This window comes from Flavobacterium sp. FlaQc-48 (genome assembly GCF_044007335.1).
Lineage (GTDB): Bacteria > Bacteroidota > Bacteroidia > Flavobacteriales > Flavobacteriaceae > Flavobacterium.
Map to the genome: position 1 here is coordinate 1 of NZ_JBIPCR010000015.1, position 115,343 is coordinate 115,343.

At 31.2% G+C, this 115,343-nt stretch carries 110 protein-coding genes and 2 tRNA genes (1 of these 112 running past the window's edge); 15 read left to right on the top strand and 97 right to left on the bottom strand.

Going from position 1 to position 115,343, the window contains the following annotated elements; all coding sequences use genetic code 11:
- The coding region (locus tag ACHRWY_RS20185; RefSeq protein ID WP_395357078.1) for a hypothetical protein at positions 1–318 on the top strand (318 nt) is incomplete at its 5' end.
- A gap of 159 nt (positions 319–477) precedes the next feature.
- On the opposite strand, the gene ACHRWY_RS20190 is transcribed toward ACHRWY_RS20185, so the two are convergent.
- The 7 genes from ACHRWY_RS20190 to idi all read right to left on the bottom strand — a co-directional run bounded on the left by ACHRWY_RS20190 (position 478) and on the right by idi (position 3,587).
- Positions 478–551, bottom strand: a tRNA-Thr gene (locus ACHRWY_RS20190).
- Between the two features lie 105 nt (positions 552–656).
- A tRNA-Thr gene (locus tag ACHRWY_RS20195) sits at positions 657–730 on the bottom strand.
- Positions 731–808: 78 nt separating this feature from the next.
- On the bottom strand, positions 809–1,075 hold the full coding sequence (locus tag ACHRWY_RS20200) for a hypothetical protein (RefSeq protein ID WP_026982865.1): 267 nt from the start codon (positions 1,073–1,075) through the stop codon (positions 809–811).
- Between the two features lie 57 nt (positions 1,076–1,132).
- Complete coding sequence (locus tag ACHRWY_RS20205; protein ID WP_395357080.1) at positions 1,133–2,101, bottom strand: type I phosphomannose isomerase catalytic subunit; 969 nt, start codon at positions 2,099–2,101, stop codon at positions 1,133–1,135.
- A gap of 63 nt (positions 2,102–2,164) precedes the next feature.
- Positions 2,165–2,623 (bottom strand): peroxiredoxin, encoded by a 459-nt coding sequence (locus ACHRWY_RS20210; protein WP_395357081.1) that lies wholly within the window; start codon positions 2,621–2,623, stop codon positions 2,165–2,167.
- A gap of 4 nt (positions 2,624–2,627) precedes the next feature.
- Complete coding sequence (locus tag ACHRWY_RS20215; RefSeq protein ID WP_395357083.1) at positions 2,628–3,038, bottom strand: 6-carboxytetrahydropterin synthase; 411 nt, start codon at positions 3,036–3,038, stop codon at positions 2,628–2,630.
- Between the two features lie 21 nt (positions 3,039–3,059).
- Entirely contained in the window at positions 3,060–3,587 is a 528-nt protein-coding gene (idi, locus tag ACHRWY_RS20220; protein WP_395357085.1) for an isopentenyl-diphosphate Delta-isomerase, read from the bottom strand.
- A 293-nt stretch (positions 3,588–3,880) separates the two neighbouring features.
- Between idi and msrB the strand changes: the two genes are divergently transcribed.
- The 4 genes from msrB (at position 3,881) to ACHRWY_RS20240 (ending at position 7,822) form a co-directional block, all read left to right on the top strand.
- Positions 3,881–4,435 carry a peptide-methionine (R)-S-oxide reductase MsrB gene (msrB, locus tag ACHRWY_RS20225; RefSeq protein WP_395357086.1) on the top strand — a complete coding sequence of 185 codons (555 nt, stop codon included), beginning with the start codon at positions 3,881–3,883 and terminating at the stop codon, positions 4,433–4,435.
- A gap of 8 nt (positions 4,436–4,443) precedes the next feature.
- Entirely contained in the window at positions 4,444–5,061 is a 618-nt protein-coding gene (gene msrA, locus ACHRWY_RS20230; RefSeq protein WP_395357088.1) for a peptide-methionine (S)-S-oxide reductase MsrA, read from the top strand.
- A 169-nt stretch (positions 5,062–5,230) separates the two neighbouring features.
- A complete protein-coding gene (locus ACHRWY_RS20235) occupies positions 5,231–6,637 on the top strand; it encodes an aminopeptidase P N-terminal domain-containing protein (protein ID WP_395357089.1) in 1,407 nt (468 codons plus the stop codon).
- A gap of 225 nt (positions 6,638–6,862) precedes the next feature.
- Complete coding sequence (locus tag ACHRWY_RS20240) at positions 6,863–7,822, top strand: quinone oxidoreductase family protein (protein WP_395357090.1); 960 nt, start codon at positions 6,863–6,865, stop codon at positions 7,820–7,822.
- 164 nt (positions 7,823–7,986) lie between these two features.
- On the opposite strand, the gene ACHRWY_RS20245 is transcribed toward ACHRWY_RS20240, so the two are convergent.
- From ACHRWY_RS20245 to ACHRWY_RS20255, 3 genes are all read right to left on the bottom strand, one after another.
- Positions 7,987–9,078 carry a hypothetical protein gene (locus ACHRWY_RS20245; protein ID WP_395357091.1) on the bottom strand — a complete coding sequence of 364 codons (1,092 nt, stop codon included), beginning with the start codon at positions 9,076–9,078 and terminating at the stop codon, positions 7,987–7,989.
- Between the two features lie 37 nt (positions 9,079–9,115).
- The gene (locus ACHRWY_RS20250; RefSeq protein ID WP_395357092.1) at positions 9,116–9,811 is read right to left on the bottom strand and encodes an SMI1/KNR4 family protein; all 696 of its coding nucleotides are present in this window, start codon (positions 9,809–9,811) and stop codon (positions 9,116–9,118) included.
- 106 nt (positions 9,812–9,917) lie between these two features.
- Positions 9,918–11,477, bottom strand: a complete 1,560-nt coding sequence (locus tag ACHRWY_RS20255; RefSeq protein ID WP_395357094.1) for an NAD(P)/FAD-dependent oxidoreductase — start codon at positions 11,475–11,477, stop codon at positions 9,918–9,920.
- Positions 11,478–11,916: 439 nt separating this feature from the next.
- Between ACHRWY_RS20255 and ACHRWY_RS20260 the strand changes: the two genes are divergently transcribed.
- Positions 11,917–12,156 (top strand): hypothetical protein, encoded by a 240-nt coding sequence (locus ACHRWY_RS20260; protein ID WP_395357096.1) that lies wholly within the window; start codon positions 11,917–11,919, stop codon positions 12,154–12,156.
- 84 nt (positions 12,157–12,240) lie between these two features.
- Here the strand turns inward: ACHRWY_RS20260 and ACHRWY_RS20265 are convergent, their stop codons facing one another.
- From ACHRWY_RS20265 to recQ, 3 genes are read right to left on the bottom strand one after another with little or no spacing between them, the layout of a single operon-like run.
- Positions 12,241–12,663 (bottom strand): hypothetical protein, encoded by a 423-nt coding sequence (locus tag ACHRWY_RS20265; RefSeq protein WP_395357097.1) that lies wholly within the window; start codon positions 12,661–12,663, stop codon positions 12,241–12,243.
- Positions 12,664–12,668: 5 nt separating this feature from the next.
- On the bottom strand, positions 12,669–13,424 hold the full coding sequence (locus tag ACHRWY_RS20270; RefSeq protein ID WP_395357099.1) for a hypothetical protein: 756 nt from the start codon (positions 13,422–13,424) through the stop codon (positions 12,669–12,671).
- Positions 13,425–13,433: 9 nt separating this feature from the next.
- On the bottom strand, positions 13,434–15,629 hold the full coding sequence (gene recQ / locus ACHRWY_RS20275; protein WP_395357101.1) for a DNA helicase RecQ: 2,196 nt from the start codon (positions 15,627–15,629) through the stop codon (positions 13,434–13,436).
- A gap of 86 nt (positions 15,630–15,715) precedes the next feature.
- On the opposite strand from recQ, the gene ACHRWY_RS20280 reads away from it, so the two are divergent.
- The 5 genes from ACHRWY_RS20280 (at position 15,716) to ACHRWY_RS20300 (ending at position 19,062) form a co-directional block, all read left to right on the top strand.
- Positions 15,716–16,681 (top strand): SIS domain-containing protein, encoded by a 966-nt coding sequence (locus ACHRWY_RS20280; RefSeq protein WP_395357103.1) that lies wholly within the window; start codon positions 15,716–15,718, stop codon positions 16,679–16,681.
- Positions 16,681–17,496, top strand: coding sequence for a twin-arginine translocase subunit TatC (gene tatC, locus ACHRWY_RS20285; protein WP_395357105.1), 816 nt, complete (start codon positions 16,681–16,683; stop codon positions 17,494–17,496). Before ACHRWY_RS20280 ends, tatC begins: the two co-directional genes overlap by 1 nt.
- Positions 17,489–17,839 (top strand): carboxymuconolactone decarboxylase family protein, encoded by a 351-nt coding sequence (locus tag ACHRWY_RS20290; RefSeq protein ID WP_395357107.1) that lies wholly within the window; start codon positions 17,489–17,491, stop codon positions 17,837–17,839. Before tatC ends, ACHRWY_RS20290 begins: the two co-directional genes overlap by 8 nt.
- A gap of 169 nt (positions 17,840–18,008) precedes the next feature.
- Positions 18,009–18,749 (top strand): LPS export ABC transporter ATP-binding protein, encoded by a 741-nt coding sequence (gene lptB / locus ACHRWY_RS20295; RefSeq protein WP_395357109.1) that lies wholly within the window; start codon positions 18,009–18,011, stop codon positions 18,747–18,749.
- 94 nt (positions 18,750–18,843) lie between these two features.
- The gene (locus ACHRWY_RS20300; protein WP_395357110.1) at positions 18,844–19,062 is read left to right on the top strand and encodes a DUF5808 domain-containing protein; all 219 of its coding nucleotides are present in this window, start codon (positions 18,844–18,846) and stop codon (positions 19,060–19,062) included.
- Positions 19,063–19,108: 46 nt separating this feature from the next.
- Here ACHRWY_RS20300 and ACHRWY_RS20305 read toward each other — a convergent pair whose 3' ends face one another.
- Positions 19,109–19,966 carry a glycoside hydrolase family 25 protein gene (locus ACHRWY_RS20305; protein ID WP_395357111.1) on the bottom strand — a complete coding sequence of 286 codons (858 nt, stop codon included), beginning with the start codon at positions 19,964–19,966 and terminating at the stop codon, positions 19,109–19,111.
- 11 nt (positions 19,967–19,977) lie between these two features.
- On the bottom strand, positions 19,978–20,688 hold the full coding sequence (locus tag ACHRWY_RS20310; RefSeq protein ID WP_395357112.1) for a CDP-alcohol phosphatidyltransferase family protein: 711 nt from the start codon (positions 20,686–20,688) through the stop codon (positions 19,978–19,980).
- A 276-nt stretch (positions 20,689–20,964) separates the two neighbouring features.
- Here ACHRWY_RS20310 and ACHRWY_RS20315 point away from each other — a divergent pair, with 276 nt between their 5' ends.
- Together ACHRWY_RS20315 and ACHRWY_RS20320 are read left to right on the top strand one after the other, a co-directional pair.
- Positions 20,965–21,948, top strand: a complete 984-nt coding sequence (locus tag ACHRWY_RS20315) for a PorV/PorQ family protein (RefSeq protein WP_395357278.1) — start codon at positions 20,965–20,967, stop codon at positions 21,946–21,948.
- A 36-nt stretch (positions 21,949–21,984) separates the two neighbouring features.
- Positions 21,985–23,121 (top strand): DUF4105 domain-containing protein, encoded by a 1,137-nt coding sequence (locus ACHRWY_RS20320; protein ID WP_395357114.1) that lies wholly within the window; start codon positions 21,985–21,987, stop codon positions 23,119–23,121.
- A 3-nt stretch (positions 23,122–23,124) separates the two neighbouring features.
- Here the strand turns inward: ACHRWY_RS20320 and ACHRWY_RS20325 are convergent, their stop codons facing one another.
- The 72 genes from ACHRWY_RS20325 to ACHRWY_RS20680 form a co-directional block, all read right to left on the bottom strand.
- Complete coding sequence (locus ACHRWY_RS20325) at positions 23,125–24,519, bottom strand: sugar transferase (RefSeq protein ID WP_395357116.1); 1,395 nt, start codon at positions 24,517–24,519, stop codon at positions 23,125–23,127.
- Between the two features lie 56 nt (positions 24,520–24,575).
- Entirely contained in the window at positions 24,576–25,928 is a 1,353-nt protein-coding gene (locus ACHRWY_RS20330) for an O-antigen ligase family protein (RefSeq protein WP_395357118.1), read from the bottom strand.
- A 15-nt stretch (positions 25,929–25,943) separates the two neighbouring features.
- Positions 25,944–27,029, bottom strand: a complete 1,086-nt coding sequence (locus tag ACHRWY_RS20335) for a glycosyltransferase (RefSeq protein WP_395357120.1) — start codon at positions 27,027–27,029, stop codon at positions 25,944–25,946.
- A complete protein-coding gene (locus tag ACHRWY_RS20340; protein WP_395357121.1) occupies positions 27,026–28,144 on the bottom strand; it encodes a glycosyltransferase in 1,119 nt (372 codons plus the stop codon). Before ACHRWY_RS20340 ends, ACHRWY_RS20335 begins: the two co-directional genes overlap by 4 nt.
- Complete coding sequence (locus tag ACHRWY_RS20345) at positions 28,144–29,142, bottom strand: glycosyltransferase family 2 protein (protein ID WP_395357122.1); 999 nt, start codon at positions 29,140–29,142, stop codon at positions 28,144–28,146. The genes ACHRWY_RS20340 and ACHRWY_RS20345 overlap by 1 nt, the downstream gene beginning before the upstream one ends.
- 3 nt (positions 29,143–29,145) lie before the next feature.
- Positions 29,146–29,889: a class I SAM-dependent methyltransferase gene (locus ACHRWY_RS20350; RefSeq protein ID WP_395357124.1), complete on the bottom strand. Its 744-nt coding sequence runs from the start codon at positions 29,887–29,889 to the stop codon at positions 29,146–29,148.
- On the bottom strand, positions 29,873–30,952 hold the full coding sequence (locus tag ACHRWY_RS20355; RefSeq protein ID WP_395357125.1) for a lipid II:glycine glycyltransferase FemX: 1,080 nt from the start codon (positions 30,950–30,952) through the stop codon (positions 29,873–29,875). Before ACHRWY_RS20355 ends, ACHRWY_RS20350 begins: the two co-directional genes overlap by 17 nt.
- Entirely contained in the window at positions 30,952–32,571 is a 1,620-nt protein-coding gene (locus ACHRWY_RS20360) for a hypothetical protein (protein ID WP_395357127.1), read from the bottom strand. The genes ACHRWY_RS20355 and ACHRWY_RS20360 overlap by 1 nt, the downstream gene beginning before the upstream one ends.
- 3 nt (positions 32,572–32,574) lie before the next feature.
- Positions 32,575–34,119: a glycosyltransferase family 2 protein gene (locus ACHRWY_RS20365; protein ID WP_395357128.1), complete on the bottom strand. Its 1,545-nt coding sequence runs from the start codon at positions 34,117–34,119 to the stop codon at positions 32,575–32,577.
- Positions 34,119–35,291 (bottom strand): glycosyltransferase family 4 protein, encoded by a 1,173-nt coding sequence (locus tag ACHRWY_RS20370; protein WP_395357129.1) that lies wholly within the window; start codon positions 35,289–35,291, stop codon positions 34,119–34,121. The genes ACHRWY_RS20365 and ACHRWY_RS20370 overlap by 1 nt, the downstream gene beginning before the upstream one ends.
- A gap of 2 nt (positions 35,292–35,293) precedes the next feature.
- Positions 35,294–36,622, bottom strand: a complete 1,329-nt coding sequence (locus tag ACHRWY_RS20375) for an alpha-1,2-fucosyltransferase (protein ID WP_395357131.1) — start codon at positions 36,620–36,622, stop codon at positions 35,294–35,296.
- Positions 36,623–36,654: 32 nt separating this feature from the next.
- A complete protein-coding gene (locus ACHRWY_RS20380) occupies positions 36,655–37,536 on the bottom strand; it encodes a hypothetical protein (protein ID WP_395357132.1) in 882 nt (293 codons plus the stop codon).
- Positions 37,536–38,969: an MBOAT family O-acyltransferase gene (locus ACHRWY_RS20385; RefSeq protein WP_395357133.1), complete on the bottom strand. Its 1,434-nt coding sequence runs from the start codon at positions 38,967–38,969 to the stop codon at positions 37,536–37,538. Before ACHRWY_RS20385 ends, ACHRWY_RS20380 begins: the two co-directional genes overlap by 1 nt.
- Before the next feature lie 3 nt (positions 38,970–38,972).
- Entirely contained in the window at positions 38,973–39,935 is a 963-nt protein-coding gene (locus tag ACHRWY_RS20390) for a hypothetical protein (RefSeq protein WP_395357135.1), read from the bottom strand.
- A gap of 11 nt (positions 39,936–39,946) precedes the next feature.
- Positions 39,947–41,374 carry an MBOAT family O-acyltransferase gene (locus ACHRWY_RS20395; protein ID WP_395357136.1) on the bottom strand — a complete coding sequence of 476 codons (1,428 nt, stop codon included), beginning with the start codon at positions 41,372–41,374 and terminating at the stop codon, positions 39,947–39,949.
- A gap of 4 nt (positions 41,375–41,378) precedes the next feature.
- Positions 41,379–42,779 carry a UDP-glycosyltransferase gene (locus tag ACHRWY_RS20400; protein WP_395357137.1) on the bottom strand — a complete coding sequence of 467 codons (1,401 nt, stop codon included), beginning with the start codon at positions 42,777–42,779 and terminating at the stop codon, positions 41,379–41,381.
- Between the two features lie 57 nt (positions 42,780–42,836).
- On the bottom strand, positions 42,837–43,715 hold the full coding sequence (locus tag ACHRWY_RS20405; RefSeq protein ID WP_395357138.1) for an N-acetylneuraminate synthase family protein: 879 nt from the start codon (positions 43,713–43,715) through the stop codon (positions 42,837–42,839).
- Positions 43,702–44,868, bottom strand: coding sequence for a cytidylyltransferase domain-containing protein (locus ACHRWY_RS20410; protein WP_395357139.1), 1,167 nt, complete (start codon positions 44,866–44,868; stop codon positions 43,702–43,704). Before ACHRWY_RS20410 ends, ACHRWY_RS20405 begins: the two co-directional genes overlap by 14 nt.
- Positions 44,869–44,947: 79 nt before the next feature.
- Entirely contained in the window at positions 44,948–46,102 is a 1,155-nt protein-coding gene (locus tag ACHRWY_RS20415; protein WP_395357140.1) for a glycosyltransferase, read from the bottom strand.
- 2 nt (positions 46,103–46,104) lie between these two features.
- A complete protein-coding gene (locus ACHRWY_RS20420; RefSeq protein ID WP_395357141.1) occupies positions 46,105–47,175 on the bottom strand; it encodes a glycosyltransferase family 2 protein in 1,071 nt (356 codons plus the stop codon).
- 50 nt (positions 47,176–47,225) lie between these two features.
- Entirely contained in the window at positions 47,226–48,425 is a 1,200-nt protein-coding gene (locus tag ACHRWY_RS20425; RefSeq protein WP_395357142.1) for a glycosyltransferase family 4 protein, read from the bottom strand.
- Positions 48,426–48,470: 45 nt separating this feature from the next.
- Positions 48,471–49,400 carry a glycosyltransferase gene (locus ACHRWY_RS20430; protein WP_395357143.1) on the bottom strand — a complete coding sequence of 310 codons (930 nt, stop codon included), beginning with the start codon at positions 49,398–49,400 and terminating at the stop codon, positions 48,471–48,473.
- A 46-nt stretch (positions 49,401–49,446) separates the two neighbouring features.
- Complete coding sequence (locus ACHRWY_RS20435) at positions 49,447–50,379, bottom strand: glycosyltransferase family 2 protein (protein WP_395357145.1); 933 nt, start codon at positions 50,377–50,379, stop codon at positions 49,447–49,449.
- Positions 50,372–51,304 (bottom strand): glycosyltransferase family 2 protein, encoded by a 933-nt coding sequence (locus tag ACHRWY_RS20440; RefSeq protein WP_395357146.1) that lies wholly within the window; start codon positions 51,302–51,304, stop codon positions 50,372–50,374. Before ACHRWY_RS20440 ends, ACHRWY_RS20435 begins: the two co-directional genes overlap by 8 nt.
- Positions 51,301–52,287 (bottom strand): glycosyltransferase, encoded by a 987-nt coding sequence (locus ACHRWY_RS20445; protein WP_395357147.1) that lies wholly within the window; start codon positions 52,285–52,287, stop codon positions 51,301–51,303. Before ACHRWY_RS20445 ends, ACHRWY_RS20440 begins: the two co-directional genes overlap by 4 nt.
- A 1-nt stretch (position 52,288) precedes the next feature.
- Positions 52,289–52,936, bottom strand: a complete 648-nt coding sequence (locus ACHRWY_RS20450; protein WP_395357149.1) for an acetyltransferase — start codon at positions 52,934–52,936, stop codon at positions 52,289–52,291.
- Positions 52,930–54,006 carry a DegT/DnrJ/EryC1/StrS family aminotransferase gene (locus tag ACHRWY_RS20455; RefSeq protein ID WP_395357150.1) on the bottom strand — a complete coding sequence of 359 codons (1,077 nt, stop codon included), beginning with the start codon at positions 54,004–54,006 and terminating at the stop codon, positions 52,930–52,932. Before ACHRWY_RS20455 ends, ACHRWY_RS20450 begins: the two co-directional genes overlap by 7 nt.
- A gap of 1 nt (position 54,007) precedes the next feature.
- Entirely contained in the window at positions 54,008–55,222 is a 1,215-nt protein-coding gene (locus tag ACHRWY_RS20460; RefSeq protein ID WP_395357151.1) for a glycosyltransferase family 4 protein, read from the bottom strand.
- 1 nt (position 55,223) lies between these two features.
- Complete coding sequence (locus ACHRWY_RS20465; RefSeq protein ID WP_395357152.1) at positions 55,224–55,970, bottom strand: class I SAM-dependent methyltransferase; 747 nt, start codon at positions 55,968–55,970, stop codon at positions 55,224–55,226.
- Positions 55,971–56,010: 40 nt separating this feature from the next.
- Positions 56,011–57,279 (bottom strand): polysaccharide ABC transporter ATP-binding protein, encoded by a 1,269-nt coding sequence (locus tag ACHRWY_RS20470; protein WP_395357154.1) that lies wholly within the window; start codon positions 57,277–57,279, stop codon positions 56,011–56,013.
- 56 nt (positions 57,280–57,335) lie between these two features.
- Positions 57,336–58,202 (bottom strand): ABC transporter permease, encoded by an 867-nt coding sequence (locus ACHRWY_RS20475; RefSeq protein ID WP_395357155.1) that lies wholly within the window; start codon positions 58,200–58,202, stop codon positions 57,336–57,338.
- 188 nt (positions 58,203–58,390) lie between these two features.
- Positions 58,391–60,361, bottom strand: coding sequence for a polysaccharide biosynthesis protein (locus ACHRWY_RS20480; protein WP_395357157.1), 1,971 nt, complete (start codon positions 60,359–60,361; stop codon positions 58,391–58,393).
- Positions 60,362–60,445: 84 nt separating this feature from the next.
- Positions 60,446–61,330: a glucose-1-phosphate thymidylyltransferase RfbA gene (gene rfbA, locus ACHRWY_RS20485; protein ID WP_395357159.1), complete on the bottom strand. Its 885-nt coding sequence runs from the start codon at positions 61,328–61,330 to the stop codon at positions 60,446–60,448.
- 42 nt (positions 61,331–61,372) lie between these two features.
- Complete coding sequence (gene rfbD, locus ACHRWY_RS20490; RefSeq protein WP_395357161.1) at positions 61,373–62,218, bottom strand: dTDP-4-dehydrorhamnose reductase; 846 nt, start codon at positions 62,216–62,218, stop codon at positions 61,373–61,375.
- Positions 62,218–62,766 (bottom strand): dTDP-4-dehydrorhamnose 3,5-epimerase, encoded by a 549-nt coding sequence (gene rfbC, locus ACHRWY_RS20495; RefSeq protein WP_395357163.1) that lies wholly within the window; start codon positions 62,764–62,766, stop codon positions 62,218–62,220. Before rfbC ends, rfbD begins: the two co-directional genes overlap by 1 nt.
- A gap of 30 nt (positions 62,767–62,796) precedes the next feature.
- On the bottom strand, positions 62,797–63,930 hold the full coding sequence (locus ACHRWY_RS20500) for a DegT/DnrJ/EryC1/StrS family aminotransferase (RefSeq protein ID WP_395357279.1): 1,134 nt from the start codon (positions 63,928–63,930) through the stop codon (positions 62,797–62,799).
- The gene (locus tag ACHRWY_RS20505; protein ID WP_395357164.1) at positions 63,923–64,348 is read right to left on the bottom strand and encodes a hypothetical protein; all 426 of its coding nucleotides are present in this window, start codon (positions 64,346–64,348) and stop codon (positions 63,923–63,925) included. The genes ACHRWY_RS20500 and ACHRWY_RS20505 overlap by 8 nt, the downstream gene beginning before the upstream one ends.
- Positions 64,345–65,310 carry a glycosyltransferase family 4 protein gene (locus tag ACHRWY_RS20510; protein WP_395357166.1) on the bottom strand — a complete coding sequence of 322 codons (966 nt, stop codon included), beginning with the start codon at positions 65,308–65,310 and terminating at the stop codon, positions 64,345–64,347. The genes ACHRWY_RS20505 and ACHRWY_RS20510 overlap by 4 nt, the downstream gene beginning before the upstream one ends.
- Before the next feature lie 99 nt (positions 65,311–65,409).
- Positions 65,410–66,390, bottom strand: coding sequence for an EpsG family protein (locus tag ACHRWY_RS20515; RefSeq protein ID WP_395357168.1), 981 nt, complete (start codon positions 66,388–66,390; stop codon positions 65,410–65,412).
- Between the two features lie 384 nt (positions 66,391–66,774).
- On the bottom strand, positions 66,775–67,674 hold the full coding sequence (locus ACHRWY_RS20520; protein WP_395357169.1) for an NAD-dependent epimerase/dehydratase family protein: 900 nt from the start codon (positions 67,672–67,674) through the stop codon (positions 66,775–66,777).
- 17 nt (positions 67,675–67,691) lie between these two features.
- Positions 67,692–68,843, bottom strand: coding sequence for a glycosyltransferase (locus tag ACHRWY_RS20525; RefSeq protein ID WP_395357170.1), 1,152 nt, complete (start codon positions 68,841–68,843; stop codon positions 67,692–67,694).
- A gap of 13 nt (positions 68,844–68,856) precedes the next feature.
- Positions 68,857–69,813: an NAD-dependent epimerase/dehydratase family protein gene (locus ACHRWY_RS20530; protein WP_395357171.1), complete on the bottom strand. Its 957-nt coding sequence runs from the start codon at positions 69,811–69,813 to the stop codon at positions 68,857–68,859.
- Positions 69,814–69,974: 161 nt separating this feature from the next.
- Positions 69,975–70,991: a glycosyltransferase gene (locus ACHRWY_RS20535; RefSeq protein ID WP_395357173.1), complete on the bottom strand. Its 1,017-nt coding sequence runs from the start codon at positions 70,989–70,991 to the stop codon at positions 69,975–69,977.
- Positions 70,992–71,108: 117 nt separating this feature from the next.
- On the bottom strand, positions 71,109–72,299 hold the full coding sequence (locus ACHRWY_RS20540; protein ID WP_395357174.1) for a hypothetical protein: 1,191 nt from the start codon (positions 72,297–72,299) through the stop codon (positions 71,109–71,111).
- A 116-nt stretch (positions 72,300–72,415) separates the two neighbouring features.
- The gene (locus ACHRWY_RS20545; RefSeq protein ID WP_395357176.1) at positions 72,416–73,546 is read right to left on the bottom strand and encodes a hypothetical protein; all 1,131 of its coding nucleotides are present in this window, start codon (positions 73,544–73,546) and stop codon (positions 72,416–72,418) included.
- A 3-nt stretch (positions 73,547–73,549) separates the two neighbouring features.
- Positions 73,550–74,998, bottom strand: a complete 1,449-nt coding sequence (locus ACHRWY_RS20550) for an MBOAT family O-acyltransferase (protein ID WP_395357177.1) — start codon at positions 74,996–74,998, stop codon at positions 73,550–73,552.
- Positions 74,999–75,043: 45 nt separating this feature from the next.
- Positions 75,044–76,126, bottom strand: a complete 1,083-nt coding sequence (locus ACHRWY_RS20555) for an EpsG family protein (RefSeq protein ID WP_395357179.1) — start codon at positions 76,124–76,126, stop codon at positions 75,044–75,046.
- A gap of 112 nt (positions 76,127–76,238) precedes the next feature.
- A complete protein-coding gene (locus tag ACHRWY_RS20560; RefSeq protein ID WP_395357181.1) occupies positions 76,239–77,750 on the bottom strand; it encodes a lipopolysaccharide biosynthesis protein in 1,512 nt (503 codons plus the stop codon).
- The gene (locus ACHRWY_RS20565) at positions 77,734–78,717 is read right to left on the bottom strand and encodes a hypothetical protein (protein ID WP_395357183.1); all 984 of its coding nucleotides are present in this window, start codon (positions 78,715–78,717) and stop codon (positions 77,734–77,736) included. Before ACHRWY_RS20565 ends, ACHRWY_RS20560 begins: the two co-directional genes overlap by 17 nt.
- The gene (locus ACHRWY_RS20570; protein ID WP_395357185.1) at positions 78,702–80,219 is read right to left on the bottom strand and encodes a hypothetical protein; all 1,518 of its coding nucleotides are present in this window, start codon (positions 80,217–80,219) and stop codon (positions 78,702–78,704) included. Before ACHRWY_RS20570 ends, ACHRWY_RS20565 begins: the two co-directional genes overlap by 16 nt.
- A 4-nt stretch (positions 80,220–80,223) precedes the next feature.
- Positions 80,224–80,961 carry an oxidoreductase gene (locus tag ACHRWY_RS20575; RefSeq protein ID WP_395357186.1) on the bottom strand — a complete coding sequence of 246 codons (738 nt, stop codon included), beginning with the start codon at positions 80,959–80,961 and terminating at the stop codon, positions 80,224–80,226.
- A gap of 22 nt (positions 80,962–80,983) precedes the next feature.
- On the bottom strand, positions 80,984–81,766 hold the full coding sequence (locus tag ACHRWY_RS20580; protein ID WP_395357188.1) for a nitrilase-related carbon-nitrogen hydrolase: 783 nt from the start codon (positions 81,764–81,766) through the stop codon (positions 80,984–80,986).
- Positions 81,766–83,064, bottom strand: coding sequence for a glutamate-1-semialdehyde 2,1-aminomutase (locus ACHRWY_RS20585; RefSeq protein ID WP_395357189.1), 1,299 nt, complete (start codon positions 83,062–83,064; stop codon positions 81,766–81,768). The genes ACHRWY_RS20580 and ACHRWY_RS20585 overlap by 1 nt, the downstream gene beginning before the upstream one ends.
- A gap of 1 nt (position 83,065) precedes the next feature.
- Positions 83,066–83,785: a cytidylyltransferase domain-containing protein gene (locus ACHRWY_RS20590; protein WP_395357190.1), complete on the bottom strand. Its 720-nt coding sequence runs from the start codon at positions 83,783–83,785 to the stop codon at positions 83,066–83,068.
- An 11-nt stretch (positions 83,786–83,796) separates the two neighbouring features.
- On the bottom strand, positions 83,797–84,843 hold the full coding sequence (locus tag ACHRWY_RS20595; RefSeq protein WP_395357191.1) for a nucleotidyltransferase family protein: 1,047 nt from the start codon (positions 84,841–84,843) through the stop codon (positions 83,797–83,799).
- On the bottom strand, positions 84,840–85,943 hold the full coding sequence (neuC, locus tag ACHRWY_RS20600) for a UDP-N-acetylglucosamine 2-epimerase (RefSeq protein ID WP_395357192.1): 1,104 nt from the start codon (positions 85,941–85,943) through the stop codon (positions 84,840–84,842). Before neuC ends, ACHRWY_RS20595 begins: the two co-directional genes overlap by 4 nt.
- A complete protein-coding gene (gene neuB / locus ACHRWY_RS20605) occupies positions 85,940–86,962 on the bottom strand; it encodes an N-acetylneuraminate synthase (RefSeq protein ID WP_395357194.1) in 1,023 nt (340 codons plus the stop codon). Before neuB ends, neuC begins: the two co-directional genes overlap by 4 nt.
- A 2-nt stretch (positions 86,963–86,964) precedes the next feature.
- Positions 86,965–87,600 carry an acetyltransferase gene (locus ACHRWY_RS20610; protein ID WP_395357196.1) on the bottom strand — a complete coding sequence of 212 codons (636 nt, stop codon included), beginning with the start codon at positions 87,598–87,600 and terminating at the stop codon, positions 86,965–86,967.
- On the bottom strand, positions 87,578–88,720 hold the full coding sequence (locus ACHRWY_RS20615) for a LegC family aminotransferase (RefSeq protein WP_395357198.1): 1,143 nt from the start codon (positions 88,718–88,720) through the stop codon (positions 87,578–87,580). Before ACHRWY_RS20615 ends, ACHRWY_RS20610 begins: the two co-directional genes overlap by 23 nt.
- Before the next feature lie 2 nt (positions 88,721–88,722).
- Positions 88,723–89,910 carry a UDP-N-acetylglucosamine 4,6-dehydratase gene (locus ACHRWY_RS20620; RefSeq protein ID WP_395357200.1) on the bottom strand — a complete coding sequence of 396 codons (1,188 nt, stop codon included), beginning with the start codon at positions 89,908–89,910 and terminating at the stop codon, positions 88,723–88,725.
- A gap of 36 nt (positions 89,911–89,946) precedes the next feature.
- On the bottom strand, positions 89,947–91,014 hold the full coding sequence (locus ACHRWY_RS20625; protein ID WP_395357202.1) for a Wzz/FepE/Etk N-terminal domain-containing protein: 1,068 nt from the start codon (positions 91,012–91,014) through the stop codon (positions 89,947–89,949).
- Positions 91,015–91,023: 9 nt separating this feature from the next.
- Positions 91,024–93,513, bottom strand: coding sequence for an SLBB domain-containing protein (locus ACHRWY_RS20630; RefSeq protein ID WP_395357204.1), 2,490 nt, complete (start codon positions 93,511–93,513; stop codon positions 91,024–91,026).
- A gap of 50 nt (positions 93,514–93,563) precedes the next feature.
- Complete coding sequence (gene rfbB / locus ACHRWY_RS20635) at positions 93,564–94,610, bottom strand: dTDP-glucose 4,6-dehydratase (RefSeq protein ID WP_395357205.1); 1,047 nt, start codon at positions 94,608–94,610, stop codon at positions 93,564–93,566.
- A 5-nt stretch (positions 94,611–94,615) separates the two neighbouring features.
- Positions 94,616–95,623, bottom strand: a complete 1,008-nt coding sequence (locus ACHRWY_RS20640; protein ID WP_395357207.1) for a mannose-1-phosphate guanylyltransferase — start codon at positions 95,621–95,623, stop codon at positions 94,616–94,618.
- Positions 95,624–95,655: 32 nt separating this feature from the next.
- Positions 95,656–96,969, bottom strand: coding sequence for a nucleotide sugar dehydrogenase (locus ACHRWY_RS20645; protein WP_395357208.1), 1,314 nt, complete (start codon positions 96,967–96,969; stop codon positions 95,656–95,658).
- 269 nt (positions 96,970–97,238) lie between these two features.
- Positions 97,239–97,703, bottom strand: a complete 465-nt coding sequence (locus ACHRWY_RS20650; protein WP_395357209.1) for a UpxY family transcription antiterminator — start codon at positions 97,701–97,703, stop codon at positions 97,239–97,241.
- Between the two features lie 86 nt (positions 97,704–97,789).
- The gene (locus ACHRWY_RS20655; protein ID WP_395357211.1) at positions 97,790–99,181 is read right to left on the bottom strand and encodes a UDP-glucose 6-dehydrogenase; all 1,392 of its coding nucleotides are present in this window, start codon (positions 99,179–99,181) and stop codon (positions 97,790–97,792) included.
- Between the two features lie 28 nt (positions 99,182–99,209).
- Positions 99,210–100,193: an SDR family oxidoreductase gene (locus ACHRWY_RS20660; RefSeq protein ID WP_395357213.1), complete on the bottom strand. Its 984-nt coding sequence runs from the start codon at positions 100,191–100,193 to the stop codon at positions 99,210–99,212.
- 10 nt (positions 100,194–100,203) lie between these two features.
- Complete coding sequence (locus ACHRWY_RS20665; protein ID WP_395357214.1) at positions 100,204–102,651, bottom strand: polysaccharide biosynthesis tyrosine autokinase; 2,448 nt, start codon at positions 102,649–102,651, stop codon at positions 100,204–100,206.
- An 8-nt stretch (positions 102,652–102,659) separates the two neighbouring features.
- The gene (locus tag ACHRWY_RS20670; RefSeq protein WP_395357216.1) at positions 102,660–103,451 is read right to left on the bottom strand and encodes a polysaccharide biosynthesis/export family protein; all 792 of its coding nucleotides are present in this window, start codon (positions 103,449–103,451) and stop codon (positions 102,660–102,662) included.
- Between the two features lie 70 nt (positions 103,452–103,521).
- Positions 103,522–104,142 (bottom strand): recombination mediator RecR, encoded by a 621-nt coding sequence (recR, locus tag ACHRWY_RS20675; protein WP_395357218.1) that lies wholly within the window; start codon positions 104,140–104,142, stop codon positions 103,522–103,524.
- A 205-nt stretch (positions 104,143–104,347) separates the two neighbouring features.
- Complete coding sequence (locus ACHRWY_RS20680) at positions 104,348–104,713, bottom strand: CoA-binding protein (protein WP_068843798.1); 366 nt, start codon at positions 104,711–104,713, stop codon at positions 104,348–104,350.
- Positions 104,714–104,866: 153 nt separating this feature from the next.
- Here ACHRWY_RS20680 and ACHRWY_RS20685 point away from each other — a divergent pair, with 153 nt between their 5' ends.
- Together ACHRWY_RS20685 and ACHRWY_RS20690 are read left to right on the top strand one after the other, a co-directional pair.
- Complete coding sequence (locus ACHRWY_RS20685; protein WP_395357219.1) at positions 104,867–105,496, top strand: MarC family NAAT transporter; 630 nt, start codon at positions 104,867–104,869, stop codon at positions 105,494–105,496.
- A gap of 281 nt (positions 105,497–105,777) precedes the next feature.
- Entirely contained in the window at positions 105,778–106,182 is a 405-nt protein-coding gene (locus ACHRWY_RS20690; protein WP_395357221.1) for a helix-turn-helix domain-containing protein, read from the top strand.
- Positions 106,183–106,263: 81 nt separating this feature from the next.
- Here ACHRWY_RS20690 and ctlX read toward each other — a convergent pair whose 3' ends face one another.
- The 10 genes from ctlX to rpsM form a co-directional block, all read right to left on the bottom strand.
- Positions 106,264–107,199 (bottom strand): citrulline utilization hydrolase CtlX, encoded by a 936-nt coding sequence (gene ctlX, locus ACHRWY_RS20695; protein WP_395357223.1) that lies wholly within the window; start codon positions 107,197–107,199, stop codon positions 106,264–106,266.
- Positions 107,200–107,274: 75 nt separating this feature from the next.
- Positions 107,275–108,189: a dimethylarginine dimethylaminohydrolase family protein gene (locus tag ACHRWY_RS20700; RefSeq protein WP_395357224.1), complete on the bottom strand. Its 915-nt coding sequence runs from the start codon at positions 108,187–108,189 to the stop codon at positions 107,275–107,277.
- A gap of 65 nt (positions 108,190–108,254) precedes the next feature.
- Positions 108,255–109,532, bottom strand: coding sequence for a citrate synthase (locus tag ACHRWY_RS20705; protein WP_395357226.1), 1,278 nt, complete (start codon positions 109,530–109,532; stop codon positions 108,255–108,257).
- A gap of 155 nt (positions 109,533–109,687) precedes the next feature.
- Positions 109,688–110,980, bottom strand: a complete 1,293-nt coding sequence (gene eno / locus ACHRWY_RS20710; protein WP_264535105.1) for a phosphopyruvate hydratase — start codon at positions 110,978–110,980, stop codon at positions 109,688–109,690.
- 101 nt (positions 110,981–111,081) lie between these two features.
- A complete protein-coding gene (carA, locus tag ACHRWY_RS20715) occupies positions 111,082–112,200 on the bottom strand; it encodes a glutamine-hydrolyzing carbamoyl-phosphate synthase small subunit (RefSeq protein WP_395357227.1) in 1,119 nt (372 codons plus the stop codon).
- A gap of 249 nt (positions 112,201–112,449) precedes the next feature.
- Complete coding sequence (gene rplQ / locus ACHRWY_RS20720) at positions 112,450–112,941, bottom strand: 50S ribosomal protein L17 (RefSeq protein ID WP_029272056.1); 492 nt, start codon at positions 112,939–112,941, stop codon at positions 112,450–112,452.
- Positions 112,942–112,977: 36 nt separating this feature from the next.
- Positions 112,978–113,970, bottom strand: a complete 993-nt coding sequence (locus ACHRWY_RS20725) for a DNA-directed RNA polymerase subunit alpha (protein ID WP_026109818.1) — start codon at positions 113,968–113,970, stop codon at positions 112,978–112,980.
- 21 nt (positions 113,971–113,991) lie between these two features.
- Positions 113,992–114,597 carry a 30S ribosomal protein S4 gene (gene rpsD / locus ACHRWY_RS20730; protein ID WP_026982953.1) on the bottom strand — a complete coding sequence of 202 codons (606 nt, stop codon included), beginning with the start codon at positions 114,595–114,597 and terminating at the stop codon, positions 113,992–113,994.
- Between the two features lie 95 nt (positions 114,598–114,692).
- On the bottom strand, positions 114,693–115,076 hold the full coding sequence (gene rpsK, locus ACHRWY_RS20735) for a 30S ribosomal protein S11 (protein WP_007803677.1): 384 nt from the start codon (positions 115,074–115,076) through the stop codon (positions 114,693–114,695).
- Between the two features lie 8 nt (positions 115,077–115,084).
- Positions 115,085–115,343: the 3' portion of a 30S ribosomal protein S13 gene (gene rpsM, locus ACHRWY_RS20740; RefSeq protein WP_031456033.1), read on the bottom strand. 116 nt of this gene lie beyond the right edge of the window; 259 of the gene's 375 nt are visible here — the last part of the coding sequence; its start codon lies beyond the right edge, outside the window — the gene reads right to left on this strand; the stop codon is at positions 115,085–115,087.

Below are 115,343 nucleotides of genomic sequence, written 5' to 3' on the forward strand. Positions count from 1 at the left end.
GCCGGGGTTCGGCACAAAAGATTGAAACGAATAGCGGGATTAGCTCCTGAATCAAACCCCAAAAAAACCAACCCTGCCCTGCCACACCAAAAGGAACATATATATAGGTATACGCATAAAACAAAAAATGCCAGGTTACAAACCCAGCAGATCACACATACAACATTACCCAACCACAATCCTCAATTCAACCCATCAACCATCCTTCACTACCCAAAAACCCTCACACAATATCAAAACCAATTGTTCTTTATCAAGCACTCATCATCACAACATTTAAAACCAAACCAAGAAACAAAATTTCTACTTTCACAATGACTAGTGCATACATTTAAACCTCATCATTTCATAGATTTTCGTATCAACCTCAAAAAGTACTTCTTTATCTTATTCCCAACTTTTACAACCCCTGAACCTTTACCTTCATGAATTTTGCGCAAAAAAAAACCATCACTAAAAAGTGATGGTTTTACGTTGAGCCGGCGGAGGGACTCGAACCCACGACCTGCTGATTACAAATCAGCTGCTCTAGCCAACTGAGCTACGCTGGCGACTCATTACGGGTGCAAATATAAAATGGATTTTTGTATTTTCCAAAATAAATTTACTGCTTATTTTAATAAAAAACCACCACTAAAAGTGATGGTTTTATGTTGAGCCGGCGGAGGGACTCGAACCCACGACCTGCTGATTACAAATCAGCTGCTCTAGCCAACTGAGCTACGCTGGCGACTCATTACGGGTGCAAATATAAAGCGGTTTTTCGTTTTACCAAAATAAATTTGCACTTTTTTATACTTTTTTTCGCTTACAATTCGTTGATTTTAGCAATCAATTGATTAGCAGTTTCTTCCAATTCAACATTGATTTGTTTGAAGTGTGCTTTTTTGTTTTCAACGTTCTTAGCATTCACTTTTGTAATCAAAGTATCAAATGCAGCAATAGCCTGATCGATCAAAGCATTCGTTTCCGGAGTAGGATTTCCTGTTGTAGACATTTCAAACAAGTAAATTGCCTCAATAATATCTCCTAATACGAAGTTGATGTCTTTCTTTAAATTTTTAACGTTTGCCATTTTTATTTTTATTTTAATTTGCGACTGCAAAAGTACACATAATCTTTTTATTAACTGCTATGAAATGTAAATTTCTAAAATAGAAGCTTTTCCATTCAAAATAAATGCATTTATGCCAGCAGGAACCAAAATTGTATCTCCTTTTATATAGGTTTGTCTGAATCCTTCAAATGCAATTTCAAAACTTCCATCAATACACATATAAACAGTAAAAGTCTCTCCCGTTTTAGAAACTTCAAGTTCATTTTCTAAGGGAATAAAATTGGTTGTAAAATAAGGGCAGTCTACAACTGTGTTTGATGTATTGGTTTTCTTCTCGTATTTCTTTTGTGTCTCTACCTTATTGTAATTGATTGCATCAAGCGCTAAATCTACATGAAGTTCTCTTGTATTTCCTTGCGCATCTTTACGATCAAAATCATATAAACGATACGTGATATCGGATGTTTGCTGAATTTCGGCAACTACTAATCCTGCACCAATGGCATGAACTGTTCCGGTTTCTAAAAAGAAAACGTCACCGGCTTTTGCTTTTACATCATCTAAAATAGAAACCAGGGTTTTATCATTTAAGTGCTTCAAATATTCTTCTTTACTTGAATTTTCTTTAAAACCCACAATAATTCTGGCATCTGCATCGGCCTGCATTACATACCACATTTCAGTTTTTCCAAAAGAGTTATGACGCTCCTTTGCCAGTTTATCATTTGGATGTACCTGAATCGAAAGATCTTCACGTGCATCTAAATATTTAAAAAGTAACGGAAATTGTTTTCCAAAACGCTTGTAAACTGCTGTTCCTAAAATTTCGTTTGGAGTTTCATCAATAAGCTCCATTAATGATTTTCCTTTCAAAACTCCATTCGACACAACACTAACATCACCTTCAACGGTAGATAATTCCCAGCTTTCACCGGTAATTTCAGAAGTGATTGGTTTATTCAGAATCGTCTTTAGCTTTTCTCCACCCCAGATTCTGTCTTTTAAAATAGGTTCGAATTGTAAAGGATATACTTTTGGGTTCATAAATGTTTTTTTTAGGCTAATATTTTTATTGATTTAATAGCTCTTTGATACTATTTTCTATTTCTATAATACTAATTCTTTGATCGTTTTTAATGCTTTGGGAATGTGTTTTGCAGCATTCATACTATCAAAAATCAAAATAACGACACCATTTCTATCAATAACATACGTTACTCTTCCCGGCAAAAGACCAAACAAATTATCACGGACACCAAAAAGGTGTCGCAGTTTCTTATCCTGATCAGATAACAAGATAAAAGGCAATTGATGCTTATTGGCAAATTTATGATGCGATTTTACACTATCGCTGCTTATACCAATAACCTCAGCACCTAAATCTTTAAAGTCTTCATACTGATCTCTAAAACTACAAGCTTCTGTAGTACAACCAGGCGTATTATCTTTTGGGTAAAAATAAATCACAAGTGGCTTTCTTCCCAAAAAACTTTGGCTTTCAAAAACTTCACCATGACTATCTTTTGCAGAAAAATTCGGAACTATATCTCCTATTTTTAATGACATGTTTTTATTCTCCTTTATAGGTTACAAAATTGCGATCCGTTTCATTCAACACAATTTCTAAGTCAAAATCGGGTTGAATTCTTTTTTTAATTTTATTCCATATCACAACCGCAATATTTTCAGCAGTTGGATTCAAATCCTGAAATTCCGGAACATCCAGATTCAGGTTTTTGTGATCAAACGGTATTTCTACTTCTTCCCGTATAATATCCGCTAATACTTTCACATCTAAAACAAAACCAGTTTCCGGGTCAATTTTTCCTGTAACACTTACTGTTAAACCATAATTATGACCATGAAAATTGGGATTATTACATTTTCCAAAAACAGCATCGTTTTTTTCAAATGTCCAGTCTTTTCTGTGCAATCGATGTGCAGCATTAAAATGTGCTTTTCTTGATATGGTTACTTTCATTACGGGTTGGTTCGTTTTGGGTTAAAGCTTATGATCTTCTAAATAATGATCAAATTCGTCAAAAATTATTTTAAACCATACAGTATATATTTCCGGATGTTTCTGAATATCTGTTTTCACATCTTCAATCTTCATCCATTTCCAGTCTTCAACTTCTTCAGTATTTATTGCCGGATCATCGTTATAATATCCAATCATAACATGATCGAGTTCATGCTCTGTTAAACCGTTATCAAAAGGTGCATTATAGATAAAATGAAAGAGTTCTTTCAATTCAGCTCTAAAACCCATTTCTTCAAACAATCTTCTGCTTCCGGCTTCAACATTTGTTTCTCCTTCACGTTGATGACTACAACATGTATTAGTCCAGAGTAAAGGCGAATGGTATTTTTGATGAGCACGTTGCTGCAGCATAATTTCATTTTTATCATTTAAAATAAAAACCGAAAAAGCGCGGTGCAAAACCGCTTTTTCATGTGCTTCTAATTTTGGCATCAGGCCAATTTGCTCATCATTTTGGTTTACTAATATTACGTTTTCTTCTATCATAAGGCTTATTGATCAAACAAAAATACGAAAAAAGAAATGGCTTGAAAATCTCAGACGAGATTGTGAAAAGTTTAACGAGCCTGTCATTTTACAAAAAACTGACTTACAGCAAAATACAAACTATTTAAATCAAAAAAACCTTTAAAAACAAGCCTTAAAAACTAAAACCATTTGTTTTACGTAAATAACATAAGTTAAAACATACTTAAAAAAATCTGAATTGTGGAGTATACGACATTTCAAGGCGAAATCTAGTCGTATCTTTGAAACACAGAAATAAAGCACTCCTAAAAATGAAAACAAAAACCCAAATTTTCAGCCTTTGCTTTTTAATTCCGCTTTTTATTTTACAAGCCTGCGGACAAAATGCAAAAAAACAAAATACCAAAACTGTCGTTATGGAAAACAAAATAAGCAAACCCGGAAATCCTTATTATTCGAATACCGATACCACCAAACTCAATGTAAGTAATGCCGAATGGAAAAAAGTATTACCTGAAGATGTCTATGATGTAATGCGAAACGCTGATACTGAAAGACCTTTTACCGGAAAATACTGGAATACTGATGAAAAGGGAACTTATTACTGTGCTTCATGCGGAAATAAACTTTTCCGCTCTGGCGCTAAATTTGCCAGCAGTTGTGGATGGCCAAGCTTTTTTGAACAGGATAATAAAAAAAGTGTGATTTACAAAAATGATAACTCTCTTGGAATGGAAAGAACTGAAGCGCTATGCGGTCGTTGCGGAGGGCATTTGGGCCATTTATTTGACGATGGTCCGGAACCAACCGGAAAACGCTATTGTATGAATTCGATTGCACTTGATTTTGTTCCTGACTCTAAATAAATACTGACATGAAAAATATATTTCTGGTTGCCCTTTTTGCATTATCCTTAAACGGATTCGCGCAAAATACAAAAACAAAAAGTACTTCAAATTTAGAAACTATTACACTTGGTGGCGGTTGCTACTGGTGCGTTGAAGCTGTTTACGAAAATCTGGAAGGAGTAAAATCTGTACTTTCGGGTTTCTCCGGAGGAAAAGTGGCTAATCCAACTTATGAAGAAGTTTGTACCGGAACAACAGGCCATGCCGAAGTGGTTCAGATTACTTATGACAAAAACGTGACGGATCTTAATGAAATCTTCAAAGTTTTCTTTACCGTTCATGATCCTACAACATTAAATCGTCAGGGTGCTGATGTTGGAACACAATACCGTTCTGTAATTTTTTACAAAAATGCCGAGCAAAAAAATGCTGCCGAAAGCATTATTACAGAATTAAACAAAGCAAAAGTGTACAACAGTCCGATTGTGACAAAAGTAGAACCTTTTAAAGCTTTTTATAAAGCTGAAGATTATCATCAAAATTATTATGCAAACAATAAAAACCAGCCTTATTGCAAAATGGTAATCCAGCCGAAAATTGAAAAATTTGAAAAAGTTTTTAAAGACAAACTAAAAAAGAAATAAAAGCCCTTTATATGGGTTAATCATTGCCGTCCATGAAAATGGACGGCTTTTTTGTGTTTTTTTTGGCCACGAATTGTACAAATTTGTACAATTCGTGGCAAATCATTTTATAAAAATAAATTCATATTTTTTTGTAATTTGCACCAATAAACGAATCAAAACCCACAAAATGAAGCAATTATTTTCATTCTTTGCCTTATTCATTACTATTTTACAAGTTCATTCGCAGGAGAATTTACCTCAGGACTATCTCTCCAAAGAATTTCATAAAAGCCGCAGAGAAGCTTTTAGAAATCTTATGCCCGCAAACTCTGTGGCTGTCATTTTTTCTTATCCTGAAAGAGTTTTCTCAAAAGACATCAATTACAATTATCATCAAAATCCAGATTTGTATTATTTATCAGGTTATAAGGAACCTGATGCCATTTTATTCATTTTTAAAGAATCACAAGAAACTGAAAAATATAATGAAGTTCTTTTTGTGAGAGAAAGAAATGCCAGTAAAGAAACCTGGACCGGGAGACGTTTAGGAATTGAAGGCGCAAAAGCTAAATTAGGTTTTACAACTATTTATAACGGAAAAGACTTTAGGGACTTTGTTATCGATTTTAAAAAATTCGACAAAATAATTTATGACAAAATCCCTACTGACATTGGCAACGATAAAACCGGATTTGATCTCTATGGATTACTGGAAACCTTTAAGACTAAATCTGGAATTACAAAAGAATATGAAACCTCATCAACAGAACTGTTTACCAACATTACAGACGCATTACGGGAAATAAAAACTCCTGAGGAAATGGAATTAATGCGCAAAACAGTCAAACTTTCCTGCATTGCCCACAACGAAGTCATGAAAGCCATTGGACCAGACATGAGCGAAAACGAAGCTGACGGAATTCATGCTTATGTTCACAGACATTATGGTGCCGAAGGCGAAGGTTATCCGCCTATTGTAGGTGCAGGAGCAAACGGATGTATTTTGCACTATGGAGCTAACAACAGTACAAAAATTGACAATCAATTATTATTAATGGATGTAGGTTCTGAGTATCATGGTTATTCTGCCGATGTCACGAGAACAATTCCGGCAAACGGAAAATTTACCGAAGAGCAAAAGGCAATTTACCAATTGGTTTATGAAGCCCAGGAAGAAGTTTTTAAAATTTGCAAACCGGGAACTTCAATTCAGGATTTAACTCAAAAATCAAAAGAAGTCATTGCTGCCGGATTAATTAAACTCGGCATTATTACAGATCCAAAAGATGTTAGAATTTACTATCCGCATGGCTGCTCTCATTTTCTTGGTTTAGACGTTCATGATAAAGGAAATTATATGGGCACCCTGAAAGAAAATATGGTTCTGACTGTAGAGCCTGGAATTTACATTCCGGCAAACAGTAAATGTGACAAAAAATGGTGGAATATTGGCGTTCGTATTGAAGATGATATTGCCATCACAAAAGATTCATATGAAAATCTATCCGCAGAATCTCCCAGAAAATGGCAGGATATCGAAAAACTGGCGACTCAGAAAAGTACTTTCAACGAAATGAAATTTCCTAAGATCTAATAGCGGATTTTTTTTAAAACACATAGAAACATAGATTTTTTTACAAACTAAAAAGAATATAAAAAAGAAACTCATTTCTCTCACATAGTCAACGATGCGTATCCAACCAAATGAAATGCCTTTTTTATGCATCTGCAAAGCTATGTTCCTATGTGTTAAAACTACGCAACACTTACATTAAAAACTGATTTTTCACGTACTTTGCATTCCTAATTTAATTTTAAAATGAAAGCACTTACCTTCTCTTCTTTCGGGAACTCTGATGTTTTAGAATATATTGAAGTTCCGAATCCTAAATTAAAAACAGATGAGATTTTAGTCGAGATGAAAGCTATAGGACTAAATTACGCCGATGTCTACAGACGAAAAGGAAACTATCACTTAAAAGGAACCCCTCCTTTTATAGCAGGTTATGAAGGCGCAGGAATTGTAGTTAACACAAACAATCATCCCGAATATAAAATTGGGGACCGTGTGGCTTTTGCCGATGTTCCTTTTGCAAACGCAGAACTAGTTGCCGTGAACATAAACCATGTTTTGCCGCTGCCCGAAGCTATTTCTTTTGAAACCGCTGCTTCTATTTTACTACAGGGTTTAACAGCACATTATCTGGCAACCGACAGTCATAAAACTGCCAAAGGCGAAACGGTTTTAATTCATGCTGTTGCCGGAGGAGTGGGTCAGTTTCTGACTCAGATCAGCAAATCATTAGGTGCAAATGTCATCGGTTTGACCTCATCTCCTGACAAGGCCAAAGTGGCCATCGAACAAGGCGCTGATCATGTTTTTCTATACAATGAAGATTGGAAATCGGATATTTTCAAAGTGATTCCAAATGGTGTTGATGTCGTTTATGATAGTATTGGAAGCACTTTGACGGATAGCTTCGAAGTTACCAAAGAATGCGGTCAGGTTGTTTTCTTTGGGATGGCGGGCGGCGATCCTGAACCTGTAGATCCGAGGATGCTAATGGATACTTCTAAAACTTTAACCGGCGGGGATTTATGGAGTTATTTAAACTCTAAAAAAGAACGAATCAAAAGGGCCAATCAATTATTTACCTGGATAATCGAAGGAAAAATTACACTTTCAGAACCAACTTCTTTCAAATTATCAGAAGGTAAATTAGCACATGATTATCTGGAAAGCCGAAAAAGTACCGGGAAAATAATTTTAATTCCGTAAATAATCATGTGAGTGCACCTTTCTTCTAAACTTTTCTACCCATTCTGTCATCCTGACCACAGGAAAGATCACATTAGAAACTCCGCAATCAAAATCACCAATCTTGTTGAATGCCGTGTATGATTTCTCGTCCCTCAAAATGACAGGATTGCAATTAATCCAGCCTACAACTTATTAACCTCAATCTTTGTCAATTCAGACAATTCTATAATTCTGCCTACCTCTCTTTTATTCGCCACAAAAAACAAATAATTATCGCCGTGCGTATCATAAGTCATTAACTCCAAATCATGTTTTTCTAACGCTGATTGAATATAAGGAAACAAATCATGACTATAAGTTTCTTCCGGATAATCGAAATTAAGGCCTTCGCCTATCATTTCTGAAATGAAATATTCTGCATCTTCAGGGTCGAATTTCCAGTCGCTGTTCCAGGCATCAATACTTTCGAAGAAATCCCATTGTCCCTGAACAATTTCGTGATATTCTTTATGTCCTTTTTTAAAATTCTTCAAAAGTTTCTTTGATTGCTTCTGAACTAATTTTTCATCTACATCTCCTCTTGAAACCAATTTTATAAACTCTTCAAAAGTTTCCTGTGTAACCTCAACCTCTTCAGGCAATAAATTTTCCTGTGAAGGAAGCTCAACACTTTCCGGTAATTCGATATTCAGATATTGACAAATTCCCTGTAAAATCCTTTCAAACTCTTTGAAACCTAATTTCTGAGCGTCATTTTTTGGCTCGTTTATATCAATAGATTCTGCATCTAATATTCCTTTTGTATAATCAAGGAAATAACTATTATTATAAAGCATTTTAAAATCGTTTGTTTCCAAACTATTCGTACAACAAAAGAAGACGACAAAATTATGCAGGATATGCTTCAGATACTTTTTGGCTTCCGGGGTTGGCTCTGTATAAAATTGAATATGAATATAATCGAATTCCAGCCCCTCTTCTATCTGTTCTTCAGAAATAGGTCCTATATTAATCTTTTTATAGATTTCGTTTAAAACTTCGTAGGCATTTTTAAAACCTGCCTTCTTAATTTCATTTTGTGCTTCTTCATAATCAAATGAACCCGGAAATGAATATAAATTCACTGAAACCGTATCGTGAATTCCCTTCATTTTAAATTCAATTTTATTTTCCTCATTATACAGATGCGTATAAATAGCATCCATAACATCAAAAGATACGATTGATTTTGGGTCGTTGTTTCTGCCAAATAAATCAGAAAAGATGTTTGTCATTTTAGATAGTATAATTTTTTACATCTAAAATAAGCATTTATTCCTCTGAATACTCAAAACTAGTATCCATTTTGTCGAAAGGAATAATTTCATTAATCAATTTATTTTTTTCAATATCAGTCAATAATCCTCTTGCATCCTCACTATAATTAGAAGATGAAATTTCATAATCAATAATTTCACGACTGAGTATGTCTTTCAGAATCTCTTGCTGTTGATCTGTTAAGTATTTTTTATGAGTTTTAAACATGTTATGAAGATTAACTATAAGTTCTTCATCGTCAGCACCTTCATTATCAAAACATGCCATATTTGTCAAAAACATTTTAAAAATAAAATCTTGTAAGTTTTTTGCTAAATATTCTGACTCGCTGCTATCATGTGAAAGAAAAACTATTGGTATTTCTCCATTATTTATTTCATTTAAGAAGAAACAATAATGATCACCTCCATAACTTTTTGCAAAAGGAATAAAATTAAATTCTTCCTTAATCTGACGATAATTTTCAGGATCTCTAAGTCTTTCGATTTCTTTGTCTACAGATTTCAAATTCAACGGTTCGAAATCGTAAGAATGCAAAAGTAAAGGCGGGTTCTCTTTTAATGTTGGATAAACTTCGGCATACCATTTTGGCCCATATTCTCCAACGTTAAGCATCCCGTCAGCGTCTAATTGCTTGTATAAAAGCGGAAATTGAAACTTGTATTTTATTTCGATATCTTGTAGTGTCATCTTTTAAAATTTTGAAATAGTACCATAACTTAAACCAAAAATATAGTATTACTTTTACTAAAAAAAAATAAATATAGTATTATTTTTACCGAAAAAAAACGGTTCACTATCTCAGCGTTTCTGCAATCATCAAAGCGCATTTTTCGCCATCAATTGCAGCCGATATAATGCCACCTGCATAACCCGCTCCTTCTCCGCACGGGTATAAACCTTTTATCTGCAGATGCTCGTAAGTTATTGGATCCCTTGGAATACGAACCGGAGACGATGTTCTGCTTTCCGGTGCGTGTAAAATGGCTTCGTTAGTTAAATAACCACGCATTGATTTTCCAAACTCTTTAAACCCCTCACGCAAAATCTGCGATAGGAAACCAGGGAAAACCTGTCCCATTTCTACTGAGGTTGTTCCCGGAACATACGATGTTTTAGGAATATCCGATGAAACTTTATTTTGTGTAAAATCAACCATTCGCTGTGCCGGAACTTTTTGGGTTTCTCCAGCTAAATGCCATGCTTTTTGTTCGATACTTTTTTGAAATTCCATTCCGGCCAAAGCACCAAATTTTGCAAAAGGCCTGAAATCTTCCAATTTTAATTCGATTACAATTCCGGAATTTGCCGTAACCTGATCGCGTTTAGATGGCGACCAGCCGTTTGTAACTACTTCGCCCGGACTTGTCGCGCAAGGCGCAATTACACCTCCCGGACACATACAGAACGAGTACATTCCGCGTCCGTTAACTTGTTTGACTATAGAATATGGCGCCGGCGGTAAATGTTCCCCACGATAATCGCAACTATATTGAATACTGTCAATTAATTGCTGAGAATGCTCTGCCCTTACTCCTAAAGCAAAAGGTTTGGCTTCTATAAAAATTTTCTTCTTATCTAATAGTTCAAAAATATCCCTCGCCGAATGTCCAGTTGCCAGGATTAGTTTATTAGCCAGAATAGTGTCTCCGTTTTGAGTAACAATCCCTTCAACTTCATTATTCTTTACCAGAATATCCGTAACCCGGGTATCAAATAAAACCTGACCACCAAACTCAATGATTTTTTTTCGGATGTCTTCAATAATTTTTGGTAATTTATTAGTTCCAATATGCGGATGTGCTTCTACCAAAATATCTTCAGAAGCTCCAAAAGCCACCAGAAGTTCTAATATTCTCGTAACATCGCCACGTTTTTTGGAACGTGTGTATAGTTTTCCGTCAGAATAGGTTCCTGCACCGCCTTCTCCAAAACAATAATTAGAATCTTCGTTAACGATATGTTCCACATTGATTGCTTTTAAATCACGGCGACGTCCGCGAACATCTTTTCCACGTTCGATTACAATTGGCTTTAAGCCTAATTCAATTAATTGCAAAGCTGCAAAAAGACCTGCCGGACCCGCCCCAACCACAATCACTTCCTGAGCCGAAGAAACATCCTTATAGACAGGCAGCTCTATTTTAGTTTCCTGAAAGGATTCTCCCTGTAAGTATATGAGAACTTTCAAATTGATTTTTATCGCTTTTTGACGTGCATCAATAGATCTTTTTAAAATCGAAACATGCTGAATTTCCTTAGGAGAAACCTTTATCTGTTTTGACAAATAGTCTTTAAGCAGCAATTCATTTGCAGCTATTTCTGGTGTTACCTGAAGTAAAAGTTCTCTTGGCATTATATTTTATTTATTCAATTAGCTTTTCTATTTATGAAAAGAACATGCAAAAATAGCATTTTGAAATGATTTTATGCCTTTACTATAAAATTTGCATGCAGATATAAACAGATTTTATATTTCACAAAAAAAACTTTAAGAACTCCTGTTTTGCCAGGTTAATTTTAAAGTTGACTTTATTCAACCGCAAAGCGCAACGTTTTTGTCTCTTATAGTGGATACATAAAGTAAAGTTCACAAAGCTTTATTTTTTAATTTCGCCAAGTCGCAGGGTCGTAAAGAAATAAAAACCTTTGTGTCTTCGCGAATTTGCGTGCGTATTAAACACAAGCTTAAAAAAACTTTGCGCCCTTTGCAGTTAATTCTACAGTAACTTTATTAATCTTCATAAAAAAGACTTTGTACCTTTGCAATTCTCAAACCTTTGCACCTTAAAATAATGTCTAGAAAAATAAAACTGATTTGGGATTTTCGTGGTCCGGCTTCTGCAAAAACAGCAGAACATCATGAGATCCATTTAAAAGAATATATAACAATAGAAAAACTTCCGCTAAATATTACAGGCTTTAAAGTTATCAATGATATGCACGCTATCGCTTTTATGGTTGTCACCGATGAAAATATGATTTCTGTAAGAGATGCTTTGAAACCACATCGTGGGGAAGTATTTGAAGGATAAAATTTCAATAAAAAAAAATCCAAGTTCCAGGCTATACATGCAATTGGAATTTGGATTTTTTTTTATTCAGCTTTTCAAGTCTGTTTATTTCAAGTCAAGTCTGTAATCACTAAATATATACGTATCATTATTTTTTCCGGACAACTTTATACTTTTAAATTCCACAGATTCTTCTCCTTTTACTTCATAATTATAAATATCTACGTCTTTAGTAGTTGCTGCAGCTTCGTAAAATTTCCCCGCTTCAGTCCACCATCTTCCTTTTTCTGTAAAAGTTTCAACTTCACAATTTTCTTTTGTGGTAAACATGATCACATAACTTCCGTCTTCAAATCGTTGTTGTATCCAGTGTTTTTCAATGCCCTCTATTTGTCCATCTTTTTCAAAACCTTTCCAAATACCAACTAATTTAGGATCTTGTTGCTTTTTATCAATTGAAAAACTAACAATTAAAACAGAAAACAATACTAAAATTGACGCTTTAAATAATGATGACACTTTTTTCATAGGGACTAATTGGTTGGAATTTCTATTGTTTTTATATAATCAGACAAAAAAACAAACATAAAAGAATCTAACTGTTTATCGGCTTTAAATTCGGCTTCTTTTTTCTTTAGAGCTTTATTTTCTCTTCCGGTTCCAGGATTATCAACTAAAATTTGACTATTGGAAATAGACTTTTCCAACATCATTTCTTTTAATTCTTTAGCTTTATTCCTGTACTCTTCTGTTCCTTTATAATATTTGAAATAATCTTTTTTGAATTTCTGAAACTCTTCTGCTGTAAATTTTTTCGACTTACTATTAATTCCGTCTTTTATTTCTATAAGATTATAGTTTTCATAAAGAGAACTATACCCCATATGAACATATTCAATTATTTTTCCCGATGCGCAAACTAATAAACCTGAATAAAAATCACAGTTAAAATTAGTTTTCATTCCAAAAATATCTTTATAAATAGAGATTAGATGAAAATCAGTTTTACCGTTGCTATTCTCTTTATAATCTTCCTTATAAATATTCTCAACAACCAGTTTCTCATCAATAAATTTAAAATAAGCAATATAACCTCTCCAATTTGCACTGGAAATAGTAGTTATTAAATTTTCAGGAATTGGATGTATCTTAAAATACTCTTCTAAGGGATTTGATTGTATTGCTAAAGTATCTTTTCCTATAATTAAATAATCCGGAACCTGCGCAGTTGCAAATAATTTAGCTGATACAAAAAAAAGAAAAAGAAAAATTACTTTCAAAAATCTCATAAAATCATTTTAGTTCGCTACTTCACTAATAAACTTAATTCGCATTAAGCGTAATTCGTCTATATCGTAATCACCGTCGAATTCTTTTAGCGCATCCTCGATTTTATCCGATTCTGATTCCATAAAGTAGTCATGAATTTCTTCCTGCTGATCATCGTCAAGCATATCGTCAACCCAGTATTTGATATTTAGTTTGGTTCCGGCGTAAACAATCTGTTCCATTTCTTTAATCAAAGCATCCATTGTTAAACCTTTTGCAGAAGCAATATCGTTTAATGACAATTTTCGATCTATATTCTGAATGATATATAATTTATTAGCAGAGTTTACCCCTGTTGATTTTACGACCAAATCGTCAGGGCGAATAATATCGTTATCTTCAACATAGCGACTGATTAAAGCTACAAATTCACCTCCGTATTTCTTTGCTTTTCCTTCACCAACGCCATGAATATTGTATAATTCCGTTAACGTAATTGGATATTTCAAAGCCATATCTTCAAGAGAAGGATCCTGAAAAACAACAAATGGCGGAACTCCCAGCTTTTTGGCTACTTTTTTACGCAATTCCCGTAACATTCCCATTAAAACTTCATCAGCAGTTCCGGATGATTTTGACGCTGTTACAATTGCCTCATCTTCAGACTCATTGTATTCGTGATCTTCAGACATGGTGAATGAAACTGGTTTTTTAATGAAATCCAAACCTTCTTTAGTGATTTTTACCACACCATACGTTTCGATATCTTTAGATAAATATCCGGCAACAAGAACTTGTCTCAATAATGCCATCCAGTATTTTTCGTCATGATCTGAACCTGAACCAAAAAAGGATTGTGTATCTGTTTTATGTGCTTTAATTACTGCATTTACACGACCTATTAAAGTAAACACAATTTCTTTTGATTTATAAATATGTTTGGTATCGCGAACAATTTCAAGCAATTTAACAACCTGATCTTTGGCTTCGACTTTATTTTTAGGATTACGAACGTTATCATCCATATCTGCCCCTTCGCCGGTTTCGCTATCAAATTCTTCACCAAAATAATGCAGCAAAAATTTTCGGCGTGACATTGAGGTTTCGGCATAAGCCACCACTTCCTGCAATAATGCAAAACCAATTTCCTGTTCAGCTACTGGTTTTCCAGACATGAATTTCTCCAGCTTTTCTACATCTTTATAAGAGTAATATGCCAGACAATGTCCTTCTCCGCCATCACGACCCGCACGACCGGTTTCCTGATAATAGCTTTCGAGTGATTTTGGAATATCATGATGAATTACAAAACGAACATCTGGTTTATCGATTCCCATCCCGAACGCAATTGTTGCCACAACCACATCTACGTCTTCCATCAAAAACATGTCCTGATGTTTGGCTCGTGTTTTGGCATCTAAACCTGCGTGATAAGGAACAGCGCTAATTCCGTTAACTTGTAAAACTTCGGCAATCGATTCTACTTTTTTACGGCTTAGGCAATAAATAATTCCGGATTTGCCTTTATGTTGTTTGATAAACCGAATAATATCCGATTCTATGTTTTTAGTTTTTGTCCGAACTTCGTAGTATAAGTTCGGTCTGTTGAATGATGCTTTAAAAGTATTGGCATCAGACATATCCAGGTTTTTAAGAATATCTTCCTGAACTTTTGGGGTTGCTGTTGCGGTAAGTCCAATAATAGGTACCTGGCCTAATTGTTTTATTATATTTTTCAGGTTTCGGTATTCAGGCCTAAAATCATGGCCCCATTCTGAAATACAATGTGCTTCATCTATAGCCACAAATGAAATTGGTACACTTTGCAAAAAAGCTACATATTCTTCTTTAGTCAAAGACTCCGGCGCTACATACAAAAGTTTGGTTAAGCCAGAAGTAATGTCTTTTTTAACTTGTGCAATTTCTGTTTTTGTGAGAGAGGAATTTAAAACATGCGCAATTCCGTTTTCTGAAGAAAGGCTTCTGATGGCATCAACCTGATTTTTCATCAAAGCAATTAAAGGAGAAACAACGATAGCTGTTCCGTCCTGAATTAAAGCGGGTAATTGATAACAAAGAGACTTTCCTCCGCCAGTAGGCATAATTACAAAAGTATTCTTTTTACTTAAAATACTCGTAATGACTTGCTCCTGCAAGCCCTTAAATTGGCTAAAGCCGAAATACTTCTTTAATTCCTTGTGTATTTCAATTTCGTTTGAATTCATTCTTTATATTAATGGTATTTTGTATAAATTTGCAACACATAAAGATACAACTTTCTTTTATACATACAAATTTTAAATATCCTGTTTTGATCACAAAAGAAAATATATTGGCAATTGCCAAGAAAACCATACTCTCTGAAAGTGAAGCAATTACAAAGCTAATTGATTTTTTAGACGAAAATTTTTACGAAGCTACGCAACGTATTTACGAAACTAAAGGTCGATTGATCGTTACAGGCATCGGAAAAAGCGCGATAATTGCTCAAAAAATGGTCGCTACTTTTAACTCAACTGGTACTCCATCGATGTTCTTACATGCTTCTGAAGCCATTCATGGCGATTTAGGCATGATACAAAATGAAGACATTGTAATTTGTATTTCAAAAAGCGGAAACAGCCCTGAAATAAAAGTTTTAGTTCCATTGTTAAAACGCTTTGGAAACATTTTAATTGCCATTACGGGCAATATAACTTCATCTTTGGCAAAAGGTTCTGACTATGTTTTGAATACAACGGTTGACATGGAAGCCTGCCCTATAAATTTAGCCCCAACAAACAGTACAACAGCACAACTGGTCATGGGAGATGCTTTAGCCGTTTGTTTGATGGAAATGCGTGATTTTAAACCTGAAGATTTTGCAGTGTACCATCCGGGAGGAGCATTAGGTAAAAAATTATTGCTTCGCGTAAAAGATATGATTGAGCATTCATTAAAACCAATGGTTACTCCTGAAACCTCTATAAAAAAAGCGATTTTTGAAATTTCAGAGAAAAGATTAGGTGTTACAGCTGTAATCGAAAACAACAAAATCGTAGGTATTATTACTGATGGAGACATTAGAAGAATGCTAAATGACAGAGATTCTATTGCAGATTTAACCGCGAAGGATATTATGTCAAAAAATCCTAAATTAGTATCTTCAGAAACAATGGCAGTTGATGCCCTAAATATTTTAGAAGATTTTTCAATAACGCAACTTATTGTTGCTGATAACGGCGAGTACAAAGGAGTATTACATTTACATGACATTTTAAAAGAAGGAATCGTATAATGGCAAAAAAAAACCTTGGCGAGATGTCATTTTTAGATCATCTTGAAGAATTAAGATGGTTGTTGGTTAGAAGTACAATTGCAATATGCATTATGGCATTTGTTACTTATTTTATTAGTGATTATTTATTTGATCAGATTATTTTAGGCCCAATAAGGCCTACATTTTTTACTTATGTCTGGTTTTGTGACTTATCTCATCAATTGGGTTTTGCAGACAGTATTTGCATCACTGAACTGAATTTCATTATTCAGAATACGGAAATGGAAGGACAGGTAAACATTTTTGTATGGATGTGTCTTCTTGCAGGTTTTATTTTAAGTTTTCCTTATATTTTATGGGAAATATGGAAATTTATAAGCCCTGCTTTATATGAGAAAGAACGTAAAAATGCAAAAGTATTCATCTTCGTTTCTTCGTTGCTTTTCTTTTTGGGGGTATTGTTTGGATATTATGTTGTAATTCCGATGTCTGTAAATTTCGTCGCAACTTTCTCTGTAAGTGATATTGTAAAAAACCAGTTTACACTGGAGTCTTATATGGGAATGGTCAAAACAAGTATTCTTGGCAGCGCCATATTTTTTGAATTACCCATCGCCATTTATTTCTTAACCAAACTAGGACTGGTAACACCTGCTTTTTTGAGAAAATACTGGAAATATGCTGTCGTAATTATTCTAATTATTGCTGCAATCGTAACTCCTCCTGATGTAGTAAGCCAGACTATTGTAGCGATACCAATGCTGATTATTTACGAAGTGAGTATCCTGATCTCGAGGATTGTTTATAAAAATAAATTAAAAGAAAATGTCTGATATCATAAACGAATTTAATGACTATCGTTCTAAAATGAACGAAAAATTACTTGCTGACAACAACAAAATTGTAAAGCGAATTTTTAATCTTGACACTAATGCTTATGCCCCCGGAGCTCTTGACGTAAAAACGAAGGAACTTTTAGGATTAGTGGCATCGGCAGTTTTACGTTGCGATGACTGTGTAAAATACCATTTAGAAACCAGCCACAAAGAAGGCGTTACTAAAGAAGAGATGATGGAGGCAATGGGAATTGCAACTCTTGTTGGAGGAACAATTGTTATCCCTCATTTAAGAAGAGCTTACGAATTCTGGGAAGCCTTAGAAGAAAGTGAAAAGTAGAAAATGTGACAATTTGATAATTCATTGAAAACGCAATAATTTGTTAATTCATTTATCTGATTGATTTTTTTACTTTTAATTTGTCCCTTCTAAATAAATTTTAAAATTGAATTTGAGTTATTTTTTTTTAACTACCTCATTTTCTAATTATCTAATTATCCAATTAAAAATGAAGCTAAGAGCCGATAATTTAATCAAAACCTACAAAGGACGAAGTGTCGTAAAAGGAATTTCTGTTGAAGTAAACCAGGGAGAAATTGTTGGACTTTTGGGACCAAATGGTGCAGGGAAAACAACTTCTTTTTACATGATTGTGGGATTGGTAAAACCAAATTCCGGCAACATTTACCTTGACGATTTGAATATTACCGACTATCCGATGTACAAACGTGCACAACAAGGAATTGGTTATTTAGCTCAGGAGGCATCCGTATTCAGAAAATTAAGTATTGAAGACAATATTCTGAGTGTTTTGCAATTGACTAAACTCTCGAAAGAAGAGCAGGTTAAAAAAATGGAAAGTTTAATTGAAGAATTCAGCTTAGAGCATATTCGCACCAACAGAGGTGATTTGCTTTCGGGAGGTGAACGCCGCCGAACTGAAATTGCACGTGCCCTGGCAACAGACCCGAAGTTTATTTTACTCGATGAACCTTTTGCAGGAGTTGACCCTGTTGCAGTTGAAGATATCCAAAGAATTGTAGCCCAATTAAAGAACAAAAACATCGGAATTTTGATTACCGATCACAACGTTCAGGAAACTTTAGCCATTACAGACAAAACTTATTTAATGTTTGAAGGTGGAATTCTGAAAGCCGGAATTCCGGAAGAATTAGTTGAAGACGAAATGGTTCGCCGTGTTTATCTTGGACAAAACTTTGAACTTCGTAAAAAGAAACTTGAATTTTAAGGAAGTTATATGTGAATGGTAAAAAGTGAATTGTAAATTACTTTTTACCATTTTTTCTTTTACACCAAAAATTATATTTTACCTAAATTACAGAATGAAGCCAGAAAAACCAACTCAGGAAGATTACGATAATTGGCATAAAAACCCAAACAATTGGTATCTGGGCTTCTTTTATTATAATCCAAAAGACAAAAGATTATTGCCTCCAAAAAGAATACAATGGATGGGTTACACCGTTAATTTTGCTAATCCTTATTCTGTATCACTTTTATTACCTGTATTCATCATCCTGGCTCTGATTTTGTCAAAATAAATCAGATTGTAATATATTGCAAACTGCCCGCTATTGCGACTAAAACTTATTCAACAGTTATAAATTGTAATTGCTCTAGATCACCGTTATAGATATTCACATCAACTCTGTGTTTGATTCCCGGCAAAGATGCTTTTTCTGTGAATTGCCAGAATAACCAATCATCTTCAATTTTTTCTCTGTAGAAATTGTAGTTGGCAATCCAAAATAAATATTCCCCAAATTCTTCTTTCAGGAAATCATCGTAATATCGTTCTCCGGTATAAATTATAGGGCGAACCTGATAATGTGCCTCGACTTTATTGAGCCAACGTTTCAACCCCTTTTTCAAACTGTCCAAAGGCTGGTTCTTTGGTAATCTTTCGATATCTAAAACCGGCGGTAAATCACCTTTTTTTAATTTTACTGTTTTAATAAAAAGATTCGCCTGCTCGATTGAATTTTCGTTTGGACGATAATAATGATAGGCACCACGCATGATTTTATTTTCTTTAGCACCTTCCCAATTTCGTTTAAATTGTCTGTCAACCCTGTCATTTCCTGCAGTTGCCCGAATAAAAACAAATTTTACCGGATATTTTTCATCTAAAATTTCAACCTCATCCCAATCCACATTTCCTTGAAATTCAGAAACGTCAATTCCAACTACTTTTCCCTTATGATTTTCTAAAACTTTGATATTTCGAACATCCGAAAGATGTTTATCTACCTCATCTTCATCTAAAACCTTATTTGATTTAAATCCGAGGTAATAAGCCAATCCATCACGATAATGATAAATTGTCCCTAAGAAAAGCAATACCAAAAAAGAGTATACAATAAAGCGAATTACTTTACTAAAAAAAGAGCGGCCTGGTTGAACTTTACGGGAATAAGAAGTTCGTCTTGTCGTTTTTCTTGCCATTCGAATAAAAACTACTTTTTCAAAAACATATTATTTACTATCGAAAGTAAAACGTAAAAAATAATGATTAAAGGCACTGCTCCAAATTGAAACAATAAAAGCAAAACAAAAGAAAGAGCCAGAAATACAATTTGCAAAGCATTATCTTTTAAATTAAACTTTTTAATTTTTAAAGAAAACAAAGGGATTTCGGCATTCAAAATATAAGCGCTACACAATGTAATTGCTAACAAAATCCATTGATTGGTTAAAATTTCAAGTATTATTAAAGAATCTGAGAATTTCAGAACCAAAGGCAAACTCAAAATAAACAGCGCATTTGCCGGTGTTGGTAAGCCAATAAACGAATCTGTTTGACGGGTATCGATATTAAAATTAGCCAAACGGTAGCAAGATCCCAAAGTCACGATAAATCCTAAAAAAGGAATAGCAGGACTGGTTCCCAATTCGTGTGCACTATTGACAAACATAGAATACATGACATAGCCGGGAGCAACTCCACTGGTCACCATATCAGCCAGGGAATCTAATTGCAATCCAAGTGGACTTGAAACTTTAAACAACCTGGCAAAAAAACCATCAAAAAAATCAAAAAAGATTCCTAAACAAACCATGTAAAAAGCCATTAAATAATTGCCCTCTGAAACAAAAACAATAGCGATACAACCACAAAATAAATTGATTAGTGTAATTAAGTTAGGAATGTGTTTTTTAATATTCATCTTTTATAAAATTTGATAATGGTAGGGGACAAATTTAGCATAAATAACGGTTTCTAAAAGGCGTTTTCAAAAGAGTTTTTAATTTGAAATTCTGACTTTGGCAATATTTATCAAAAGGAATAAATTTCCTGCGTAAAATATTATATTTTTGGTAAAAATTAAAACAGACTCCGGTTTGCTAAAAAATATCCGTTGAAGAAAATCTTAGTGCTTTTATTGTGTTGGAGTTGTACGCTACAGTATGCGCAAACTGTTCGAAAATATTCGAATGAATTTATGAATATTGGTGTGGATGCTGCTGCTTTAGGGATGTCGAGTGCGGTTACTGCTTCTACCAATGATGTAAACGCTGTTTATTGGAATCCGGCAGGTTTAACAAATCTGGAAGATCATCAGATTTCATTAATGCATGCGAATTACTTTGCCAATATTGCGCAATACGATTATATTGGATATGCAAGCCCTATTGATGACAGAAGTGCGTGGGGAATTTCGATGATTCGTTTTGGGGTTGACGATATTATGGATACTACTCAATTAATCGACAATCAGGGAAATATTGATTACAACAGAATTAGCTTATTCTCTACTGCTGATTATGGCTTTACTTTTTCTTATGCCCGAAAATTGCCTGTTGATGGTTTTCAATATGGTGTAAATGCAAAAGTAATCCGACGAATTATTGGAAAATTTGCCAATTCATGGGGTTTTGGTTTTGATGTTGGGTTACAATTTGAACGAAATGACTGGAAATTTGGATTAATGCTTCGTGACATTACTACTACTTATAATGTATGGAATATTGATGAGAAAGAGTATGCAAAAATTGCCAACGCTATTCCCGGAGAAAACAATACATTACCTGAAAGTACCGAAATAACGTTACCAAAAGCGCAATTGGGGATTTCTAAAAAATTTGACTTTCATTATGATTACAGCCTTTTAGTTGCGACCAACTTAAATATGCGATTTGAACAGACTAATGATATTATTTCTTCAAAAGTAGTAAGTATTGATCCTGCGCTAGGTTTTGAATTTGGCTATACTGATCTCGTTTTTTTACGAGCCGGAGCCGGAAATTTTCAGAATGTAACGCAATTAGACAATACCGAAAAACTAAATTTTCAGCCTAATATTGGCTTAGGATTTAAGTATAAAGGAATCCAAATCGATTATGCTTTAACTGATTTAGGAAATCAAAGTGCAGCTTTATATTCAAATATTTTTTCTTTAAAAGTAGATTTAGGTATCTTTAGATAATTTTTACAACTATTAAACTTCTTAAAATTTTAAATTATGAAAAATGTCATTTTCAAAAAAGCACTTTTTAGTTTATTATTATTACTAAGTTTTATTGGTTTTGGCCAAAATGTACCGTTGTCAAAAGAAGCCAATATAAGTGTTATCACTTGCGGACTAGGCAATGAAAGTTACACTTATTTTGGTCATACTGCTATTCGCGTTGCTGATCCGGTTAACAATCTTGATGTTGTTTACAATTATGGAAATTTTGATTTCTCTACGCCCAATTTTGTTGCTAAATTCGCAAAAGGCGATTTGCAATATTTTGTTAGTGTACGATCATTTTCTGATTTTATAAACGATTACACTAGTGAAAAAAGGAGTGTTTTTGAGCAAAAACTTCTTATTCCGCAGGATTCAAAACAAAAATTATTTGACAATTTAAACAGCACTGTTTTCTCTGAAGATCGTTACTATACTTATAAATTTATTGACAAAAACTGTACTTCGATGGTTGTTGATGTTATCAATAAATCCCTGAATGAAAATATTATAACTAAAAAAGGTGACACTGATAAAACATACCGATCGATTCTATTTCCTTATTTCGACGGACATTTTTATGATCAACTGGGAACAAGTATCATTTTTGGGACAAAAGTCGATCAATTGGGAACCAAAATATTTTTGCCTTTTGAGTTAAAGAATAGCTTAGAAAAAACGTCCTTTCAAAATCATCCTTTAGTAGCCAAAAGTACAACATTCCTAAATTTTGAAAAAGAAACACCCGGTTCGTGGTGGAATAATGTATACACGTATCTTTTTATTCTGCTTTTTGTTGTTTTGGCGCACAATAAGATAGTGGATAAAATCTATCTTTTAATTTTATCGTTAGTAGGAATCTTTTTTGTTGCTGTTGGATTTTATTCACTTCACCAGGAATTGGCGATGAATTATAATGTGTTATTATTTAGTCCGCTTTTATTGATTTTGATTCTTTTCTCTATTCTTAAAAATAAAAGATGGACGTATCGATTTGCCGTCTTGCATCTGCTTTTTTTAATCGTTTACACTATCTTCCTGATCAATAAAGCGCACTTTTGGATCGTTTTACCAATGATTATCACAAGTGGATTTGTTTTAGTACGAGTAGCTATTCGAAACAAAAAACGTATTCCAATTATTATTTAAAAATCATTGCCCACGGTAGAATAAAACAGTAGTAATAGTTTTAAACGTAATGCTTAAATCAAGAAATATACTGCGATGTTTGATGTAATACAGATCGTATTGCAATTTGATTAAGCTTTCCTCAATAGATTCTCCATAAGAATAATTGACTTGTGCCCAACCTGTAAGTCCGGGTTTAATAACGTGCCTTGTTTCGTAAAAAGGCATTACACGGGCTATTTCCTCAACAAAAAAGGGCCGCTCAGGTCTTGGCCCAATAACCGCCATATCTCCTTTTAGAACATTAAAAAACTGAGGTAATTCATCTATTCTTGATTTACGCATCATTTTTCCAAATGGGGTAATCCTTACATCATTTGAAGTTGCAAAAACAACCCCGTTAGATTCCGAGTTTTTAACCATGGTTCTAAATTTATAAATTTCAAATATGACACCATTCTTACCTACTCTCTCTTGTGTGTAGAACAAAGGACCTTTATTTGCCAATAGATTCCCAATAAAAATGAAAGGGATAAAAAGCACACAAATTATTAAACCACAGAAAGAAAATATAAACTCCAGTAAACGCACAAAAAACAAATATAATTTATTGTTATTACTTCTGCTAAAAGGGAAAAACCGATAAAAATCCCTTGCTATATAATGCACCGGAATACGTTGTGTTTTACTTTCATAGACCTGGGTATACTCACGAATAACATTTCCGGACTCTAATAAATGAAGTAGTTGCTGGTATAAATCCGGAGTGATTCCGTCTGTTTTCTGAGAGGCAATTACAATTTCTGAAACCTGGTTTTTAATTACGAAAGTTTCTAAATCATTCTTTTTAATTTCTTTTACATAATGAAAATTAGAATCTTCTTTTGAAATTGAGTCTGAATTTACAAAACCAATAATTCTATAATGAGGATCGACATTTTCAAGTCCCAGAACCAGTTCTTCAACCTGATTCTGATCACATATTAAAACGACATTTTGAGAAAATCGGTGAGATGCCAGAAAATAAACATAAAATAAGCGCCATAATAATAAGGTAATTAGTATTGTGGAATAAAATATGAGTATAATTAATCTTTGTTTGGGTAATTCCGGAGATAAAACCGGTGTAAATAAATAGGCTAAAGCCGAAGAAGTTGCAGTAAAAACGACACTTTGAAGAATTTGTAACTGATTACTGGCAACCTGCAAATTATACATTTCAAATATTACTCCGAAAGCATAAACGTAAACGAGTAACAAGACCATACTTAAAGAATTGTTCCGGTCAAAAACAAAATAATGATAATCAAATACTAAACTCAGTATATATAGGGCCAGTAAAATAAAAATAGCATCAAAAATAAGAAGCAGTATTCTTCTTTCCGAAATTTCGAAATGCATTTTAAAATTTGAAAACATTTATTCAGTTTGTTAGGGGCTTAAACTTGAGGCAAATGTATTATAAAAAATAGAACTTAATCGACGGAAATTTCTGTTTTTTCGGGAATTTTTACCTGGACAAAAAGGAGCGATAATGCGTATACAAAAGCCGGCGCTGCGGTACGCATTGCGGCGTGGTTAATGGTGAGTAACCAAAACATAAAAAAAGACAAAAAATACAAATGCTGTCTGTTGTTTACATAAACAACAAAAGGAGTCAAGAAAAGTATTAAAAGACCAAAAATACCAAACAAACCATGTTCACTTAACATACGGGTAATCTCATTGTGAGAAGCTGCATCTTCCCCGCCAAGCGTTTCTTTTCGAATTTCTTTACCCATACCGGCTCCAACGCCAAAAATGGGATTTTCTATAAAAAGTTTTAATTCCTGATTCATAATTTGTTCTCTTCCTCCCAAACGATCCTTCTTTTGTCTGCCTCTGGCGTCTTGGTTAGCGTAACGCTTTTCGATAAGTCCATTAGTTTGAAAAGAAGAATACGTCCAAATTGCAGCTGCCATAGTACCTGTAAGGATAAAAACCCATATAAACTTACTTTTTCCTCTAGAATTTGAATAAACATATAATAACAGCAATAAGCAAACAATCATAGCTACTGCCGTTATCACTCCTCCTCTCGAAAAAGTAACAATCCCTCTATAAGTTACAAAAATCAATAAAACTGCATTTAAAAGAATTATCCTTTTTGATTTTGAGAATAGTATTAATTGTGTAAAAAACACAAACATTCCTAAACCCAATGCCGTAGAAACCTGATTGGGGCCAAATCCTCCGGAAGTTTCGTAATTAGATTGTGTCCCGGTTACTACATCTCTAACGCTCGGATTAAATAAAAACAAATATACGGTTGTGCTTAATATTGGTAATCCCATAGCAACCAGCACATTCTGCAAATCCGAAAATAAAATTTTTCTTTTAAACATGTATATTGAACATATCGCGAGACATAAAGGACCAGATAAATTAAAAACTAATGACTTTTTAATATCTATAGAGGTATTAAAAGCTGTAGATGTAATTAAAATACCGGGAATCAATAGTATCAGGAAAAACCAATATATAAATGCATTGGTTGAGAAATTGCTATATACCATGCCTAATAGCATGAAAAAAATCACATTAACCTTTACAAATTCATTATTAAAATTCCCACCGGTCATTCGTAAAAAAACCTCAACACCAACTAAGTATGCAGCGACTATAAGAACCTCATTGTTTGCATTCTTAGTTCGATAAACAACAAAAAAGCCCACAATTGGAATTAAAAGAGCATATATTTTTGATAAAAAAGGAACTGCAAAAACAACTAAAGCTATTACCGCATGAATTATGAGTAAAAAGCTATAAGACAATTTTGTGTTTTTCATTTTCGTTTATTATTTTCAAACAGTAAAAGTAAGCAAAGATCTCAACCATAAAATATACTCTTTGACAATAATTGTTTCACTAAAATTGAAATGAACTTTCCGATTTAATGATAAAGCCATATCGTCTCTAAAACTTTTAGATAATATAAATTTTTCAATTGCACCAACAAATTCATCTAAGTTACCTGATTCCACCACTAATCCTTCTTTTTCAGAAGTAATTACTTTTGAAATTTCACCTACGTTTGTAGCAACTACAGGCAATTTATATAATCCGTATTCTAAAACAGCTAATGGAAGCCCTTCTGAAAGAGAAGGTAAAACTGCTATCTGACATTGTTCTAATGCAGAACTAACATTATTAGTTGTTCCGTAAAAGAAAACAGTTTCAAGAAGGTCTAGTTCCTTAACTTTTTTCTTTAATCTATCAGAATACGAATCCTCAAAATCTTTTCCAAAGAAATGAAAAGTCCAATCTGGAAATTTATCTTTTATCAAATTCGCAGCATCTATCAATAAGTCATGATTTTTTTGTGGACGCAAATTCGCTACACAAATAATTCTCTTATCAATCGATCCTTTTAATATCTGCTTTTCATTCGCAACAACATGAACTATAAAATTGGGCAAGTATACAATATTGGAACACCATAAATAAAACTTTGCCCAATCTTTTAAAGCTGAATTTACGGCTAGTATACCCGTAAAAAAAAGAGATCCTATTTTTAAACTTAAATTTTTTCTGGATGCTAAATCTTGTGAAATACCGTAATGGTCGTGCCAAATAATTTTGATTTTTGGCCAAGTGAGTTTTACTAAAACTGCAATAAAAAAAGAAGAACTGTGAGCATGAATTACATCTACCTGATTCTTTTTTAAATACTTCCGTAATCTAAAAACAGCCTGAAAATCTATTTTTTTCGTTTTCTTTAAAAATAAATAAGAAACGTTATCTTCAATTTGTTTTAATAACAATCCCTCTTTACGAGATACAACCAAACCTGAAAACTGTATTTTTTCTGATAACGCATTTGCATAATTAACTGCCATGCGTTCCGCTCCACCTGCATCTAATGAATCTATTATTTGTACAATTCTCATTTGTAAATGAGCTTTTTAATTTCGGTTTCAAAAACGTCTGTTGTATAATCTTGCGACCATTTAAGAGATAAACTGCTTTTTCTAAAAAAAGCTTTTTCATCTTTAAGTATTTCCTTTATTTGATCTGCATCTTCATCTAAATTCATTTCTAATAAAAGACCTCTATTGCCGTAATCTAACATAAACGGAACACAGGAAACTTTACTTGCAATAGGCAGGCAACTCCAAAACATCCCCTCGGCAATTGCTTTTGGCCAACCTTCGCTTTTTGAAGGTAAGATTACGAAATGACTTTTTTGATAAGCTTTTTTTAGTGTTTCTTTATCTTTATTTCCGTGCAAAATGATATTTTTTTCTAATTTATTTGTTTTAATATAATTTTCTAAATAAATCCCTTCATTACCTTCTCCAAATAAACTCAACGATGTATTAAAACCTTTATCCAATAATTTCTGAATTAACTGTATAGCATACAATGGGTTTTTACCGGGAGTGAGGCTTCCTACAAACATAAATTCGATTGTATCGCTAAAGTCTCTTTTTGTAATAATTCTTTTTTCAGACTCTGAGTAAGTAGCTGTAAAAAAAGGTTTAATATTTTTTGATTGATTATCCCAATTTCCATAAACTAAAACGTGCATATTTCTAGTCAGGAAAGTATTTTTTAAAATCCATTTTTGAATTTTATAAGTATAAGGTTGCCTGCTTTTAGGATCCCAATTTCCGGCATATTTAGCTGTTTTTGATTTATTTGGAAACAAAATCTGGACAAAACATCCTATTAAGCCCATATTACCGGGGCAACGCAAATGAATATGATCTGCATTTTTCATAGCAATAAATACGTTCCAAAAAATCACCGGCAATTTAAAAACGGAACGTAATGTATTATTGAAACTGGTAAAACTAAAGTCCGGTACTTTTCTAAAATCAATTTTCTCTTGTTGGTAAGCGATATCTATTGCTGTTGGCTCCCCAATTTTTAATGGAGCAACAATAATTACCTCATTAACATATTTGAACCAAATATTCATTTCGCGAATATAAGGGGCGTATCCAAAATATTCATCAGCATGCTGAATATGATTAACATGTGTAATTATGGCAAATCTCATTATTTAATATTTGGTTTATTAACTAATAGACACAGAAAACCAGTAACTCTTCCTAATGTTTCGCTAAGAGCCGCCTTTTTATTTTTTTCTGTCAATATGTTTGTAAACCTTATTAGGGTTAATAAAATTGTAATGAGGCTCCACTTCATTCGATCTTTAAAAACCGGATTCGGATTTTTCACCCGCCAGACATACCATCCATTTCTAACTACCATTTTACCATACTTATATTGATTTGGACGTCCTGACTCTGCATGAAAATGCGATAAATGGGCATTGGTATTGATAACATTTTTACCAAATTGTAAAGCTCTCAAACTAAAATCAGCATCTTCATACAAACCATATCCTTCAAAAAAATTAGAAAATTTAATATGATCAAAAACAATTTTTCTAAAAGACATTGACATCCCTATCAATAAATCGACATCATACACTTTTCCTGTAATTGGAAATCCGGAAGTTCTTCCATGCGAGTAACCCGGCATTTTACCTGAACCTAAATCTGATGCAAGTTTTAAATAATTCCTGACTACATTTCTTAAACCTTCCTTATAAAAATATCCTTCAAACAGATAATATTTTTTAGGATTATAGAAAACATTGGCTTCCTGCTGTTTCCATTTATATTCATTAATTGCCAAACCTCCAACACCAACAATATTAGGGTCTGTTTTGAATGTAGCTATGATTTGTTTAAAGTAATCTCTTTCTAAAACAGTATCATCGTCTAAAAAACAAACAACCTCAGAATCTGTATTTATTTTAGAGATTCCGTAGTTTCGTTGTTTTGTTAGGCCTCGATTTTCTTTAGAGACCAGAAAATAATCTAAATTATGAAACTTACTTTCGTCTAAAATAGTTCTTGTTTCATCATTAATGGAACCATCAATTATAATAATTTGATTTGGATGTAATACTTGTTTTTGAACCGATTGCAATAAAGCAAGTAATGATTCCGGACGCATATAAGTGCAAATGATCAATGAAAACTTCATCTTTTAATATTTTGTTGCAAAAAAAAGTAAATTGTTAGACCCTCTTAAACGATCATAGGCAAATCCTTTTTTTTCAGAGAACTCAGCTAATGAAATGATTTCAATATTTTTAAAATTATTATCATTTAAATGTCTGTACAAATCTTTTTTAGTAAAATAGTAACCTCCAAATCTCAATCCTTTAAAACCGGTTAATCGATAACCTACTTCGTTTTTTAAAAATGGTTTTAAAAATCTTCTCATTAAAAAATACCCTGTTTTCTGAGGGGTTCCTATTTGATTATGAACTACACCAATTATACAGCCTTTATCATTTAAAATTTCATATGAATTTTTAAAAATTTTATTTCTTTGTTTTTTATCTGTGACATATGTTAACATATTATTCATAATAGTCACCACATCAAATGCGTAATCCTTACTTTCAAATTTTGCAGCATCAACCACTTGTGTAATTACTACATCTGTAAGTTCCCAATTAATTAAATTCTCATTGCATTTCTTAATCATGTTTTCAGCAATATCTGAAGCAAAAACATGCCCTACACCAATATGTTTTATGATCTCAGGGATTTCTCTACCTGTACCACAGCCAAATACTTTGGCGCTTAGCTTTTTCTTGCCCTTTAAGTAAGAAACTACTTTTTCATACAGGAAAACTTCATAATTTGCAGAAGAAGAAACAGATTGATCTTGTGTCGCGATTATATCCTGATTTTCCCAAAAAACTTTATTTTCTACTTTCACTTTTGATTTTTTTAATTGATGCCAAAATTTTTGCCATTCTACTTTTATACGGTTTCAGATATTTTTCAAAAAATACATAAATAGAAAATAATATTCTATTGTTTACTAAATAATATATTGAATTCCCGGCTAACATTTGCTTTGTGTTAAAACCATTTTTAAACTCCTGTACTCCTTTTGGTCCGCCTAGCGATAAATTATAACCTTCGCACTTCTCCAAAAATGATAGCTTTATCGCCTCCCATTGTAACAAATGTCCAATAAGCAGATCCGGTTTTTCTTTTTTGGTACCTCCAAAAATATAACTATAATATCCTCCTGCTTTTATTATTAAAATAGCCCCCTTTAGCTCATTATCTTTACTTCCTGTAATAAACTTAGCATTATCTTTTTCAATTAAGGCAATTATTGTATCCTTTATATCATTCCAGTCCCTAAGTGCATAATTTGCTTTTCTGGCATTTTCTAAACACATTTCATATGCTTGCTTTATTTCATTATGCCCTGAAGCATAATTAATTGTGATTTGTTTCCTTTCTGCACTTCTAATATCACGTCGAACAGATGACTTAAAATCAACAAGAAGATCATCAATTGTATTATACTTTTTTAAATCCAGCCAATTTAAGCCTGTAAAAGAAAAAACATATTTGAAACGATTTCCTTTTTTAAAAATATTATTTTCTAAAAACTTGTTATAGTTTACTTGTGCCCCAGTTCCTGCTAAAGGAAATGCTAATTGCAAATAACATGTTTTTATTTTTTTTGCCCTAAGCGATATCGCTCCTATAAGTTTCTGTAAAATGAAGTTATTATCATTTAAAGCTAAAGGCTGATAAGGAACAATATAAAATTTAAAGAATAGAATTTTCGGAATTACGGCGCCAAAACCTCCAATTATTTCCTCGTTCTCTACCAATATCCCAATCTCAAAATCAAAACCATAAGATTGATAAGACTTTAACCAATCTGAAAAAATTAAGTGGCTTCCGTTATTATTTGTACTAACAAATTTATCCCATTTATCCAGCCAATATTTATCCTTTGTGAAAAAAATACTCATCAGACGAATTTTCTAAAAATTAAACCTGAATCATTTTTAACAAATACAAATCCATTAGAATCTATATCCAGAACTACTCTTTCAAATCCTTTCCAATACTCAACTAACTCTGTGAGTGTTGGATTCCAAATTTCCCTGCTTTTTATTTTTTCAGAAAGGCTGTTGAATCTTTCTTCTACTTTCAGATCTATTTCTGTTGGAGAAGAAAATAATTTACCCATATGATATTTCATAGGAACAGAAAAATAGGTATGAGCTATAAAAACACCTTTTTCACTTATTAGTGATTGCAAATTTTGTTCTGATAATGATTTTTTAAAATCCAGCATTTCTACAGTCTGAAAAATATAAAATTCATTTTCTGCAATGCTGTGTTTAAATAAAATTGGAGAATATTTTGCTAACTTATAAGGTTTGGTTTTATTAGTATTCCAAAATAAAAAAACTAAAAAAATGGACATACTAAGCTTAAACACATCTTTTGCTAAGGGAAAAATTGATTTTAACTTCTTCTGAAAAAACACTTTTTTAAAGTTAGATGCTGTGTTTTTATATCTCAAAATCAGATCTTCTTCATTGTAATAATGAAAAATAATATTCTTAATCATGAGCTGCGTTTTTTTTAGCCCACCCAGGTTTTTATTTCCTTTTAAAAAACTGGATAATGTAAAATGCATCGTATTGAACTGATTCAACACACCATTAGTTGCCGTTCCGGAATCTATATAGTTCCAGAGAGTATTAATTTTTTTTTCCTGTAAAATCTGTAGATAATTATTTTCGTCAAGATTGTTGCTTTTAAACAAAGAAAAATTATATGGCTGATACCCGTGATCTATCCAAACTTTAATATTATTTAATGGAGGGATAAACAGACCAAAATCTTTAAAACTTTCAGTATCTGATTTTATAGATTGTGAAAGCGAATGATAGCATAATTCATGTCCATCCTCATTCCATTTTAAAAGCTCTTCTTTTTGATTTTGAAATGATGCATTATCTTCTCGTTTTGAAAAATGATTCAGGAAAAATCCTTTTGTTATTTTTACCTCCTGTTTCTTGAAAAACTTTCTTTGAATTTCTAAGTTCTCCGGGGTATCAAAATCACAATGATCAGTAAAACAAGCAATAGCTGTAAAAGGTTCTTTTGACCTACTAAATTCAAGGGCTTCATTTTCAGGAAATAATAATGTAGGATTTGTGTTAATATCCAGCTTTTGTTTTGCTGAAGAAATTGTCTTTCTATTTTTATTCCCCAAATAATTTGTAATTGGAGAAGCAAATTCAGGATTAAATCGCCACAGTAGAACTTTTGGTGTTTTATGGTTTATTTCCCAGATACCGATTGTAAGGTTAGCCTGAATTATCTGGCCATTTTGAAGTTTTACAATTTTTGGACTAAATTGGTTTGCAATATAGGTTTTATTACATTTCTTCCATATATAATCATGATCCCTGAATTCTGACACGGGTTCTGAAAAAGTAAATTTTATATCAAATGAATTATAATCTGAAAGGTCAAATAAAGACAGGTCTACAGCAAGTTTAGCTGACTGATGTATATCAAGCTCAACTTCGTGATTCCCTAACGGGGTTATGATCGTTATGAATTGTACCAAAACTTATACTTTATTTTTCAATTGATTTGCCCAATACATACTTTGATTCCATTGTTTATTAAAATATAATAAATAACGGATAGGATTTTTTATAGACTGAGATTTATAAAACTTAATAAGCAAGGTAGTTTTATATCCTTTCATTTGCTCTTTGCTTAAATTCAAAATTTTGTACAGCATTACTGTTGGCGAGGGTTTTGGCTGAATTACATCATCTTGCCATTGCAAGACCGGTTTAGTTCTAAAGCCTCCTACCGGGGCTTTGAGATGTAAAATTTCAGGCTTTGGAATGTAAATAATATCTAAACCTGCGTTGCGTAACTGCATTCCAAAATCTGTATCTTCACCATAGCCAAATTCAAATCCTTTTCTATAAGTAAGATTCTCTAAGAACTTATGTTTTACGATACTGCAACCTGATCCAAAAATTTCCCATTGTATTTCTTTTAGATACTTTTTATTACGATCATAATCTCCTTCATAACAGGCAAAGGTAATTTCCTGAAGTCCAAATTTACGTATTTTGATAAATGCCTCTTTCAAAAACGAATTATTAATTCTAATGTCATCATCAGCCATAAAAACCCACTCATTCTTTGTTTCAGCTAAACCTAGATTCCTTGCATTACAAGCACCTGCCTGATGGGTAAAAATGTGTTTTATTTCAAAAGGCCAACTTTCGTTTCGAAGATAATTAAGTTCAGAAACACTTTCTAAATTAGGATTTTGCTCTATAATAATTATTTTTTTAGGCAAATGTGTCTGTAAAGAAAAATCTTTCAAAATATCATACAAAAAATCTTTCCTCCCAATAGTTGGAATAATAACGTCTATATCTTCTGTTTCAATTGTTTTTTTAGAAGACTTAACTTCTATGGTACTTAAAACTTCTTTTTTTAGATTTCTTTTCGAATAAAATAAGCTAAAAACTAAAGGCAAAAAAGCAAGCTTTCTTTCGTATAAAAATAAATTCAGAAACAATAAAAATACCCAATGTGCTTTATAATGTTGCTTTACAAATTGAAATAAAACGTATTTGTTATTTTTTCTAATTTGAGTTTCATCAAAAAACCCCCTCAACAAAAGTGGTTCTGAATAACAAAAAAGACCATTATCCATGGCTAATTTTGCTATAGAATGCAAAAAATATTCAAAATTATCTGATGTTGGAATCGAATTTTTCAATTCTAACAACACTGATGCATGAAGACCTCCTGCGCAACTGCTCATTTGCCATGTTGGGTACGTAACTTTTTTATTGACTTTTATAAATGGTGATTCTTCAACATAACCAATAGCATCAGAAAGTAAGAAATTAGCAAATGGATTATAGGAAGCCATAATTTTTTTATGATGAAAAACATCGTGAATCTCAGACAAGTTCAGATTTGATTTTAAATCATAATGACACCAAACTAATAATTCGTTGGGATTGCACACAGCAATTTCAACAAGAACATTTAAAACATTGTTAGTTGAAAAATTAAGGTTTTCTTTTTCGCTAACTGCCTCTACCACTTTATTATTGTGATGATAAATAACAATCATTATCTGTTTTGGTGTTGATTGATTATTTTCTGATAAAATTCAATATTTTCAGTTACAATCTTATTAATATCGAATTTATCTTCTACTCTGGTTCTGGCCTGTTCTCCTATTTTTAAACAAAGCGAATCGTCTGTAAGTAACTCCGTAATTCTCTTAGCAAATAAATCATGCTCTGCAGGATGCACTAAAAAACCACTTTCTCCATCCACAATAAGCTCCTGAGCCCAACCAATACTACTATTCACTACTGCTTTTTGCATCGCCATAGATTCTATGGTTACCATGCCTAAAGTTTCTGCAAAAGTTGGAAACACACAAACATTTGCGTTTTTAATATAATTCTCAACTTCGTTGTATGGAATTTTCCCCAGATACTCCACATAACTCAAATCATCATCTTTAAATTGATTTTGCATCAATTGCCATGTTGAATTTGAATTTGTTTTTATATCATAAGCATCACTCCCAATTAAAACCAGTTTTGCCTGAGGAAATTCTTTATGTACTCTATTAAAAATTTCAGGTAACTCTAATACCCCTTTTTTACGAATTAGAGTTCCTACGTACAAAATCAATCCTTTTTCATAAACTTTAGGAAAAGCGTTTGTGAAATTCTGCAATTCTATTCCGTAATGAATCGTTTTTATTTCTTTATTTTTTAATTTAAAAATTTTCCGGGAGAGTTCACCTGCAAAAGTCGTTGGTGCAATAAATGCTTTTGCCTGATTTAAGGCAAGTTTTTCAGACCAGTAATTTTTAAGCTTTTGTTTTCTGTTTTCTAAATTACAGAAATAGGCATCGCTGCCATGAAAACGGATTACTAATGGAATTTTGAATTTCATTAAAGCTGTTATTCCTGTCCAATCAGGTGCTTCAATAATATTTATGCCTTTTTTAGCAATTGTTTGATTTATGATTTTTTCTATTTTTTTTCTATTAAAATAAAATTTAAAAAAAGGAAATTGACTATTCGTTAAGCTATAAATCGTTACATTATCTTCTTCAAGAATAAATTCTTTTTTTTGACCATATATAAAAACTGAAACCTTAATATCCAACACATTCAGTTTCTCGACTAAGTTGTAAACACTTGTACCTAAACCACCATCATGACCAAAAGCCTTATGTGGATAATGAGATACTATATAGGCGACATGTAATTTTACTGCCATATTTATTTTTTTAACAAGAACTTTTTAATTCTTTTTTTTAATTGGATTTTTTTTCTCTTTATATATTTTTTAAAACTATAACTATAGCCACCAAACTCTAAAAGTTTTCCACCTGAGAAATTTATCCAAATTTCATCAGAACTAAAATCGTTTGAGAACTCTTCTCTTAAATCATTTCCTTTTTTCAAAAAAATAGCTGAAGTATTTTTCCTTCTCTCCACTTTTTTCTTAGGAAAAGAAAAAATAGCAGAGAATAATCCAAAGTCTTTTTGAACAAACAACTCATCATAATTCAACTTCCTGGAAACTTTAAAAGTTTTGTCTATAGTATTAGTAACCAACTTAACTCCTGGTTTATTTATTTGTAACCAACTATAATAGATTAAAAATGGAGGTAGAAAATAATCTCCTTTTAAGATATAGCTATCTTTTGATGAGTCGAATTCATTTTCCTCAAAAGTAACTGCTACATCAAAATAATGTAAAACATAGTTTTTAATTATTTCCTTATTTTTTTTTGATCTTATATAAAAACCTAAGTTATCTAATTTAAGTTTTACATCTAAATGATTATACTTTATCCATCTGTCAGGATAATAATCTTTATCATTAAGTTCTAAACTTTTCAATCCGTCAAAATTTTTAAAAGGCCTTATAACTTTTGAGCCTTCTTTTTCTCCCAACCATGCTGACCACCAGGAAAAAGTAGAATTACTAATTATAAAATCATCACATAATGACCCCAAACATAACTGTTCTACTTCATGTAATCCCTCTCCAAAAAATACATTTTCCAAGAATGAAAAATGAAACTTACAATATTTAATATCATCACTTAAAACAATTAAATTACAGGACTCCCAATCCGGTAAAAATTGCACTAAACTGTTTAAGTAAAAGTTTATTGGTAATTGAAGATAATCAGGATGATTCACAAAATCTCCTCTTCTTATAGAAATTAAAATCGTTCGTTTAACAAATGCCTTTTGATAGGAATTTTTAAGCGTCCCAATTAAAGAAGCCGAAAACTCAAAATAATACTTTGCCAAAGATTTATCAAAATATTTTTCAGTTTGAAGCCAACCGGAAAGATCATAGTTCTCTGTCCCTAAATCTCTATGATAGTAATTATATTCTGTTTCTTCAATAGTTATAAAATGAGATAAATCATTCTCTAACAGAGGTAGCTTATTTTTAAAATAGTGTTGATACTTCCAGTCTGGAAAAACATAATCCTGTTTGTTTTCGATAGCCACGCCAATAGTCGAAGCAATTTGAAAAAGCTGATTTCCCAGATTCCCTTTTTTTCCTAATTTACTATATGTTATCATTTTGTACAAGTACTCATTATAAATACCCTATCTTACTTATTAAAAAAGTCTTTTAATATTCTGGCTGTAAAAATTTTAGCTCCTGCATCATTCATATGTCCGCAAGAAGAGAAATACTTATCTTCAATTACTACATTTTCATAATTATGAATTTCCGGATAGGCTTTCTTTACCTTATTAAAGTAATCCATCCCTACAACATTTTCGCACATTGGGGTCATTACAGCTATAAAATTTATGTTATTATCTTTGCAAATCTTTTTTATCTCTTCATAATACTTATTATGCGGCAACGGATTCAGATTTACAATATTATTTTTCATATTCCCATTTTTATGCTTCTCTAAAGGATAATAGCCTAAATTATCCAAAGCATTTGTCTTTTTATGAAATCCTGTAAAAAACATTTCTCTAAAACCAATTTTGCTGTCATATTTAATATATCTGTAAAATGGCAGATAATTCATTTCTTTAAAATCTTCCTGATCTTCAAATTGATTTCTAATTGTTACAGAATTATGAATATAAGGCAAAAACTTAGCTGATATTGCTTCTGATTTGTGTTCTATTGACAGATTAAGATCTGCTTCAACAATTACATTTTTAATTACCCATTTTCTTTCAATCATTAATTTCAACATTAATGAAGCTTCAAATAAATGAGCTGCACTCATACCATAATTAAATGTTTTCAGGCCTTTATCCTGAAACATTTGAGCTACAAAATGATTATTAGCCCTAGATGAGCCTAAAATTATCACATCATATTTGGCTGCTTTAGAAGTAACAACTGTCTCTATTTTTCCTCTATCTTTAGATTGCATATAAACCGTAGTATACAATCCGTCAAGTATAAAAGCTATGACAGCCGTCATCAAAATAATTTTGACTAAATAAACTAAAAACTTTTTCATTAAAACTGAAAATATATAAATTCTTTATAATCTGAAAAGGTTCCAAAAGCCATTATCGCCAATATGGCCAATGCAACTTTTATCATGCTTCTTTTTCCCGAAAGGGGTTCTATTTTAGTTCGATTATTCCATTCAACTAAAACAAATATTCCAATCATAAGCAATAGTTCGTAGTTATAACGATCATTTTCGAGAAATTGAAATCTAAAATTTTTATTAGTCACTATTCGTTTTAAATACAAAATAGCATCTGTAATCGTTCTGGCCCTAAAAAATACCCAAGCCAAACAAGTAATTAAAAAGGTATAGAAAATACTCAGAATTACTTTGACAGAGTTAAAATCCCAGGAAACTTTTACTGTATCAATATTGTTTCGATTACTATTTCGTAATAATAACGGCAAAAAATAAACTGCATTTATGAATCCCCAGGCGACATACGTCCAACTTGCTCCATGCCAAAATCCGCTAACAACAAAAATGATAAAAGTATTTCTTATTTTCATCCATAGTCCACCTTTACTTCCGCCTAAAGGAATATATAAATAATCCCGAAACCAGGAAGAAAGCGAAATATGCCAACGGCGCCAAAACTCAGCAATATCTCTCGAAAAATAAGGATAATTGAAGTTTCGTAATAAATCTAAACCAAACAATTTTGAAACTCCTAATGCAATATCTGAATATCCTGAGAAGTCACCATAAATTTGAAAAGCAAAATACACAGCTCCCAAAATAAGCGAAAGAGAGTTCATCGATGTATAATTATCAAAAATAGCATTCGCATAAGTAGCACAGGTATCTGCAATGACCACTTTTTTAACTAATCCCCAAATAATTTGGCAGACACCGTCTTTAGCTGTTTGAAAATTAAATTCCCGTTTTATTTTTACCTGAGGCAATAAATGCGTGGCTCTTTCAATTGGCCCCGCAACTAATAACGGAAAGTAACTTACAAACAAGGAATAATCAACAAAATTATATTCGGCTTTTATACGTTTGTAATAAATATCGATAACATAGGATAATCCGTGAAACGTGTAAAATGAAATTCCAACCGGAAGAATAACATTTAATAGAATTGGGCTCGCCTTTACTCCAACGGAATTTAATAGGTCTGAAAAAGAAGAAGCAAAGAAGTTATAATATTTGAAAATTGCCAGAAATCCTAAATTAACAGAAATACTCAGCCAAAACCAAAATTTCCGATTTCTTTCAGACTTTCCTTTTTCAATTTGAATTCCGGTATAATAATCTAAGAAAGTAGAAAATACCAATAGAAAAAGAAATCTCCAATCCCAACAAGAATAGAAATAATAGCTGGCGACAATTAATAAAGCATTTTGACTGCTTTTATTTTTATTAAAAACAAACCAGTATAAGAAAAAAACGATTGGCAAAAAAACAGCAAAAGCTATCGAGTTAAAAAACATAAATTAATTTAAAATTGTATTAATCTTTATTGAAATTTTTTTAGAAAAAATAGTAGAACCAACTTCGTTCAAATGAAATGTATCATAATAATATTCGCTATGATTAGACATTTCATCATAAGCCATATCAATAAAGATGAAATTTTTATATTTTTTTTGAATCAAATTTAATTCTTCAACTATTGATGCTCTTTTAAGGTCGAAACTTTTAGTTAGCCTAAGTTTGTACTCCGGCATCCAGATAAATACCATTTTTGCATTTTTGTCTAATCTTGAATTATAAAAATTAAACATTTCATGTAAACGTTCTATTTCAAGTTCATTTTTAGCTTTTACATCTATGTTGGAGAATTTTTTCAGATTATGGTAATCTACTTTAAATAATCTGTCTTGCGGGCAATAACCTAGAATTGTTTTACTGTTTTTTTTAACCGAATTTGAAAAGTTGGCAACTATTCCTTCTTCAAGTAACTTAAAATTTTGATTGTACTTTAACAAGGGAAAAACCTTTAAATAAGTGATATTTTCATCAAATTTCATTAGTAAAGAATCGATACTTTTATTATAAATAATGGGATAAAACTGCCATTCATCCGGAAGTTCTGTATTTTTTTGAAAATGGGCAAGATCAATATTTTGAATTATCAATTTTGGTGGTTTATTACTTTTAAGATAAATATCGAATTTAGCTTGCTGCAAATTGTATCCTCCGGCATTAAAACTCAGGTTAAAACAGGTCAAATGAAGTTTATTTCCAATTATAACGGGATTATATCCAACAAATCCGCGCGAAGATCCATTAATAATAATATCACTATTTATTTTACCCTCGACAATATTTTGCCAATCATTATATTGAGAGTTTTTAAGATTTCGAAAACCTCTATCTGAAAGATATTGTATAAAAAAAGCAATTATAAGCGTGATAACAACAATTTCGATCATATATTTTAAAAAATTTTTCATTAAAACTGATCTTAAAATTGAAAATAAATAAACTTACTCTGAATATTAAATTCCCCAAATAATAAAATAAATATAATCGTTGTTACTATTTTAATCCTGGACAGTTGACCAAATAATGGACATTCTTTATTTCTATTATTCCATTCTAATAAAATCAAATAGGGTAAAATAATTATAATGATGAAGCTTAATTGTTCTTTTAAACTACTCCTATTAAAGCTAAAATCTGTAATTCTTCTAATATAATCGAAAGCCATAGACAGGCTCTCAGATCGAAAGAAAATCCACGCAAAACAGGTTATTCCAAAAGTAATTAAGATGTTTACAATAGTCTTTAACGAAGAAATATGCCATGAAACGGTTATTTCCTGAAGATATTTTTGATTTCTTTTTAATAGTAATGATGGTAAAAAGTAGACTGCATTTATTAATCCCCAAAAAATATAGGTCCAACTGGCTCCATGCCAAAATCCGCTTACAACAAAAATGACAAAAGTGTTTCTAATTTTCATCGATAGCCCACCTTTACTTCCTCCTAAGGGAATATACAAATAATCGCGGAACCAGGAAGAAAGTGAAATATGCCATCGACGCCAAAATTCAGCTATGTCCCTTGAAAAATAAGGATAATTAAAATTTTTCAATAAATCTATCCCGAACAACTTTGAAACCCCCAAAGCTATATCTGAATATCCGGAAAAGTCCCCATAAATTTGAAATGCAAAATAAACTGTTCCCAGTACCAATGAAAATGAATCCATTGAAGTGTAATTTTCAAATATATTATTGGCATACATTGCACAATTATCTGCAATAACAACTTTTTTAAATAAGCCCCAAATAATTTGACTAATTCCCTCTTTAGCTTTTTCTAAATTAAATTCCCTCTTTACTTTTACCTGAGGCAATAAATGTGTGGCTCTTTCAATTGGCCCCGCCACTAAAAGTGGAAAGTAACTTACAAATAAGGAGTAATCTATAAAGTTATATTCGGCTTTAATGCGTTTATAATAAATATCAATAACGTATGATAATCCGTGGAAAGTATAAAAAGAAATCCCAACCGGAAGAATTACATTCAGCAATATTGGACTTGCTTTAAATCCTAGCACATCCAATAAATCGGCAAAAGAAGAAGCAAAAAAATTGTAATATTTGAAAATACCTAAAAACCCCAAATTGACAGAAATGCTAAGCCAAAACCAAAATTTTCGACTTTTTTCTGATTTCCCTTTCTCTATCTGAATTCCGGTATAATAATCTAAGAAAGTAGAAAACACCAATAAAAAAAGAAATCTCCAATCCCAACAAGAATAGAAATAATAACTGGCAACAATTAGTAAGGTATTTTGGGTGCTTTTGCTTTTATTAAAAACAAACCAGTACAAGAAAAAAACAATAGGTAAAAAAACAGCAAAAGCTATTGAGTTAAAAAACATAAAATTATATTGTTTTTAATATAGAATCAATACGATCCCAAATATTCTCAGATGCAAGAGTTGGATTTTTCCCTACGACAATTTCATACCATTTTTTACCATCCGGTACATTGGATAATTTTTTATCTAAAATTTGTTTTACCTGATTTTCTAAATTTGTTTTACTTGTACAAAATATTGCCGCTTTCTCACTAGGCATACTTCTAAAATGAACATATTGGTAATTCTGGCCTATGTCTCTGATCCCTTTTTTTAATTGTGGCTGTTCGTAATTAAAATAAATACAGGGCTTATTATGTGCAACAAAATCAAATACGGTTGAAGAGCATACATTTGTTACAAACTCTGAATGAGCACAAACATTATGCAATAAGGCAAGATCCTGTTTTGTTGGCAAAATTTCGTTCCAATTTTTCCCAACCTGTTTCCATAACGGATCCAAAACCATTATTACATCTTTATAAGAATCAAGAATGGCATCATAACGATCCGTTGTATCTACAGGGCATTTACGATAAATAACCCCAATGTTCTCGCCTTTTTTATTTAAATTCCTGACAGCATTTGCTAAATCTTCCAGATAATATTGATCTAGAGGTGATGTTGTTTCATCATCTCCTGAAAAACAAATGTATCTTTTAGAAGCATCTATGTTGTTTTCTTTAAAAAACACTTCTCTATTTTTAAACAACTTGTTGTCATAGTGAGGTTCAAATTGCGGTGTTCCCGTTACAAAAACCTGGGATGCTGTTACAAACGGATAATATTTTAGAATTTCTTCTTTCATTAAATCACTCCAAACAAAATAGTAATCGGCTTCTACTACTTGCATAGCTTTGGGCACATTATCCCAAGAATATACAAAAGCAACTATGGGAATATTAAGATCTTTGGCTGCCAATAGTGCACTAATGGATTGAGTCGCACGTTGAGTAGTACAGAAAATCAAATCTGGTTTATGCTCCTCTAATTGCTTTTTGCAGTATTGGTACTTTATAGTCGAACGTTCAAGAGTATTAATGCGTTTTCTAATTCTTATAATTCCTTTTTCTGATGAATTAAAACCAATCAATACCTTCGTATACAGTGTTTTTAAAGTGTTCTTTAAACCATCATAACTAAAAGGAAATTTATAGGTTTCATATACTTTGTCCTTAAATTTTTTTTGAGAAACATTAAGTTCAATATGCTTTCTAACTCTGGAATAAATAGGCGTTAAAGGATGTGTTTTATGATTTTCAATTTTGACCTCATCATATCCCAACTGATCTTTTAAAGAAAAAACTGTATTATTCCAATAAACAATTTGATAGTCCTTTTCTTCTCCTATTTCTTTAAAATCTGTAAAAGCGAAATTACGCAGTCCAACCCCATCCGGCAGAAAAATAAATATCTTTTTTTTCATTATAATAAATCGAATAATTGAAACTTAATAAAAGTTATGTCCTTAGATCCACTATTATTAATTAACCTTTTTATTTTTAAGCTTTTCCCTTTGTACCTGCTCAATTGGAAGAATGTCTGATTTTTTAAAAGTTAAAGCATGATAAACAGCATTTAAATCACGGGACAGTTTACGCAAACCCATAGGCTCCAAAGACGCGGCATGATCTGTACCTTTCCAGGTTCTGTCTATGGTGTAATGTCTTTCGATAACGTGAGCTCCTAAGGTATAAGCTGCGATGTCTACTGCAATACCTAAATGGTGTCCTGAGAAACCAATATGCTTTACTTTGTCTTCATATTTTTGTTTCAGTAAATTAATATCCAACAGGCAAACATCCTCAAAAGGAACAGGATATCCAGAAGTACAATTATACAAAACAAGATCTTTATTTCTTCCTTTTTTGATAAAATAATCTACTAAAATATCGGTTTCGTCTTTTGTGGTCATTCCGGTTGAAATGTGAATTTCTCCGGAATAATTATCACATAGCCATTCCAACATGTCAAAATTATTGTTACATGCCGAAGGAATTTTAATAAATTCAGGATTTAATGAAGTAATTTCTTTTGCTGAAGTTGTATCCCAGACAGAAGTTGAATATGTAATTCCTATTTCCTGGCAGTATTCTTTTAATTCACGATGCTGATCAACATTGAACTCTAAATACTCTCGATGTTCTCCGTAAGTATTTCCGTATGAATTTAAGGCATTAGGATGCGGAGCATGGTATTGTTCCTCTGTTAAAAGTTCTCTGTTATTACGTTTCTGAAACTTAACAGCATCTGCATTTCCAAAGATTTTAGCAATTTTAATTAATTCTTTGGCTATTTCCATTTCCCCTTTGTGATTGCATCCTATTTCGGCAATAACATAAGGTTTTTTATACTCTTTCATAACGTTTATTATACTTTAATAAAATTTCACACGTTTCTCTAATGGCTCCATTTCCTGAAGCGTTTGTTAAAATGTAATCTGCATTTGCCTTAACCACATCCGTTGCATCTGCAGGAGTAAATGACCAGCCAACAGTACAAATGTTTGCAAGATCATTAACATCATCACCTACGTACGCAACGGCGCCAAAACTACTATTTCTCTCTAAAAGAAATTGTGTTAAAAAGGAAAACTTATCTTTAACACCCAAAAAAGTGTGTTTTATCTGCAATTTCTTCATGCGCTGCGCTACTAAATCAGAATTTTCTGAAGTCATTACAAGTACTTCAACCTGATTTTGTCTGATTATTTCTAATCCCATTCCGTCGCGCATGTCAAATTTTTTCGCCATTTCGCCTTCTGCATCATAGTAAACACAGCCATCTGTAAAAACACCATCAACATCTAACACTAAATATTCGATTCGCTGATGTACTTTCTTTTTTTTCTGACGATCAGCCAGCAGATTTTCTATAATTTCCCAATCAGACAAACTGTCGATTTCAACGAGAGATTCTTCATTCATTTTTACCAGTCCGATTGTGCCGCTTACTCGGTTTTTTGAACTTAAAAAAGCCTCTTTTGTAGTCGCATAAACTGCTCCGTTCTCCATCAGTAAGCCTTCGAAGTCCTGACGTCTGGGTCTATTAAAAACATCATAATTTTGTGGAGTTCCGTCAGTATTCCAAATAAAACGATGTGTGTTTACAACTGTTAATGCTGAAGTTTTATTATTGATCAGAATTTCATTTAATGAAGCATTAATATCTTCTGAAGTTGTCATGGGTGAAGTTGCCTGTAACAGGCATAATAAATCAAAATCATTTTTTACAGTCTCGGCAAATTCTAATAAAGCGCTTTCTGTAGAAGCAGTATCTGATGCATTTTGATCATTACGTAAAAGTGCTTTAACTTTTGATGCCCAATGATATTCTCTATTTATAAAATCAATTATATCCTGATCATCCGTAAATACATATACTTCATCTAATTCTGAAAAAATAGCAGCAGTCAAAACCCACGAAAAAAGCGGACGTCCTAACATTTTTTTCTTATTTTTCCCTGGAATTCCTTTAGAGCCTTTACGAAGCGGAATAATTCCTGTTTTTTTCATTGCAAATTATATTATCAATTTATAAAGAAATGTTTTTATTTCTAATATTCTTAAATTATTTGGTACACTATAATTTAATCTAATTTTTATTTTTCCCAATAGATTTATACAATTCTACGATCTTAAACCTGTTACTTTCTCTATCATATTTTTCTTTTACAGAACTGATATTAAGGGAAAAAGCTTTTTCGAGCCTAACAGGATTTAGGATTGCTTTTTTTATCAACTCCTCAATTTGTTTATGATTTAATGCATCCTGGATTAGTAATCCGTTTTGTTCATCATCTATTAATTCTGCTGTTGCATTTCCCGGATTAGACTGAATAGGAAAAGCTCCCATACCCATTGCTTCAATTAAAGAATTGGGTAATCCGTCTGATAAGCTATTGCCTATATAAATATAACTTTGTCCCATTATTTTCATCAGTTTATTATTTTCGATAAACTCTGATCTGAGGTACACTTTAATAGTACTATTCACAAACCGACTGTTATTTTTTATGTAATCTTTAATTTCCTGATCAGCTCCAAAAACAACAATTTCATAGTCTTTGATCAGCAATAAAATCTCACTTGTCAAGGCTTTTATAATAGTAATGCCTTTGCCAATTTTATTATTATATCCTTTTATTAAAATTGTTTTTCGGGAAGAAAGAGGAAGTATTAATTCACTTTTAAATTCAAAACCTCCGTTACCTGGAAAAACCCCAAGAAATTTACCATTGAAACCTTTTTCTTTAGCAATTTCAAAATCCCTGAAACAATCTGTTATTAAATAATCCATTCTTTTTAGTGTCTTACACATCAGGAAATGAGAAATTCCTATTTGTTCCGGATAAAACATATCACTTCCCCAGGACGAATACATCCATGGCAAGGAAGATTTTTTTTCCATTATTTCCAAAATTGGCAAACAAGAAAGCTGCATTTCAAAACTATGGACAACATCAGGTTGAATTTCTAACAATTTTTGTTCAAAAACCCTTGCCGTACTGCGATCATTAAATTGTTTTATAAAATTATGAATTTTTGGAAATTTGCTTTTAAAAAAAAAACGCCCAGGATAATCCCATCGTAATTTCCATCCTACAATTTGATTTATCCAACTAATCCTTTCTACTTTTTGTTTGCTATCTAAAACATCAAACCAATAAATTTCATGCCCTGCATTTTCAAGCTGTTCAACCCACTTAAAAAAGTGCTGGGATGCCATTGAAACCATTAGAATTTTCATAACTATAATTTGATTTTTAAATTAATAGTTTGCTCCAATTTCGAATACTCATATTCATACGGCTGGTTTCGTAAGGAAGAAATTATGGTTAATAAAATGGCATCATTGATTGTATTAAAGGAAAGAAACTGATAGTGTTTCTTTCCCATTACTCTTTTTACCTCATTTTTTAAACTTTTATACAATAAATGATTTACTATTTTAACATGTACAACAACATCTTTTAAATTTAGTATTGTTCCTGACAAAAATGCCTGAATATCATTTTTTTCATTTGTAATTAAGAAATCATAATCCGGTTTATTCAAATTAAAGTAATCTAAATTTAGAGGCAGCATCCCCCAATTGAAAGGAGTGTTTGCATCAATTATATTCGTTTTTTGTATTTGTCGGATATATTGGTAATTTATTCTTTCGAGCTGACTATGAAAAGGCTCAAGGCTACTTTTAGTCCTATAAGCTTTAGGATGCCATTGATGTAACATATATATATCGTCCTTGTAAAAATTCACTTTCACTTTTTTATTTTGTAAGCGAATGTGAACATCTGTATCTTCAGCACCCCAACCATGATAAAACTCGTTGTATCCGTTTATGCTTTTCAATACTGTTGTAGCATATAATGTCATTCCAGTTGCTTCTTTACCCGAAAAATGATTTATTTTATATTCGTTAAAAGCTTTGTTTTTTTTAGATTCTTCCTGATCCAGAAAACCGACCTGAAAATAAGTCACTTCATCTTTATTTTTAAACTGTTCTAATTTTTCAATGAAATCTTTATGAAAAATCATGTCAATATCTCCAACAAAAAAATAATCTGAAGCACATTGCTTCAAAGCGATATTTATAGCTCGTGATTTATTCCAAAGTTGTTTTCGAACCGGGCAAGAAATAAGTTCTACAAAAGGATAATCCACCATTAATTTATTTAAAGAGAATGCATACGATTCTTCACTTCCATAGTCTATTAAAACTACTTTAAAAGCTAAATTTGATTGGTTCTTTAAAGAATCCAGGCAATTTTCAACGATTCGCTGATCTCTATTTCTATATGTTATTGCAATTGTTATCATTTTAAAGCAGCTCTATTCTTTAAACAATTTTGTTTCTTAAAAAAGATTAATCAATTTTGTTTAAATAACAACTTTTGATAGCTATCATTAAATTTTTTGATTTGAAAATTTGAATGTGCGTACAAAGATGCATTTTCGGATATTTTTTGAATTTGCGTTTTATTATTTATCAACTCTACTATAGAATCGGTAATTTTTTTTACTATTTCCTGTTCCTCTACATCATAAACTACAATACCATTTTTGCCATTTACGATATGTTCCGTTATTCCTCCCACATTTGTTGTTATTGGTATCACGCCGTGGGCCATAGACTCCATGATTACCATAGGAAATCCTTCTCTGCTAGACGTAATTAAAAGAAAAGTCATATCCTTGTAAATTTCTTTCAGCGTATTTTTATCTGTTATTTCTCCCAAAAAAGAAACTCCTGCTGAGTCAATACTCCTTTTATTACTCTTCATTCCGGTTCCCATCATTTCAAACTGAACATTAGGAAAAACTGAAATCACATTTTTGGCTATTTGCAAAAACAATTCAGGCCTTTTTTCATGAGCCCAACGTCCTACAAAGCCAATTTTAATTTTATCAGTATCTTTTGTACAAAATTCACCTTCATCTATTTCAATTCCGTTTTCAATTTTTACAATTCTTTTATTATATACCGGATCAATATTGTGAGACTCGTATTGAGTAAGTAAATCTACTTTTGTTTTTTCATTTATGACTACCCTGTAGTCTAAATATTTTACATAAAAAATACTATCTTCCTCAATACCTGCATCAGGATATGAAAACGCATGAATTAAATCTATTTTAGTAATCGTATCGTTTAAGAAAGGTAATAATTCATAAAAAAAAGTAGCATTTGAAGCAAAAACAGTTTCAAGACTTTGATTTTTATTCAATGATTTAATGATGATGCTTTTTAAAACTTCAATAAGAAACTTATTTTTTTTAGTGATAATTTTATTTATTGAAATTATTTCTGAATGCTTCTCAAAGCTCGCTAAAAAATTAGTTGTATTAGAATTTTGTGTAAACAGCACACAACTTTTCTTTCCTTCAACCGCTTTAACGATATTTAAATGAACCCTTTCTGCACCACCTGTATGATAAACAGGAAATAAGAAAACAATATTTGATTTTCTTATTTTTCTACTTTCAAAAAAAAAGAATAAAAGTAAATAATATAGTGCACTAAAAAAGTTTAATGTTTTTCTTGCTCTTTCTTTCAATACTTTTTTCACATTTATTTTTTTACATGCTTAATTATAAAAACAGCATTATTTTTTTTAATTCAAAAAGGATTTCTTTAAAGAATACAAATACAACCTGGTCAAAGATAATTTTCCTTTCTCTTTTTTTAATAGTTCAATGAATAATTTAAAAGATTCTTTAAATTTTTTATCCCGATTGAAAGTCATCAATAAATCACATTCTTTTTCAAAAATACATTTTGAAACAATTTGCTTATATTTTTTGAAATGTATATCGTTCAGAATATTTTTTCTAATTTTCAAATCTTCTGTATACCAATCTTTAAGTTTATATGATACTCCAATATCTTTTCTGTAAACCGCAGTAATATCTTCTATATAATGAATTTTGCCTCCATCTTTTATAGTCCATAAATAAGTTGGCCAATCTCCGTAAGGATATTGATCTACCCAATGAGGGAGTTGTTCATGAAATTGTACATTTCTAAAAAGCGCTGTAACAGAAAAGATAAAATTAGAATAAATCAAATTATTAAATTCATTGTAATTTAGATTATCAGAATCCAAAAAAACAGTAAAATCTCCATTTGGAGCCAGGAATTTCAAAGCTGTATGGACAATTGAGTATTCTGAATTATTTTCTAAAAAATCAACTTGTTTTTGAAGTTTTAAAGGATCAATCCAATAATCATCTCCATCACATATTGCAATATATTTTCCATCACATTCTTTTATCGTGCGTATATAATTAGCAATGAGTCCAATATTTTTTTCAGGACTTGTGAGTAGCTTTATTTTATCACCATAATTACGGGCAAACTCTTCACAAACAACTCTTGTTCTGTCAGTACTACAATCCTCTCCTATTACCAATTGAAAAGAGAAATTTGTCTTTTGATTCAAAATGCTTTCAATAGTCTGAGCAATATATTGTTCCTGATTATAGGTAAGTATAAAAATACTAACTATAATCTCGTTCCTATTAAGCTTTTTTATCTCCTTCATTAAATCAGGTAATTTTCATATATTTTTTTATCCAGTTAGAATGAGGTTACATTCTGTCTGAAATAAATTTAAACTTGATAAATCTTTCAAATTGCTTTTTAGCAATTGATAAAACTCCCATTTTTAGTGCTGTTTTCTTAAAGAAAAGACCCAGTTTGTATGTATTTGAATCTTTGCATAACGCTAGTTTATATTTATAATCCAAACTAGATTGATAAAACCTTGAAATGATAACCACTGACAATTTATGATATTTTTGAGGAGTAAGTATTGTAGCAAAATACTCCATTGCTTTTATAAAATCAGGAAATAAGTTTTCACTTTTAGTCATACTCTTGGGATTTCTTCTATAAAAAGCCAAAAATTCATCATTAAAAACTACTTTATTTATCTCTTGAGACAAAGTTACCCACATTACCCAATCTTCTTTTGCTCTTAAATTTTCAGGAAATCTAAAATTATTAAAAAGAGAAGATTCAAAAAAACCACAATGAATTGGTATTGTAAACGAATTATCCCATTCGTACAAGAGCGATTCAAAATTAAAAAGTGCTGAACTTAATTTACAGTAAGGGTCTGAAGGAGTATTGATATCTTCTTCAAACATTTTAAAATTAGATATAACAATTTTTAGATCTTTATTTTCTAATAGATTAAAAGACTTTATAGCATTTTCTAATTTTAGGTTGCCTAAATAATCATCTGAATCTAAAAACTGTATAAAATTGCCTTTTGCACGATCTAATCCAAAATTTCTGGCACTACTTAATCCTCCATTTTCTTTTTGATAATACTTGAATCTATGATCAAGATCGCACCATTTTTTAGCTACTTCATCAGTATGATCAGGACTTCCATCATTGATTATAATACACTCCCAATTACTGTATGATTGATTTAAAACAGATTGCAAAGCTTCATCCAGATAATGAGCCTGATTATAACAAGGAACTATGATCGAAACTAAAGGTTTACTCATGGCCTTTTTGTAAATAATTATATTTTAAAGCACTGAGATATTTTTTGAAAGGCATTTTAAAACCACAATATTTAAAATTAGTCACAAATGTCTTTAATGACTCGAAATACATGTCTTCTTTTAATATTAATCTGAATTTTTTAATAAAAAAATCGTTTAAAAGATGATCGTTTTTCGGATATAGAGTCTTGTTTCCTAAATAATTATAAATAGAGATAATCTGAAAAATATGGGTGTTATAATAATCTAATTTCGTTAAATTAGACATTACACCTCCTTCATGAATTCTATACACTGAAAATAATTCTGTTGATCTGTAAGTTTTTGATTGGGTATTATGCATCAAAATAAGGTAGAAAAACCAATCGCCAAATTTTACCTCTTTAAAACTTTCAGGAAATTCACATATCACATTCCGAAACATTACAGTACAAGTTATAATGTTATTATGAGATAAGAAATCTCTTAATGTAAAAACTTTATCAATCTCACCTTTTAAAATTGGTTTACCGGTATTGTTTAAATCTTTTGACAATTCAACAGCATTTGCGCTATGAATAACAAAATCTGGATTCGCATCTAAAAATTCAACTTGTTTTTGCAGTTTTAAAGGATCTGTCCAATAATCATCACCTTCGCATATTGCGACATAATTTCCTGAACATTCACCTAAGGCAAAAATAAAATTAGGCATCATTCTTAAATTTTTTTCATGCCTGAAATATTTAATCCATGATTTTTTAGGATGATTTTGTAAAATTTCCTGAATAATTAGATCTGTATTATCCGGAGAACAATCATTGGCAATTATTAATTCTACTTCGAAATTACATTCTTGCATTAAAACTCCCTCGATAGCTTCACGAATATAATTTTCGTGACCATAGGTAATCATACAAACACTAATAACAGGATTTTTCTTCATCTTAATTTCTGCCTTAAAAACCCTATACCAACTAATGATAAGATAAGTTTTATCCAGATATCAGCTTTCATTTTTTTCCTAAAAACACTCCAACTGCAGTATTTAAAGACTTCTAAAATTAATATATTTTTTAATAACTTTAAAGTATCTGAATATTTCTTAGATACAAAAGCAGTATTTATTAATCCTCTATTCGTATTACAAATAGAATCTGATAACCAAATTTTATTCAGATTATTTCGTTCAACAAAGCTTTTTCTGCAAAAATAGGTGTCTTTTAATGCGAAGATATATTTATCAATCTGTTTAGGATGACTTGCACTACCCTCAAGAATTCTATATACCGCAGTTACTTCGTTCAAATAATAGAGTTTTGATCTATACACTGTTTCAAGAATTATTCTGGTATCGCCTATTACTTTTCCTTCCAGTTCTTTGCTTAGCGTTTTAATTACCTGGTCCAGAATTGTTTTTCTGAAAACAGTAGAGGCAAATTCAACAAATTTACTTTTTAGCATTTCCGGAATTACTTCTTCCTGGTTTTGTACAAATCTAGCCTGAACGTCAATAAATTGTCCCGTTTTTTGAATGTATTGTTTTGTATTAGAATATACCAGTCCAACTTCTTTGTTTTCTTCTAAAATATCAACTTGCTTCTGGAGTTTATCTTTAGTAATCCAATAATCATCTCCTTCACACATTGCAATATATTTTCCTGAACACTTTTCCAGAGCAAAAAACAGATTAGGCATTATACCCAAGTTTTCATCTTGATTATAATATTTAACCCATGATTTTCGAGGATGATTTTCTAAAATATCCTGAATGATCAAATCTGTTTTATCCGGAGAACAGTCATTAGAAATAATCAATTCTACATCAAAATCACATTCTTGCATTAGAATACCTTCTATAGCTTCGCGAATATAATTCTCGTGACCATAAGTAATCATACAAACGCTGACTTTTAGATTTCGATTCATTTTAAAATCGTAATTCCTCTAGTTCTTTAATAATTTTACCTGGTATACCAACAACTAAAGAATTATCAGGAACATCTTTAGTTACGACAGCTCCGGCACCAACAATTACATTTCTACCTATACTAACTTTTGGTAATACGGTCGCATTAGTTCCTAAAACGCTGTAATCACCAAGTATACAATTTCCGGATATATTGACTCCGGGTGATAATTCTACAAATTCCCCTATAATACAATCATGACCAATTGTACAGTTTAAATTGATTAGAGAACCTTTTTTTACAATAACATCTGATGTGATAACTGTTCCGGTCATGATATTCGACCCTATGCCAATATCATTGCCAAAATTACCGATAACAGCAAATGGGCTGATTGTTGAAGTAAATACACCTCCTAATGCTGTAAATTTATCATAAAGTTTTTTTCTCAAAACAGGATTTCCAATTCCAATTGTAAACCTATTATCTATCGTACTAAAATATGTTGATGCTTCCGAAAGCGTTTTTAAAACAGGGAATCTATTGTATAATACCCCATTTATATCATCATTTACATCATCATAAAAAGCCAAATTATCACTTTGGTTTAATTGATACACAACTTCTAAAACTTCTTTCGCAAACCCTTTAGCTCCTATAATTAACATAAACTTCTATTAATAAGTAAAACAATTTTTTCTAACTGCTCTGATTCCAGTCCTACATACAATGGCAAACACATGACTCGAGATGCCACACTTTCAGAAACTGGCATATTTTCACCATTAGTATACTCAATAGTATTCAAAGAAGGGTAAAAATAACGTCGGGGTGAAATTTCATTTTCATTTAATATTTTTTGAGTTTGAAGTAATTGTGCTTCATTCTCAAAAATTAATGGATAATAACTGTAATTCCAATTTGTATTTTCTCTTATTTTAATCGAATGTAGTTTTGAAAAATCCAGATTATCCTTATAAAAATCAACTACTTTTTTTCTTTCATCAATTATTTCATCCATATATGGAAAAACAGCTAATCCCATAGCTGCCTGCAACTCAGACATTTTACCATTAATCCCTAAGCCATGAAAAGCTAAAGGGCCGTTATGTCCAAAATTATGAGAATAAAATAATTGATCTCGCAAATCTAAATCATTAGTAAACATGGCACCACCTTCTCCGGTATGAAACAACTTTGTGGCGTGAAAACTACACGTACTTATATCTCCAAAATCAAAAATAGATTGCCCATTAAACTGTACACCAAAACAATGTGCAGCATCGTAAATGACCTTTAAATTATATTTTTTTGCAATAGACTCGATCGCAATAACATTACAGGGGTTACCAAAAACGTGAGTAGCCAGTATTGCTGTTGTTCTTGGTGTAATAGCTGCTTCTAATTTAGTTTCATCAATGGTTAAATATTCTGGATGTATATCTACAAAAACAGGTGTACAATTTTCCCAAACTATTGCTGCTGTCGTAGCCACATAACTAAATGGCGTGGTTATAATTTCTCCATTATTGCCTAACAATTTTACTGCAATCTGCAATGGTATTGTACCATTATTAGTAACAATTATATTTGAAATCTTTAAGTGCTTTTTTAGTTTTTCTTCTAATTCTAATACTAGTTCACCTCTGTTGGTGAGCCATTCATTATCCCAGGCACGCTGTATTTGTTTATTATATTCTAATAAAGGAGGAAGAAAAGTTTTGGTTACATTTATCATCTTATGTTTTGGCGATTTCGTTTTGAAGTATTGCAATTCTCGGTAGCATTTGAATTTCATTTGAATAAACCTTTTGAAATTTTTTTCGGCCATTTTCAGAAATTGAATACAATTTTTCTGGATTTTGTATCAAATTTTCTATTTGATTTATAAGTGATTGTTTTTGACTTTCTATTAAAATTAAATCTACATTCGCAATAAAACTATTGTTTTGCTTTAATTCATCTGTAATTAATACAACAACCCCATTTAAAACGGCTTCTACGACAGTGCCTAAAGGGAAACCGTCAAAAGCTCCTTTTCCCAAAATAAAGGCTTTATTGGGAGAAATTAGCACGTCCATATTTTTATAGATTCTTCCTAATGATTCAAAATTCTGATATCCATAAAATTTAATTTTATCTTCTAGCATGCGTACATCTATATCAGCATCCGTAAAACCACCAATAATATGAAATCTAACAAAATCATATTTCCTCGATATTTCTATAGCAAAATCTATAAAAACATCATATCCTTTATCTTCTCCTTTAGGGGTGTATTTAGCTGCACAAAAACAAATATCAAATGTAGTTTTTCCCTTTAGATAAGTCTTTTTATCACCCAAATCTTTATTTAAGGATATTTGAGGAACAACTCCTCCAAAAATAAATTCTATGTTTCCGTGACTACAAAGTTTTTTTTCTAATAAGTAATCCTGAGTTATTTTTTGAGTTACAATAACCTTTCGAAACATTTGTGATTCTAAAACCCTTTTTAACTTACTATCACTTATAGATTCGTTTAATTGAAATCCTCCTCCCGGATATAAAGTAAAAATAAAAGGAATCTTATATCTCTCTATCCATTCTAAATTCATATAAATGTTATTGAGGAAAACACAATAAAATAATTTCGTATTTATATTAATAAATCTTTTTTTTAATTTTAATTTCTTCTTTAACGAATTATTCTGTGCTTCAAATTGTTCGATATGTTTTATATGATCTTCTATTGGAGTATTGACAATGGGATAGGCCAAAGGTTCTACTATAATTTTAGATTTACTGAAATTATTAAGCAAAACTGTAAATTCCTCAGATCGAAAACCGGAAACCGGATGAGGAAATATATCGTCGTAAATTAATAAATCTTTTTTTCTAAATCCTTTAAAAAAATATTTTCTATCCAATAACGCTATTGGCATTGCTAATAAGGATCTAATTTTTTTTATCATTTTATTGTAGAGCTTTCACTTTTTTAAAATTAGCCCTAACAAAATCTATTTCTTCGTTTGAAAGACCCTTTCCAAAAACTGCAAAATCGTTTGTTTCATCAACATATTTATCAACAAATTCCATTTCTTTACTTAATAAAGAAAATGCTGGCTGAACAGAATCCCAAGAAACATCATCTAAAACAATAAAACTTTTTTCTTGTAGTAGTGGTAAATAATTATTAACATCTTCCATTACAAATTTTGTGTCATGATTTCCATCTATATGCACTAATCCAAATGATATATTATTATTACTAAAATAAACTGCTGCATCTGAGGATTTTTTCCTAATTAATTGACAATTGTTTTGATATTTTTTATCATTTAAAATTTTAGTAACCCCATTAAATAAGCCTTGAAAATCTACTGATGCAATAAATTCATCTAATTGTTTTTGTAAAGAAGGATTATCATATTGTAAAGCATCTTCATTACTATAAGGATCTATTCCGTAAACAATACCTTTAGAATAAAATTTATGGGCAATAGCTTGTGGAAACAAAGAACGTCCTCTGTAAACACCAATATCAGCCGTATTTTTAAGCTCGAAATCACTAATTATCAAACTCATTAACAATCCTTTTTCATGGCTGCAACCCCCTCCAAAATCCTGAGGTATTAGAGCGTGAATTTTTTTTATCTCATTACTTAAAACATCTATTTTAGTTTGTTTACTTTTAAAAAAACTGGCAATGTATTTTATCATTTTATTTTTAGTTTATTATTCTTTTTAATTTTTTATTACTCTACAAATTAATACGTTCATTTTTCCATTTCAGATCAGGTCTTATTATCCCACCCCAATAACCAAAATAGCCCTTTCTTTGATCGCCATTTTCATCTACCTCTATAGCTACAATGTTTTCTAACTGAGTGATTATTTCAAAATTATTACCAACTAATAAAACTGTAAAAAAATACTTTCCGGTATTGAGAAAATTCTTGGGTATAACGCATGTACTTTTATATTTTCCTTTTTCTAATGGGATTCTTTCTAGATTTGGAGAAGCTAAAACATGAACTTCTTTATCATTAAGAATTGAAATATTGGCATTAATTAAATTTCCTTCTAGAAAATTAAAATATTCTATTTCTATTTTAATATCATTTTCTATTAAAAAATAATTCTCATCACTCAAAATTTTTATTGAAGTAATTTTAGCTTCTGAGTTACCAGGTGCATCTTCAATATTCCATTTTATATTAGAAACAAAATTTACAGAATTAGAACTATAAATATCTAAAGCCTGGTCAATATTACCATCAAAACTCACAAATCCATTTTCCATTACAATTCCTCTTGTGCATAGACTCTTAACCGCTGCCATATTGTGACTAACAAATAAAACGGTTCTACCTCCTTCACGAGATATATTCTGCATTTTTCCAATAGCTTTTTTCTGGAATTCAGCATCTCCAACAGCCAAAACCTCATCGATAACTAAAATTTCAGGTTCTAAAAAAGCTGCCACGGCAAAAGCTAAACGAACCGTCATTCCGGAACTATATCTTTTGACTGGTGTATCTATATAACGTATGCATCCTGAAAACTCAATAATTTCATCCAGTTTTGAAGAGATTTCTTTTTTAGTCATACCTAAAATAGCACCGTTCAGATAAATATTTTCTCTTCCGGTCATTTCACCATTAAAACCTGTACCTACTTCGAGAAGTGAAGCAATACGACCACGAGATTTAATACTCCCTGTAGTTGGAGCTGTCACTTTTGAGAGTATTTTTAAAAGTGTAGATTTTCCTGCTCCATTTTTACCAATAATTCCCAGAACTTCTCCCCTTTCTACTTCGAAATTAATATCTTTTAAAGCCCAGACATAATCCAAATTACCCTTTGTAGAGCGATCATTGATATCACCAATTTTTAGATATGGGCTTTCTTTACCTCTAATCTTATGCCACCAACGATTAATGTCATGACTTAACGTACCAGTACCTACCTGTCCTAAACGATATTGCTTAGAAATATTCTCGGCTTTTAAAATTATATCTTTCTTCAATTATTAATGGTAATTATAAATTAATTATCTAATATTTAGAGCTGTATCGATTTGAATTAAACAGTATCGATGAAGCTCTTTTCAGTTTTATTAAACATTAAAAGTCCCGTAAAAAGCACAAGGAGAGTTACAAAAAAAGTATACCCTAATCCTAATAAAGAAATCTCTCCTACATTTAAAAGCATATAACGAGCGGTTTCTATGATATAAGCTAATGGATTATATTGAACAAGCCATCCATAGCTTGGTAACTTATCTTTAATTAATTCCATTGGATACATTACTGCCGAAAGGTACATTAGCAACTGTATTCCAAAACCAATTAAATGACTAAAATCGCGATATTTTGTTACCATTGCGGAAATAAGCATTCCTAATCCCAATCCCAGAAGTCCCATTACTACAATTAAAACAGGAAATAATAAAACCAGACTATTTAAGCTTAAATCTGTTCCCTGAAAATAATAAAAAATATAGAATCCAATAAAAATTAAAAACTGTATTCCGAACTTTACCAGGTTAGAAATCACAACGGATAATGGTGTAATAATTCTGGGGAAATAAACTTTACCAAAAATAGCAGCATTAGCTTTAAAAGTATCTGAAGTTCCTGTTAAACAGGCTGTGAAGTAATTCCAAACCGTTATTCCTGCCAGGTTAAATAAAAATGGCGGAACTGTTCCGGTATCAATTCCTGCAACATTATTGAATATTATTGTAAATGTGACAGATGTAAATAAAGGCTGAATTAAATACCAAAGCGGGCCCAAAACGGTTTGTTTGTAAACTGTAATAACGTCACGCTTTACAAAAAGGAGTAATAAATCTCTATATTGCCAAACTTCTTTTAAGTTTAACGAGAAGAACTTATTTTTAGGTGTTATTTCAAACAACCAATCATTGGGGCTATTGTTGTCGTTCATTTTATATAATTACAAATAATTTGTAATCTCTTTTTTTCTTTAAAACTGTTAATCTAGTGTGTGTTTAATCCCGTTTAATTAACCAGATTTTTATTCTTTTAATAAATTATTTAAAAGCAAAAAGGCGTTTTAAAAAAAAACACCTTTTATTATTATTTAGAATCAAAATTCAAATTCGCAGTAAGAAACTACTTATCTAAAACTTCGAAAGCAGAATTCATACTTTTAAATTCGGGAACAATTTTTTTCATTTTGGTTACAATATCATCGTTATCATAAAAGTCAGCAATACCAATAAGCTCATCAATTTCAATGTGCAAATTTTCATATTCGTCTTGTATTTCCTGAGCAATCATGATTTTGTTATGATAGGTTGGTAATGTCTTAGAAGTATCATTTAATAGTTCTTCATATAGTTTTTCACCAGGACGCAAACCTACAATTTTAATTTTGATTTCTTTATCAGGAATAAACCCTGCCAGTTTAATCATTTTTTTTGCAAGGTCTATAATCTTTACGGGTTTACCCATGTCAAAAATATAAATCTCACCTCCATTACCCATTGCTCCTGCTTCTAATACCAACTGGCAAGCCTCCGGAATAGTCATAAAATAACGAATAATATCCTGGTGCGTTATAGTAACCGGTCCACCTTCGGCAATTTGCTTGGTAAACAAAGGAACCACAGATCCGTTTGAGCCTAAAACATTTCCAAAACGAGTCGTAATAAATTTAGTAACTCCTCCGTCAACATTTTCTTTTTGATTTTTCAAAAATAGTGATTGCACGTATTTTTCTGCTATACGTTTACTCGCTCCCATTACATTACTAGGATTAACTGCTTTATCAGTGGAGACCATTACAAATTTTTTGACATGGTATTTACAGGATAAATCAGCCAGATTTTTAGTTCCCTTAATATTGGTCTGAATAGCTTGTGATGGATTTTCTTCCATCAATGGAACATGTTTATAAGCAGCGGCATGAAAAACAACATGCGGACTGTAATTTTTAAAAACTTTTTCAAGAGCTTTTTTACTTCTTACATCTGCGATAACTGCTATAATTTTTGCTTGTGAACCTAAGGTCAGGGTTTCTAGGCACAAGTTATGAAGAGGTGTTTCTGCATGATCAAGAATAATAACCATTTTAGGATTAAATCCAAGAACCTGTCTTACTATTTCACTTCCAATTGATCCGGCAGCACCAGTAATCAGAACTGTTTTATCTTTTAATTGCTTAGAAATAGATTTACTATCCAGAACGATCGGTTTTCTTTCTAATAAATCTTCAATCTGAATATTTTTTACTTTTTGAGAAATCTCTTTTTGGTTTTCCCAATCTGAAATTAAAGGAACGGTATATACCCTGTAATTAAATTCTAAACATTGATCAACAATAATTAATTGTTCTTCTTTAGATAAACTTTTATCCGCAATAATAACGCCTTCTGCAGCTACAGAACGCATTAAAGCTGGTAATTTTTTTCTTAAAATCAGAATGGGCAAATCTAACATTCTCTTAGATGCATTCTGATTATTTTTATCTACAAAACCCACTATTTTAAATCTTGAAGGAGTTTCAAATTTTAATGCATTGGCAACAGAAATAGCATTGGCATCTGTTCCATAAATTACCGTTCTGATTAATTTAGAGTTTGTTTTCTCTGAAAAATAGAGCTCAAAAGTTTGTTTTACAATAACACGATATAAAAACAAACCACAAAAGGATAACACTAAATTGATAAAAAGTGCTGTATTTAGAAAAGCCTTATGTCCTGTATATAATTCAAAAACTAAATTAAAAAACAGAAAAAACACCAAAACTGACATTTGAGAAAACAACAGTTTTATAGCATCTATATAAGATGAATGTCTAATGATCCCGGAATAAGTCCTAAAAAGCCAAAAGAAAAATATATTGATGACAATTAAACTTGCAACAAAATAGAACTGATGGGAAGTTATTATGTAACCTAAAGCTGTCCCTTCAAACAACATATAAGTAAAGGTGAATGAAAAAATAAGAACCATTACATCAATAGCAATAATGATCCATCTAGGCAGATAACTAAGGTTATTGATACTTGCTCTTAAATTCCTTGGTGAGAAGGAATTGTGCAGCATTGAGGCTATTTTGGTTTGTTTATCTGTATCCAATTTTGGTTTCGTTTAGTTTTGTAAACTTTGTATGACTTACAAAAATACAAATTAAAGGTTTAAAAAATTATTTCTATACCTAAATTAAATCTTAATACCTTTTTTCTTTTGTTTCAAAAACTCCAGCAAATAAGCTCCATATCCGGATTTTACTAAAGGTAAAGCTAATTCTTCGAGCTGAGCATCATTTATAAATCCTTGTCTCCAGGCAATTTCCTCGATACATCCTACTTTCAGACCTTGTCTTTCTTCAAGAACCTGCACAAACTGACCTGCCTGCATTAAACTGTTAAATGTTCCTGTATCCAGCCATGCTGTACCTCTGCTCAAAATGCCTACTTTTAAAATTTCTTTTTCTAAATATACTTTATTTACATCTGTAATTTCATACTCTCCACGAGCACTTGGTTTAATATTTTTAGCAATCTCTACAACTGAATTATCATAGAAATATAATCCTGGGACTGCATAATTAGATTTTGGTATTTCAGGCTTTTCTTCGATAGAAATAGCTTTGAAGTTTTCATCAAACTCTACCACTCCATATCGTTCGGGATCTGAGACATGGTAAGCAAAAACAACTCCTCCATTTGGTTTTGTATTTGATTTTAAAAGTTCCTGCATATTAGACCCGAAGAAAATATTATCTCCCAAAATTAAAGCAACATCATCTTGTCCTATAAACTCTTCTCCAATTACAAAAGCCTGGGCCAATCCATTTGGAATGGCTTGTTCAGCGTAGCTAAACTTACATCCTAAACTAGAACCATCTCCTAATAATTTTTTAAAATTGGGTAAATCATGTGGAGTAGAAATAATTAAAACCTCGTTTATTCCGGACATCATTAGTGTTGATAGTGGGTAATAAATCATTGGTTTATCATAAACCGGCATCATTTGTTTGCTCATTGCCAATGTCAACGGATGTAAACGGGTGCCAGAACCTCCAGCTAAAATAATTCCTTTCATAAATCTTAATTTTAGATTTTAGATGTCATATAATTCAAATATTTATACAAACATTTTTTTTAAACTCTCTTTATAATTTGGAATATTTAAATTATAAACGGTTTTAATTTTTTTCTTATTCAATAGTGAAAATTCCGGACGCTTTGCCGGAGTTGGGTAAGATGCGGATGGTATACCTTCAACATTACAATTATATCCTCCAAGTTCTTTTATCGACAACGCAAATTCATACCAACTTATTTCACCTTCATTCGAATAATTGTAAATGCCAGGGATCCATTTCGGAGATTCAACAATATCAATCATAGCCTGAGCAAGATCAGCTGCGTATGTTGGTGAACCAATTTGGTCGTTAACCACGTTAATACCATCTCTTTCCTGCATTAATCGTTGCATCGTTTTTACAAAATTATTTCCAAATTTACTGTAAACCCAAGAAGTCCTTATAATAATTGAGTTTGGATTTTCTTTCAAACAAGCAATTTCACCCGCTCTTTTACTTGCTCCATAAACATTGACAGGATTCGTTTCTTCGTCTTCATTTAAGGCAATTGAAGAGGTCCCATCAAAAACATAGTCCGTAGAGATATGAATTAATTTGGCATTATTTTCAAAAGTATATTTTGCGATTAATTCTACAGCAAGATGGTTTATTTTAAAAGCCAATTCTTTTTCTGTTTCAGCTTTATCAACCGCTGTATAAGCACCACAATTTAAGATTATATTGGGGTGAATTTCTTCTAATTGAATTTTAAGAGTCTCTAAATCATCCAAAGTAATTTTACTTCTATCAGCAAAAACCCACTCATATTGAGGATATTTTGAAGCTAAAACTGCTAATTCAGATCCTAATTGTCCGTTTGAACCTGTTACAAGAATTCTTTCCATTAAAATAAACTATTACAATTGTCAATAAAAGGAAGTACTTGATCTTTCTCTGAGACGATTGCTTCTTCTAAGTTCATTCCCCAATCAATGTTCAAAGAGGGATCATCAAATTTAATTCCCCCCTCGGAATCTTTATTATAAAACTGGTCACATTTATAAATTACAGTTGCCGTTTCGCTAATAACTGAAAAACCATGAGCAAAGCCTTGTGGCACCAAAAGTTGTTTTTTATTTTCTGCTGATAATAAAACACTAAATGATTTTCCATATGTTGGAGAGTCCTTTCTTAAGTCAACAGCAACATCAATAATTTCCCCTTCTAAAACACGTATTAATTTGGTTTGTGCAAAGGGAGGATTTTGGTAATGTAAACCTCGTAAAGTTCCTTTTTTTGAGAATGACTGGTTGTCCTGCACGAAATCTATATTAATTCCTAAACTTTTAAATTTAATTTTACTGTATGATTCGAAAAAATACCCTCTTTCATCCCCAAAAATTATTGGCTCTATTATTTGTAAATCTTTTAAAAACGTTTCTTTAATTGTCATCTAAAAATCTTATTCTATTAGCGTCTGCTCCTATTTAAAAAAATCTTTTATTACAGTTTTAATTCTATTTTTATCTATATAATTTAAATTTGAACCGGATGGCAAACATAAACCTTTTTCAAATAACATATCGGAGATTTTATCTCCATAGTAAGGGTATTTTTCAAAAATTGGCTGCAGATGCATCGGTTTCCAAAGTGGACGTGTTTCTATATTTTGATTTTCAAAGGCAATCCTTAAACTTTCTCTGTCTTTTTCTTTATTTGGTTCTATTAAAATAGTATTTAACCAATAATTCGAATAATAATCTTCATTTAAAACCTCGAAAAGCTTTACCCTTTCTATTTCATTAAAAACATCTTTGTAAAAAAAATGATTTTCTCTGCGGGCAATCACATTTTTATCTAAAATTTGAACCTGCCCAAGACCTATTCCTGCACAGATATTACTCATTCTATAATTATAACCAATTTCGCTATGTTGATAATGCACTGCTTCATCTTTTGCTTGAGTGGCATAAAAAATTGCTTTTTCTTTTAAATTAATTGAATTCGAAATTAGGGCACCTCCACTAGAAGTTGTAATTATTTTATTTCCATTAAATGAAAGAATTCCAAAATCTCCAAAACTACCGCATTTTTTTCCTTTATAAGAACTTCCCAAAGCTTCGGCACTATCTTCAATAATTGGAATATCATACTTCCCAGCAATAGCATGAATTTCATCCACTTTATATGGATTGCCATAAAGATGTACTGCTATAATTACTTTGGGCTTTTTGCCTTTTTTAATTCTATCTTTAATTGCAATTTCTAAATTTTCAGGACAAATATTCCAGGTGTCTAATTCGCTGTCTACAAAAACAGGAATTGCTCCCTGATACAAAATTGGATTGGCCGAAGCTGAAAATGTCATGCTTTGGCAAATCACCTCATCTCCTTTCTTTACTCCTAATAGAATCAATGCTAAATGAATAGCTGATGTACCAGCATTAAGTGCTGCTACAAATGACCCATCGTAAAGATAATTTTCTAAAGCACTTTCAAATTCATCAACATTTGGCCCTCCGGAAGTGATCCAATTTGTTTGCAAAGCCTTTTGAATATACTCTTGTTCAAAACCGCTTTGTTCAGATAAGGATAAATAAATTCGTTTATTATCCATTAATTTTCCAATAATTCGAAGGATAACGAATATCATCATCCTCAACATTTGCAAGTGGTAATGTTGAAAAAGAAATTAGTTTTGAATCTTTTTCTAAAGACTCTATAGCATTCGCATAACCTGCAGGAATATGCACTATCTTACTATCATTAGCAGAAACAAAAATAGTTTCTACTGTTAATTCTTTCGAAGGATTTTCCCAGTTATCAATTTTTACAAAATGAATATTGAAAGAGCCAGTTAAACAATAGAAATTTTTAGTGTCTAATTTGTGCCCTTGCCAGGCACGAATAGGATTTTGTTGAGAATTCCTAATAATATAAAACCTTTCTATATCCGTAAATTTAAAATCATTTACGTACGAAATAGTTCCGCGATGATCAGAGAAATTTCCTCCCTCAATTATTTTCGGAATCATATACTGACTTTTACTCTATTTTTATTCAACAAATAAAATTTCAACGTATATACAGCTAATAATGGCAATAATATTATTAGAAACAAGACCAAATCATGAACTTTTTGATATAACAAAATTACCAAAGCAGAAACTACAATTTGAACCACCGCATAATATGCGGCAACAAGTCTGTGCTGAATCTTATATTCATTACTCAAAACCTGATACAAATGTAAACGATGAGCCTGGAAAATATTTTGTTTTAAATACAAACGATGGATTATGGTACAAATAGCATCAACACCATAAATTGCTAAAAATAAAAGCCACACAAGAGAATTTGTGACCAAGATCAGCTTCAAGATCAAATAAATTACCCAAAAAGCAATCGCGATACTACCAATGTCCCCAGCAAAACATTTTGCCTTTTTCCTATAATTAAAAAACAGGAAAACTAAACTAGCGATCATTGCATACTTTATAAAAACAGCATCAAAAAAGAATTGGATGTTCTTATTAACATATAATAATGCCCCCATAACAACTAAAGTATACAATCCTGTAATACCATTGATCCCATCCATAAAGTTATAAGCATTAATTAATCCTATGGCTAAAATATAAGCCATAACGATTCCATATAATGGCATCAAATTAAAAACGTTTAGATCATAAAAAATTAATGTAATAGCCAGAAAGTGAACAGAGATTCTTATTTTATTGGATAAACTTTGAATGTCATCCCAAAAACTAACCAAACTAACTAAAGTGATTCCAGTAAAGAAAAAATAATTACTCTGAATATTCTGAACGAAATAGAGCAAAGCAGAAAACCAAAAAATAATTCCTCCTCCTCTTAAAGTAATTTCAGTGTGAGAACTTCTCTCGTTGGGTTTATCAATGATATTAAAATGATTAGCTACTTTAAAATACAGTAACATTATAATCATTAAAAGAATTCCTAATATTGTATATTGCATTATATGATTTGTAAAACTTTTAATTATTTATTGTTCTAAATTAATGATTTTATAATAACCAAATAGACTTGTTGTACTAATTATCCCTACTGAAGCTTATTATATAGTATTATTAAATAGTAGTGTTTTATAAGGGATTAACTTTAACTCTTCTTTTATCGTACTCTCACTATCCATTTTTATAGCCCTAAAATAAGGGAATAAATAAAAGCAACACAAAAAACCTAAAAGCCAAAATCGTTTGTTCACTAAAGCATGACGAAGAATATCTGCAACAAGAATGATTTCAAAAATTCTGAAATAAATATAAATTCTTGTTAACTCTGTAGATTCCGAAAATAAATTTAAAAAGAGAATTGAACAAACATAAAGCAACAACAGAGATCTTTGATAATCTTGATGAAAACCTTTTTTATCAAAATAACTTATGACTAAAAACCCCATCACATTAATGACTAATAACTTTAACAGAGGAACTGCAACAACAGATTTACTAGAAACATAAAACAAATAATGAGAATCCTTAAAAAACAAACTCAACCAATAGATAACGCCTATTCGTGAGACAATAAATGAAACTACTATTAGTATATATAAATAGTAATTTTTTATTGAATCCTCCCATCTATAAACTAGGGGAAAAATAACAAAAGGTATCAAACAACTGTAATGAAATGATATCGCTACTGCCATCCATAAAAAATATAAAAAATATTTTCTATCCATCAAAAAAGTAAAGGCATAAAAAGAAATAGTGACAGACAAATATTGTCTGATGTAAGTAAATGAATACAAGAATAAAACTGGTATCATAAAATAAAGAACCAAAGGCAGGCTACTTTTTTTAGTATATTTTTTAATTGCCAAGTAAGCAAACAAATAAGTAAAAAAAGAAAAAAAGAAAAAAAGAAATGTATAATCTAGATTTAGATATCGAAAAACTTTCATAATACCTAAAAAACCAAATTCAAGACCATCATCCCTAGTCCCTTTAAGATACCAAGTAATATAACTATTATAATCCCATCCTATTCTATCTCTAAATCCTCCAATTAAGACTAGAATTCCTAAAAGTGTCAAACTAATGGAATTTTCTGTATTAGGATACTTATAACTTATAAAAGATAAAAGTAATATCACTAATAATAACAAAACATAAAACCCCATCCAATTTATCTTTTTATTTCTTGCATTTTATATCTTAACTGTTTGGATATATACACTTAATTAAATTCATATTATTTCTTATTCTATTAAAAAAAATCTAATTATAAATTTTAACATTTAAATTTAGTAGGTTCCCTCTAATCTTTGATATTTACTTGTTTTTAGAAATTTTTTATTCCAACTATTCAATCAATAATACTATGGTTAAAATAAACTTTGACAATTCCCTATCTTGATAATTACAAATAAGTTATTGCATAAATGTAGCACTGTAAAAAATCTTATAACATATTCGCGTTATTTAATTATAAAACTTTTTATAGTTTTTTCTAATCCCTCTTTTGCTGTATAAGGAAGCTTATCTATTCCTATTACATCTTTAATTTTTTGATTTGACACTCTATAATTTTCCGTTAACTTCTGAATTGTTTCCGAATTTAGCGGTAATTTTATTAAATCTCCAATTTTTGCCATTCCATTAATTACAAATTTTGGAATTGAAACAGATAAGTTTTTTTTGTTAGAAACAGAAGATATAATTTCCACCAATTGATTTGTTGATAAAACTTCATCGTCCGCAAAATTGTAAACTCCAGAAGGAATTTCTTTATTTTCCAGAATTTCCCTAACCATAAAATTAAGATTATCAATACCTAGAAATGATCTTTGGTTTTCAAATGCGGCCAAAGGATAGGGAATTCTTTTTTTTACTACATTATACAATAAATTAAGATTTCCTTTGTTTCCGGGACCATGAATCATACAAGGCCTTATAATAAAAACTCTTTTGCCTTCTGGAATTTCTTTTGATAAAATGTATTCTTCAGCTTTTAATTTTGATTGCCCGTATGGGGTTTTAGGATTTGGAAGAATATCTTCATATAATATCCCGGACACATCATCTGCAACTGCTTTTACACTACTGAAATAAATAAAATCTTCAACATTGCTTTCTAAAAAAACATCGAACAATTCTTTAGTGATATCTGTGTTAACTCTAAAGTATTCAGATGCATCACTTGTGTTTTTTGTATCATGTGCCTTTCCTGCTAAATGTATAACTGCATCACCATTAAGAACGTCTTTCCAATTTGAATTTCTCAATGAAATTGCTTCTATCAAAAAAGAAAAACTTGATAAATAAGCTGACAGATTTTGACCTACAAAACCCGACGCTCCAGATATAACTAATTTCATTAACGTTTAAACTTTTATTATAATAAAGATTTGTAAAATTCATTCTGAAAAGCATAAATAGCATCCGCAGAAAAATATTCTATAACTCGTTCTTTTGCATTAATTTTTAATTCTTTCAAATATTCTGCATTTTCATATAAATTGATCATTGCTTCTGAAAATTTATTAGTATCCTTAAAAGGAACTAAAATACCTGAGTATCCATTCTCGATCGAATCAGATAGGCCCACAATATCAAAACCGATTGAAGGAATACCTAACGCGGCTGCTTCTACCACAATCGTACCGAAACCTTCACTACTGCTTGGCAAGCACAATACATCGCTTACCGCCAAATATTTTTCATGATTTTTCACAATGTCTAAACTCACAATTTTATTTGTGATTTTTTTATTTTCTGCTAATAACTTATCTAAAAAACCATTTGATTCATCTGGACCAATAAAAAGTAACTTTACATTAGGCAAATAAGCAACTTGAGCAAAAGCCTCTATTAGTTCTTTTATCCCTTTTACAATAGATTTTCTTGCCAAAAAAACATAAACAAAATCATTTTTGCTTATTCCTAATTCAGCTCTTAAAGTATTTCGATCATTTACAATGTTTGAATCGAAAACTTCCAGATTGACTCCCGATAAAGATCCTTTACCCAAATATTGAATAGGCTCCCCATCGACAAGGAAACCATTTTGTGCAAGAAAATTAGATTGAGAAGGGCTATCTGTAAGACAAACAGTATTTAGTTTAAATACTAACTTATCCATAAATTTAAAAAACTTCCTTGAAAAACCAGTTTTTGTTGCCCAAACCTGTCCTGTAAAAGTATGAATTCGTATAGGGACAAATGATAAGACTCCGGCTATAGAAGAAAGTAGCCCTGCCTTAGGCATTATCGAATGAATAATATGTGGCCTTATTTTAACACATAAAAAAACTAGATTAAATAAAGCCTTAAAATCATAAAATAAAGAGGTTTTTCTAAGTATTTTGACATCAATAAACGTAACAAATGTATAATCATTTTTAAATCTTGTCACATTATCTCCTATAACAAATAATTTATAATCTTGTTCTGATCTATCGATAAAATTTTTTAAGTGCCAAGGAACAACCTCTGCTTGTGTAACAATTCTAAACAGCTTTATTTTTTTACCAACTTTAACTTTCATTATGTACAATTAATTATTTAAATAAAGAATCTTTTTTATAAAATCTCACAAGTTTTTCAATTGTCTCTTCTACAGTAACAACTGGCTTATAACTCAGTTCATTTTCAATTTTTGTTGTTTTATATAGTACTTTAGTACTTAAAGCATTTACTCTAGCCACTGTTAGAGGGTTTTTAGGAATAAAAAATGTTAACTTAGCAACAAACTTAGTAAATCCAACTGAAATCCTAAATTTTGGTGAGGGTTTATCTAAAATCTTAGCTATATTTTCTACAAAAAATTCAATGGTACTCCAACTTGAAACTATATAAGTTTCATTTTTTGCTTTAGGATTTGTTGCTGCAAGATATAATGCTTCAACTACATTTTCAACAGGTACATAATTAGCAGAAGATCCCTTAGATCCAACAAAAAAATAAAATCCCTTATCAATCATTTTTATCAGTTGAAAAAGAGATTGATTAGTCATTTGGTAGCCAAAGACATTTGAAGGCCTTACTAAAGTATAACTAAAATTATTTTTTAGAGCTGCTTCCAAAACTAATAAATCCGACTTTAACTTAGTTCTTTCATATTCATTAATTGGATTGTATTCCTGGCTTTCAACTACAATTCCATCATAAATTGGTCCATACACTCCAGTACTACTTAACTGCACCCAATGTTTTATTTTGCCAATTGATGCATTAATTAAATTTATAGTCCCCTCAACATTAACGAATTTCATAATAGATTCATCCCTAATCTCTGCAGCGCAATGATACAATACATCTACATTATCAACAAAATTCAACAATAATTCTTTATTAGATAAATCTCCTTTAAAAATCTGAATCTTCTCTAAACTTTTAAAGTCAAAGTCAAGCTTATCTTTTCTTGATAAAATACGAACTTCATCACCTAACTTAACATGTTTTTCTACTAAAACCTTACCTATAAAACCAGTGGCTCCAGTAATTGCAATTTTCATAATTTATTTTTTAACAGTTTGAAAATAAGCTCACCTAAATTCCCTTATTATTAAATTTTGGAGTAATACTTAAAACACTCTGAGAACTACAACAGAGTAAAATCACTTTTATTTACTACATAAAATGTAGAGAGTAATATATTGTAGAGATACCCACCCAATCAATGCTTTGAAATCATATCAATTACCTCATCAATCTTATCACTTATTATGCTCGTGCTTTCAGGTATATTTTTTTCCAAAGAATGCTCAAAAGCTTTAAGAATAGAAGAAGAAGAGTAAGGATCAAATACGATAGAAGGTTTACAGACTGCGTAAGTGTAAGGTAAATCAGCTCCCATTATCTTACAACCATTTTCTATAGCTTCAACTAGCCCTAAACCAAAACTTTCTGTTAGGGATGGAAAAATCAGATAATCTGATGATTGATAATATTGTAACAAGTCATTCCTTTTTATATAGCCTAAATTTTCAATTGGATATTTTGACTTTAATTTTTCATCAATAAGATTTAAAACATCTATAAACTCTTTGCCTACTGTTAATATCAATCTTCCTTTTTTATACTTATCATAAAAAGTGCAAAATGACTCAATAAGTCGTTTATGATTTTTATGTGGATTAGCTAGACTAACATAAAGATAAGTAAATGGCTCCTTTTTATCGATATTTTTAAATTCTTCAAATGGCGGATAAAAAGGCATAACCAAAATCTTATCAATACCAATTTTAAACTTACTACTCAATCCTTGTTTAACTAAATCTGTCTGAACTAACCAAAGACTTGAGTTATTTATAGATTTTTTCAGAAAAAGACTTTTTAAAGCAAACATGAATTTAAGAATACTTGAATCATTCTCCGTCAAACTAAAATACTGCACACTGTGAAAATACGTAATCACATTACATTTAATCTTTAAACTTGGGGGAATATTTGCAAGACAAAAAATACTTTTAAACTTTTTTCTATTTGTAAGATAAAAGAAGAATCTATTCCACAAACTTGCTTTTAAATAAACAACTTCATTAGAAGGCTTTATTTTATAAGTATTATTCTTAATCCTATGATCAAATAAATAATAATACTTTATATCTTGCTCTTCTAATTTATATACCAAATAATCCAACATCGCCTTCCCGCCACCTGTGTTAATATGTAACGCGTCTATTAATACCATAATTGAATGTAATTAAAGGTTAAACCCTATCATAAAAAAATTAAAATTGCGAAAGATCATAAATACAGATTTTTTTGTCCATCATATTATTCTAAATTGATATTCCACATTTATAAATTATTCTAGGAAGCCAATACGAAAGAGCTCATTTAACAATTGTGTGCTTAATGCTTCTGGTGTAAATTTATTTTTTAAAGAAATAAAATCAATATTTGGTAACGATTTGTTGTTTGACAAATCTTCAACTTTTAAAACCATATCATTAATATTTTCAAATAGAAATCCAAAAGAGCCATATTTTTTGAAAACATATTGAAAATATGCATTTTTTAAAGCTAAAATTGGTTTCTCAAAATTGATAGCATCCATTATTGCACCACTGGCTGTAATATTATAGCTGTTTTTGGGATAAAAAAATAAAATATAATCAAGTTCATTTACCCTATTATTAAAATCATCTCTATTTAATAGAGCACTACTATTTGAAGATAATTCTATTCCACTTCCATTAAATAAGTTGGAATTTTCTGTACATGAACCTACAATAGAAATTTTCACTTTTTCTTTTATCGTAGAATTTATCTTCTTTGCAAATTCCAAAAAACTAAAAAATCCTTTTGTTTTATTAATTGTACCCACTGTAGCAATCCTTAATTCTGCATCGTCTTTTATTTTTTTTATTCCACCTCCAAACAAGTATGGATGATCTACACTTATAAATTTCAAAGCTTTCCCATCATCGACAATTTCACTAATATTTTGCTTTAAAGCATCTCCTAATACAGAAAAATAGAGTCCTTCAGATATTTTTACTTTTTTATTTAGAAAAAAATCACGAGCTAATTTTAATAATAATCGATGTAAGAAACCAGTTTTTTCGACATCAACAACAATTCCTTCCATCTCTCCGTGACAAAACACAAGAATTTTTTTTTTACAAAACTTGTTTAAAAAATTCAAAACTCTGAGACTAAACAAGTTGTTGTAAGGAAAAACCAATACAGTATCCTTTGGAGAAATAATTAAATATTTTATATTTTGGAGAGCACTAAACAAGTAACGTATTAATAAACTAAAACGACCGTTTCCTGCAATTACCCAGACATTATTATATTCAATGTTTTTTGGCGATTCTCTATTTATAATTTTCAGATAGTTTTCGTAGGAACTTTTACTAATTCTTAACTCAACTTTCTTAAAAATCATAGAACACATCAAAAACAACGAAGCATTAAACATTTCGTGCAATGATTTTTGAGAATAAGTATCTACAACTAAAACTTTTTCCCTTGATTCTTTATTTATCATTTATTTTAAATATGAAATTAACAACTAATACGTAAAGAATATCAAACTTCATATTAAATATTAATGTATAAAAATGCATCGTTTTACTTATAAGAGACAACATTAATAATTAATAATTAATAATTATAAATTATATAATTATTCTTTTTTATTAATAAATCATCTTTTAATCTTTTAACACTTGAAAAACGATTTAAGACAGATCCTGATTCTAATATAGATATTAAAAGTTTTTGATAAGTTATTTCGCCTCCATGAAAACCATCAATTGTCTCACTGTCATTTGAATTACATGCCGAAACTTTTGAAAAGTCATATACCTCAAAATTATAATTATCAAAAACTGGTTTAACTTTATTATAAATTTCTTTTAGATAATCATACTTGCCACTTTCATTCATTTTATTATATATTTTATCAGCAAATGGAGGAAGAAAAGCTACAACAAATATTTTTTGCTCTTTACAATATTTTAATAATTGATTTAATTCAACGAGAGCCTTTTCATTTACAAATTTGCAATATTGAAAACGTCTGTCGCCATGTTTGATTCTATCAAATGTATCTGAATAATTAAAATCATTTGCAGTACTATCTTTAGCAATTAATTTAACAATTTGTTCTCCATAAAAAAAACTTCCATCATTTCTAAATCCAGTATTATTAATTTGTGCATTTAGACCAATTTTATTATATGAATTTGAATCTTGGTTTAAAGAGTTAAATGTGTATTTACCAGCAAGTAAATTGCTATAAACGATCTTATAAGTAGGATATAATTTAGGAAGGTACGTAAAACCATTTTGCCAATGTTCAATTGGTAATACTGAATTCAAATCATCGTAAGATTCATTAAACATCCATTGATCTAAAGCAATAATAACATATTTAGCTCTTTTAGAGGATGGTATACTTTCAATAAAAGGTTTAAAATCTTTAATACTTGAAATAGTAAATCCTACGTTATAAAAAGAAGTCTCAAACATATTTTCTCTAAATTGCAAAACTCTTGATGAACCAAGAGCCCAAATATTTTTATTTTCGTTTTTATTGAGATAAGTCCATTTTGCAAAACCATAATTGTTTTCGTTGTAGGCATACCCAATTAGATATTTATCCTTACTAATTAAAACATCATCAATATTGTGAAAATTCTCTTTTGACTGCCACAAAATATAAGTAGGGACTGATAGAAAAATAAATATTGGACTTACAAAAACAATTAATTGAACTAAAAATTTTTTCATAAATTAAAATTGAAAATAAATAAATTGTTGTTCTGCTCCTGAGAATTTATAAATGGCAAAAATAATAATATAATACATTGTCCACCTTAATGGTTTATACCATTTTGCACCTAAATTTGCAAGGGCATATTCCTGTTCTCTTCCCAACCACTCTACTATTATAAATACAACTGTCAAGGCAGCAATGATAACAGCTTTAGACATACCTGGAAATTTTGGAATAGTAAATAGAGAGCTAGAAAATATCTGAGAAATATAACTAAAAGCATGGCCAAGATTATTTGCACGAAAGAAAATCCATGCGAAAACAGTTAAACTAAAAGTCAAATAAATAGCTAAAAACTCCTTAACAGTTGGTAAGTATTTACCTTGAGCTACAATTTGAAGATTATTCCTATTTGTATTAAAAATAACTGAAGGCATTATAAACAAAGCATTTAAAAACCCCCAAACAATAAAAGTCCAGTTTGCACCGTGCCAAAAACCACTTACAAGAAAAATAATAAATACATTTCGAATCCTCATCCACATACCTCCTTTGCTTCCTCCTAATGGAATATAAAGATAATCTTTAAACCAAGAAGATAATGATATATGCCAACGTCTCCAGAATTCAGCAATATCACGAGAGAAATATGGAAATGCAAAATTTCTCAAAAGCTCTATTCCAAATAATCTTGCCGTCCCTAAAGCAATATCAGAGTATCCTGAAAAGTCACAATAAATTTGAAAGGTAAAAAATAGTGCCCCTATGACAAGTGTGCTTCCTGAATATTCAGTAGAATTATTAAAAATTGTATTAGCAAACTCTGCACAACCGTCCGCTATAACAATTTTTTTAAATAACCCCCATAGGATTTGTCTTAAACCATCAACTGCTTTTACATAATCAAATCTTCTTTTTTTAGAAATTTGTGGCAATAAGTGAGTTGCTCTTTCTATCGGACCAGCAACTAATAAAGGGAAGAAACTAACAAAAAGCGAATAATCAATAAAATTTCTTTCTGGCTTAATCCTATTTTTATAGATATCAATCACATAGGATAAACCATGAAAAGTGTAAAAGGAAATACCAACTGGTAGCATTATTTGCAATGTCATCAAATTAGTTTTAAACCCTAACAAAGATAAGCCATCAGCAAACGAATTAGCAAAGAAATTATAATATTTAAATACTCCCAAAAAACCCAAATTAATACCTACACTAAGCCATAACCAAAATGTTTTCTTTAAATTACTTGTTGCTTTATATATTTTAATCCCAGTATAATAATCTAGTAATGTTGAAAAAATCAGTAAAAACATAAAACGCCAATCCCAACACGCATAAAAAAAATAACTTGAAACAAGCAATAAAATATTTTGAAATTTTAAATTTCCTCTAGTGGCAAACCAATAAAGTACAAAAACTATTGGCAGAAATATTGCAAAATTTAAAGAGTTAAAAAGCATTTTTTGTTGATTTGGTTATTATATTATTATTAATATCGATTTGGACTAAAAAATTATTTTATAAGGAATATAGTCTTCCGCATATGGGCCATTCAATATTTGCCACATTCTAAGAAACAGATAAACAAAAAAGAGAATAAACATTATTATTTTTAGCACATTATTTTCTAAAATTCTAAAAAAATAAGGAACTAAGATAATTTGAAAAAAATCAAACGCATAAGAGAATCTAACAAACACTAACGAAATAGAAATTGTACTAAAATAAATAACGGCACCAAACCAATACAAATTTAAATAACCCTGAAATTGAGGGTATTTATCTCTAATTTTATCATATAAATAAAATGAAATAAACAATATCAAGAATTTATTTGCAAATCCTTTTACAATAATGGAAACCAGGTTTAAATCTTCATTAGTTTCATTATTATAATCACTATTTAGATACAAATCTATCTTGGCTTGTATAATACCTCCTAATCCACCACTTAAAATTTCAATCGTTTTTGTTATAATTACAGAAAAACCAATAGAACCCAAGAGTATAATTGTCATTTTTTTCTTTGATATCCTTAGATTATAGACCCACCACGCACCTAGAAATAGCAAACTAGATCTATGAAATGATGCAGCTAAAATCACGAACAGTACAAATGGAAAAAATTTACGCTTTTGGATATAGATAACCGCATATGTCAAAATTGCAACAGCAATCCACTGTCTTACAAACAAAATATTTGCAAATTGAATAGACCACAAAAACAATAAGGAAACTATTGGATATGGACTTAATTTTTTTATTGCAATACTTTGAAAAGCAAACAATAGAAAACCTGCAATAAATAAGAATACACTATAATTATCTGAAAAAAAAGAAACTGTTTTTATCAACAAACTAAATCCCCATTCAAAAGGATCATTTTCGGCAACAACATTTCGAACATTAAAAAAATATTCGTAATAGTTTTTCCAATCAGTCCCTGTCTCCCATCTTATAAATGATAAAACAAAAAAACAAAAACAAAATGAAAAATAAAAGTAACTAGTAATTCTTCGATCTAAATTTTGCCCTTCAATAAAAGAAAAAAAACAAAGGATAAAAAATATCCCTATATAAAAACTCATAGCATTATTAATTTATTAAAAAATATTGTACATCTTTTTAGCAATAATTATCTAATAAACTAAAATAACACTTAATATAATTTTGCACTAAAAACAACGCAATAAAAAACATTTATTTAATCATTTTAGCCATGAAAAAAGGCCTTATTCTATTGAAAACATACGTTAATTCACTACTTATTTTAAATCTATAAACAATATAAAAATAGATGATAGTTGATACAACTATTTTAATAAAGCTTGCAATTATTAAGGAAGATATACAATTATCCACAATAATGCATAGGGCTATTAAAATGACTGCTAAAAATATTATTATTATTATTTTTTTATTGTAAGGATGTATTCCAAGTTTAATCTTAGCTACAGAAAGTTGAAATATTACAGAAATTAAAGTACATAAACTTATTGATGAAGCTGCACCAATAATTCCAAAATTTGAAGTTAAATAATAGCCTAAAATCACACTAATTATTGAAATCGTCACAGAACTATATAATGTATAAAAATACCATTTTGAAATCGTTATTAATTGCCCTATGGACCCAATCGAAATATCAATTAATCTACCTATACTTAAAACAAGAAAGATATATTTACCAGCTTTATACAAATTCCCTTTTGGTACAAAATAATATATCGTATCTAAGTTACTCCAAATTAAGATAAAAACATATAACGCTAAAACAAAACCATAAATTGAATTATTGACAATTAAAGATTTAAGTTCATCAATATTTCCATCAGTATACGATTTAGCAATTCTTGGAAAAGATATATTTAGAACTGCAGCATATGGTACTAATAAGAGTGTTACAAAAAATGTTGCGGTCGAATAATAAGCTAAATTTGAAATATTTGTGAACTTCGCGACAAAAAAAACATCAATTTTTGCCAATAAAAAGAAGGTAAGATTACTTAGGCAAATAAATAGAAAAAACTTAACAAAGTCTTTTAATAAATTATTTTTTATTAGAAAATCTAAACTTGGTCTAAGATCAATTTTATAATTTTTAAGCTTTAATAAATAAATAAAAACGATTAACGTCGATAAAACATATCCAATAGAAATAACGATCATAATTGTATCGAAATCTCTCGTAATTATGTATAAAAGAATGGAAGAAATATTAAAAACCTTTAAAACAATATTTTTAACAAAATTCACAAAAGCAATATTTCCTAACATTGCTGAATATGCCTCAAAAATTAAAAAGTATGCATTGCATATAATAAGAGGAATTAAAAACAGAACATACTTAACGACCAATCTGTAATCATCTTTTGAAGAAATCATATTAGTTACTTCTGAACGAAAGAAATATAGAAATACACCAAAAACAGAAAGAATAATTATTGGAAAAATAAAAACGAAAAAATCAAATCCCTTTGTAATTGATAATTCATAATTAATTCTATGATAGTATTTGTTTATCAGTGTAGGAATTCCAAAATGAAAATATACTGCTGCTATTGCTGAATATTCTAAAATAAGCCGATACAATCCATTATAGTCTGTTGGAAGAAACTTTGGTGTTAAATACAATGTAAAAAATGCCCCTAATAAAATTCCAATATAATTTATTCCTGAAGTTTTTAAACTTTCTTTAATTATTGTACTCAACTTTGTCTTGTTTTCTTTGTAATAAATAATCTAAATTTACAACATCAGTCTTAAATTCACTGATATTCTCGATCAAAAATAATGGGGTGTTTTTTTCAGAAATTAAAATTCTATCAAAAAAAGATTCAGAATTTTGAATATAATCATTATCTATTCTATCCGGATTAATTAATGCTATATTATTATTTAAACAAAAATTTACTGCTTCGGTATCTAAGTCCGTAACATGTGCAAAAGATGTCAGTTTTTTAATAATTGATTCTTTAGAAAAACAAAAAGTATATTCAAAAGCTAAGCTCTGACTAAATTCTAAAACTACCCTATTATTATTTGATGGATGCCTTACATTATGAAAAGCTTGTTTAGAAGTTAAATCTTTTAGTTTTACTATAGGACTATATCTTAATCTGTTTGCGTAATTATCGAAATCATAGCAATATATTTCCCTCTTTATATAAAATGGTGTATCATTACTTGCAATAGCGTTCATAAATTCATTTATCTTATTTCCCGTGAAATCAAAAATTTCATCTGTGTCACAAGTAATAATTATATCTTCGCTCGAATATTTAGATTTCAGATAATCTAAACATGCTCCACGCTGATTAATTTCTGAATAAAAAGAAGCCAACTCTGCATAAGGAACTAATTCATAATTTCGTTTTCGTTTTGCATTTAGCCAACGTTTTGTCTTTCTTTTTAGTAAATCTATAAATTTTGGTTCAAACTGAAAATTAAAATTTTCATCTAAATTAATATAATGAATTTTGTCCTTAAATTTTTCAAATCTAGACTGACTTAAAATTTCTTCTAAAAACATTGGTTTTATTTTTCCTTGAAACGTATATCTTGATTCTGTAATAATCCATTCATTTACAAAAGAATTTTCTACATTAAATTTCAACCACAAAAGCTCTTGCTCATGCGAATCACTAAACATAAAAGTTGAAACTATTTTTTTATCCATGGTTTTAATTCTCTTAAGATTGCTTGTCTATAAGTTGGGTTTTTAAGTTTTTTCACAGTATTTATATTTAAGGAACCTAGAAATCTCTTCCATAATGACACAGAAACAACCTTTTTCACTAATCCTGTCAAAATTTCCTTTTTTGTTGGATCCAAATCAATTGGTAAATATGTTTTTTCTCTTGCTTGAAATTTTTTACCAAATGTCATCCACCAATAACCATAAATATGAACATTTTCTAAGGGTTTAGCTTTTAAGCCTTTAGTATTGATCATCTCCATTAAATCTTTTTTAGATTTTGGCAGATATGCTACATCTAAATTATCAAAAAAAGACATTCCAAGAAGAATAGATGGTTTTTCAAAATAACAAGCTTCGATACCGATCGTTGATCCAAAAGTTATAATTTTGTCAGAAACATCAATTAGAGAATAACTAGACACAGTTGATGTTGAATTAACGATAATCAAATTTTTTAGTTCCTTTAATTTTTCAAGATTTCTTATCTGTGTATTATCTAGAAACTTTAAATTTGGATGAATCCTTAAAATAAACTGTTTTCTTTCATCATTTTCAAATTTTTTGCATACATCCCAAATCGCCTGCGTTTCATCTTCATATATATATATGTAATTCTCCCAGCCGGGTACAGATGCAAACTCATCTATCGAAGAATTAAAAAATGTTATTATCTCTTTATTTTTATCGAAGTAAGGAAGCTGATTATCTTTTTGATAACCTATAAAACTTCCTTCCATTAATGAAATTCCTTTTCTCTGAGCTTCGAAAAATTCTTTGGAGATCTTTATTTTATATTCTAGATCATTATTATCATCCCAAGCATCTTTCATTTCTTGTTCTCTATAAGAGACATTATGAGGTATAGCTCTTTCTAAAACATGAAATTTATCATAACGGGATGTAAATTCAAATACTTTAAAATTAATTTTATTTTTTTTACAATAATTGACAACCGGAGAATAAGAAGACATTCTTCCATTAAATACATAAACCAAATCAGGTTTAATGTCATTAACTAATTTATCTAATGTATCAACTACGGTTATAGCTGTTTTAATCTCTCTAATTACCTCTTTACTATATTTATCAAGATTTAAACAATGATCTCTGTAGATACTGATTATAGAAGATGCTACCCCCATACCAATATTTACATTTTTGTAATTAATTTTTTTTAGCTCTTCAATCGAGTGAAAATTTAGATTTAAACCTGTTCTATTTTTGTCCTCAACATAATTAAGTGAAATAAACGAGCTATACTCTTTACGTAAAACTTTTAAAGTTTTCTCATATACTTTAGAATAATGAAAATAGGTAAAATCAGGTGTCAAATAATTAGTTTGAGTAGAAACAATTTCTTTATTGGAAGGTAATAAAAAAACTTCATCGCCATTATTTAAATGTTCTAATAAAATTTCTAACTGAATTTGTCCAATCAGATTTAATCGGGGATGCGCAGTGTGTAAAAAAAGAATTTTCATAATATTAAATTATACTCCATCCCCCATCTACTACTAAATTATGTCCCGTTACGTAGGAAGCTTCATCACATAAAAGATAAAAAATAGCTGAAACAATATCTTTTGGGTTTCCCATCCGTTTCATAGGTACTTTTTTATTATAATTATTTACAAATGATTCTGGTTGATTATCAAAAATTCCTCCTGGAGAAACAGTATTTACACGTATTTGATGTGCTCCATAATAAGAGGCTAAATATCTGGTAAAGTTATTAAGTCCTCCTTTTATTGCAGAATAAGCTGCTGGTGTTGTCATTTCTGTTCCTTCATAAATAGTAAAATCAGGTCCTACCAGTCCATAAATAGATGACATGTTAACAAGAGACCCATGTCCCTGAACTTTCATTTGCTCTAAAACAACCTGACAGCACAAGAAATAGCCATTCAAATGCATATCCACATTCTTGCGCCATGATTCAAAAGGAATATCCTCGAATTTATTTCCCCAATCTTTGGTTCTTGGATAGGCATTGTTTACCCAACCATCAATTTTATTATATTTTTCAACTATAGCAACTATTCCTTTTTTCACTGAATCTTCATCAGTGATATCAACTATAAAATCGTCAACACCCTTTTCTTTAAAAAAAATATCAGCTGCTATTACAACTGCTCCTTGCTCGCGAAATGTAGAAACCATCTGCTTTCCTAATAACCCATTTCCTCCAGTCACAACTATTACTTTACCCTTTATTGAAAACATCTTAATGATCCTTATTTATTGTTTAACTGTAAAATATGTTATAAATTCCATTTCGTCTATCTTTTTTAATTGGAAAGCTTCTTCGATATTGTATCGCTTCATCCAAATTCAAATCAAATATTTTAACTTTATCCAAAATTTCAGAAGGTTCTAATTTTTCTCCAATAGGTGAAAAAACACATGAACTCTCTTCATATTCCAAACCATTTTGATCAACACCGGTACGATTCACACCGATCATAAAACTTTGATTTTCTATAGCTCTCGCATTTAGTAAAGTTCTCCAATGTGTGACCCTAGTTTTTGGCCAATTTGCTATATTAATCAAAATTAGATTCTCTTTAGACAATTCTTGATATAATTCAGGAAATCTTAAATCAAAGCAAATACTCAACCCCCAACCTCCCTTCCAAGAAAGACTCTTAACCTGATCTCCACTAGATATTAATTTATCTTCCCCACTGTAGGAGAAAAGATGAATTTTTTCGTAGTGTCCAGCGATTTCACCTTTATTATCTATGGCAACACAACTATTGTATTTATTATCATCTTTAGAGATCATCAATCCAAATACAATATTTATCTGATGTTCTTTAGCTAATTTTTGAATAGCTCGAATTGAATTCGAATTCTTGAAGTCTTCTGCCAAAGACAAATTAGACATCGAAAAACCAGTCAATGTCATTTCAGGAAAAATAACATATTCTGCCTTTTGTCTTAGTGATTGAACAATACGTTTAACTTCTTCCAAATTAGCTTGTTTATCCTCCCAAATCGAATTTAAAGAAACAACTGCTAATTTCATCAATTATATTTTCTGAATACTGGTTTAATAACAGGAGATTTTAGATAACCTTCCAAGCCTTTCTCTAATGCTTTTTGATATATCGTTAGAGCATGTTTCGCTGCTGATAATGTCATATCTAATTCTGTCTCCTGATGAGAATAAGAAACAGCTATATAGGGCATCATTACATGTTTTTCTAACATTTCCTGAGCAAACAAAGTACGCATTGCTAAGGACACATTACTATCCTTATCTTTGGCAACATAATTTGGCGAACAAGGATATCCTTCAACATAAAATTGATCAAGTATTCCTAGATCTTTCGAAATCTTATTTATTCCGTCAATCAATTTAGTACCATAATTCCAGAAATGTTCTACTACTCGATCTCTTTTTAAAATTTCCATAGTTTTGATAAAAGCGCCTAGCGCACTCATTTCAGCTCCGTGAGTAGTTGAAGTTAGAAATATTCTCTCCGCTCCTTCTTCCAAAATCCCGCCTATCTGCATAATTTCTCTTTTCCCTGCTAATGCCGCTACTGCAAAGCCGTTAGCCATGGCTTTTCCAAATGTACATAAGTCAGGCTCAATCCCATAATATGTTTGTGCTCCTTGCAAGTGCCATCTGAAACCAGTAATCATTTCATCAATGATAAATACCGCACCATTATCTTTACACAAATACTGTACTTCACGTAAATAATTAGCATTTGGTTGAACTGTGGTAGCAGCTTCCAACATAACAGCAGCTATTTGATCTGGGTATTTCTCGAAAAGAACTTTTAAAGATTCAATATCATTATAATTAAATTTTAAAGTAAACTGACTCGCTTCTTGAATTGTTCCACGCACTAGAGTAGTTGAGCCAATAAACCAATCATCATATGAAAAAAAAGGCTGCTCAACCGGAATTGCTACCAGTTTTTTCCCTGTATAACCCCTTGCTAGTTTTATTGCTGCAGTCGTAACTGCTGAACCATGTTTCGCAAATTTAACCATATCTACGGAGGGAATTAGTTCACATAATAATTCTGCAGCTTTCAACTCCGTCAAAGATGCCCTTGTAAGATTATTTCCTTTTAAGATCTCTTCATAACATGCATCTGCTATTTCCTTATTTGCGTAACCTATATTAACAGAACGTAAACCCATTCCGTAATCCAAATATTTATTCCCTTCAGGGGAAAATACATAAGCCCCCTCCCCTCTTTCCAAAATTGATGGAGCATTTGAGGGAAATTGATCATCACCTCTTGAATAAGTATGAGCCCCGCCTGGTATAACTTTATGTAACTTTTGTGAATATCCGTCTTTCATTTTATTTAATATTTTTTTCTTCAAACAACTTTTTCTCAACAATAAATTCAGCAAATTGCCAATCTAAAGGTTCATCAATTTCTAAACCAGAAATATCATCTAATAAATAACTCAATGTTGTTTCTGTATAAAACGATTTACTTTCTAAAAAAGCATCCCATTTGCTTATGTAGAAGCCTCCAGAAGGTGTTATTTCTTTATGAAATAACTGTCTCCCTAATTTTTTTTTAAGCGTTTTAAGATTATTCGCTAATTCACTCAAATATTTATTCTCCTTTTGGATAAATATTCTATTAGGTCTACTCTCTTTTGTAGCAACTATTGCAGAAGCCATTTTGTCTTCACTAAGTAAATTTACAGCTTTATCAAGATCATAACTTTTAACAAAAGGCGAGGTAGGTTCTAATAAAGCGATATAATCATATTTTTTATTCATTTTTAAAGCATATTCCATCGCGTGCAATACAACATCAATAGAAGAGGCTTCATCTGTTGCCAAATAATCGGGCCTCATAAAAGGTATTTCTGCCCCATAATCTTTGGCTATTGTAGCATATTTTTCTGAATCTGTACTAACCCAAACATCACCCAATAATTGAGTATCTTTTGCCGACTGAATTCGATAACTAATCAAAGGATGTCCTCCTAAAAATTTAATATTTTTATCTGGGACCGATTTAGAGCCACTTCTCGCAGTCACTAACCATAATATCTTTTTCATCATTCCAATTATTAAAACTTTATATTGTGTATATCAATATGTGCTTTCTCAAAATCTTCATGTTTACCTACGTCCAACCAATATCCCGAAAATGGAAAAGAAATTACTTTTAACTTATTCTTTATTAAATCTTCCATTAAATCGGTCGCATTAAAAAATGTATCTTTTGGAATGAAATTCAACATTCCCTTTTTCATCAAATAAATCCCTCCATTTGAATAGTAGGTATAAGTTGGTTTTTCTTTAAAACTTTTTACTTCTCCATTATTAGTTTCGAGTACAGCATATGGAATACTTACTTGATAGGGAATTGTCAAAACAGCCAAATCAGCGTCTTGTTTTATAAATTCAAGAAAAAATTGTTCATAATCAATATTAGTCAACAAATCAGAATTAGTAACAAGAATATAATCATGCTCGAAGTTTTGAATTTGTGAAACCGCACCTATTGTACCTAAGGGTTCTTTTTCCCAAACGTACTCGATTTTAACATTTTTTTCTTCTCCACTGCCAAAATGATTTTCAATTTGTTTCCCCAAATATTTTACAGAAATCCAAAAATCATCTATGCCAAATAAGGCTAATCGATCGAGATTATGTTCCATAATGGCCTTATCTCCAACTTTTAAAAGAGGTTTAGGGATTGTATTAGTTAAAGGTTGTAATCTTTGTCCTCTTCCGCCAGCCATTATAACAGCATCTATTGGTAAATAGGATTTAATTTTTCTAAAATTAATAACATTTACCACTTTGTGATTTTCATCTACTATTGGTACAATTCTGAAATCGCCTTCACGATATTCAATAATTTTTCTTAAATTATTTTCTCCTTTAGTAATATATCTAGGATTATCCTGTATAATTTCATTAATAATACTGTCAATTGTAAATCCTTTTAACAATCCACGTCGTACATCACCGTCTGTAAGTGCCCCTATCAATTTATCATCTGTATCTACCACAAAAAGAATCGCATCTTGTGATAGTTCATTCAATACAAGCAGAGCTTCTTTTACTTTACTTCCCGAAAGAATTAAATGATCTTTGTAAATTCTCATAAAAACTCTTTTAAGATTTTAATTATATTATTAACTGCGTCAGACTTAAAATACACGTTTTCACCGTCATATTTATTTAATTTTATTGCTTCATTAGTAGCTAAAATAATAGCAGATTCTTCAAATTCACAATTTAAAACATTGCCACTTTGAACCCTGCCTTTCTGTCTATCACCTACATTAATTACGTATTTACCAAAGGAAGCCGCCTCCAAAATCCCACTTGAAGTATTGCCTATTAGGATCTTAGCATAATACATAGCAGAAAAATAATTTATCTTACCGAAATTTTCGATTAATAAAATTCTATTAGGCAAGTCATTTTTTAGTTCTTGAATTGCTTCTCTATATATCGAACCTTGCGTATCTGCATTAGGCATTGTGATTACTAGAAATAATTTTTCTGAAATCACTGTCATAGCATTTTTCATTTCTTGGGCATATCTCACATTATCCTGCAATGATATTGTCTCAGGATGAAAAGTAACTAGCGCAAATTCTTCATTTGGTATTGCAAATTTGTAAAAAAAAGTTGTTTTTTCTAAAGGTATAAACTTCTTTATGTCATTTAAACTCAATGCTCCTACAGTAATGATACCTTCTGAAGAGCCAATCAAACTTTTAATTTTTTCACTAAAAACATCAGTAGCAGTAAAATGTAATAAAGAAGCTAAAGAAATTTGATGTCGATAAATATTATCAATTGCCCCCAATGTAGTTTCACCTCCGTGTATATGAGCAAATTTTACTCCAAATGGAATTCCTGCTTGTACAGCACTGCTCATTTCAAAGCGATCTCCTAAACAAAGAATTAAATCATATTTATGATTTTCCCAAAAATCTGCGAACTTTAAAACAGTCAAACCATAAGATGAAGCAATAGATTGTTCATCATCGTTTGAAATTAAAGAAGCTATCTTATGAATACAATTATAACCATCCTTTTGAATATCACTTAAAGTATAGCCATGACCTTTGGATAAATGTGTACCAAAAGCAATAATTTCCATTTCAAAAAAAGAATCATTTTTCATTTTTTGAAGCAGAGGAAGGTATATTCCATAATCAGCTCTTGAACTGGTTAATACTCCTATTCTCATTGAATTTCTGAAACTAAAAGTTTATCAAATTCTTTTTTATCAACAACCAGTTTTTTTCCTACAACATTTTCCCATTCCATAGGCGAAATTCCATCTCCTGGTCTCAATGAAATAATATCATCATCCGTAATAATATGTCCTTTCGATAAATCTCTATTAATAAAAATACTTTTTCTAGCTATAGCGATATTTTTCGTTTCACTTTCACTTGGCACTTTTTCTCCATCGCCACTTAAAGCTAATTCAATATTACGAATTGCTTTAACCATTTCTTTTAATTCTTGTGGCTCAAGTGAGGCAAGATGGTCAGGCCCTGGCAAACTTCTGTCCAAAGTAAAATGCTTTTCAATTATTTTAGCACCCATTGCAACTGCAGCAATAGGAACCTCAATACCAAGTGTATGATCAGAATATCCTATTTGAACACCAAAATTTCTTTTTATGGTCAACATAGCATTAAGATTAACATCTTTCATAGGAGTTGGGTATTCTGTATTACAATGCAGAATTGTGATTACTTCTTTCTTCAATCCAAATTTAATTAATACCTCTAAAGCATCTTTTATTTCTATTTCAGAACACATTCCTGTTGACATAATTACAGGTTTTCCGCATGAAGCAACCGTTCTCAAATAAGGATAGTTAGTTATTTCTCCACTTGGAATTTTAAAAAATGACAACCCTAAATCATTTAAATAATTTACACCTTCAACATCGAAAGCTGTAGAGAAAAATTTAATATTTCTTTCAGAACAATAAGTCATTAACTCTAAATGATTTTCATGACTCAACTCTAAATTTTTTAACATAGCATACTGAGAATCATCTCCATCATGAATATTAATATTTTGATAGTCTGCCTTTTTTGCAGACTTACTTACTAAACTATCTGCTTTAAATGTTTGAAATTTTACATAGTCAACCCCAGCATCTACTGCAACATCAATTAACTTTTTTGCTACCTCTAAATCTCCATTGTGATTTACGCCAGCCTCTGCAATAATAATTACTTTATTCATACTTAAATTATTCGACCAGGATTTCCAACTACCTTTTTACCGTCAGGCACATCGTTGATTATAACAGAGCCTGCGCCTATTGTGACATCTTTTCCTATTACTATACCTTGTTTAATTACGGAATTGGCCCCTACAAAAGTTCTTTCACCAATTGTAACATTTCCAGCTAAAACAGCTCCGGGTGCAATATGTACCGCATCATGCAAAACACATTCATGCTCAATTATACAACCAGTATTTAAAATTACATTTTTTCCTATTACAGTAAATGCATTGACCATTACACTTTTATTAACAAAGGTTCCACAGCCTATTGAAGTACTTTTTGACAAATGAGAAGTTTTATGAATAATAGTTTCAATTGACTTTCTTTTGTTTTCAATTAAACTGGCAACAATTTGTCTGATATTATTATCTCCTATACCTATTGCAAAGGAAACATTACTTCTCCAGCCAATAAAATTTTCTTCGTTTTCATATCCTAAATATGATAGATTATAAGGATTCCTTTTTGATTCTTCCTTTTCTGAATATCCAATGACTTCAAGTCCATTTTCTAAAATGGTTTCGGCCAATACATAAGCATGTCCTGAATACCCGATAAGAATTATCTTTTTATCTGACACTACTTGGTACATTTACAATTCTTTCTTCTAAAAATTCAGCGTTAACTTGTTCATCTCTATAGCAATTAGTATACATAGGTAAGCGATACATCAATTGCCAAATTGGTCTCGTCATTACATTATTTTTGTTTGTTGTTTGCAAAAACAAATCGCGTTCAATTTTATTTTCTAATTCAACACACATTAACCAATAATTGGCTTTGGTTTCTGGAGTTTCTGTTCTAAATTTTATTCCACTGGTAGCAAAAAAAGATTCATATTCCCTTGCTAACTTTCTTTTATTTTCTAAGAAACTACTTAACTGTTCTAATTGAGCACATGCTAATGCAGCATTTAAATTGGGCATTCTGAAATTATACCCCATTTCATCATGAACGTATTCATAAGGATGTGGAATTTTGGCTGTTGTAGTTAAGTATTTGCCTTTTTCACCCAATTTATGATCATTACTCACAATGGCGCCACCGCCTCCGCAAGTAACTATTTTATTTCCATTGAATGAAAAAGCACCCAATTTTCCAAAACTCCCAGTAGGCTTTCCTTTGTATTCACTACCTAATGATTCTGCAGCATCTTCAATCAATGGAATTTTCCAAGCATTACAAATTGCTAATAGTTCATCCAGATGTACTGGAAACCCAAAGGTATGCATTGGTAAGCAAGCACTTATTTTATTCCCAGTTTTTTTATTATAACATGCATCTTGACGTAACTCACCAAATTCTTCTAAAAACGAAGAAACTGCTTTGGGCGATAAACCCATAGTATCTAAGTCTACATCTAAAAAAACCGGAGTTGCGTTTTGATAAGCTATAGCATTGGCAGTTGCAACAAACGTTAATGCTTGTGTTAATACTTCATCTCCAGACTTTACACCCAACAAACGCAAAGCTACCTGAATTGCCGCTGTACCATTAACTACCGCAACCGCTTTTTGAGTTTGCGTAATTGTTTGCATCATTATCTCAAATTGATCTACATATGCACCAACTGAAGATACAAAGGTAGAATCAATAGTTTCTAACAGGTATTTTTTTTCGTTACCTCCAAAATGTGGAACGTGCAATGGTATAAAACTTTCTGTTTTATATTGTTCTTTTATAAAAGATATAACTGAATCAATTGAAGTCATAATTACATTTTAGAATCTAAATATTTACCGGTTTCCTTATGTCCAAAATTTGGAATCATTTTATGAAACAAATCAACTATTTCATCCTTACTCCAGCTTTTATTTGATTTCATAATTTTAATCTTACTGCTAAAATCTTCTAATTTTAATACATCATAATTAGCTTCATTTTTTATCACTCCTAAATTCTCAAATCGATCCATATCTAATACTTCATTATCTGTAAAAAATTCTTCAAAATCTTTTTCTCCCGTAGTATCACTCTCTGTAAAAAAACATGGCCACATTTTTTGTTTAATTAAATCGTCTACATTATTTCTGGCTTCTTCTTCAGATTTGCATAAATAAGGCTGATAACCTATTTCCGCTAAGTATTTGACTGCGATGTCAGCAAAAGAAATCAAATGTAAGTTTTCATTTAATTTAGGAAAAAAGATATCTCTGTTTTCTCCAAAAATGCAAGACATTAAACAGAGTTCGCCTGATTCTTTTGGAGTAACGAAATATCGTTTAATATCATTTGGTGCAACAATTGGCTGTTTTTTAATAATACGCTGATTAAATCCATGCAACAAAGAACCATCTGAAAATGCAACATTTGCAAAACGTGCTGTAGAAATTTTAATCTCATTGCTTTTCCGCATCAAATACATTTCCATTATTCTTTTTGAAGCGCCCATCATATTAACCGGATTAGCAGCTTTATCTGTTGAGACACAAAAATATTTTTTGGTTCCATTATCGATTGATTGCTGCAATGTTTTATCAGTATTAAAAACATTTACATCTATCATTCGCATTAATGTAAAGGGATCTTTTTCACTACGTACATGCTTTAAAGCGGAAAGATTTAACACATAGTCATATTTACCGTCCGATTTAATAAATGCATCATATTCTATTGACCCTATATCTAATGCAAATGTTTGAAAATCTCCATCAATATAACCATAAGAACTTCTTAAATCACGAACTAATTCTACCATATTGTTTTCACTAATATCTACAACATGTAATTTCGCTGGATTGCGTTTGAATATTTCTTTAGTTACAGCTTGGCCAATCGAACCTGCTCCTCCTATTACTAAAAAAGAAGAATTATTAACAATTTTGCATAATTGATCTTTAAAGGCAAGAATATCTTTTTCAAATATTTCTTCGTTTCTTCCTATTAATTTTAGAATGTTCATTTATATCAATTTAATTATATTTCTATTCTGAAATCATTATGCAAGTAATTTTAACACCCTTCTAAAAATCAAAACAAAAATGACTAAAAAACCAGCCAAAATTCCTCCCAGTAGTATCCCTTTAGCTTTACCAAACCTTTCTTTTGCTAATGGCAAAATAGGTTTATCAATTATTTGAATTAACGGAGTTTCTTTTCGCAAAGTAACTTTTGCTAATTCAGCCTGTTTTACTAATTCTGTTAAAATAGCAGTATTAGCCTGAACATCTACCTGTCTGCGTGCAGAAGGCGCACGACGAACATTTAGTGCAGGGTTTAAATTAAAAGTATTATCATTAGCGACTGCAACTCCTGTAATAGCACTATTTAATTCCCTACGTATAGAATCTGTTTGACGTTCTAAAATAAGCATATTATCGCGAGATTTCTTGCTTTTAGTATTAATATAAAAAATAGAGACTTCTTTAGCTAACGCTTCACAAAAATATTTTGAAAATAATTCATTCGTTGACCTAACGTCAATATTAATAATTGAAACTTTTTTATCTTTCTGTCCAACAGCTAAACCACCCATTGACAAACTTTCATATAACTTACCCAAAATACTATCTTGTGCTCGTGTAAAATTTTCACGATTTGCATTTGGCAAAAACTGTATCTTAGAAAATCTAGGATCTTTATTCCACCCTTCTCTCAATTTATTGTTGCTAATATACATTTCGGCCAAAGAGACAACTTTTCCATTATACATCACCGGAGACAACAAAGTTTTTTCTACCATTACTCGTGACTTAAATAGCTCAGTCAAATTAGAACCAGTAAAAATTCCACCACCACTTCCTCCCAAATCTAGTCCAAATGAACTAGCCAATCCTAGAGCTCCACCTAACCCCCCTCCACCTTTCTCATCCTCTAAAGCAAAAGATAGTGTGGCGGTATAAATAGGTTTTTTAAGTATAGAATAAGTTAATCCACATATTGCACCTATAACTGTTGCTAATATAATAATCATCCATTGCGAGAATAAGTATTTATACCATTCTCTAACTTTCATAATTAATTCTTTTAACGATATTTCATCGTTTTCTCTAGATTTATTATCCATTAAAATAATTTATTTAAAAGCAGTAACAATTAACAACGCTAAACTTGCAAATGCAGTTCCAAGACCTGCCCACTCTCCTGCACTCATTTTCTTAGTTTCAGGTTTTTCCGGCACAACAATTTGAGAATCGGGCGTGACTTTTGGATAAGACCTAAAAAATAAAAATGATCCGGTTACAGAGGCTTTTCCATTTGGATAAATGATATAGGCTTTTCTCTTCCATCCCTTACTATCAACACCACCTACAGAATTAATATAATATTTAAATCCTTTTCCACTTCTAAAAGGAATTTCAGAAGTCAATAATACATTTCCGGTTACTTTAACTCCCTCGTTATAAACTGCAACTTCTATTTCATCACCAGGAAACAAAGTAACATTTGAATAATGACTTTTGTCTTTTACAATTTTTTCCCAATTTACTGGAATTGTAGCATATTTTAATTCATCCCTAAGTTTTTTAGATAATTTAGAGTTAAGAGTATCTTTTTGCTTTACTCCTAATCCTTCTTTTTCTTCTTGAGCTGTTAATTTTTTATCTAGATTAAGATTTACACTTTCTAACTGTTCGAGTTGCTCTTCTTTAATTGGTCTTTTAATTTTCATACCATTTAAATTAGCAATGGATGTTAATCCACCCGCCCTCATTACAACGTTGTATACTGTTTCCTTTTTATTTGCTAAAACATATTTTCCAGGGTAACTTACAGCACCACTTACTTTTACCATTTCTGGCTTTTCATAGACCGCCATTTTTCGAATATTAATAACATCAAATGGCTTCAATACAAAATTTTTAATCTGCTCGTTGTTACCCGCAGTAATTTCAAGTTCTACCAATTCAATACGCTTTGGATCGGCATCATCTATTACATCAGACTTTATCATTCTTGCAATTTCAACTCTTTTAGATGCTGAACCCGTTAATCCACCAACCTGAACTACTAAATCATTTAAAGTTAAATTTTCAAAATATTCGTATTCGCCAGGATTCTTTACTTCCCCATCAATTGTCACTTTATACTCTTCTCTAAAATCAAGAATAGAATAAACAGTAACAATATCTTCTCTTTTTAACTCTATATCAGAATTCAAATCTCCAGATAATGCTGCACTTAAATCAACATTGACAATTTCTGTTGTTAAATCCGTTTTCAGACGAATAATTCTTGCTCTTTTTGTATACGCATCTTCTTTAAGACCTTCAGCTCTTGTAATAAGATCCGAAATTCTCATTCCTTCATTATAAGAATAATAGTCAGGTCTAAAAACTGCTCCTTCAATTTTAATACGGTTTTCGAATCGATTTAAAATTTTGGTAATTCTGAACACATCTCCAGATTGAGGTAAATAAGAGTTATATTCACTTTCATTTATGTCATGAACTTTAAACTCTTTTCCTGTTTTTTGCATGACATTTACAGATGCTGTATAGGCAAATTCATTAAAGCCTGAAGAAAAAGATAATAAATCAGTAAATGTTTCTCCTTTTTTCATTTCGAAGATGCCAGGACGTTTTACTTCTCCTTCAACTGTAACTCTTTGACTATATGCCGGAATTCGAATTACATCATTATCCTTCAAACTAACATTATCGGATTGATCTCCTTTAACTAAAAACTTATAAATATCAATATTTTTATAAACTTTATTATTTCTGATTAATTCTATATTTCTATAACTACCATTTTTACCTGGTCCGCCTGCTAAATGCAATGCATTATAAACAGACGCTAAAGATGAAACAGAGTAATTACCCGGTTGCTTTCCTCCAACGATTGTAACTTTAATAGTTCTTATATCACTTAAACTGACACTAACCTGAGATTGGCCGGATCTAACTGTACTATAAACTCTTGCAATTGCTGATTTTATTTTTTGTGAAGCTGCTTCAATAGACATTCCTGCTACTGCGATTTGCCCAACGTTTTGAATTGTAATTTTACCTTCGAAATTTACTGGAACGGTATCATCAAATTGCTGAACACCATACACGCTTACTTCTAATTTGTCACCTGGTCCTAGAACATAGTTTACGGGTGTTGCCAATTTTAAATCTGGCTCAAAATTCAAAGTAGGATTGTCAAATAATTCAGAACCAAAAATTAAAGCATTTATAGAATCCTTTACTTTATCATTTTTAATTTTTTCTTGTTTTCTTCCAAACTCAGAATCCTTATCTAATGTTTTTCCTATATTATCTGCATTTTTGTCTTTTGAACTACCTCTCGAATTTTTCTTCTCAAATTCAGTAAGTTTAATCTTTAACTTATTAAACTCCGTTTGGGTCATCCCTTTTGACAACGCCATTGATTCTACCTGTTCAATTGTCGTATTATTACTTTTTAATTGAGCGCTAATTTTACTCAAATCATCATCCGACAAATAATCAACTTGGACTGTACTTAAATCTTTCGATTTAATTATGTCTTGAGCATGCAAATTGAATGATAATAGTAAAATAAAAAATAGGGTAAGAGCGTATGTTATCTTTTTCATTTGTAATTATAATTTAACCTAAAGTTTGGTTTAAATAAAATTGCTTATTGCTATGAATATTGTTTTTGATAATAATCTTTATAAGAACCAGAAGTTACATTTTGTAACCATTCCTCATTACTTAAATACCAATTAATTGTTTTTTCCAAACCTTCTTCAAAAGTAACAGAAGGCTTCCATCCCAATTCTTTACTAATTTTAGAGGCATCAATAGCATAACGCAAATCATGTCCGGGTCTGTCTTTTACATACGTAATTAACTCTTGTGAAACTCCTTCTTTCCTGCCAAGTTTCTGATCCATAATTCGGCATAATAATTTTACTAAATCAATGTTTTTCCATTCGTTGAAACCACCAATATTATAAGTTTCATGATTTTTTCCTTCATGAAAAACTAAATCTATAGCAATAGCATGATCTTCTACGAAAAGCCAATCACGAGTATAATTTCCGTCTCCGTAAACTGGTAATGGCTTATTACTAATGATATTATTGATAAACAGAGGAATCAATTTTTCAGGAAAATGATAAGATCCGTAATTATTTGAACAATTTGTTAAAACATATGGCAAACCATAAGTTTCACCATAAGCTCTTACAAAATGATCTGAACTTGCTTTGGAAGCTGAATACGGAGAATTAGGATCGTAAGAAGTTGTTTCGGTAAAAAGTCCTTCTGCTCCAAGAGAGCCATAAACTTCATCAGTACTTATATGATAGAAGCGTTTGCCTTCAAAATCATCTTTCCATTGATTTTTAGCTGCATTTAATAAATTCATAGTCCCAATTACATTTGTTTTTACAAATGCTAAAGGATCTTCAATAGATCTATCAACATGAGACTCTGCTGCTAAATGCAAAACACCTTCAAAATTATGTAATGAAAAAAGTTCATTTATAAAAGTCTCATCAACAATATCACCCTTTACAAATGTATAATTAGAATGATTTTCGATATCTTTTATGTTTTCCAAATTCCCTGCATAAGTCAAAGCATCTAAATTGAATATTTGATATTCAGGATATTTATTTACAAAACGTCTAACGACATGAGATCCAATAAAACCAGCTCCGCCAGTTATAAGAATTTTTTTCATTTTAATTAATTTAATAAATCTGAATTTATTTTTTCCAACTCACTGTAAATATCCTTCACATCCTGCGAGTTTTCTTTCTGCAAAATTAAATTTGCTGTATCCGTATATACAAAAATAGTGTTTTTTAATCCTAAAAAAGTCGTGTGCTTACCCGAACCAATGACCATATTTCCATTTTTATCCGTAGGGTGTCCTTTTGAAACTAAATAATCATAAACTGATTCAAAGGATCCTAAATCTGACCATGAAAAAGCAGCAGGAACTACTTTAATTTTTTTACTTCGCTCCATCACAGCATAATCAATACTAATTGATGGAATTTCTAACGACAAATTCAGATCTAAAAATCCATTTTTACTTGCTTCCCAGACAGCTTTAGATTTTTCGTAAACATCGGGCTGAAATTGCTTTAACTCATCCAAAAGAACACTGGCCTTAAAACAAAACATACCGCTATTCCATAGAAAATTTCCTTTTGAAATAAACTCTTTTGCCGTCGTTTCATTAGGCTTTTCTCTAAATGAGATCACCTTGTCTCCTTTTGATTCTATATAACCATATCCTGTTTCAGGTTTAGTTGGAATAATACCAAAAGTTACAATAAATCCTTCTTGTGCTTTTAAAACAGCTTCATCAATAGCTTTATTATAATCTTCCATTTTATCAATAATATGATCAGAAGGCGTTACAATTAATATATCATCAGGATCTGACGCAAATGCCGCAAATGCAATTGCAGCTGCTGTATTTCTTGGTGTAGCTTCGACTATATTCACATAAGCAGTTTTGGTTTTATCCATAACTTTACCACTTAAGTGCTGATTATCAACATTACCTACTACCATTACCTTATTAGCCAAATGACTATTACGATCAACGGTCATTTCGAATAATGATTTATTTTCAAAAATTTCCAGATATTGTTTAGGTTGGCTTTTTCGTGAAAGCGGCCATAACCTGCTTCCCACTCCCCCTGTCAAAATTACATGTATAATTGAATTGTTTGTTTCCATTTTTTTTTAATAAAAAAAAAGATCTTTAAGTTCTATAACCTGTTATCAGCTACGCTACCTAAAACTCCTTTTACATCATATAATAAACTGTTTTCTTTCTGCAATTGGGCAAAATTTAATTCTAAAAATTCCGCATGAGAGACTCCCAGAACAATTGCGTCAAATCTATTATTTGGAAGGGTTTTTAATGTTACTAAATTATATTCTTTTTTTACATCATTTGCATTAGCAAGGGGGTCAAATATTGTAACCGAAATTCCATATTCAGTCAATGCCTTAACAACATCTACTATTTTTGTATTACGTACATCAGGGCAGTTTTCTTTAAAAGTAATCCCAAGCATTAATAACTCTGCTCCATTAACAGAAATCCCTTTTTTAATCATTAGTTTAACAACTTGGGAAGCAATATACTCACCCATACTGTCATTCAAACGGCGTCCAGCTAAAATTATTTCAGGATGATATCCAAACTCCTGGGCTCTTTGTGCCAAATAGTAAGGATCTACACCAATACAATGTCCACCAACTAAACCAGGTTTAAAAGGTAAAAAATTCCATTTTGTTGCTGCTGCTGCTAAAACCTCCTGAGTATCTATATTCATTAAGTTGAATATTTTAGCCAGTTCGTTTACAAAAGCAATATTAATATCCCTTTGTGAGTTCTCGATAACCTTTGCCGCTTCTGCAACTTTTATACTAGGTGCTAAATGGGTTCCTGCTGTAATTACTGATTTGTATAATTCGTCAACTCTTAAACCAATCTCTGGTGTTGAACCAGAAGTGACTTTTAGAATTTTTTCGACAGTATGTTCTTTGTCTCCTGGATTTATTCTTTCTGGAGAATAGCCTGCAAAGAAATCTTCATTAAATTTCATACCGGACACCTTTTCTAAAACCGGAACACATTGTTCTTCGGTTACACCTGGATAAACTGTAGATTCGTAAATTACAATATCTCCCTTTTTCAATATTTTACCCACTGATTCACTAGATTTATACAAAGGAGTTAAATCAGGTCTATTATTTTTATCAACGGGAGTCGGAACGGTTATTATAAAATAATTACAATCTGCTATATCATCTAAAGAAGTGGTACAATATAGTCCTATGTTAAAACCAGGCTGATCAACCAAAACTTTCTGCAAAGTTGCATCATCTACTTCTAATGTCGTATCTGTACCTGATTTTAGCGTATTAATTCGTGATTCATTTATATCAAAACCTACAACTGAATATTTTGTAGCAAATAATCTAGCCAAAGGCAAACCCACATAACCTAAACCAATAATGGCTATTTTTATGTTCTCGCTTAATTTGTAATCTTTTTTATTCATTTCAGTCATAACAATTCACGGCTTCGCCTCTCTGAGTCACAAGGCTTTGACACAGATACTCTAAAATCATTTTCGGCAAATATAACATATTAAGTCAATTTATTCAATACGGTTTCCCGTAATACTGAAAAAACAAACAATTTAAAAATATTAGCATACTTCAATGTCTTATCAATCAGCATGTAAAAAATACATTATAAAAAAAACAGAAAATAAAATTTCATCTTAAAGAAATTTCACCTTCTGTTTTGATTAAAGATAGCTATACTATAACTACTTTATTTGTATTTTATTTTAAGTACGCATCCTAAAGATTCCAGTACTAATATATAATGTGTATTTGATACTTCCTGAACAATGGCATCCTGATTACTAAAAGCTCCTGTTTCTAGTTTTATACGATCGCCAACCTGAATAGCAGTTACTGAAATATCACTGATATTTGAAGATTTTAGACTTGTTTTTATAATGTCGATCTCTCCATCTTTAACTATAGCAGGTTTCCCTAACCAAAATAAATACCGGACTACACCAGACACCTCAAAAACCGAATTTCGTTCATTATCTTCCAATTGAACAAACACATATGAATTGAAAAGTGGAACTTCTATCTTTTTCTTTCTGTCTGACCATTGTTTAACCTGGGTAATTAATGGACAATAACATTCAATACCTATTTGATTCATTTTATCAGCAACTTTCTTCTCCCATTTAGGTTTCGTATAAAGTACATACCAATTCATAAACCTTCTTTAGATTGAAATATTTTTTTTAAACCCAAATCTTCTTTTTTCATTTCATCTTTAATTTTATATCAGGACACTTTCAATTAAGAACCTATACCTTTGTAAATAAATCCAATTGATTCCAGTTCTTTTGCATTCAATATATTTCTACCATCAAAAAGAAATGCCGGCTTATGCATAGCATCGTAAATTTTTTGCCAATCGTAAGTTGTAAACTCATCCCATTCCGTAAGAATCGCAATCGCATGCGATTCTTTACAAGCTTCATAAGCGTTATCAAAAATAGAAAGCGCGCTACTATTTTCTTCAACAGTTCTGGATTCTAAATAATCCAGATCACTCAACATTTTATTTCTTGAAACCTTTGGATCATAAACAGAAATTTTAGCCTGTTCGTTAATTAAGTCATCAGCCACATAAATTGCCGCAGATTCTCTTGTATCATTTGTATCTTTTTTGAAAGCCCAACCTAAAAATGTAATCTTTTTATCTGCAACTGTATTATACAGTGTTTGAACAATTTTATTTGAGAATCTTCTTTTCTGGTGATCATTCATTATAATAACCTGTTCCCAATAATCTGCCACTTCATTTAACCCGTAGGATTTTGCTATATAAACTAAATTTAAGATGTCTTTTTGAAAACATGAACCTCCAAAACCAACAGATGCCTTTAAAAATTTAGGTCCTATTCTGCTATCCATTCCTATTGCTTTTGCAACTTCACTAACATCGGCACCCGTTTTCTCACACAATTCAGACATTGCATTTATTGATGAAATACGTTGCGCTAAAAATGCATTTGCTGTTAGCTTAGATAATTCTGATGACCAAACATTAGTCGTCAGTATTTTATCTTTACTCACCCAATTTGCATAAACATCAACTAAAGCTGCAATAGCTTCTTCACCTTCCGGTGTCGTATCTCCGCCTATTAAAATTCTATCCGGATTAAGCAAATCAGTTACTGCCGTTCCTTCCGCTAAGAATTCAGGATTTGATAAAATTTGAAATTGCACGCCATTTCCTGTATTATCTAAAATACTTTTTATTGCCTCAGCTGTTCGTACGGGTAAAGTTGATTTTTCAACTACAATTTTATTTTGCTTTGCTACTTTTGCGATCTGTCTGGCGCAAAGTTCAATGTATTTTAAATCAGCAGCCATACCTTTTCCTTTTCCATAAGTTTTGGTTGGCGTATTTACTGATATAAAAATCACTTGTGCTTCATCAATTGCTTTTTCTACTTCTGTTGAAAAGAAAAGATTTCTTCCTCTTGCTTCAGCTACTATTTCTGAAAGTCCTGGTTCATAAATTGGAATATTATCAGTATTTGGGTCATTCCAATCTTTAATTCTTTGTTCGTTCAAATCGACAACAGTCACTTGAATATGTGGACATTTTTGAGCAATCACTGCCATTGTTGGCCCTCCAACATAACCTGCACCAATGCAACAAATTTTTGTAATTTTCATCTAATTTACTATTATCTTGATCCTTATTTTATTTCAAATTATTCCAATACCAGGTTACAGCCTCTTTTAATCCCTCTTGTAAAGAATATTTTGGATTATAGCCCAACTTTGTTTTCGCTTTGTCAATGCTGGCCAATGAATGCGGGATATCTCCCACTCGATTTGCTCCATAAATAATCTCTACATCGGCAATTTTAGAATCAAACTCAGCTAAATATTCTTTTAAATACCCAACCAAATCATTCAATGTCTTTCGATCACCAAAGGCAGTATTGTAAACCGTATTAACTGCATCCGGATTTTGACTTGTCATAGCTAACTCATTCATCTGAACCACATTATCGATATATGTAAAATCTCTGGAATAATTTCCATCGCCATTAATAACAGGGCTTTCATATTTCATTAATTGGGCAACAAACTTTGGAATCACTGCAGCGTAAGCTCCATTCGGATCCTGTTTTCTGCCAAAAACATTAAAATAACGCAAGCCTATTGTTTCTAAACCATAAGTTTTACTAAAAATCTCAGCATATAACTCGTTTACATATTTAGTAATAGCATATGGTGATAATGGCTTACCAATAACATCTTCAACTTTTGGCAATCCTTGAGAGTCACCATACGTTGAAGAACTAGCTGCATATATAAATCTTTTAATTTTTGCATCACGTGAAGCAACTAACATATTCAAAAAACCCGAAACATTAACATCATTTGTTGTAATTGGATCATTGACAGATCTTGGAACTGATCCTAAAGCGGCCTCATGCAACACGTAATCAACTCCTTCTACCGCTAAAATACAATCGGCAATATTTCGAATATCCCCTTCTATTAATTTATATTTAGGATTATCAATAAAGCCCTTCAAATTATGATGATGACCCGTCGAAAAATTATCCAGACAAATTACATTATGCCCCAATCCTAAAAAATATTCAGATAAATTTGAACCTATAAAGCCCGCTCCACCCGTGATTAGAATTTTATATTGAGTTGATTTATCCATTTCCTTTAAATTATTTTTTACTGAATTTATTCAATATTGTCTTCCAGAAACTTAATTTAACTTCCTCTTCATGATATCCGTTTGCATAAGCTCCATAGCCATAACCATACCCATAAGCCGTACCATATTTTGCTTTATTCTCATAGCCGTTTAAAACAATACTGGCATTATTTAACTCTCCTCTTTTTATTCTGGTATTAAGCAATGTTATCATTTCTTTTTTGGTATAATTCTGCCTTACGATATAAAGTGTTACATCTGCAAACTGAGCTAATTCTAATGCATCAGAAACCAATCCAACCGGAGGGGTATCAAGAATAATATAATCATATTTTTGCTTTAGCTCTAATATCAGCTCCTTCATTGTTTCACTTAAAATAAGCTCTGAAGGATTTGGCGGTATTGGTCCTGAAAGGATAACATCAAGATTTGTTATTTCTGTTGAGTTTGTTATTTCATCTAAACTATTTTGTTTGATTAAATAATTTACTACTCCTATTTGATTCTTTAAACCAAACTCATCCGACAATCTTGGCTTTCTCAAATCTAAACCTACAATAACCGTTTTCTTTTCACTTAAAGCAAAGACCGTAGCAATGTTTATAGAACAAAATGTTTTTCCTTCACCACTTATTGAAGAGGTAATCATTAATGTTTTAGAACCACTCACTTGTTGTTTCTTATACAAAAACTGCAATGAAGACCGAATAGCCCTAAAGGCTTCAGAAAGAGCGGATTTTGGTTTATCAAAAACAGCTAAATTCAAAGAATCATTATTAACTCCAATTACACCAATCAATGGTATTTGTGTTAGCTTACTTATATCCTCTGTATTTTGAATCGAATTATTGACAAAGAAAATTCCAAATATAAAAAACAAAGGAATTAATATCCCGGCAAACAAAGCTAATATATAATTTACCGAAGTTTTAGGTCCAATCAGGTCGCCACCTATATCTTTTGCAGGATCAATAAAATGAATATCTGATAAATTTGAAGCTTTTACTATTTCAGCCTCATTTCTTTTTTTAAGGAATTCGGTATAGATATTGTCACTTAAATCATATTTTCGTTGGATTTTCAACAATTCCTGTTGCTCTTCCGGCAGTCTTTTTACAGTACTTTCAGCCTGTCCCAACTTAGCATTTACCATGGCCAAATCAGTCATTAACGAGCCTTTTGCAGAAGCTATATTTTCTAACAAAACACTTTTAACGGCCTGCATTTGATTGTCAAAATCCCTAAAAATCTTATCACTTTTTACCGCATAAGCCATTTCTGATCTTTGAGTAGAAAGCGCAATTAATTTTGATATGTTTACAACAATGTTTGGATCTTCGATTCCTGCAACAGAAGGCGCAGGTAATTTTGAATAGTCAACACTATTATTTAAATATGACTTTAAAGAATTATAATACGATATTTTTCTGGTGACCTGATCTTTTTCAACATCGAAATCCATTATTTTTTCTGAAACCTTTTCCCCTCCTCCTTCAATTTCATAAATGTTTTTATCTTTTCTAAAAGACTTGAGCTCACTACCTGTTTGTTTCAATTGTGATTCCATTGCAACAAGAGTACTATCAATAAACCTAATGGTATTGGTTGCAAACTGATTCTTTCCGTCAAGCTGAATTTTGATCAGCATTTTTACCGTTGCATTCAAATATTCAACCATTCGGGCCTTATTCGTACCTTGCATTCCCAAAGTTAGTATTGAACCTCCTTTATCATCAGCATTTACGCTGACACCTCGATATCGTGAAACTGTTCCGTCAAAATCATTGAATTGCACAAAATATTCATTTCCGGTATAAAGACCGGGATTATCATTTATTTGTAAATTCCAATTCAAAAATGGCAATGAAACTTTTTCTCCTACTTTGAACTTTCTTACAAATTCAGTAGGCTGAACAGCAGTATTACTATATGTATTACTAGAATATGTAATTGTTGAGGCTGAATTATTTTCAAAAGGAATTCTAATTTCATATTCATTTGGACTTAAAAATTTAATTCCAATTAATTTACCTGCAAGCTGCCCTTTATCCTTATCAATATTTAAATAAAAAGGCACCGCTCCATAAGCATCAATTAAATTATACTTTCCCTGAACAAAATAATCAATGTAATACTGCAATTTATCTACAACCAATTCATTATGAGAGCGTGATTGTATTACAGTTGTAATTCCATTTACCTGATCAGAAACTCCTCCCCAATTAAATACCAGACTGGTATTTGATGTAAAAAAAGGATTTCGTTCTTCTTTGATCGAAATCATGGTTTGCATTCCGTAAATTTTTTCTTTACGAATATTTACCTGATAGGCTATTGTAAAAGCAATTATCAAACTAGCTAAGAACCATTTCCAATAACTGATAATTTTTAATAGAAATCCTTTAAAATCAAAATTTGAATGATTCTCAAAAATGGAAAAATCTTTTATATCTAGCATCTTTGAATTTAGTTTTTAAGTAACAAATAAACAGTTGTTGCAAGCGATAGTAAAGTAATAATAGTCCCTATTGACTCTAAGCCTGTTTTTCCTGTTCCCCATGTTTTTTGCTTAAGTGGTTTTACATAAACATAATCATTAGGCTGCAGATAAAAATAGGGGGATTTCATCACATTGACATCAGTCAAATCGATATCATGCATTTGAGCTCCTGTTGGTGTCTGGCGAATTATGGTTATTGCTTTTCTATTTCCGGTAATTGTTATGTCACCAGCATTTGCAATAGCTTCCATAATATTTACGTGCTCCTGAAACAGCGTTTTTGTACCTGTACTTCCCACTTCACCATTTATGGTATATCTAAAACCTGCTAATTTCACAGTTACAAAAATATTAGCTTCACTTTTAAAATATTCTTCGAGTAATTTTTTTTCGATTATAAGGCGAACTTCTTCAAGAGTATACCCTATAACATTAATTTCACCTAAAATTGGCATTCGTATATTTCCATGATCATCAACTGTAAATCCGCTAAAATACAAAGACGACTCAGATTTCCCTCCTCCGGAAGAAGCATCTGTAGTATTAAAAATTGAAACTAATTTAGCATCAATCGCCTTTATATCAATACTCAAAACATCATTTACTTGCAATCTGTAAGGTTTTGACTCTACCGCAGAAATATTATTTTGTTCTCCCGAACTGTTTTTATCTTGCAAATAAACCAAGTCTTTTACAGGAATACAAGATGTAAAAAGTGTACTAATTAATAGTAGGATATAAAAGCCGTTTTTAGTCATTTTTTTAATTTTATCGCAAATATAGCTTTTCCTTTAATTTTCAGGAAATCTATAGCCCATTTGGGTTTAATTAATTGTTTTTGAAAGTTTTTTCGAATGGAATCCTATGCAATATACTTCTGCCAAGTGTAATTTCATCTGCATATTCTAATTCATCCCCTACAGATATCCCTCTTGCTATGGTGGAAATTATAATTTCTGATTCAGCAATTTGCTTATAAATATAAAAATTTGTTGTATCACCTTCCATTGTTGAACTCAGGGCGAAAATAATCTCTACAACTTTTCCTTCTTTTACTTTTCCCACTAAACTCGAAATATTCAGCTGACTTGGGCCAACACCTTCTATTGGAGAAATTTTACCTCCAAGAACATGATAGATTCCCTTATATTGGCCCGTATTTTCAATAGCCATAACATCACGAATATCTTCGACAACACAAATTGTCTGATGATTTCGCAATGAATTAGCGCAAATTTCGCAAACCTTTGTATCCGAAATATTATGACAGCTTTCACAGAATTTAATATTCTCGCGCATATTCAACAATGCCTGTGATAAAAAGCCGGTTTGTTCTTTAGGTTGCTTTAACAAATGAAGCACCAGTCGTAATGCTGTACGTTTACCAATTCCTGGCAATTGTGACATTTCGTTGACTGCTTTTTCTATTAGTTTTGATGAAAATTCCATGAAGACAAAAGTAATACTTTTAATGGTTCAGCAGACTGTGGGGCAACTAAACTCAATGTTTAATGAAATGTTTGAAATTCTACAAATGGATATTTCTAGCCCTGAAAAGAACGACATTCTTTTGTGCCGGGGTCCGATACAAAAGATATAGCGCGCAGCAGAGCACAATCGGACCGAAGCCACGAAATAAATAGCTCCTAAAAAACTAATATTGATTTGTAGCCAACAGAACTAAAGTACAGGCAACTTCTGCCTTAATATTGTTTAACTCCAGCAATTGATATAATTCAGGATTTTCTGTTCCCGGATTAAAAACTACTCTTTTAGGTTGTGCTTCAATAATGTAATTGTAATAATCTCTTTGACGTGCAGGATTTAAATACAATGTAACAGTATCAATATTCTTTACAGGAATAGCTTTAGTATGAATTTTTACACCAGCAACTTCACCCGCTTTTTGACCGATTGCCAAAACGGAATGTCCTTTTTCAACTAACATATTTATTGCTCTAAAAGCATAACGTTCCGGTTTTGTCGTGGCACCCAGAACTAAGGTTTTTTTATTTTTCATCATTTTATAATATACTGCAAAAGTAATCAAAAAGAACGAGCTAATTTTAGCTAATTGATTTAGAATTAATAGTGCTAAAAAACAAATATCCTAACACGAATTTACGCTCAGATATCAAAAAATGACTATTTTTACTTCACTAACCAAGACAATATGGATTTATTCATTTATTTATTTGCTGCTCTTTTCTCAGTATTAAACCCAATCGGAACTGTTCCAATTTTTGTTGGATTAACACAACATGATTCTCAGAAAGAACGCTCCCGGATTTCACTATGGACTGCCATTAATGTATTCATTATTTTAATTGTTTCTTTTTTCATTGGACAATATGTTTTGTCATTTTTCGGAATTAGCATTGATGCACTTCGAATTGCAGGTGGAATTGTGATTGTAAACTCGGGTTTTTCGCTACTCTCAGGAAAATTCAATAAAAAGCGCGGAATCAATAAAAAAATTGAAAATGAAGCACAGCAAAGAAATGACATTGCATTAACCCCATTAGCAATACCAATGTTAGCAGGACCAGGTTCTATTTCGTTATTAATTGCTTTTTATCAGGAACATCACGGAATGGAAGAAATCATCATTTCGACTTTGGCAATTTTAGCCATTGCCATAGCTATTTTTGCGATCTTAAAAAGCGCTCATTATTTAGCAAGAATTCTTGGTGCTTCAGGAATTGTAGCTATTTCCAGAATTGTCGGTTTTATTGTTATCTCAATCGGAATTCAATATATTGTTAGTTCAATCATTAATATTGTAAAAGGAAATTTGATGTAGTATCTTGTTATTTCATAAAAAATACTAATATATAGCATCTACTCTTTTAGGGGAGTTTAATTTTACTCCTTTTAACATTTTCAAAATTTAAAAATTGTATCGTTGGCACATTTAATACTGACTAGTGAAGCTCCATTCTTTAAAAAAGATAATCTATTCCAAATGCAGATATAAAATCTGACAAAACGGATATTTTACAGGATCTTTTTTTATCTTTGAAATCATAATTTTTAATCCAAATGGCTGTATCTTTAAGCCTTCAGAAAATTTATATTCATTAAATGGAACAGAAAATACATCAGGGAAGAAACGTAAAACGTTTTAGAGAAATGCTCGGTATCAAACAAGAGTCATTGGCTTTTGATTTGGGAAATGACTGGAATCAAAAGAAAATCTCTATGCTTGAGCAAAAAGATGTAATTGAAGATGATATATTGGATCAAATCTCACATGCATTAAAAATTCCTGTCGAAGCTTTTCAAAATTTTAATGAAGAGCAAGCCGTAAATATTATTTCGAATACTTTTGCAGAACACGCCTTTACGAATTCATTCAATGGAACAGCTAACATTAATCCAATTGAGAAATTGGTTTCACTTCACGAAGAAAAGATAGCTCTTTATGAACGAATGCTGAAAGAAAAAGATGAAATGATGGCAAGGCTTGAAAAATTAATCAACAAGTAGCACTATATCCCATTCATAATAATAAAGGCTCAACCAAAATAGTTGAGCCTTTTTATAATATCAAATTTTATTATTCCGCTTTTAACCTCTTGGCAAAAATACTTCCGCCATCATGCATCTTGCACTTCCTCCTCCGCAAGCTTCAATTGTATCAAGGCTTGAACTTAAAATTTCAGCATGATTTTCTAATTGAGCAATTTGTTTTGGCGTTAAACTCTGATGTGCTGATGCGCTCATCACAATATATTTTTTATCGTTTGCCCCCCTAACCTCTAACATATTCCCTGCAAAATTATTAACCTGAGCTTCGGTAATCAGAATAATTTCTTTTTTATCGGCTTTTAGATTTTCAAGAACCATTTTACGCTCTTTTTTATCATCTATAGAATCGGCACAGATAACTGCAAAAGTTTCACCTAAACACATCATTACATTAGTATGATAGATTAATTTACGCTCTCCGTCAACTGTCTGAAAAGCTTCAAAAATAACCGGGGCATAATCAAAATCTTCGCAGAATTCGATAAACAATTCTTCATCGGCACGTGGAGACAATGCGCAGTACGCTTTTGCATTGGCACGATCTAAAAGCAAACTTCCGGTTCCTTCCAGAAAAAAACCATCTTCTTCTGCCGATGTGTAATCCATTATATTCGCAATTTCGAATCCTTTCTCTTCAAGAGTATCCAAAATATCTTCACGTCGTTCCTGACGGCGATTTTCGGCAAACATTGGATAAAGTGCTACATCTCCATTTTCATGAAACGAGACCCAATTGTTTGGAAAAATACTATCAGGCGTATCTGTTTCCAAGTTATCATCAATAACCGTTACATCAACTCCGACTGCTCTTAACTTCTCAACAAAAGTATCAAACTCTTGTTGTGCTTTAGCGTTTACGGTACTTGGCAAAAGTCCGTCTAATACTTTTTGGTAATAATTATTTACAGCAGTTTGCTCATTCATTCTAAAGGCAACTGGCCGAATCATTACAATTGCATTTGTCGTTTGTTTCATAATCTTTATGTTTTTTGTTTCAGGTTTCAGGTTTCACGTTGCAGTAACCTGAAACCTGAAACTTGAAACAAATATTTAATCTCTAATTAAAGGTAAGGTTGAACATCTTAATAAGCCTTCTTGCTTTGCAATTTCAGCATATGGGATTTCTTCGACTGTAAAACCATTTGCACGCAGCCAATTGTTCAATCTTGTAAAGTTTTTTTCTGAAACCACTACATTTTCAGCGATAGAAAATACATTAGAGAACATGTTATACATTTCGTTTCTTTCGATATGGAATAAATTTTCCTTACCAAAAAGATTAACTAAATACACATAATCAGCTTCTTCACGAAAACCCCTTTTATAAATGATCCCTTTATCTTTTCCGACTGGCTGAAAACAGCAATCCAAATGCAAAGCATTATCGCGTGCTTCGATTTTAGATTTAACCAAATCAAACTCTTTGACAATTTTATTAGGAAACAACTCTTTAATAAAATTTACACCCTGCATATTTGTTCTCGCTGTAATATAATCTTTATAATCGCTTCCCTTATAAGTTCCAATAAAGATATGGTCATTCCAAAGCATGACATCTCCACCTTCGATATGAACTTCTTCTGGCGGACGAACTACTTTCAACGGATCCATTTGATCGATTATATATTGAATCGCATCTAACTCACGTTCTCTGTCAGGCAGAATATTTGATTTTACAAAAGTATCATCAATTACAAAACCTATATCTCTTGCAAAAATCTGATTGTAATTCTCAATCATTTCAGGACGATACACTTCTACATCGTATTTTTGAAACACAGCATTAAAAGCATCCATTTCAGCAACCATATCTTTTTCGACAGGATATGTGCCTGCTTTAATATGTTCCAATGACTTAGGATCATAGGCTTCATCTAAAGATGGAGTTGGCCCATTATGAACAGCAGAACCCAAAACTACAGCACGCAATCTTGACGTTTCGTTCTTTATATTTAATTGCAACATAACTTTAATATATTTTGGCCAAAGATAAAAAAAGCTTCACAGTTAAGTGAAGCTTTAAAATATTTTTATTTGTTCGACTTAAAGTCTCTAAGCGGATGCCCGGTATAGATTTGTCTTGGTCGGCCAATTGGTTCTTTATTTTCACGCATTTCTTTCCATTGCGCTATCCAGCCCGGTAATCTTCCAATAGCAAACATTACTGTAAACATATCAGTTGGAATTCCTAAGGCTCTGTAAATAATCCCAGAATAGAAATCTACGTTTGGATATAGGTTTCTTGATTTGAAATATTCATCTTCTAAAGCAGCAGATTCTAATTTTTTAGCAATTTCTAAAATTGGATCTTCAACACCTAATGTGTCTAATACTTCTTTAGCAGCTTTTTTAATAATTTTAGCTCTAGGATCAAAGTTTTTATAAACTCTGTGGCCAAATCCCATTAAACGGAAAGGATCATTTTTATCTTTTGCTTTGGCTAAAAATTTATCTGTATCTCCACCATCTTTATTGATTTCTTCCAGCATTTCAAGAACTGCCTGATTTGCACCTCCATGAAGTGGCCCCCACAGCGCAGAAACTCCTGCAGAAATAGAAGCAAATAAACCTGCGTGAGATGAACCAACCATTCTTACTGTTGATGTAGAACAGTTTTGTTCGTGATCTGCATGAAGAATAAATAATTTATCTAATGCAGCCACAACTACCGGATTAGCAGCGTACGGCCCTGTAGGCAATTTAAACATTAACTGCATAAAATTATCAACATAACCTGTTGTATTATCATAATAATTCAACGGATAACCCATAGTTTTTCTATAAGTCCAGGTTGCGATTACAAGAAATTTACCCATTGTTTTACAAATGGCCTCATACATTTCTTTTTCGTTTTCGACGTTTACTGCTTTTGGATTAAATGCTGTTAACGCACTTGTTAACGCAGACAGAACCCCCATTGGGTGAGCTGTTTTTGGAAAACCATCAATGATATTTTTCATCTCTTCGTTTACCAAAGTATGTTTTTTAATACCATTTTCAAACTGCTCTAATTCCTGAGCTGTTGGCAATTCACCAAAAATCAAAAGATAAGAAACTTCTAAAAAACTAGCTTTTTCAGCTAAATCTTCGATTGAATATCCTCTGTAACGCAAAATTCCTAATTCTCCGTCTAAGAATGTGATCTCACTTTTACAAGATCCAGAATTTTTGTATCCTGGGTCAAGAGTAATAATACCAGTTAAATCACGTAATTTGTTAATATCGATAGCTGATTCATTTTCGCTTCCTGTGATTACCGGAAGTTCAATTTTTTGACCATCTACTTCTAATGTAGCTATTTTTGACATAATATATCGGAAATAAATCTTTAAAATAATAATTTATCAAATCTAAGGAATTTAAGACTAATTAAAAAAAGAATACTGCTATGAATTTGTTAAAACTCCAAAAAAAAACCATTCGTAAAAACGAATGGTTTAATTTCAATATAGAACTCTTACAATTATTTAATTTTGAAAGCGTTTAATCCAGGGAAATAAGCAGTACTTCCTAACTCTTCTTCTATTCTTAATAATTGATTGTATTTTGCCATACGATCAGAACGGGAAGCAGAACCAGTTTTAATCTGACCACAGTTTAAAGCAACAGCTAAATCAGCAATAGTATTATCTTCTGTTTCTCCTGAACGGTGAGACATTACTGAAGTATATCCGGCATTTTTAGCCATATTTACAGCTGCGATAGTCTCAGTTAAAGTACCAATTTGGTTTACTTTTACTAAAATTGAATTTGCAATACCTTTTTCAATTCCTGTTGATAAACGTTCAACATTAGTCACGAATAAATCATCACCTACTAATTGAACTTTGTGTCCAATTTTTTCAGTTAAATATTTCCATCCATCCCAGTCATCTTCGTACATACCGTCTTCAATAGAAATAATTGGATATTTAGCAGCAAGTTCAGCTAGATAATCAGCTTGTTCTTCAGAAGTTCTGATTTTTCCAGTCTCTCCTTCAAATTTAGTATAATCGTATTTACCGTTTACATAAAACTCAGAAGCAGCACAGTCAAGGGCAATCATAATTTCGTCACCAAAAGTATATCCTGCCTTTTCAACAGCAAGTTTAATAGTATCTAAAGCATCTTCAGTACCACCAGCCAAGTTTGGAGCAAAACCACCCTCGTCACCTACAGCTGTACTTAATCCTCTGTCATGTAAAACTTTTTTCAAACTGTGAAAAATCTCAGTTCCCATTTGCATAGCATGAGTAAAAGAAGTTGCTTTTACAGGGAAAATCATAAACTCCTGAAATGCGATAGGAGCATCAGAGTGAGAACCTCCATTGATAATATTCATCATTGGCACAGGCAATGTATTAGCAGAAACTCCACCTACATATCTGTATAACGGCAATCCAAGTTCATTTGCAGCAGCTTTTGCTGCAGCCAAAGAAACTCCTAAAATAGCATTAGCACCTAATTTAGATTTATTTGGAGTTCCGTCTAAATCAATCATCAACTGATCGATTGTATTTTGTTCGAAAACAGAAGTTCCAACTAATTCTTCAGCAATAACAGTATTTACATTATTCACTGCATTCAAAACTCCTTTTCCTAAGAATGCTTTTCCTCCATCACGTAATTCAACAGCCTCATGTTCTCCAGTTGAAGCTCCGGATGGAACAGCAGCTCTTCCTAAAACTCCATTTTCAGTAACTACATCAACTTCAATAGTAGGATTACCTCTAGAATCAAAAATTTGTCTTGCGTGAACTTTTATTATAATACTCATTATTTTTGTTTTTTATTAATAAATTATAAATATTTTTCGAAATTATAAAAATATTTAATATTAAATACCACATTTAACAATTAAATACCTTTATTTATTAACTACATCGTTTTAGCAGAAGCTGCTTTTATATTCTCAACAAACTGATCGAATAAATAAGACGAATCATGTGGTCCGGGACTAGCTTCAGGATGATATTGAACAGAAAAACAATTTTTATTTTTCATTCGCATACCTGCAACTGTTCCGTCATTTAAATGCAAGTGCGTAATCTCTAACTCAGGATGATTATCTAATGCTTCTTTGTTTACAGCAAAACCGTGATTTTGAGAAGTAATTTCTCCTTTACCTGTAATAATATTTTTTACCGGATGATTAATCCCGCGGTGACCATTAAACATTTTATAAGTCTGAACACCATTTGCCAAAGCAATTACCTGATGCCCTAAACAAATTCCGAATAATGGATTATCATTAGCCAAAATTTCTTTTGCCACTTCAATAGCTCCAAAAAGCGGATCAGGATCTCCGGGACCATTTGACAAAAAGTATCCATCCGGATTAAATTCAGCCAGATCTTTATAAGTTGAGTTATATGGGAAAACTTTAATATAGCAATCTCTCTTCGCAAGGTTTCTTAGGATATTCTTTTTAATACCTAAGTCCAAAGCTGAGATTTTATATGTTGCGTTTTCATCTCCAAAAAAATAAGGTTCAGTAGTCGATACTTTTGACGCCAACTCTAAACCTACCATGTCTGGTACATTAGCCAACTCTTTTTTCAAATCTTCAATTGAAGTTCCATCAGTACAGATAACCGCGTTCATAGCACCATTATCACGAATATAACTCACAAGAGCCCTTGTATCAACATCAGAAATGCAAACTAAGTTTTGTTTAGTGAAATAATCTTCTAAACTCCCTGAAGCACCCTCTCTGGAAAAATTAAAACTAAAGTTTTTACAAACCAATCCGGCAATCTTAATGCTATCAGATTCTATTTCTAAATCATTAACACCGTAATTACCAATATGCGCATTAGTAGCAACCATAATTTGACCAAAATAAGATGGATCCGTAAAAATCTCCTGATAACCGGTCATTCCAGTATTAAAACAAACTTCACCAAAAGTTTTACCGCTAATTCCGATAGATTTTCCATGAAAAATTGTTCCATCACTTAGTAATAAAATGGCGCTTTGTCGTGTAGTGTATTTCATTATTTAATTTGTATTGTTTTTAATCGTCTTATAAAACCCGCTAAGCTTGTTTTTAATTGTAATTAGATATTTTGCAAATTTACTTCTTTAAAACAGTGCTTCCAAGATTTTTTAAAAATTTCATTGATAAAATTAAAACCTACTTTTTAAAATAAGTTACATTTCAAACTATTTTAAAAAAAATCAAAAAAAAAGGATAAACTAAAAATTAGCTTATCCTTGATTTCTATAGAATCATTACTTTCATAATTATTCAGAAGCTTCAGTAGTCGATTCTGATTCAGCAGCCGGAGCTTCAGGAGTAGTCTCCTCAGCTTTTTTTGCTTTACCACCACGACGGCTTTTAGCTTTTTTAACTTCTTTTTTACCACCATTGTAAAGTTCATTGAAATCTACAAGTTCGATCATTGCCATATCAGCATTATCTCCCAAACGATTTCCAACTTTAATGATACGAGTGTATCCACCTGGACGGTCTCCAACTTTAGCAGCTACGTCTCTGAACAAGTCAGTTACCGCATATTTACTACGTAAGTAAGCAAAAACAATACGACGATTGTGAGTCGTATCTTCTTTTGATTTTGTGATTAAAGGCTCAACGAATTGTTTAAGCGCTTTAGCCTTAGCAACAGTAGTGTTAATACGTTTGTGCTCAATAAGAGAACAAGCCATATTAGCTAACATAGCTTTTCTATGTCCAGTCTGTCTGCTTAAGTGATTGAATTTTTTTCCGTGTCTCATTGCTATTTTAAATTTAATCCGCCGCAGCGGATTGAATTATTCTTTATCTAATTTGTATTTAGCTAAGTCCATTCCGAAAGTTAAATTCTTAACAGCTACAAGTTCATCTAGCTCAGTTAAAGATTTTTTACCAAAATTACGGAATTTCATTAGGTCATTTTTATTGAACGATACTAAATCACCAAGTGTATCAACTTCAGCCGCTTTCAAGCAATTTAATGCTCTCACAGATAAATCCATATCAACAAGCTTAGTTTTAAGCAATTGTCTCATATGCAATGACTCTTCATCATACGATTCTGTTTGTGCAATTTCGTCAGCCTCGAGTGTAATTCTTTCGTCAGAAAATAACATGAAGTGGTGAATTAAAACTTTAGCCGCTTCAGTAAGAGCATCTTTTGGATTAATAGATCCATCAGTTTTGATTTCAAAAACTAATTTTTCGTAATCTGTTTTTTGCTCAACACGGAAGTTTTCAATTGCATATTTTACATTTTTTACCGGAGTAAAAATAGAGTCTGTAAAAATGGTACCAATCGCAGCGTTCTGTTTTTTGTTCTCCTCAGCAGGAACATATCCTCTACCTTTTTCGATTGTTAAATCGAAGTTCAATTTGATTTTAGAATCTAAATTACAGATAACAAGGTCTGGGTTCAGCACTTGAAAACCTGAAATAAATTTTTGAAAATCACCTGCTGTTAGTTGATCTTTACCAGAAACAGAAATTGTAACTGCTTCATTATCGATATCTTCAATTTGACGTTTGAAACGTACTTGTTTTAGATTAAGGATAATTTCGGTAACATCTTCAACAACACCTGAAATAGTAGAAAACTCATGATCTACACCTTCGATACGAACAGATGTAATTGCATAACCTTCTAATGCTGAAAGCAAAACTCTTCTAAGTGCATTACCAACTGTCAATCCATAACCAGGTTCTAAAGGTCTAAATTCGAATTTACCTTCAAAATCGGTTGAATCGATCATGATAACTTTATCGGGCTTTTGAAAATTAAATATTGCCATAAATTTCGACTAAGTCAATTATTATTTGTTGTACAACTCTACGATTAATTGTTCTTTAATGTTTTCTGGAATTTGAAGTCTTGCAGGTACAGAAACGAAAGTTCCTTCTTTAAGATCATTGTTCCAGGTAATCCATTCATAAACATGACTTGAATTTGATAAAGAACGTTCGATAGCTTCTAAAGATTTAGATTTTTCACGAACTGCAACTTTATCACCAGGTTTAAGGTGGTAAGAAGCGATATTTACAACTTCACCATTTACAGTAACGTGTCTGTGAGAAACTAATTGTCTAGCACCTCTTCTAGAAGGAGCGATACCCATTCTAAAAACAACGTTATCTAATCTTGCTTCACATAATTGTAAAAGAACTTCACCAGTAACACCTTTAGTAGCTGATGCTTTTTTGAATAAATTTCTGAATTGTTTTTCTAAAATTCCGTAAGAATATTTAGCTTTTTGCTTTTCCATTAACTGAACAGCATACTCAGATTTTTTACCTCTTTTTTTAGCCATCCCGTGTTGTCCAGGTGGGTAATTTCTTTTTTCGAAAGATTTATCATCTCCGAAGATTGCTTCGCCAAATTTACGAGCAATTCTAGTTTTTGGACCAGTATATCTTGCCATTTCTAAAAAATTAAATTTAAGGTAGAGATTATGAATTCAGGTCAAATCCTTCGATAATCTATGTTCTACCTTGTTTATACTATGAATAAATAAAATTAAACTCTACGTCTTTTTGGAGGACGACATCCGTTGTGAGGCATTGGAGTAACATCGATAATCTCTGTAACTTCAATTCCACCGTTATGAATAGAACGAATAGCAGACTCACGTCCGTTTCCTGGTCCTTTTACATAAACTTTTACTTTTTTAAGTCCAGCCTCAAGAGCTACTTTACTACAATCTTCTGCTGCCATTTGGGCTGCATATGGAGTATTCTTTTTAGAACCTCTGAAACCCATTTTACCAGCTGAAGACCAAGAAATAACTTCACCTTTTTTGTTAGTCAAAGAAATGATGATGTTATTGAAGGTAGCAGAAATATGAGCTTCTCCCGTTGATTCAACGATAACTTTACGTTTTTTTGCAGTTGCTTTAGCCATATTACTTATTATTTAGTTGCTTTTTTCTTGTTAGCAACAGTTTTTCTTTTACCTTTTCTTGTTCTAGAGTTGTTTTTAGTTCTTTGTCCTCTTAACGGAAGACCAGATCTATGACGGATACCTCTGTAACAACCAATATCCATCAAACGTTTGATGTTCAAAGAAACTTCAGAACGTAATTCTCCTTCAATTTTGTAAAATCCAACAGCATCACGAATTGCTCCGATCTCGTCATCATTCCAATCTTGAACTTTTTTATCTTGGCTA

Bases quoted from the DNA above. Each gene is read 5' to 3' on its own strand.
- ACHRWY_RS20200 (WP_026982865.1), bottom strand. From the start codon at position 1,075: ATGGCAAACGTTAAAAATTTAAAGAAAGACATCAACTTCGTATTAGGA.
- ACHRWY_RS20205 (WP_395357080.1), bottom strand. From the start codon at position 2,101: ATGAACCCAAAAGTATATCCTTTACAATTCGAACCTATTTTAAAAGAC.
- ACHRWY_RS20210 (WP_395357081.1), bottom strand. From the start codon at position 2,623: ATGTCATTAAAAATAGGAGATATAGTTCCGAATTTTTCTGCAAAAGAT.
- ACHRWY_RS20215 (WP_395357083.1), bottom strand. From the start codon at position 3,038: ATGAAAGTAACCATATCAAGAAAAGCACATTTTAATGCTGCACATCGA.
- idi (WP_395357085.1), bottom strand. From the start codon at position 3,587: ATGATAGAAGAAAACGTAATATTAGTAAACCAAAATGATGAGCAAATT.
- msrB (WP_395357086.1), top strand. From the start codon at position 3,881: ATGAAAACAAAAACCCAAATTTTCAGCCTTTGCTTTTTAATTCCGCTT.
- msrA (WP_395357088.1), top strand. From the start codon at position 4,444: ATGAAAAATATATTTCTGGTTGCCCTTTTTGCATTATCCTTAAACGGA.
- ACHRWY_RS20235 (WP_395357089.1), top strand. From the start codon at position 5,231: ATGAAGCAATTATTTTCATTCTTTGCCTTATTCATTACTATTTTACAA.
- ACHRWY_RS20240 (WP_395357090.1), top strand. From the start codon at position 6,863: ATGAAAGCACTTACCTTCTCTTCTTTCGGGAACTCTGATGTTTTAGAA.
- ACHRWY_RS20245 (WP_395357091.1), bottom strand. From the start codon at position 9,078: ATGACAAACATCTTTTCTGATTTATTTGGCAGAAACAACGACCCAAAA.
- ACHRWY_RS20250 (WP_395357092.1), bottom strand. From the start codon at position 9,811: ATGACACTACAAGATATCGAAATAAAATACAAGTTTCAATTTCCGCTT.
- ACHRWY_RS20255 (WP_395357094.1), bottom strand. From the start codon at position 11,477: ATGCCAAGAGAACTTTTACTTCAGGTAACACCAGAAATAGCTGCAAAT.
- ACHRWY_RS20260 (WP_395357096.1), top strand. From the start codon at position 11,917: ATGTCTAGAAAAATAAAACTGATTTGGGATTTTCGTGGTCCGGCTTCT.
- ACHRWY_RS20265 (WP_395357097.1), bottom strand. From the start codon at position 12,663: ATGAAAAAAGTGTCATCATTATTTAAAGCGTCAATTTTAGTATTGTTT.
- ACHRWY_RS20270 (WP_395357099.1), bottom strand. From the start codon at position 13,424: ATGAGATTTTTGAAAGTAATTTTTCTTTTTCTTTTTTTTGTATCAGCT.
- recQ (WP_395357101.1), bottom strand. From the start codon at position 15,629: ATGAATTCAAACGAAATTGAAATACACAAGGAATTAAAGAAGTATTTC.
- tatC (WP_395357105.1), top strand. From the start codon at position 16,681: ATGGCAAAAAAAAACCTTGGCGAGATGTCATTTTTAGATCATCTTGAA.
- ACHRWY_RS20290 (WP_395357107.1), top strand. From the start codon at position 17,489: ATGTCTGATATCATAAACGAATTTAATGACTATCGTTCTAAAATGAAC.
- lptB (WP_395357109.1), top strand. From the start codon at position 18,009: ATGAAGCTAAGAGCCGATAATTTAATCAAAACCTACAAAGGACGAAGT.
- ACHRWY_RS20300 (WP_395357110.1), top strand. From the start codon at position 18,844: ATGAAGCCAGAAAAACCAACTCAGGAAGATTACGATAATTGGCATAAA.
- ACHRWY_RS20305 (WP_395357111.1), bottom strand. From the start codon at position 19,966: ATGGCAAGAAAAACGACAAGACGAACTTCTTATTCCCGTAAAGTTCAA.
- ACHRWY_RS20310 (WP_395357112.1), bottom strand. From the start codon at position 20,688: ATGAATATTAAAAAACACATTCCTAACTTAATTACACTAATCAATTTA.
- ACHRWY_RS20315 (WP_395357278.1), top strand. From the start codon at position 20,965: ATGAATATTGGTGTGGATGCTGCTGCTTTAGGGATGTCGAGTGCGGTT.
- ACHRWY_RS20320 (WP_395357114.1), top strand. From the start codon at position 21,985: ATGAAAAATGTCATTTTCAAAAAAGCACTTTTTAGTTTATTATTATTA.
- ACHRWY_RS20325 (WP_395357116.1), bottom strand. From the start codon at position 24,519: ATGTTTTCAAATTTTAAAATGCATTTCGAAATTTCGGAAAGAAGAATA.
- ACHRWY_RS20330 (WP_395357118.1), bottom strand. From the start codon at position 25,928: ATGAAAAACACAAAATTGTCTTATAGCTTTTTACTCATAATTCATGCG.
- ACHRWY_RS20335 (WP_395357120.1), bottom strand. From the start codon at position 27,029: ATGAGAATTGTACAAATAATAGATTCATTAGATGCAGGTGGAGCGGAA.
- ACHRWY_RS20340 (WP_395357121.1), bottom strand. From the start codon at position 28,144: ATGAGATTTGCCATAATTACACATGTTAATCATATTCAGCATGCTGAT.
- ACHRWY_RS20345 (WP_395357122.1), bottom strand. From the start codon at position 29,142: ATGAAGTTTTCATTGATCATTTGCACTTATATGCGTCCGGAATCATTA.
- ACHRWY_RS20355 (WP_395357125.1), bottom strand. From the start codon at position 30,952: ATGAGTATTTTTTTCACAAAGGATAAATATTGGCTGGATAAATGGGAT.
- ACHRWY_RS20365 (WP_395357128.1), bottom strand. From the start codon at position 34,119: ATGATTGTTATTTATCATCACAATAATAAAGTGGTAGAGGCAGTTAGC.
- ACHRWY_RS20370 (WP_395357129.1), bottom strand. From the start codon at position 35,291: ATGGCAGTAAAATTACATGTCGCCTATATAGTATCTCATTATCCACAT.
- ACHRWY_RS20375 (WP_395357131.1), bottom strand. From the start codon at position 36,622: ATGATAACATATAGTAAATTAGGAAAAAAAGGGAATCTGGGAAATCAG.
- ACHRWY_RS20380 (WP_395357132.1), bottom strand. From the start codon at position 37,536: ATGAAAAAGTTTTTAGTTTATTTAGTCAAAATTATTTTGATGACGGCT.
- ACHRWY_RS20385 (WP_395357133.1), bottom strand. From the start codon at position 38,969: ATGTTTTTTAACTCGATAGCTTTTGCTGTTTTTTTGCCAATCGTTTTT.
- ACHRWY_RS20390 (WP_395357135.1), bottom strand. From the start codon at position 39,935: ATGAAAAATTTTTTAAAATATATGATCGAAATTGTTGTTATCACGCTT.
- ACHRWY_RS20395 (WP_395357136.1), bottom strand. From the start codon at position 41,374: ATGTTTTTTAACTCAATAGCTTTTGCTGTTTTTTTACCTATTGTTTTT.
- ACHRWY_RS20400 (WP_395357137.1), bottom strand. From the start codon at position 42,779: ATGAAAAAAAAGATATTTATTTTTCTGCCGGATGGGGTTGGACTGCGT.
- ACHRWY_RS20405 (WP_395357138.1), bottom strand. From the start codon at position 43,715: ATGAAAGAGTATAAAAAACCTTATGTTATTGCCGAAATAGGATGCAAT.
- ACHRWY_RS20410 (WP_395357139.1), bottom strand. From the start codon at position 44,868: ATGAAAAAAACAGGAATTATTCCGCTTCGTAAAGGCTCTAAAGGAATT.
- ACHRWY_RS20415 (WP_395357140.1), bottom strand. From the start codon at position 46,102: ATGAAAATTCTAATGGTTTCAATGGCATCCCAGCACTTTTTTAAGTGG.
- ACHRWY_RS20420 (WP_395357141.1), bottom strand. From the start codon at position 47,175: ATGATAACAATTGCAATAACATATAGAAATAGAGATCAGCGAATCGTT.
- ACHRWY_RS20430 (WP_395357143.1), bottom strand. From the start codon at position 49,400: ATGAAGGAGATAAAAAAGCTTAATAGGAACGAGATTATAGTTAGTATT.
- ACHRWY_RS20435 (WP_395357145.1), bottom strand. From the start codon at position 50,379: ATGAGTAAACCTTTAGTTTCGATCATAGTTCCTTGTTATAATCAGGCT.
- ACHRWY_RS20440 (WP_395357146.1), bottom strand. From the start codon at position 51,304: ATGAAGAAAAATCCTGTTATTAGTGTTTGTATGATTACCTATGGTCAC.
- ACHRWY_RS20445 (WP_395357147.1), bottom strand. From the start codon at position 52,287: ATGAATCGAAATCTAAAAGTCAGCGTTTGTATGATTACTTATGGTCAC.
- ACHRWY_RS20450 (WP_395357149.1), bottom strand. From the start codon at position 52,936: ATGTTAATTATAGGAGCTAAAGGGTTTGCGAAAGAAGTTTTAGAAGTT.
- ACHRWY_RS20455 (WP_395357150.1), bottom strand. From the start codon at position 54,006: ATGATAAATGTAACCAAAACTTTTCTTCCTCCTTTATTAGAATATAAT.
- ACHRWY_RS20460 (WP_395357151.1), bottom strand. From the start codon at position 55,222: ATGATAAAAAAAATTAGATCCTTATTAGCAATGCCAATAGCGTTATTG.
- ACHRWY_RS20465 (WP_395357152.1), bottom strand. From the start codon at position 55,970: ATGATAAAATACATTGCCAGTTTTTTTAAAAGTAAACAAACTAAAATA.
- ACHRWY_RS20475 (WP_395357155.1), bottom strand. From the start codon at position 58,202: ATGAACGACAACAATAGCCCCAATGATTGGTTGTTTGAAATAACACCT.
- rfbA (WP_395357159.1), bottom strand. From the start codon at position 61,330: ATGAAAGGAATTATTTTAGCTGGAGGTTCTGGCACCCGTTTACATCCG.
- rfbD (WP_395357161.1), bottom strand. From the start codon at position 62,218: ATGGAAAGAATTCTTGTAACAGGTTCAAACGGACAATTAGGATCTGAA.
- rfbC (WP_395357163.1), bottom strand. From the start codon at position 62,766: ATGACAATTAAAGAAACGTTTTTAAAAGATTTACAAATAATAGAGCCA.
- ACHRWY_RS20500 (WP_395357279.1), bottom strand. From the start codon at position 63,930: ATGGATAATAAACGAATTTATTTATCCTTATCTGAACAAAGCGGTTTT.
- ACHRWY_RS20505 (WP_395357164.1), bottom strand. From the start codon at position 64,348: ATGATTCCGAAAATAATTGAGGGAGGAAATTTCTCTGATCATCGCGGA.
- ACHRWY_RS20510 (WP_395357166.1), bottom strand. From the start codon at position 65,310: ATGCAATATACAATATTAGGAATTCTTTTAATGATTATAATGTTACTG.
- ACHRWY_RS20520 (WP_395357169.1), bottom strand. From the start codon at position 67,674: ATGAAATTAGTTATATCTGGAGCGTCGGGTTTTGTAGGTCAAAATCTG.
- ACHRWY_RS20525 (WP_395357170.1), bottom strand. From the start codon at position 68,843: ATGAAAGTTAAAGTTGGTAAAAAAATAAAGCTGTTTAGAATTGTTACA.
- ACHRWY_RS20530 (WP_395357171.1), bottom strand. From the start codon at position 69,813: ATGAAAATTGCAATTACTGGAGCCACTGGTTTTATAGGTAAGGTTTTA.
- ACHRWY_RS20535 (WP_395357173.1), bottom strand. From the start codon at position 70,991: ATGGTATTAATAGACGCGTTACATATTAACACAGGTGGCGGGAAGGCG.
- ACHRWY_RS20540 (WP_395357174.1), bottom strand. From the start codon at position 72,299: ATGATAAATAAAGAATCAAGGGAAAAAGTTTTAGTTGTAGATACTTAT.
- ACHRWY_RS20545 (WP_395357176.1), bottom strand. From the start codon at position 73,546: ATGAAAAAATTTTTAGTTCAATTAATTGTTTTTGTAAGTCCAATATTT.
- ACHRWY_RS20550 (WP_395357177.1), bottom strand. From the start codon at position 74,998: ATGCTTTTTAACTCTTTAAATTTTGCAATATTTCTGCCAATAGTTTTT.
- ACHRWY_RS20555 (WP_395357179.1), bottom strand. From the start codon at position 76,126: ATGAGTTTTTATATAGGGATATTTTTTATCCTTTGTTTTTTTTCTTTT.
- ACHRWY_RS20565 (WP_395357183.1), bottom strand. From the start codon at position 78,717: ATGGATAAAAAAATAGTTTCAACTTTTATGTTTAGTGATTCGCATGAG.
- ACHRWY_RS20570 (WP_395357185.1), bottom strand. From the start codon at position 80,219: ATGAAAATTCTTTTTTTACACACTGCGCATCCCCGATTAAATCTGATT.
- ACHRWY_RS20575 (WP_395357186.1), bottom strand. From the start codon at position 80,961: ATGTTTTCAATAAAGGGTAAAGTAATAGTTGTGACTGGAGGAAATGGG.
- ACHRWY_RS20580 (WP_395357188.1), bottom strand. From the start codon at position 81,766: ATGAAATTAGCAGTTGTTTCTTTAAATTCGATTTGGGAGGATAAACAA.
- ACHRWY_RS20585 (WP_395357189.1), bottom strand. From the start codon at position 83,064: ATGAAAGACGGATATTCACAAAAGTTACATAAAGTTATACCAGGCGGG.
- ACHRWY_RS20590 (WP_395357190.1), bottom strand. From the start codon at position 83,785: ATGAAAAAGATATTATGGTTAGTGACTGCGAGAAGTGGCTCTAAATCG.
- ACHRWY_RS20595 (WP_395357191.1), bottom strand. From the start codon at position 84,843: ATGAGAATTTACAAAGATCATTTAATTCTTTCGGGAAGTAAAGTAAAA.
- neuC (WP_395357192.1), bottom strand. From the start codon at position 85,943: ATGAGAATAGGAGTATTAACCAGTTCAAGAGCTGATTATGGAATATAC.
- neuB (WP_395357194.1), bottom strand. From the start codon at position 86,962: ATGAATAAAGTAATTATTATTGCAGAGGCTGGCGTAAATCACAATGGA.
- ACHRWY_RS20610 (WP_395357196.1), bottom strand. From the start codon at position 87,600: ATGTACCAAGTAGTGTCAGATAAAAAGATAATTCTTATCGGGTATTCA.
- ACHRWY_RS20615 (WP_395357198.1), bottom strand. From the start codon at position 88,720: ATGACTTCAATTGATTCAGTTATATCTTTTATAAAAGAACAATATAAA.
- ACHRWY_RS20620 (WP_395357200.1), bottom strand. From the start codon at position 89,910: ATGAACATTCTAAAATTAATAGGAAGAAACGAAGAAATATTTGAAAAA.
- ACHRWY_RS20625 (WP_395357202.1), bottom strand. From the start codon at position 91,014: ATGGATAATAAATCTAGAGAAAACGATGAAATATCGTTAAAAGAATTA.
- ACHRWY_RS20630 (WP_395357204.1), bottom strand. From the start codon at position 93,513: ATGAAAAAGATAACATACGCTCTTACCCTATTTTTTATTTTACTATTA.
- rfbB (WP_395357205.1), bottom strand. From the start codon at position 94,610: ATGAAAAAAATTCTTATAACTGGCGGAGCTGGTTTTATTGGATCTCAT.
- ACHRWY_RS20640 (WP_395357207.1), bottom strand. From the start codon at position 95,623: ATGGAAACAAACAATTCAATTATACATGTAATTTTGACAGGGGGAGTG.
- ACHRWY_RS20645 (WP_395357208.1), bottom strand. From the start codon at position 96,969: ATGACTGAAATGAATAAAAAAGATTACAAATTAAGCGAGAACATAAAA.
- ACHRWY_RS20650 (WP_395357209.1), bottom strand. From the start codon at position 97,703: ATGAATTGGTATGTACTTTATACGAAACCTAAATGGGAGAAGAAAGTT.
- ACHRWY_RS20655 (WP_395357211.1), bottom strand. From the start codon at position 99,181: ATGAAAATTACAAAAATTTGTTGCATTGGTGCAGGTTATGTTGGAGGG.
- ACHRWY_RS20660 (WP_395357213.1), bottom strand. From the start codon at position 100,193: ATGGATAAATCAACTCAATATAAAATTCTAATCACGGGTGGAGCGGGC.
- ACHRWY_RS20665 (WP_395357214.1), bottom strand. From the start codon at position 102,651: ATGCTAGATATAAAAGATTTTTCCATTTTTGAGAATCATTCAAATTTT.
- ACHRWY_RS20670 (WP_395357216.1), bottom strand. From the start codon at position 103,451: ATGACTAAAAACGGCTTTTATATCCTACTATTAATTAGTACACTTTTT.
- recR (WP_395357218.1), bottom strand. From the start codon at position 104,142: ATGGAATTTTCATCAAAACTAATAGAAAAAGCAGTCAACGAAATGTCA.
- ACHRWY_RS20680 (WP_068843798.1), bottom strand. From the start codon at position 104,713: ATGAAAAATAAAAAAACCTTAGTTCTGGGTGCCACGACAAAACCGGAA.
- ACHRWY_RS20685 (WP_395357219.1), top strand. From the start codon at position 104,867: ATGGATTTATTCATTTATTTATTTGCTGCTCTTTTCTCAGTATTAAAC.
- ACHRWY_RS20690 (WP_395357221.1), top strand. From the start codon at position 105,778: ATGGAACAGAAAATACATCAGGGAAGAAACGTAAAACGTTTTAGAGAA.
- ctlX (WP_395357223.1), bottom strand. From the start codon at position 107,199: ATGAAACAAACGACAAATGCAATTGTAATGATTCGGCCAGTTGCCTTT.
- ACHRWY_RS20700 (WP_395357224.1), bottom strand. From the start codon at position 108,189: ATGTTGCAATTAAATATAAAGAACGAAACGTCAAGATTGCGTGCTGTA.
- ACHRWY_RS20705 (WP_395357226.1), bottom strand. From the start codon at position 109,532: ATGTCAAAAATAGCTACATTAGAAGTAGATGGTCAAAAAATTGAACTT.
- eno (WP_264535105.1), bottom strand. From the start codon at position 110,980: ATGAGTATTATAATAAAAGTTCACGCAAGACAAATTTTTGATTCTAGA.
- carA (WP_395357227.1), bottom strand. From the start codon at position 112,200: ATGAAATACACTACACGACAAAGCGCCATTTTATTACTAAGTGATGGA.
- rplQ (WP_029272056.1), bottom strand. From the start codon at position 112,941: ATGAGACACGGAAAAAAATTCAATCACTTAAGCAGACAGACTGGACAT.
- ACHRWY_RS20725 (WP_026109818.1), bottom strand. From the start codon at position 113,970: ATGGCAATATTTAATTTTCAAAAGCCCGATAAAGTTATCATGATCGAT.
- rpsD (WP_026982953.1), bottom strand. From the start codon at position 114,597: ATGGCAAGATATACTGGTCCAAAAACTAGAATTGCTCGTAAATTTGGC.
- rpsK (WP_007803677.1), bottom strand. From the start codon at position 115,076: ATGGCTAAAGCAACTGCAAAAAAACGTAAAGTTATCGTTGAATCAACG.